108 protein-coding genes, 1 tRNA gene and 2 pseudogenes (1 of these 111 running past the window's edge) are annotated in these 95,990 nt (G+C 62.9%); 75 read left to right on the top strand and 36 right to left on the bottom strand.

Going from position 1 to position 95,990, the window contains the following annotated elements:
• From C0606_14050 to C0606_13915, 28 genes are all read left to right on the top strand, one after another.
• The coding region (locus C0606_14050) for a hypothetical protein (protein ID PLX36916.1) at positions 1 to 100 on the top strand (100 nt) is incomplete at its 5' end.
• A 66-nt stretch (positions 101 to 166) separates the two neighbouring features.
• A complete protein-coding gene (locus C0606_14045) occupies positions 167 to 475 on the top strand; it encodes a 30S ribosomal protein S10 (GenBank protein ID PLX36947.1) in 309 nt (102 codons plus the stop codon).
• A gap of 26 nt (positions 476 to 501) precedes the next feature.
• Complete coding sequence (locus C0606_14040) at positions 502 to 1,218, top strand: 50S ribosomal protein L3 (GenBank protein ID PLX36915.1); 717 nt, start codon at positions 502 to 504, stop codon at positions 1,216 to 1,218.
• On the top strand, positions 1,218 to 1,838 hold the full coding sequence (locus tag C0606_14035; protein PLX36914.1) for a 50S ribosomal protein L4: 621 nt from the start codon (positions 1,218 to 1,220) through the stop codon (positions 1,836 to 1,838). Before C0606_14040 ends, C0606_14035 begins: the two co-directional genes overlap by 1 nt.
• Complete coding sequence (locus C0606_14030; GenBank protein ID PLX36913.1) at positions 1,835 to 2,128, top strand: 50S ribosomal protein L23; 294 nt, start codon at positions 1,835 to 1,837, stop codon at positions 2,126 to 2,128. Before C0606_14035 ends, C0606_14030 begins: the two co-directional genes overlap by 4 nt.
• Positions 2,129 to 2,143: 15 nt before the next feature.
• Positions 2,144 to 2,977, top strand: coding sequence for a 50S ribosomal protein L2 (locus C0606_14025; protein PLX36912.1), 834 nt, complete (start codon positions 2,144 to 2,146; stop codon positions 2,975 to 2,977).
• 14 nt (positions 2,978 to 2,991) lie between these two features.
• Positions 2,992 to 3,270, top strand: a complete 279-nt coding sequence (locus tag C0606_14020) for a 30S ribosomal protein S19 (protein PLX36911.1) — start codon at positions 2,992 to 2,994, stop codon at positions 3,268 to 3,270.
• 2 nt (positions 3,271 to 3,272) lie between these two features.
• On the top strand, positions 3,273 to 3,653 hold the full coding sequence (locus C0606_14015) for a 50S ribosomal protein L22 (GenBank protein ID PLX36910.1): 381 nt from the start codon (positions 3,273 to 3,275) through the stop codon (positions 3,651 to 3,653).
• Entirely contained in the window at positions 3,653 to 4,375 is a 723-nt protein-coding gene (locus C0606_14010; protein PLX36909.1) for a 30S ribosomal protein S3, read from the top strand. Before C0606_14015 ends, C0606_14010 begins: the two co-directional genes overlap by 1 nt.
• A 43-nt stretch (positions 4,376 to 4,418) precedes the next feature.
• Positions 4,419 to 4,832 carry a 50S ribosomal protein L16 gene (locus C0606_14005; protein ID PLX36908.1) on the top strand — a complete coding sequence of 138 codons (414 nt, stop codon included), beginning with the start codon at positions 4,419 to 4,421 and terminating at the stop codon, positions 4,830 to 4,832.
• 25 nt (positions 4,833 to 4,857) lie between these two features.
• The gene (locus tag C0606_14000) at positions 4,858 to 5,058 is read left to right on the top strand and encodes a 50S ribosomal protein L29 (GenBank protein ID PLX36907.1); all 201 of its coding nucleotides are present in this window, start codon (positions 4,858 to 4,860) and stop codon (positions 5,056 to 5,058) included.
• A 12-nt stretch (positions 5,059 to 5,070) separates the two neighbouring features.
• On the top strand, positions 5,071 to 5,319 hold the full coding sequence (locus C0606_13995; protein PLX36906.1) for a 30S ribosomal protein S17: 249 nt from the start codon (positions 5,071 to 5,073) through the stop codon (positions 5,317 to 5,319).
• Between the two features lie 66 nt (positions 5,320 to 5,385).
• Positions 5,386 to 5,754, top strand: a complete 369-nt coding sequence (locus C0606_13990) for a 50S ribosomal protein L14 (GenBank protein PLX36905.1) — start codon at positions 5,386 to 5,388, stop codon at positions 5,752 to 5,754.
• Complete coding sequence (locus C0606_13985; protein ID PLX36904.1) at positions 5,754 to 6,071, top strand: 50S ribosomal protein L24; 318 nt, start codon at positions 5,754 to 5,756, stop codon at positions 6,069 to 6,071. Before C0606_13990 ends, C0606_13985 begins: the two co-directional genes overlap by 1 nt.
• A complete protein-coding gene (locus C0606_13980; protein PLX36903.1) occupies positions 6,064 to 6,621 on the top strand; it encodes a 50S ribosomal protein L5 in 558 nt (185 codons plus the stop codon). Before C0606_13985 ends, C0606_13980 begins: the two co-directional genes overlap by 8 nt.
• 29 nt (positions 6,622 to 6,650) lie before the next feature.
• Positions 6,651 to 6,956 carry a 30S ribosomal protein S14 gene (locus C0606_13975; GenBank protein PLX36902.1) on the top strand — a complete coding sequence of 102 codons (306 nt, stop codon included), beginning with the start codon at positions 6,651 to 6,653 and terminating at the stop codon, positions 6,954 to 6,956.
• 13 nt (positions 6,957 to 6,969) lie between these two features.
• Complete coding sequence (locus tag C0606_13970; GenBank protein ID PLX36901.1) at positions 6,970 to 7,368, top strand: 30S ribosomal protein S8; 399 nt, start codon at positions 6,970 to 6,972, stop codon at positions 7,366 to 7,368.
• 46 nt (positions 7,369 to 7,414) lie between these two features.
• On the top strand, positions 7,415 to 7,951 hold the full coding sequence (locus C0606_13965; GenBank protein PLX36900.1) for a 50S ribosomal protein L6: 537 nt from the start codon (positions 7,415 to 7,417) through the stop codon (positions 7,949 to 7,951).
• Positions 7,952 to 7,963: 12 nt separating this feature from the next.
• Positions 7,964 to 8,320 (top strand): 50S ribosomal protein L18, encoded by a 357-nt coding sequence (locus tag C0606_13960; protein PLX36899.1) that lies wholly within the window; start codon positions 7,964 to 7,966, stop codon positions 8,318 to 8,320.
• A gap of 38 nt (positions 8,321 to 8,358) precedes the next feature.
• Positions 8,359 to 8,916 (top strand): 30S ribosomal protein S5, encoded by a 558-nt coding sequence (locus C0606_13955; protein ID PLX36898.1) that lies wholly within the window; start codon positions 8,359 to 8,361, stop codon positions 8,914 to 8,916.
• A gap of 41 nt (positions 8,917 to 8,957) precedes the next feature.
• The gene (locus C0606_13950) at positions 8,958 to 9,146 is read left to right on the top strand and encodes a 50S ribosomal protein L30 (protein PLX36897.1); all 189 of its coding nucleotides are present in this window, start codon (positions 8,958 to 8,960) and stop codon (positions 9,144 to 9,146) included.
• A gap of 27 nt (positions 9,147 to 9,173) precedes the next feature.
• Positions 9,174 to 9,647: a 50S ribosomal protein L15 gene (locus tag C0606_13945; GenBank protein ID PLX36896.1), complete on the top strand. Its 474-nt coding sequence runs from the start codon at positions 9,174 to 9,176 to the stop codon at positions 9,645 to 9,647.
• 60 nt (positions 9,648 to 9,707) lie between these two features.
• Complete coding sequence (locus tag C0606_13940; protein PLX36895.1) at positions 9,708 to 11,039, top strand: preprotein translocase subunit SecY; 1,332 nt, start codon at positions 9,708 to 9,710, stop codon at positions 11,037 to 11,039.
• The gene (locus C0606_13935) at positions 11,036 to 11,614 is read left to right on the top strand and encodes an adenylate kinase (GenBank protein ID PLX36894.1); all 579 of its coding nucleotides are present in this window, start codon (positions 11,036 to 11,038) and stop codon (positions 11,612 to 11,614) included. Before C0606_13940 ends, C0606_13935 begins: the two co-directional genes overlap by 4 nt.
• 185 nt (positions 11,615 to 11,799) lie before the next feature.
• Positions 11,800 to 12,168 (top strand): 30S ribosomal protein S13, encoded by a 369-nt coding sequence (locus tag C0606_13930; GenBank protein ID PLX36893.1) that lies wholly within the window; start codon positions 11,800 to 11,802, stop codon positions 12,166 to 12,168.
• A 69-nt stretch (positions 12,169 to 12,237) separates the two neighbouring features.
• On the top strand, positions 12,238 to 12,627 hold the full coding sequence (locus C0606_13925) for a 30S ribosomal protein S11 (protein PLX36892.1): 390 nt from the start codon (positions 12,238 to 12,240) through the stop codon (positions 12,625 to 12,627).
• A gap of 115 nt (positions 12,628 to 12,742) precedes the next feature.
• A complete protein-coding gene (locus C0606_13920; GenBank protein PLX36891.1) occupies positions 12,743 to 13,771 on the top strand; it encodes a DNA-directed RNA polymerase subunit alpha in 1,029 nt (342 codons plus the stop codon).
• A 79-nt stretch (positions 13,772 to 13,850) separates the two neighbouring features.
• Positions 13,851 to 14,273 (top strand): 50S ribosomal protein L17, encoded by a 423-nt coding sequence (locus C0606_13915; GenBank protein ID PLX36890.1) that lies wholly within the window; start codon positions 13,851 to 13,853, stop codon positions 14,271 to 14,273.
• Between the two features lie 111 nt (positions 14,274 to 14,384).
• Here the strand turns inward: C0606_13915 and C0606_13910 are convergent, their stop codons facing one another.
• On the bottom strand, positions 14,385 to 14,816 hold the full coding sequence (locus tag C0606_13910; GenBank protein ID PLX36889.1) for a hypothetical protein: 432 nt from the start codon (positions 14,814 to 14,816) through the stop codon (positions 14,385 to 14,387).
• Positions 14,817 to 14,916: 100 nt separating this feature from the next.
• Positions 14,917 to 16,134 carry an ornithine decarboxylase gene (locus C0606_13905; protein PLX36888.1) on the bottom strand — a complete coding sequence of 406 codons (1,218 nt, stop codon included), beginning with the start codon at positions 16,132 to 16,134 and terminating at the stop codon, positions 14,917 to 14,919.
• A 139-nt stretch (positions 16,135 to 16,273) separates the two neighbouring features.
• On the opposite strand from C0606_13905, the gene C0606_13900 reads away from it, so the two are divergent.
• The 13 genes and pseudogenes from C0606_13900 (at position 16,274) to C0606_13840 (ending at position 29,485) form a co-directional block, all read left to right on the top strand.
• Positions 16,274 to 16,708, top strand: coding sequence for an AsnC family transcriptional regulator (locus C0606_13900; protein PLX36887.1), 435 nt, complete (start codon positions 16,274 to 16,276; stop codon positions 16,706 to 16,708).
• A gap of 44 nt (positions 16,709 to 16,752) precedes the next feature.
• Positions 16,753 to 19,500, top strand: a pseudogene (locus tag C0606_13895) (hypothetical protein).
• Positions 19,501 to 19,588: 88 nt separating this feature from the next.
• The gene (locus C0606_13890) at positions 19,589 to 19,813 is read left to right on the top strand and encodes an RND transporter (protein PLX36886.1); all 225 of its coding nucleotides are present in this window, start codon (positions 19,589 to 19,591) and stop codon (positions 19,811 to 19,813) included.
• A gap of 115 nt (positions 19,814 to 19,928) precedes the next feature.
• On the top strand, positions 19,929 to 20,309 hold the full coding sequence (locus tag C0606_13885; GenBank protein ID PLX36885.1) for a fluoride efflux transporter CrcB: 381 nt from the start codon (positions 19,929 to 19,931) through the stop codon (positions 20,307 to 20,309).
• Between the two features lie 66 nt (positions 20,310 to 20,375).
• Positions 20,376 to 21,365 carry an RluA family pseudouridine synthase gene (locus tag C0606_13880; GenBank protein PLX36884.1) on the top strand — a complete coding sequence of 330 codons (990 nt, stop codon included), beginning with the start codon at positions 20,376 to 20,378 and terminating at the stop codon, positions 21,363 to 21,365.
• A 42-nt stretch (positions 21,366 to 21,407) separates the two neighbouring features.
• Positions 21,408 to 21,677, top strand: coding sequence for a hypothetical protein (locus C0606_13875; protein PLX36883.1), 270 nt, complete (start codon positions 21,408 to 21,410; stop codon positions 21,675 to 21,677).
• Between the two features lie 93 nt (positions 21,678 to 21,770).
• Positions 21,771 to 22,451, top strand: coding sequence for a hypothetical protein (locus C0606_13870; protein ID PLX36882.1), 681 nt, complete (start codon positions 21,771 to 21,773; stop codon positions 22,449 to 22,451).
• Entirely contained in the window at positions 22,451 to 23,224 is a 774-nt protein-coding gene (locus C0606_13865; GenBank protein PLX36881.1) for an ATPase, read from the top strand. Before C0606_13870 ends, C0606_13865 begins: the two co-directional genes overlap by 1 nt.
• Positions 23,225 to 23,337: 113 nt before the next feature.
• Entirely contained in the window at positions 23,338 to 24,870 is a 1,533-nt protein-coding gene (locus C0606_13860) for a methylmalonyl-CoA carboxyltransferase (protein PLX36880.1), read from the top strand.
• Between the two features lie 317 nt (positions 24,871 to 25,187).
• On the top strand, positions 25,188 to 25,832 hold the full coding sequence (locus C0606_13855) for a hypothetical protein (protein PLX36879.1): 645 nt from the start codon (positions 25,188 to 25,190) through the stop codon (positions 25,830 to 25,832).
• A 164-nt stretch (positions 25,833 to 25,996) separates the two neighbouring features.
• Entirely contained in the window at positions 25,997 to 26,986 is a 990-nt protein-coding gene (locus C0606_13850) for a hypothetical protein (GenBank protein PLX36878.1), read from the top strand.
• Positions 26,987 to 27,114: 128 nt separating this feature from the next.
• The gene (locus C0606_13845; GenBank protein PLX36877.1) at positions 27,115 to 29,172 is read left to right on the top strand and encodes an acetyl/propionyl-CoA carboxylase subunit alpha; all 2,058 of its coding nucleotides are present in this window, start codon (positions 27,115 to 27,117) and stop codon (positions 29,170 to 29,172) included.
• 34 nt (positions 29,173 to 29,206) lie between these two features.
• Positions 29,207 to 29,485 (top strand): acylphosphatase, encoded by a 279-nt coding sequence (locus C0606_13840; protein ID PLX36876.1) that lies wholly within the window; start codon positions 29,207 to 29,209, stop codon positions 29,483 to 29,485.
• Between the two features lie 18 nt (positions 29,486 to 29,503).
• Here C0606_13840 and C0606_13835 read toward each other — a convergent pair whose 3' ends face one another.
• Together C0606_13835 and C0606_13830 are read right to left on the bottom strand one after the other, a co-directional pair.
• Complete coding sequence (locus C0606_13835; protein PLX36875.1) at positions 29,504 to 30,064, bottom strand: hypothetical protein; 561 nt, start codon at positions 30,062 to 30,064, stop codon at positions 29,504 to 29,506.
• A gap of 4 nt (positions 30,065 to 30,068) precedes the next feature.
• A complete protein-coding gene (locus tag C0606_13830) occupies positions 30,069 to 30,815 on the bottom strand; it encodes a lipoate-protein ligase B (GenBank protein ID PLX36874.1) in 747 nt (248 codons plus the stop codon).
• Positions 30,816 to 30,912: 97 nt separating this feature from the next.
• Between C0606_13830 and C0606_13825 the strand changes: the two genes are divergently transcribed.
• Positions 30,913 to 31,188: a flagellar motor switch protein FliN gene (locus C0606_13825; protein PLX36873.1), complete on the top strand. Its 276-nt coding sequence runs from the start codon at positions 30,913 to 30,915 to the stop codon at positions 31,186 to 31,188.
• Between the two features lie 140 nt (positions 31,189 to 31,328).
• Positions 31,329 to 31,415 (top strand) — tRNA-Leu (locus C0606_13820).
• Positions 31,416 to 32,175: 760 nt separating this feature from the next.
• On the opposite strand, the gene C0606_13815 is transcribed toward C0606_13820, so the two are convergent.
• From C0606_13815 to C0606_13795, 5 genes are all read right to left on the bottom strand, one after another.
• Entirely contained in the window at positions 32,176 to 33,354 is a 1,179-nt protein-coding gene (locus tag C0606_13815) for a hypothetical protein (protein ID PLX36872.1), read from the bottom strand.
• Between the two features lie 98 nt (positions 33,355 to 33,452).
• A complete protein-coding gene (locus C0606_13810) occupies positions 33,453 to 34,169 on the bottom strand; it encodes a hypothetical protein (GenBank protein ID PLX36871.1) in 717 nt (238 codons plus the stop codon).
• Positions 34,170 to 34,442: 273 nt separating this feature from the next.
• The gene (locus C0606_13805) at positions 34,443 to 35,087 is read right to left on the bottom strand and encodes a hypothetical protein (protein ID PLX36870.1); all 645 of its coding nucleotides are present in this window, start codon (positions 35,085 to 35,087) and stop codon (positions 34,443 to 34,445) included.
• Between the two features lie 7 nt (positions 35,088 to 35,094).
• Positions 35,095 to 37,677, bottom strand: coding sequence for a hypothetical protein (locus tag C0606_13800; protein PLX36869.1), 2,583 nt, complete (start codon positions 37,675 to 37,677; stop codon positions 35,095 to 35,097).
• Positions 37,677 to 38,702: a hypothetical protein gene (locus tag C0606_13795; protein PLX36868.1), complete on the bottom strand. Its 1,026-nt coding sequence runs from the start codon at positions 38,700 to 38,702 to the stop codon at positions 37,677 to 37,679. The genes C0606_13800 and C0606_13795 overlap by 1 nt, the downstream gene beginning before the upstream one ends.
• 570 nt (positions 38,703 to 39,272) lie before the next feature.
• Here C0606_13795 and mgtE point away from each other — a divergent pair.
• From mgtE to C0606_13765, 6 genes are all read left to right on the top strand, one after another.
• Positions 39,273 to 40,751 carry a magnesium transporter gene (gene mgtE, locus C0606_13790; protein ID PLX36867.1) on the top strand — a complete coding sequence of 493 codons (1,479 nt, stop codon included), beginning with the start codon at positions 39,273 to 39,275 and terminating at the stop codon, positions 40,749 to 40,751.
• Between the two features lie 227 nt (positions 40,752 to 40,978).
• Positions 40,979 to 41,233: a hypothetical protein gene (locus C0606_13785; protein PLX36866.1), complete on the top strand. Its 255-nt coding sequence runs from the start codon at positions 40,979 to 40,981 to the stop codon at positions 41,231 to 41,233.
• A 190-nt stretch (positions 41,234 to 41,423) separates the two neighbouring features.
• Positions 41,424 to 41,837 (top strand): hypothetical protein, encoded by a 414-nt coding sequence (locus C0606_13780; protein PLX36946.1) that lies wholly within the window; start codon positions 41,424 to 41,426, stop codon positions 41,835 to 41,837.
• 41 nt (positions 41,838 to 41,878) lie between these two features.
• Positions 41,879 to 42,418: a hypothetical protein gene (locus tag C0606_13775; GenBank protein ID PLX36865.1), complete on the top strand. Its 540-nt coding sequence runs from the start codon at positions 41,879 to 41,881 to the stop codon at positions 42,416 to 42,418.
• A gap of 6 nt (positions 42,419 to 42,424) precedes the next feature.
• Positions 42,425 to 43,096 (top strand): hypothetical protein, encoded by a 672-nt coding sequence (locus C0606_13770; protein ID PLX36864.1) that lies wholly within the window; start codon positions 42,425 to 42,427, stop codon positions 43,094 to 43,096.
• A gap of 37 nt (positions 43,097 to 43,133) precedes the next feature.
• A complete protein-coding gene (locus C0606_13765; protein PLX36863.1) occupies positions 43,134 to 44,306 on the top strand; it encodes an acyl-CoA dehydrogenase in 1,173 nt (390 codons plus the stop codon).
• A gap of 24 nt (positions 44,307 to 44,330) precedes the next feature.
• Here the strand turns inward: C0606_13765 and C0606_13760 are convergent, their stop codons facing one another.
• Complete coding sequence (locus C0606_13760) at positions 44,331 to 44,714, bottom strand: hypothetical protein (GenBank protein ID PLX36862.1); 384 nt, start codon at positions 44,712 to 44,714, stop codon at positions 44,331 to 44,333.
• The gene (locus C0606_13755; GenBank protein PLX36861.1) at positions 44,707 to 44,955 is read right to left on the bottom strand and encodes a hypothetical protein; all 249 of its coding nucleotides are present in this window, start codon (positions 44,953 to 44,955) and stop codon (positions 44,707 to 44,709) included. Before C0606_13755 ends, C0606_13760 begins: the two co-directional genes overlap by 8 nt.
• Before the next feature lie 200 nt (positions 44,956 to 45,155).
• Here C0606_13755 and C0606_13750 point away from each other — a divergent pair, with 200 nt between their 5' ends.
• The 3 genes from C0606_13750 (at position 45,156) to C0606_13740 (ending at position 46,906) form a co-directional block, all read left to right on the top strand.
• Positions 45,156 to 45,671: a hypothetical protein gene (locus C0606_13750; protein ID PLX36860.1), complete on the top strand. Its 516-nt coding sequence runs from the start codon at positions 45,156 to 45,158 to the stop codon at positions 45,669 to 45,671.
• A gap of 151 nt (positions 45,672 to 45,822) precedes the next feature.
• Positions 45,823 to 46,443 (top strand): ATP-dependent Clp protease proteolytic subunit, encoded by a 621-nt coding sequence (locus C0606_13745; protein ID PLX36859.1) that lies wholly within the window; start codon positions 45,823 to 45,825, stop codon positions 46,441 to 46,443.
• 121 nt (positions 46,444 to 46,564) lie between these two features.
• Positions 46,565 to 46,906 carry a hypothetical protein gene (locus tag C0606_13740; GenBank protein ID PLX36858.1) on the top strand — a complete coding sequence of 114 codons (342 nt, stop codon included), beginning with the start codon at positions 46,565 to 46,567 and terminating at the stop codon, positions 46,904 to 46,906.
• Positions 46,907 to 47,025: 119 nt separating this feature from the next.
• On the opposite strand, the gene C0606_13735 is transcribed toward C0606_13740, so the two are convergent.
• Positions 47,026 to 47,928, bottom strand: a complete 903-nt coding sequence (locus tag C0606_13735) for an EamA/RhaT family transporter (protein ID PLX36857.1) — start codon at positions 47,926 to 47,928, stop codon at positions 47,026 to 47,028.
• Positions 47,929 to 48,055: 127 nt separating this feature from the next.
• Here C0606_13735 and C0606_13730 point away from each other — a divergent pair, with 127 nt between their 5' ends.
• The 6 genes from C0606_13730 to C0606_13705 all read left to right on the top strand — a co-directional run bounded on the left by C0606_13730 (position 48,056) and on the right by C0606_13705 (position 54,048).
• Positions 48,056 to 48,841, top strand: coding sequence for a YdcF family protein (locus C0606_13730; protein PLX36856.1), 786 nt, complete (start codon positions 48,056 to 48,058; stop codon positions 48,839 to 48,841).
• A gap of 629 nt (positions 48,842 to 49,470) precedes the next feature.
• Complete coding sequence (locus tag C0606_13725) at positions 49,471 to 49,887, top strand: rhodanese (protein ID PLX36855.1); 417 nt, start codon at positions 49,471 to 49,473, stop codon at positions 49,885 to 49,887.
• A gap of 178 nt (positions 49,888 to 50,065) precedes the next feature.
• Positions 50,066 to 50,713 carry a glutathione S-transferase gene (locus C0606_13720; GenBank protein PLX36854.1) on the top strand — a complete coding sequence of 216 codons (648 nt, stop codon included), beginning with the start codon at positions 50,066 to 50,068 and terminating at the stop codon, positions 50,711 to 50,713.
• 213 nt (positions 50,714 to 50,926) lie between these two features.
• Positions 50,927 to 52,534 carry a methylcrotonoyl-CoA carboxylase gene (locus tag C0606_13715; GenBank protein PLX36853.1) on the top strand — a complete coding sequence of 536 codons (1,608 nt, stop codon included), beginning with the start codon at positions 50,927 to 50,929 and terminating at the stop codon, positions 52,532 to 52,534.
• Between the two features lie 76 nt (positions 52,535 to 52,610).
• Complete coding sequence (locus tag C0606_13710) at positions 52,611 to 53,393, top strand: lipid A phosphate methyltransferase (GenBank protein PLX36852.1); 783 nt, start codon at positions 52,611 to 52,613, stop codon at positions 53,391 to 53,393.
• Between the two features lie 82 nt (positions 53,394 to 53,475).
• Entirely contained in the window at positions 53,476 to 54,048 is a 573-nt protein-coding gene (locus tag C0606_13705; protein PLX36851.1) for a hypothetical protein, read from the top strand.
• A gap of 13 nt (positions 54,049 to 54,061) precedes the next feature.
• Here C0606_13705 and C0606_13700 read toward each other — a convergent pair whose 3' ends face one another.
• Entirely contained in the window at positions 54,062 to 54,592 is a 531-nt protein-coding gene (locus C0606_13700; protein PLX36850.1) for a hypothetical protein, read from the bottom strand.
• Positions 54,593 to 54,928: 336 nt separating this feature from the next.
• On the opposite strand from C0606_13700, the gene C0606_13695 reads away from it, so the two are divergent.
• Positions 54,929 to 56,314 carry an L-serine ammonia-lyase gene (locus tag C0606_13695; GenBank protein PLX36849.1) on the top strand — a complete coding sequence of 462 codons (1,386 nt, stop codon included), beginning with the start codon at positions 54,929 to 54,931 and terminating at the stop codon, positions 56,312 to 56,314.
• Between the two features lie 85 nt (positions 56,315 to 56,399).
• On the opposite strand, the gene C0606_13690 is transcribed toward C0606_13695, so the two are convergent.
• Positions 56,400 to 56,744 (bottom strand): transcriptional regulator, encoded by a 345-nt coding sequence (locus C0606_13690; GenBank protein ID PLX36848.1) that lies wholly within the window; start codon positions 56,742 to 56,744, stop codon positions 56,400 to 56,402.
• A 291-nt stretch (positions 56,745 to 57,035) separates the two neighbouring features.
• On the opposite strand from C0606_13690, the gene C0606_13685 reads away from it, so the two are divergent.
• The 3 genes from C0606_13685 to C0606_13675 all read left to right on the top strand — a co-directional run bounded on the left by C0606_13685 (position 57,036) and on the right by C0606_13675 (position 60,526).
• Entirely contained in the window at positions 57,036 to 57,377 is a 342-nt protein-coding gene (locus C0606_13685; protein PLX36945.1) for a DUF2147 domain-containing protein, read from the top strand.
• Positions 57,378 to 57,555: 178 nt separating this feature from the next.
• Positions 57,556 to 58,431 carry an MBL fold metallo-hydrolase gene (locus tag C0606_13680; protein ID PLX36944.1) on the top strand — a complete coding sequence of 292 codons (876 nt, stop codon included), beginning with the start codon at positions 57,556 to 57,558 and terminating at the stop codon, positions 58,429 to 58,431.
• A 142-nt stretch (positions 58,432 to 58,573) separates the two neighbouring features.
• A complete protein-coding gene (locus C0606_13675) occupies positions 58,574 to 60,526 on the top strand; it encodes a carbamoyl-phosphate synthase subunit L (protein ID PLX36847.1) in 1,953 nt (650 codons plus the stop codon).
• 22 nt (positions 60,527 to 60,548) lie between these two features.
• Here the strand turns inward: C0606_13675 and C0606_13670 are convergent, their stop codons facing one another.
• Positions 60,549 to 60,752 carry a dodecin domain-containing protein gene (locus C0606_13670; protein ID PLX36846.1) on the bottom strand — a complete coding sequence of 68 codons (204 nt, stop codon included), beginning with the start codon at positions 60,750 to 60,752 and terminating at the stop codon, positions 60,549 to 60,551.
• A gap of 226 nt (positions 60,753 to 60,978) precedes the next feature.
• Here C0606_13670 and C0606_13665 point away from each other — a divergent pair, with 226 nt between their 5' ends.
• On the top strand, positions 60,979 to 61,413 hold the full coding sequence (locus C0606_13665) for a DUF1489 domain-containing protein (GenBank protein ID PLX36845.1): 435 nt from the start codon (positions 60,979 to 60,981) through the stop codon (positions 61,411 to 61,413).
• 109 nt (positions 61,414 to 61,522) lie between these two features.
• Here C0606_13665 and C0606_13660 read toward each other — a convergent pair whose 3' ends face one another.
• Positions 61,523 to 62,377 carry a pantoate--beta-alanine ligase gene (locus C0606_13660; protein ID PLX36844.1) on the bottom strand — a complete coding sequence of 285 codons (855 nt, stop codon included), beginning with the start codon at positions 62,375 to 62,377 and terminating at the stop codon, positions 61,523 to 61,525.
• A gap of 217 nt (positions 62,378 to 62,594) precedes the next feature.
• Between C0606_13660 and C0606_13655 the strand changes: the two genes are divergently transcribed.
• Together C0606_13655 and C0606_13650 are read left to right on the top strand one after the other, a co-directional pair.
• Positions 62,595 to 63,320, top strand: a complete 726-nt coding sequence (locus C0606_13655) for a hypothetical protein (GenBank protein ID PLX36843.1) — start codon at positions 62,595 to 62,597, stop codon at positions 63,318 to 63,320.
• Positions 63,321 to 63,323: 3 nt separating this feature from the next.
• Positions 63,324 to 64,037, top strand: coding sequence for a molecular chaperone DnaJ (locus tag C0606_13650; GenBank protein ID PLX36842.1), 714 nt, complete (start codon positions 63,324 to 63,326; stop codon positions 64,035 to 64,037).
• Between the two features lie 55 nt (positions 64,038 to 64,092).
• Here C0606_13650 and C0606_13645 read toward each other — a convergent pair whose 3' ends face one another.
• On the bottom strand, positions 64,093 to 65,466 hold the full coding sequence (locus C0606_13645) for a D-alanyl-D-alanine carboxypeptidase (protein PLX36943.1): 1,374 nt from the start codon (positions 65,464 to 65,466) through the stop codon (positions 64,093 to 64,095).
• 388 nt (positions 65,467 to 65,854) lie between these two features.
• On the opposite strand from C0606_13645, the gene C0606_13640 reads away from it, so the two are divergent.
• The 3 genes from C0606_13640 (at position 65,855) to clpA (ending at position 69,222) form a co-directional block, all read left to right on the top strand.
• Positions 65,855 to 66,187, top strand: coding sequence for a Phasin (locus C0606_13640; protein ID PLX36841.1), 333 nt, complete (start codon positions 65,855 to 65,857; stop codon positions 66,185 to 66,187).
• Positions 66,188 to 66,462: 275 nt separating this feature from the next.
• Complete coding sequence (locus tag C0606_13635; GenBank protein ID PLX36840.1) at positions 66,463 to 66,816, top strand: ATP-dependent Clp protease adapter ClpS; 354 nt, start codon at positions 66,463 to 66,465, stop codon at positions 66,814 to 66,816.
• A 9-nt stretch (positions 66,817 to 66,825) separates the two neighbouring features.
• Positions 66,826 to 69,222: an ATP-dependent Clp protease ATP-binding subunit ClpA gene (clpA, locus tag C0606_13630; GenBank protein PLX36839.1), complete on the top strand. Its 2,397-nt coding sequence runs from the start codon at positions 66,826 to 66,828 to the stop codon at positions 69,220 to 69,222.
• A 356-nt stretch (positions 69,223 to 69,578) separates the two neighbouring features.
• On the opposite strand, the pseudogene C0606_13625 reads toward clpA, so the two are convergent.
• Positions 69,579 to 69,701: pseudogene (locus C0606_13625) on the bottom strand (calcium-binding protein).
• A gap of 249 nt (positions 69,702 to 69,950) precedes the next feature.
• Between C0606_13625 and C0606_13620 the strand changes: the two are divergent.
• Both C0606_13620 and C0606_13615 read left to right on the top strand, forming a co-directional pair.
• Positions 69,951 to 70,685, top strand: a complete 735-nt coding sequence (locus C0606_13620) for an AzlC family protein (GenBank protein ID PLX36838.1) — start codon at positions 69,951 to 69,953, stop codon at positions 70,683 to 70,685.
• The gene (locus C0606_13615; protein ID PLX36837.1) at positions 70,682 to 71,020 is read left to right on the top strand and encodes a branched-chain amino acid transport; all 339 of its coding nucleotides are present in this window, start codon (positions 70,682 to 70,684) and stop codon (positions 71,018 to 71,020) included. The genes C0606_13620 and C0606_13615 overlap by 4 nt, the downstream gene beginning before the upstream one ends.
• Before the next feature lie 77 nt (positions 71,021 to 71,097).
• Here the strand turns inward: C0606_13615 and C0606_13610 are convergent, their stop codons facing one another.
• The 4 genes from C0606_13610 to C0606_13595 form a co-directional block, all read right to left on the bottom strand.
• Positions 71,098 to 71,517, bottom strand: a complete 420-nt coding sequence (locus C0606_13610) for an HIT family protein (GenBank protein ID PLX36836.1) — start codon at positions 71,515 to 71,517, stop codon at positions 71,098 to 71,100.
• Positions 71,518 to 71,638: 121 nt separating this feature from the next.
• Positions 71,639 to 72,997 carry a GNAT family N-acetyltransferase gene (locus tag C0606_13605; GenBank protein PLX36835.1) on the bottom strand — a complete coding sequence of 453 codons (1,359 nt, stop codon included), beginning with the start codon at positions 72,995 to 72,997 and terminating at the stop codon, positions 71,639 to 71,641.
• Positions 72,998 to 73,075: 78 nt separating this feature from the next.
• Complete coding sequence (locus tag C0606_13600; protein ID PLX36834.1) at positions 73,076 to 73,837, bottom strand: glycerophosphodiester phosphodiesterase; 762 nt, start codon at positions 73,835 to 73,837, stop codon at positions 73,076 to 73,078.
• 9 nt (positions 73,838 to 73,846) lie between these two features.
• Positions 73,847 to 74,311 carry a hypothetical protein gene (locus tag C0606_13595; GenBank protein PLX36833.1) on the bottom strand — a complete coding sequence of 155 codons (465 nt, stop codon included), beginning with the start codon at positions 74,309 to 74,311 and terminating at the stop codon, positions 73,847 to 73,849.
• A 313-nt stretch (positions 74,312 to 74,624) separates the two neighbouring features.
• Here C0606_13595 and C0606_13590 point away from each other — a divergent pair, with 313 nt between their 5' ends.
• Positions 74,625 to 75,524 (top strand): DUF1849 domain-containing protein, encoded by a 900-nt coding sequence (locus tag C0606_13590; GenBank protein ID PLX36832.1) that lies wholly within the window; start codon positions 74,625 to 74,627, stop codon positions 75,522 to 75,524.
• Between the two features lie 34 nt (positions 75,525 to 75,558).
• Here C0606_13590 and C0606_13585 read toward each other — a convergent pair whose 3' ends face one another.
• The 3 genes from C0606_13585 to C0606_13575 are packed head-to-tail and all read right to left on the bottom strand — an operon-like array spanning position 75,559 to position 77,870.
• Entirely contained in the window at positions 75,559 to 76,896 is a 1,338-nt protein-coding gene (locus tag C0606_13585; GenBank protein ID PLX36831.1) for a DNA polymerase IV, read from the bottom strand.
• 4 nt (positions 76,897 to 76,900) lie between these two features.
• Positions 76,901 to 77,578, bottom strand: a complete 678-nt coding sequence (locus C0606_13580) for a hypothetical protein (GenBank protein ID PLX36830.1) — start codon at positions 77,576 to 77,578, stop codon at positions 76,901 to 76,903.
• Positions 77,571 to 77,870, bottom strand: a complete 300-nt coding sequence (locus tag C0606_13575) for a DUF3572 domain-containing protein (GenBank protein ID PLX36829.1) — start codon at positions 77,868 to 77,870, stop codon at positions 77,571 to 77,573. Before C0606_13575 ends, C0606_13580 begins: the two co-directional genes overlap by 8 nt.
• A gap of 147 nt (positions 77,871 to 78,017) precedes the next feature.
• Here C0606_13575 and C0606_13570 point away from each other — a divergent pair, with 147 nt between their 5' ends.
• A complete protein-coding gene (locus C0606_13570) occupies positions 78,018 to 78,389 on the top strand; it encodes a two-component system response regulator (protein PLX36828.1) in 372 nt (123 codons plus the stop codon).
• A gap of 11 nt (positions 78,390 to 78,400) precedes the next feature.
• Positions 78,401 to 79,774, top strand: a complete 1,374-nt coding sequence (locus C0606_13565) for a PleD family two-component system response regulator (protein ID PLX36827.1) — start codon at positions 78,401 to 78,403, stop codon at positions 79,772 to 79,774.
• Positions 79,775 to 80,509: 735 nt separating this feature from the next.
• Here C0606_13565 and rpmG read toward each other — a convergent pair.
• The 6 genes from rpmG to topA form a co-directional block, all read right to left on the bottom strand.
• Positions 80,510 to 80,677 (bottom strand): 50S ribosomal protein L33, encoded by a 168-nt coding sequence (gene rpmG, locus C0606_13560; protein ID PLX36826.1) that lies wholly within the window; start codon positions 80,675 to 80,677, stop codon positions 80,510 to 80,512.
• Positions 80,678 to 80,776: 99 nt separating this feature from the next.
• Positions 80,777 to 81,970 carry an MFS transporter gene (locus tag C0606_13555; protein PLX36825.1) on the bottom strand — a complete coding sequence of 398 codons (1,194 nt, stop codon included), beginning with the start codon at positions 81,968 to 81,970 and terminating at the stop codon, positions 80,777 to 80,779.
• A 60-nt stretch (positions 81,971 to 82,030) separates the two neighbouring features.
• Positions 82,031 to 82,771: an NUDIX hydrolase gene (locus tag C0606_13550; GenBank protein ID PLX36824.1), complete on the bottom strand. Its 741-nt coding sequence runs from the start codon at positions 82,769 to 82,771 to the stop codon at positions 82,031 to 82,033.
• Complete coding sequence (locus tag C0606_13545) at positions 82,768 to 83,217, bottom strand: hypothetical protein (GenBank protein ID PLX36823.1); 450 nt, start codon at positions 83,215 to 83,217, stop codon at positions 82,768 to 82,770. Before C0606_13545 ends, C0606_13550 begins: the two co-directional genes overlap by 4 nt.
• Positions 83,218 to 83,284: 67 nt before the next feature.
• Complete coding sequence (gene rnr, locus C0606_13540) at positions 83,285 to 85,537, bottom strand: ribonuclease R (protein PLX36942.1); 2,253 nt, start codon at positions 85,535 to 85,537, stop codon at positions 83,285 to 83,287.
• Positions 85,538 to 85,608: 71 nt separating this feature from the next.
• Complete coding sequence (gene topA, locus C0606_13535; GenBank protein PLX36822.1) at positions 85,609 to 88,236, bottom strand: type I DNA topoisomerase; 2,628 nt, start codon at positions 88,234 to 88,236, stop codon at positions 85,609 to 85,611.
• Between the two features lie 343 nt (positions 88,237 to 88,579).
• Here topA and C0606_13530 point away from each other — a divergent pair, with 343 nt between their 5' ends.
• Positions 88,580 to 88,768, top strand: coding sequence for a hypothetical protein (locus tag C0606_13530; protein ID PLX36821.1), 189 nt, complete (start codon positions 88,580 to 88,582; stop codon positions 88,766 to 88,768).
• Between the two features lie 21 nt (positions 88,769 to 88,789).
• On the opposite strand, the gene dprA is transcribed toward C0606_13530, so the two are convergent.
• From dprA to pyrB, 4 genes are all read right to left on the bottom strand, one after another.
• Entirely contained in the window at positions 88,790 to 89,941 is a 1,152-nt protein-coding gene (gene dprA, locus C0606_13525) for a DNA-protecting protein DprA (GenBank protein ID PLX36820.1), read from the bottom strand.
• Entirely contained in the window at positions 89,938 to 90,546 is a 609-nt protein-coding gene (gene plsY, locus C0606_13520; protein ID PLX36941.1) for an acyl-phosphate glycerol 3-phosphate acyltransferase, read from the bottom strand. The genes dprA and plsY overlap by 4 nt, the downstream gene beginning before the upstream one ends.
• A 128-nt stretch (positions 90,547 to 90,674) precedes the next feature.
• Positions 90,675 to 91,976, bottom strand: a complete 1,302-nt coding sequence (locus C0606_13515) for a dihydroorotase (protein PLX36940.1) — start codon at positions 91,974 to 91,976, stop codon at positions 90,675 to 90,677.
• A 17-nt stretch (positions 91,977 to 91,993) separates the two neighbouring features.
• The gene (pyrB, locus tag C0606_13510; protein ID PLX36939.1) at positions 91,994 to 92,950 is read right to left on the bottom strand and encodes an aspartate carbamoyltransferase catalytic subunit; all 957 of its coding nucleotides are present in this window, start codon (positions 92,948 to 92,950) and stop codon (positions 91,994 to 91,996) included.
• A 163-nt stretch (positions 92,951 to 93,113) separates the two neighbouring features.
• On the opposite strand from pyrB, the gene C0606_13505 reads away from it, so the two are divergent.
• Positions 93,114 to 94,757: an isovaleryl-CoA dehydrogenase gene (locus C0606_13505; protein ID PLX36819.1), complete on the top strand. Its 1,644-nt coding sequence runs from the start codon at positions 93,114 to 93,116 to the stop codon at positions 94,755 to 94,757.
• Positions 94,758 to 95,203: 446 nt separating this feature from the next.
• Here C0606_13505 and C0606_13500 read toward each other — a convergent pair whose 3' ends face one another.
• Positions 95,204 to 95,990, bottom strand: partial view of an AEC family transporter gene (locus C0606_13500; protein PLX36818.1) — the 3' portion only. Its footprint extends 152 nt past the window's final position; only the last 787 of its 939 coding nucleotides appear in the window; its start codon lies off the right edge, out of view — the gene reads right to left on this strand; it ends in the stop codon at positions 95,204 to 95,206.

Below are 95,990 nucleotides of genomic sequence, written 5' to 3'. Positions count from 1 at the left end.
GCTGATCGTGCCGATCGCGATGGAAGAGAAGCTTCGCTTCGCCATCCGCGAAGGCGGTCGGACCGTCGGCGCCGGCGTCGTCGCTCAAATCATCGAGTAAATTGGATTAAGGCCGGGACGGCGCTCCCAATTGGGCGCCGACACCCTGCCGATCGAGGGATCGGACATGAACGGTCAGAATATCCGGATCCGCCTTAAGGCGTTCGACCACCGCGTTTTGGATTCGTCGACCCGCGAGATCGTGAGCACGGCCAAGCGGACGGGTGCCCAGGTGCGTGGCCCGGTTCCGCTGCCGACGCGGATTGAAAAATTCACGGTCAACCGGTCGCCGCATATCGACAAGAAGAGCCGTGAGCAGTTCGAAATTCGGACTCACAAGCGGCTTCTCGACATCGTCGACCCGACTCCGCAGACGGTCGACGCTCTGATGAAACTCGATCTCGCCGCCGGCGTTGACGTCGAGATCAAGTTGTAGGCTTTAGAGCGGGAAGGGCACGCCAGATGCGCGCAGGAGTGATCGCTCAGAAACTGGGGATGACCCGCATCTACACGGAAGCGGGGGAGCATATCCCGGTGACCGTGCTGCGGATGGACAACTGTCAGGTTGTCGGTCATCGCACGGATGAGAAAAACGGATATACGGCGCTTCAGCTGGGCGTCGGCAAAGCCAAGGCGAAGAACACGACGCGGGCCATGCGTGGCCACTTCGCGGTCGCCAAGGTCGAGCCGAAGCGCAAGCTGGCCGAATTCCGGGTTAGCCCCGACAACATGGTCGATATCGGTGCCGAGTTCACCGCCGACCACTTCGTTGTCGGACAGTATGTCGACGTCACCGGAACCTCGATCGGTAAGGGTTTTGCGGGCGCGATGAAGCGGCACAACTTCGGTGGCCTGCGGGCTTCCCACGGTGTGTCGGTCTCGCACCGCAGCCACGGTTCGACCGGTAACAACCAGGATCCCGGCAAGGTCTTCAAGGGTAAGAAGATGGCCGGCCACATGGGTTCGGAGCGTGTCACCACGCAGAACCTGGAAGTGGTGCGCACCGATGTGGAGCGCGGCCTGATCATGGTTCGTGGCGCCGTTCCGGGTTCGAAGGGCGGTTGGATCCTCATTCGCGACGCCGTCAAGAAGGCGCTGCCCGAGGGTGCCCCGATGCCGGGCAGTTTCCGTAAGGCTGACGGCGCCGAGCCGGCGGTTGCGGAGCAGGAGGCTGAGTAATGAAGCTCGACGTTAAAACTCTTGACGGCGGTAAGGCCGGTTCGATCGAGCTTGCCGATGACATCTTCGGCCTCGAGCCGCGGACCGACATCATTCACCGCGTCGTTCGCTGGCAGCTCGCCAAGCGTCGCGCCGGTACGCACAAGTCGAAGACCCGTAACGAGATCTCCCGCACCGGCAAGAAGTTCGGCCGGCAGAAGGGTGGCGGCGGTGCCCGTCACGGCGATCGCAAGTCGCCGATCTTCATCGGCGGCGGCAAGTCGTTCGGTCCGGTGGTTCGCAGCCACGAGCATGATCTTCCCAAGAAGATCCGTGCTCTCGGCCTGAAGCTGGCGCTTTCGGCCAAGGCGAAGGGCGATGCGATCATCGTGCTTGACGAAGTCAAGGCCGGCGAAGCCAAGACCAAGGATCTGCGCGAGAAGCTCGGCAAGATCGGTCTCGGCAACGCGCTGATCATCGACGGCTCGGAAATCGATACGAATTTCCGCCTCGCCGCGCGCAACATCCCGGATCTGGATGTGCTGCCGATCGAGGGTGCCAATGTGTATGACATCATGCGCCGCCAGACGCTGGTGCTGACCAAGGCGGCCGTGGCGGCTCTCGAGGAGCGGTTCAAATGACCAACCTCAAGCACTACGACATCATCGTTAGTCCGGTGATCACCGAAAAGTCGACCTACGCGTCGGAAGAGAACAAGGTTGTCTTCAATGTCGCGTCGACGGCTTCCAAGCCCGACATCCGGGCGGCGGTCGAGGCCCTGTTCGGGGTCAAGGTGAAGGCCGTCAACACCCAGGTCCGCAAGGGCAAGGTGAAGCGTTTCCGGGGTATCCTCGGACGGCAGTCGGACGTCAAAAAAGCGATCGTGACCCTCGAAGAAGGTCACTCGATCGACGTCACGACCGGTCTATAAAGGCGAGGCGTACCGATGGCACTGAAGAAGTTTAAACCGAACACGCCGGGCCAGCGTCAGCTGGTTCTGGTCGATCGCTCGGGACTGTGGAAGGGCAAGCCGGTCAAGTCGTTGACCGAGGGCCTGACCAAGTCGGGCGGCCGCAACAACATGGGTCGCCTTACCGCTTTCCGTAAGGGCGGCGGCCACAAGCGGACCTATCGCAAGATCGACTTCAAGCGTTTGAAGTTCGACGTTCCGGCGACGGTCGAGCGGATCGAATACGACCCCAACCGGTCGGCGTTCATCGCGCTCATCCGCTATCAGGACGACGAACTGTCCTACATCCTGGCGCCGCAGCGTCTCGCGGTTGGCGACACGGTGGTTGCGGGCAAGTCGGTCGACGTCAAGCCGGGCAATGCGATGCCGCTGTCGTCGATCCCGGTCGGCACCATCATCCACAATGTGGAGATGAAGCCGGGCAAGGGTGGCCAGATCGCGCGCGCCGCGGGTGCTTATGCACAGATCGTCGGCCGCGACCAGGGTTACACCACGCTTCGCCTGAACTCGGGTGAACAGCGTCGGGTATTCGGTGGCTGCATGGCCACTGTCGGTGCGGTGTCCAATCCGGACAACGCCAACATCAATCTTGGCAAGGCGGGTCGCAAGCGCTGGCTTGGTATTCGTCCGGTCACGCGCGGTGTGGCCATGAACCCGGTCGATCATCCGCATGGCGGTGGTGAAGGTCGCACGTCGGGTGGCCGTCATCCGGTCACGCCGTGGGGCAAGCCGACCAAGGGCAAGCGTACGCGTTCGAACAAGTCGACTGACAAGTTTATCGTGCGCAGCCGGCATGCGCGTAAGAAGTAGGAGAGGGTAGGCACGTGGCACGTTCGATCTGGAAAGGTCCGTTCGTCGACGGATACCTCCTCAAGAAGGCTGAGAAGGTTCGCGCGTCGGGTCGCAATGAAATTATCAAGATGTGGAGCCGTCGCTCAACGATCCTGCCGCAGTTCGTCGGCCTGACGTTTGGCGTTTACAACGGTCAGAAGCACATTCCGGTTCTGGTTTCGGAAGACATGGTCGGACACAAGTTCGGCGAATTCGCTCCGTCCCGGACCTATTACGGCCATGCCGCCGACAAGAAGGCTCGGAGGAAGTAGCGATGGGCAAGGCGAAAAGCGAGCGCGCACTCGCTGATAACGAAGCGCGCGCTGTCTGCCGGATGCTGCGGGTCAGCCCGCAGAAGCTCAATCTGGTCGCAGCCATGATCCGTGGCAAGAAGGTCGAGCGGGCTCTGTCCGACCTGGCGTTCTCGCGCAAACGGATTGCCGCCGATGTCCGCAAGACGCTGGAATCGGCAATCGCGAACGCGGAAAACAACCACCAGCTCGACGTTGACTCGCTGGTGGTTTCTGAAGCGCACGTTGGCAAGGCGCTGGTGATGAAGCGGTGGGAGCCTCGGGCTCGCGGTCGTATCGGCCGGATCCAGAAGCCGTTTTCGAACCTGACGATTGTTGTGCGCGAAGTCGAGGAGACCGCCTGATGGGCCAGAAAGTCAACCCGATCGGCCTGCGGCTGGGCATCAACCGGACCTGGGACTCGCGTTGGTACGCGGACAAGAGCGAATATGGTTCGCTGCTCAAGGAAGACATGGCGATCCGTTCGTTCCTGCAGAAGAAGCTGAAGCAGGCCGGCATTTCCAAGGTCGTCATCGAGCGTCCGCATCGCAAGTGCCGTGTGACCATTCACACCGCGCGTCCGGGTATCGTGATCGGCAAGAAGGGCGCGGACATCGAGGTCCTGCGCCGCAAGCTGAGCACCATGACGTCGTCGGAAGTGCACCTCAACATCGTTGAAGTGCGCAAGCCTGAAATCGACGCCAACCTGGTTGCCGCTTCGATCTCCCAGCAGCTCGAGCGCCGTGTGGCGTTCCGCCGGGCAATGAAGCGGGCCGTTCAGTCGGCCATGCGGCTCGGTGCCCAGGGTATTCGTATCAACTGCGGTGGCCGTCTCGGCGGTGCGGAAATCGCGCGCACCGAATGGTACCGCGAAGGTCGCGTTCCGCTGCATACGCTGCGTGCGGATATCGACTACGGCATGTCGACGGCGCACACCGCGTACGGCACCTGCGGCGTGAAGGTCTGGATCTTCAAGGGAGAAATCCTTGAGCATGATCCGATGGCTTCCGAGCGCCGTGCGACCGAAGGTCAGGAAAGCGGCGGTGCAGGCGGTGGTGATCGCCGGCGTGGTCGCGACGCGGCCTAAGTCCGTCCGCTGAAACGATAAAAGACGAGCGAGAGTAGGAACAATGCTGCAACCGAAGCGCACCAAGTTCCGTAAGCAGCACAAGGGCCGCATTCACGGCGTGGCCAAGGGCGGTACGGACCTGAACTTTGGCTCTTATGGCCTCAAGGCCATGGAGCCGGAACGGATCACGGCCCGTCAGATCGAGGCTGCCCGTCGTGCGATTACCCGGCACATGAAGCGTGCCGGCCGCGTGTGGATCCGCATCTTCCCGGACGTCCCGGTTTCGAAGAAGCCGACCGAAGTCCGCATGGGTAAGGGTAAGGGCACGCCGGAATACTGGGCGGCACGGGTCAAGCCGGGCCGGATCGTGTTCGAAATCGACGGTGTCGCCGAGCCGATCGCCCGCGAGGCGCTGCGTCTGGGTGCCGCCAAGTTGCCGATCCGTACGCGGTTCGTGCAGCGCATCGCCGAATAGGCGAGAGAGATACGAGGGTAGAGCCATGAAGGCGAGTGACGTCAAGGCGATGTCCGTTGACCAGCTGTCCGATGAACTCGGAAAGCTGAAGAAGGAGCAGTTCAACCTGCGCTTTCAGCGGGCAACGGGCCAGCTCGAGAACACCGCGCGAGTCCGGCAGGTGCGCCGCGATATCGCCCGGATCAAAACTGTTTTGAACGAAAAGAGCGTGGCTCAGAGCGCGTAACGGAGAATTGAGATGCCGAAGCGCCTATTGCAGGGCGTCGTGGTTAGCGACAAAGCCGACAAGACAGTGGTGATCCGTGTGGAACGTCGTTTCACGCACCCGCTGTTCAAGAAAACCGTGCGCCGGTCCAAGAAGTACCATGCGCACGATGCGGAAAACCGGTTCAAGGTCGGCGATATGGTGCTGATCGAAGAGAGCCGTCCGATGTCGAAGACGAAACGCTGGGTCGTTGTCGGCCCGGTCGGTGCGGCTGCGGACTAAAAAACAGGGACACCGGATCCTCGCTGGCCGTAAGGCGAGTGGTCCGAAAAGACGAGGCGGCCAGTCATGATTCAGATGCAAACAAACCTCGACGTCGCGGATAACTCCGGTGCGCGTCGTGTCATGTGCATCAAGGTGCTCGGTGGCTCCAAGCGCAAGTATGCGAGCGTCGGCGATGTCATCGTGGTGAGCGTGAAAGAAGCGACGCCGCGTGGGCGCGTCAAAAAGGGACAGGTGATGAAGGCCGTCGTGGTTCGTACCGCGAAGGACATCCGCCGCCCGGACGGTTCCGTCATTCGCTTCGACCGCAACGCCGCGGTGCTTGTGGACAACAAGAGCGAGCCGGTCGGCACGCGCATCTTCGGCCCCGTGCCGCGTGAGTTGCGCGCCAAGCGGCACATGAAGATCATTTCGCTTGCGCCGGAGGTGTTGTGATGGCGGCGAAAATCAAAAAGGGCGACAACGTCGTCGTTCTCGCCGGTCGCGACAAAGGTCGCACCGGAGAGGTCATCAAGGTGATTCCGGATGAGAACCGCGCGCTCGTTCGCGGCGTGAACATGGTTCGCCGGCATCAGCGTCAGACCGCGCAGACCGAAGGCGGGATCATCTCCAAGGAGGCCCCGATCCACCTTTCCAATCTCGCGGTCGCCGATCCCAAGGACGGCAAGCCGAGCCGGATCGGTTTCAAGGAACTCAACGACGGGCGGAAGGTTCGTTTCGCCAAGCGTTCGGGAGAAGTGGTCGATGGCTGAGGTTGCTTACGAGCCGCGGCTCAAGAAGGTCTACAACGACGTTATCCGTGAGAAGATGGTCGAAGAGTTCGGCTATGCGAACCCGATGCAGGTTCCGAAGCTCGACAAGATCGTTCTCAACATCGGTGTCGGTGAGGCCGTCAACGATTCAAAGAAGGTCCAGTCGGCTGCGAACGACCTGGAACTGATCGCTGGCCAGAAGCCGGTGGTGACCCGCGCACGTACGTCGATCGCGACGTTCAAGCTGCGCGAAGGGATGCCGATCGGCGCCAAGGTCACGCTGCGCAAGGTGCGTATGTTCGAGTTTCTTGACCGCCTGGTCACGATCGCGCTGCCGCGTGTTCGCGACTTCCGCGGCCTGAACCCGAAGAGTTTCGACGGGCGCGGCAACTACGCGCTTGGAATCAAGGAACATATCGTGTTCCCGGAGATCAACTACGACAAGGTCGATCAGATCTGGGGCATGGATATCGTGGTCTGCACGACGGCGAATACGGACGATGAAGCGCGGGCTCTGCTGCGTGCGTTCAATTTCCCGTTCCGGGCCTGATACAGACTTTTGCGACGAGGCAAAAAGCAATGGCGAAGAAAAGCGCAGTCCAGAAGAACGAGCGGCGTCGGAAGCTGGTGGCGAAGTACGCTGCCAAGCGCGCTGAGCTGAAGGCGGCGGCGAAGGATGAATCGCTTCCCCTGGAAGAGCGGTTCAAAGCTCGTCTGAAACTGGCTGAGTTGCCGCGCAACTCTTCCAAGACGCGCATCCGCAACCGGTGTGAAGTCAGCGGACGTCCGCGTGGTTTCTATCGCAAGCTGAAGATGTCGCGTGTCGCACTGCGCGAGCTCGGGGGGCATGGCCTCATCCCGGGTATGGTTAAGTCGAGCTGGTAAGGAGATCGGCGCTATGGTGATGACCGATCCGTTGGGCGATATGCTGACCCGGATTCGCAACGCGCAGATGCGCAAGCATTCCAAGGTTGTTTCGCCCTCGTCACGCCTTCGGGTTCGGGTGCTGGATGTGCTCCAGTCCGAAGGCTACATTCGCGGCTACTCTGAAGTCGATTACGGCAGTGGCCGGTCTGAGCTTGAGATCGAGCTCAAGTATTTCGACGGTGAGCCGGTGATCCGGGAAATCGAACGTGTTTCGAAGCCTGGTCGTCGGGTTTATGCCTCGGTGAAGAATATTCCGCGGGTCTCCAACGGCCTCGGCGTGTCGATCCTGTCGACCCCGAAGGGCGTCATGGCCGACCACGAAGCGCGGGAACAGAATGTCGGCGGCGAGGTTTTGTGCCGCATCTTCTGATGCATGGCGCACACTCGACGGCTGAAGAACGGACAGGTTGAGAACAATGTCTCGTATTGGCAAGAAACCGGTAGCGGTTCCCGGCGGGGTCACTGCGAATATCGACGGGCAGATGGTGTCCGTGAAGGGTCCGAAGGGCGAATTGTCCTTCGCCGTGAGCGACCTCTGCTCGGTCGAGATGGGCGACGACGGCATTGCCGTGCAGCCGCGCGACGCCGAAGATCAGAAGTCCCGCGCTATGTGGGGCATGTCGCGGACGATGATCGCGAATATCCTGACCGGCGTGTCGGAAGGGTTCACCAAGAACCTGGAGATCACCGGTGTCGGTTACCGCGCCGCCGTCCAGGGCAAGAACCTGCAGCTCGCGCTCGGTTTCAGCCACGATGTGCTCTATCCGATCCCGGAAGGCATCCAGATCGCCTGCGCCAAGCCGACGGAGATCTCGGTCACGGGTATCGACAAGCAGCGTGTTGGACAGGTTGCGGCCGAGATCCGCAAGTTCCGTCCGCCGGAGCCCTACAAGGGCAAGGGCGTTCGCTATGCGGGCGAATACATCGTCCGTAAGGAAGGCAAGAAGAAGTAACGGGTGCGGATCATGGCCAATAACAAATTCTCTCGGCGCCGCGATCGCGTTCGGCGCAAACTGGTAAAGGTCGGAAACGGTCGGGTTCGCCTGAGTGTTCACCGGTCTTCCAAGAACATCTATGCGCAGGTCATCGACGACGTTGCGGGGCGCACCATTGCGTCCGCCTCGACGCTCGAAAAGAGCCTGCGGGAATCGCTGAAGACCGGCGCCGACAGTGCCGCGGCTGCGGCGGTTGGCAAGCTGGTTGCCGAGCGGGCAGGGGAAGCCGGTGTCAAGCAGGTCGTTTTCGACCGCGGTGGCCGCATCTACCATGGCCGCATCAAGGCGCTCGCCGACGCCGCGCGTGAAGCCGGCCTGGACTTCTAGGGTTTCGGCATAGCCGATCAGAACGACGGAAGAATTCGATGGCAAGACAGGACAATCGGGACAGCCGCGACGATCGCGATAGCGAATTCGTTGACAAGCTCGTTCACATCAACCGTGTGGCCAAGGTGGTGAAGGGCGGTCGGCGTTTCGGCTTTGCCGCACTCGTCGTCGTCGGCGACCAGAAGGGCCGTGTCGGTTTCGGTCACGGTAAGGCGCGTGAAGTGCCGGAAGCGATCCGCAAGGCGACGGAAGCCGCCAAGCGGACGATGATCCGTGTTCCGCTGCGCGAAGGCCGTACGCTGCATCACGACGTCGAGGGCCGTCATGGCGCCGGTCGCGTGATCCTGCGCGCCGCCCCTCCGGGCACCGGCATCATCGCCGGCGGTCCGATGCGTGCCGTCTTCGAAACGCTGGGTATGCAGGACGTCGTGGCGAAGTCGCTCGGCACCTCCAACCCGTACAACATGGTCCGCGCCACCTTCGATGCCCTCGCCAACGAGGACAGCCCGCGTTCGGTGGCCGCGCGTCGCGGTCTCAAGGTCTCGGCCTTGCAGGCTCGCCGTCGTGACCTGGTCGATACCACCGTCGAGGGTTGATCCGAACACTCGGCGTCACCAGTTTATCGGGGAACGAGCCAATGGCTGAGAACAAGAAAACCGTTACGGTCGAGCAGATCGGCAGCCCGATCCGCCGTCCGAAGGACCAGCGCGCGACCCTCGTCGGCCTTGGTCTGAACAAGATGCATCGCCGGCGTACGCTGGTCGATACGCCCGAGGTGCGCGGCATGATCGCCAAGGTGCAGCACCTGGTGCGGGTCGTGGAATAATCGCCGCAGGCAGGCAGGATTAGAACGATGAAGCTCAACGATCTGAGAGACAACGAAGGCGCGGCCAAGACCGGCAAGCGCATCGGCCGCGGCTACGGCTCGGGCAAGGGCAAGACCGGCGGACGCGGCGTCAAGGGCCAGAAGTCCCGTACCGGTGTGGCCATCAAGGGCTTCGAGGGCGGCCAGATGCCGTTGCATCGTCGCCTGCCGAAGCGCGGTTTCAACAACATTTTCGCCAAGTCCTTCAACGTGGTCAGCATCGGCCGCGTTCAGCAGGCGATCGATGCGGGCAAGCTCGATGCCAAGGCCGTTGTGACGGCCGAGGCGCTCAAGGCTGCCGGTGTCGTGCGTCGCCTCAAGGACGGTGTTCGCCTGCTCGCCGACGGCGAGATCAAGGCGGCGGTGACCTTCGAAATCGCCGGGGCCTCCAAGGCGGCCATCGATGCGGTCGAGAAGGCCGGCGGCAAGGTTACGGTTGCCACTGTCGAATCGGCGGAGTAACCGTTCGGCCGCGGTGGACCCGTGCAACGACCATCGCTTCATCGTTAAGCGGAGACGGACATGGCATCGGCGGCAGAGCAACTTGCAGCGAACATCAACTTTGGCGCGTTCGCCAAGGCGGAAGATCTCAAGAAGCGCATCTGGTTCACACTGGGTGCGCTGATTGTCTATCGGCTGGGTACTTACCTGCCGCTGCCGGGCATCAACCCGGATGCGCTGCAGCAGGCGTTCCAGGCCAACCAGTCCGGCATCCTCGGAATGGTCAACATGTTCTCCGGTGGCGCGGTCGGCCGTATGGCGATCTTTGCGCTCGGGATCATGCCCTACATCTCGGCTTCGATCATCATTCAGCTGCTGACCAGCGTGGTTCCCTCGCTCGAGCAGTTGAAGAAGGAAGGCGAGCAGGGCCGCAAGACTATCAACCAGTACACCCGCTACGGTACGGTCGTTCTGTCGGTTTTCCAGGCGTATGGCATTGCGGTCGGTCTGGAGGGCGCAGGGCAGATCGTGGCCGATCCGGGCTGGTTCTTCCGCGTTTCGACGGTCATTACGTTGACCGGCGGCACCATGTTCCTGATGTGGCTCGGCGAGCAGATCACCTCGCGCGGCATCGGCAACGGCATTTCTCTGATCATCTTCTCGGGCATCGTGGCCGGTCTGCCGGGCGCGCTTGCCGGTACGCTTGAACTCGGCCGTCAGGGTGCGCTGTCAACGGTGATCATCCTGGCGATTCTCATTCTTTCGGTCGCTGTCATCGCGTTCATCGTGTTCGTTGAGCGGGCGCAGCGCCGGCTTCTGATCCAGTATCCGAAGCGTCAGGTCGGTAACAAGATGATGGAAGGCCAGTCCTCCCATCTGCCGTTGAAACTCAATACGGCCGGCGTGATTCCACCGATCTTCGCCTCGTCGCTGCTGCTGATTCCGGCAACCGTCGCGAATTTCTCGCAGGGGCAGGGGCCCGACTGGATGGTGACGATCACGTCGCTGCTCGGCCGCGGTCAGCCGCTGTTCCTGGCGTTCTACGCGGGCCTTATCCTGTTCTTCGCCTTCTTCTACACCGCGATTGTCTTCAATCCGACGGATACCGCAGACAATCTGAAGAAGCATGGCGGCTTCATTCCGGGTATCCGCCCGGGTGAACGCACTGCACAATATATCGACTATGTGCTGACTCGGATCACCGTTATCGGTGCCATATACCTCGTAGCTGTCTGTTTGTTGCCGGAGTTCCTCATTTCGGCGACGGGCGTTCCCTTCTATTTCGGCGGCACTTCCCTGCTGATCGTCGTAAGCGTTACCATGGACACGGTGTCGCAGGTCCAGGGGCATTTGCTGGCGCATCAGTATGAAGGGCTCGTCAAGAAGGCGAAGCTGCGAGGGAGACGTAGATGAACATAATTCTTCTCGGACCTCCGGGGAGTGGCAAAGGAACCCAGGCAGTACGCCTCGTCGAGAAATTCGGAATTATCCAGTTGTCGACGGGTGAGATGCTGCGCAAGGCCGGCGCCGAAGGCACGCAGATCGGACTGCGTGCCAAGGAGGTAATGGACCGCGGCGAACTGGTTCCCGACTCGATTGTGGTGGGAATCGTCGCCGATCGGATCGCCGAGCCGGATTGTGCCAACGGATTCATCCTTGATGGGTTTCCGCGGACGATCAATCAGGCCGAATCCTTCGATCATCTGCTCGAAGATCGTGGCCTGAAGCTGGACGCGGTTGTCCTTCTCGACGTTGCCGACGAGATCCTGCTGAGCCGGATCGAGAAACGCGCGAAGGAAACCGGTGGTGCTCGTGCCGACGACAATGCCGAGACGCTGAAGAAGCGACTCGACGTCTACCACGCCCAGACCCAGCCGCTGATCGGCTTCTACCGGGAAAAGGGTGTGCTGCGGACAATCGACGGCAGCCAGGACCCGGCGACCGTCGCCACGGAGGTCGCCGCGATTCTCGAGGCGGCGAAGGATTAACGGTTCGCGAGGAAGCTGTTGACGCGGCCCTCGTGAATCCGGTATGAACCGGCACGAATTCGCGACAAAGAAGCGGTCGGCGCCGGGAACAGTTGTGCCCGGGCCGATCGATTTGTGTTTGGTCTCGCGACACGGGAAATTAGGGGCAGCCCTGCGAAGGGGAGCCCGCGAGAGGAGAGACGAGAGTGGCTCGTATAGCTGGCGTCAATATTCCGACGAACAAGCGGGCGGTGATTGCTCTGCAGTACATTCACGGCATCGGTCCGAAGAAGGCGCAGGAAATCATCGAAAAGGTCAACATTGAGCCGCAGCGCCGGGTCAATGAGCTGTCCGACTCCGAGGTTCTACAGATCCGCGAAGTGATCGATCGTGATTTCATCGTGGAAGGCGACCTTCGTCGTGAAGTTGCCATGAACATCAAGCGGCTGATGGATCTCGGCTGCTATCGCGGTCTGCGCCATCGTCGCAGCCTGCCGGTGCGCGGTCAGCGGACCCACACCAACGCGCGGACCCGCAAGGGCCCGGCCAAGCCGATTGCCGGCAAGAAGAAGTAATTCGAAGGGTTTTCCTTTCGGTGGAGCCGCTGGAACTACGGCGGTGTAGAGATCGGAGTACATTGAAATATGGCTAAGGACGCGCAGCGTATTCGCCGACGCGAACGTAAGAACATCACATCGGGCGTGGCCCATGTGAGCTCGACGTTCAACAACACCATGATCACCATCACCGACGCGCAGGGCAATGCGATTTCCTGGGCGACGGCCGGTGGAATGGGTTTCAAGGGCTCGCGCAAGTCGACCCCGTATGCTGCCCAGCTTGCTGCCGAAAGCGCCGCCAAGAAGGCGATGGAACACGGCATGAAGACCCTTGAGGTCGAAGTGCGCGGCCCGGGTTCGGGTCGTGAGTCGGCGCTGCGGGCGCTGCAGGCCGCTGGCTTCACGATCACGTCGATCCGTGACGTCACGCCGATCCCGCACAATGGCTGCCGGCCGCGCAAGCGTCGCCGCGTCTAACGGTTTTGGGTCGCGGGGGTTCAGGGACTCCCGCTCACGGCGTGAGCCGGTGCGTATCGACCGCGGCGGGTCTGGTTCGGCACCGGTGGGGCCTCATCGATAGTTCAGAAAGGGTATGATCGTGGTCATCCAGAAAAACTGGCAGGAATTGATCAAGCCCAACAAGCTCGACGTTAAGCCGGGGTTCGATCCGAAGCGGACCGCGACGATCGTCGCCGAGCCGCTCGAACGCGGTTTTGGTCTGACGCTCGGCAATGCGCTGCGCCGGATCCTTCTTTCGTCGCTGCAGGGTGCGGCCGTTACGGCCGTTCAGATTGACGGCGTTCTGCACGAGTTCTCGTCGATCGCGGGCGTTCGCGAAGACGTCACGGACATCATCCTCAACGTCAAGGAAGTCGCGCTGAAGATGGTCGGTGACGGCCCGAAGCGCATGACGCTGCGCAAGCAGGGTCCGGGCACCGTCGTTGCCGGCGATATCCAGGTGATCGGCGATATCGAGGTGCTCAATCCCGAGCTGGTGCTGTGCACTCTCGACGATGGCGCCGAGATCCGCATGGAATTCACGGTCGACACCGGCAAGGGCTATGTCACCGCGGATCGCAACCGGCCGGAAGACGCGCCGGTCGGCCTGATCCCCGTCGACTCGCTGTATTCGCCGGTTCGCAAGGTTTCGTATCGTATCGAGAACACCCGTGAGGGCCAGGTTCTCGATTACGACAAGCTGACGCTGACGGTGGAAACGGACGGCTCGATCTCGCCGGAAGACGCGGTCGCTTATGCGGCGCGGATCCTGCAGGATCAGCTCTCGATCTTCGTCAACTTCGAAGAGCCGAGCAAGGAAGTGAAGGAAGAGCAGGTTCCCGAGCTCGCCTTCAACCCGGCGCTGCTCAAGAAGGTGGACGAGCTCGAACTGTCGGTGCGTTCGGCGAACTGCCTGAAGAACGACAACATCGTCTATATCGGCGACCTGATCCAGAAGTCCGAGGCGGAAATGCTCCGCACCCCGAACTTCGGCCGCAAGTCGCTGAATGAGATCAAGGAAGTTCTGGCGCAGATGGGCCTCCATCTGGGTATGGAAGTCGCCAACTGGCCGCCGGAGAACATCGAAGAGCTCGCGAAGCGTTACGAGGATCACCATTATTGATCCCGCACGTCTAGCGGATTGAGGGTAACTGGGCCGGTCGCTGAACGGGGCGCCGGAGAAGAAGAAGAGGAACAGAGCCATGCGCCACGCCAATCGAGGCCGCAAGCTCAATCGGACCGCGAGCCATCGCAAGGCGATGTTTGCCAACATGGCCGCGTCGCTGATCAAGCATGAGCAGATCGTGACCACCCTGCCGAAGGCGAAGGAACTGCGTCCGATCGTCGAGAAGCTCGTGACGCTCGCCAAGCGCGGCGACCTGCATGCCCGCCGTCAGGCGGTCAGCCGGACCCGCGACGAAGCGATGGTCAAGAAGCTGTTCGACGTTCTCGGCCCGCGCTACGCCGAACGTGAAGGCGGTTACATCCGCGTTCTCAAGGCGGGCTTCCGCTACGGCGACAACGCGCCGATGGCCGTGATCGAGTTCGTCGATCGCGATCCGGAGGCCAAGGGTCTCGACTCGGGTCCGACTGCCGAAGCTGTCGCCGAAGAAGAAGCCGCGTAATCGGGCTGTTCGGCTTCGCCGACGAGCCTGCGCTGGAAATGAATTCGCCGCCGTCCCGGGCTGTCCGGGGCGGCGGCGTTTTGCGTTCGTGAAAGCGTTTTTCCGCGGCAGCTATTTGAAAGCCTTGCCGTCCCAGCGGATGATGAATTCGCGGAAGTCGTGTGTCATCGTCTTGATGTTCGGCGGGGATTCATCGTCGACCTCGACGCCGATGCTGAGCGCCTCGTCGACCTTTTTCAATTTGCGCCCATCGTTCACGTAGAACAGCACGGAGCAGGCTCGCACGCCGCAAAAACCGCTGCGGGTCATCTCGCCGGTGCATTCGATGCCGCCGTGGTCGATGATCAGATCGGTGCGGCCATTTCCGGTCAGGTCGGTTTCAAACACGCCCTCTGCCAGCATCCTGCCGGAGCGGCCGTCGCAGGCCTCCTTGATCTGTTCCTTGATCAGCCTGACGGCATTTTTCGAATAGGCGGCGGCAGGTACGCTCGCGACGAGCGAAACAGCCAGTGCGGCGGATATCGTCTTCAGATACGAGCCCATTGCGGCCTCCCCATGAATTTCCCGCGTGATCCTATGCCCGGTTGCGGGCAAGGATCAATGCGCGAGAAGGGGAGGCGATGGTGCGCAGAGCGGCCGCGGTTCAGGCGGGAAACAGGATCCTGTCAACGCCGACCGTCTCGTGGCCACCATAGCCGTTGAAGCCGGTGGTGGTGCTGATGCCGTAGGCGCCGACCAGGCCGAATTCGAGCCAGTCGCCGGGGGCGATGTTCTCGGGCAGGGCAAGCGGCATCGGCAGGACGTCGAGCGGATCGCATGTCGGTCCATAGACGCGCCGGTCGCCGGTGGTGCCGGCGAGCGGACGGGTACCGCGCCAGGCGCGCAGCGGCACTTTCAACGGCGCGGTCATGAATTCCATCAGCCCGCCGTAAATGCCGTCGTTGAGGAATACGTCGCCGTTTTCGCGCACATGCTTGACGCGGGTGAGCAACGCCATCGCGGGGGCGGCCAGCGCGCGACCGGGCTCGCAGACGAGGCGAGTCTTGTCAGCGTCGAAGGTACGGGCGAAGGCGTGCCGGATGTCGGCGAAATAGCGGTCGAGCAGGGGGGCTTCAGTGTCGGTGTAGCGCGCGGGAAAGCCGCCGCCGACATTCAGTGTGTCCGGGGTGACGCCGGCCGCGTGGGCAACGCCGGCCGCATCGAATATGAGGCCGACGAAGGCGGCCGGGTCGGTGCACTGCGATCCGGGGTGGAAGGTCAACGCTGTGCGGAAGCCTTTAGCGGCAACCGCGCCAAGCAGGGCCTTTGCGTCGTCGGGTTCGGCGCCGAACTTCGAGCGGAAATCGTGCATGGCCATGTTGCGTACCGGGCGCAGGCGCACGGAGATTTCGATGCCGCCGGGGTCGGCGATCTGCGCGGCGATTCGTTCCAGCCCGGCGAGGTCGTCGACAACTAAATGGCGGACGCCGAACTCGGTGATGGCGCGATGGATTTCGGCGTCGGAGCGGATCGGGTTGTTGTAGTGGAGCGTGGCCGTCGGGCAGATCGAGCGGACCAGCGCCATCTCGCCCGGCGAGGCGACATCGAAGGTGGTGATGCCGGCATCGACGAAGGCATGCAGCACTTCGCGCGCGGGATTCGCCTTCACCGCATAGGTGACGAGGCCGGGGAAACCGGCGCGGAAGCGGCGCGCACTTTGTTCGGCAAAACGGCGGCTGAAACAGAACAGCGGTTCGTCCGGGCAGCGGTCGGCGATCAGCGCGCCGATATCGGTATATGTCGCTGCCAGTGCGGCGGTTTCGCTACCGGATTTCCGGCCGTCAAATGGCGTCACGGTCTTCGCGCTGCCGCTTTTTCCCATCATGTTCGTGCTCCGATTCAAAAAACAGAGTTCGAAAATGTTGGAATTTTCGGACGGTTGATAGACGCTGCATCGTCGGCTTTTTGCCGAAAGATCGGTAATATGATGGTAGAGTCGGCGAAATGACGGGTGCGACATAATGGCCAAACCAACGCAACGGGATGAAGACCTGCTGGCGCTTTTGCGCGTCAACGCGCGCGAGTCGGTCGCCGCACTGGCCCGCAAGCTGGGGCTGTCGCGCTCAACGGTGCAGGACCGTCTGCGCCGGCTGGAGGAAAGCGGCGTTATCCTCGGCTATGACGTTCGGCTTGCCGAAGACAAGCGGCCGGGCGTCAGCGCGCTGGTTCTTCTCGAAGCCGAACAGCGGACCATCGCCCGCACGATCAAGGCGCTGTGCGAGATTCCCGAAGTGGAGACGGTGTACACGGTCAGCGGCCGGTTCGACCTTGCGGTGGTGGCGGCCGCGCACACGACCGGCGATCTCGACATGGTTCTCGACCACATCGTCGGGGTCGAGGGTGTCAAGCGGGCGGAGTCGTCTGTCATACTGGCGACCAAGCTGGATCGGCGTTAAACCAGTTGGTGGGGCGACGTCGACTATCGATCAAGGACATGATGATGAAGCGAGCGGCATCCTTCGGGACGATCCTGGGCGTATTGGTGATCGGCTTTGCGATCTTCGCGTCGCCAGGCGAGGGCGCACGGGCGGAGGAGCGCGTCGTGCCGCAGTCGGCTGCGCAGATGCGACTTTCCTTTGCGCCGGTTGTCAGGAAGACCGCCCCGGCCGTCGTCAACGTCTATGCCACCCGGCTGGTGCAGCAGCGGCGGGTTTCTCCGTTCTTCGATGATCCGTTCTTCCGCCATTTCTTCGATGAGCCGGGTTTCGACAAGCCGCGCAAGCGGATGCAGAAGTCGCTCGGCTCCGGCGTCATCGTGTCGGAAGACGGCGTCATCGTGACCAATCATCACGTCATCAAGGATGCGGATACGGTGCGCGTTTCGCTCGCCGACAAGCGCGAGTTCGATTGCGAAATCGTGCTGAAGGACGAACGCACCGACCTTGCGGTGCTGCGTATCCTCGATGCAGGGCGGCAGAAGTTCCCCTTTGTCGAGGTCTCGAATTCCGACGATCTCGAAGTTGGCGATGTGGTGCTGGCGATCGGCAATCCGTTCGGTGTCGGCCAGACCGTCACGCAGGGCATCGTGTCGGCGCTTGCGCGCACCCGCGTCGGCGTCACGGACTACCAGTTCTTCATCCAGACCGACGCCGCGATCAATCCGGGCAATTCGGGCGGCGCGCTGGTAGACATGACCGGCAAGCTGGTTGGTATCAACACGGCGATCTATTCGCGCTCGGGCGGGTCGAACGGCATCGGCTTCGCCATCCCCTCCAACATGGCGCGGATCGTCATCAATGCGGGGCTTTCGGGTGGCGACACCGTCGCCCGACCGTGGCTTGGCGCGTCGCTGCAGGCGGTCAGTTCCGATATCGCGGAAAGCCTCGGCCTCAACCGGCCGCGCGGTGTTCTCGTCACGCGCGTCATCGACGGGAGCCCGGCCGCCGAAGCGGGGCTGCTGGTTGGCGATCTCATAGTCACTGTCGACGGGGTAACCATCGATGATCCCGACACCTTCGGCTATCACTTCGTCACCAAGGGTCTGCAGGGTACAGCCAAACTCGGAATCCTGCGCGACGGGCGCGGGCGCGACGTCAAGGTGCCCCTGCGGGCCGCGCCGGAAACCGTGCCGCCGGAGGAAATCACGCTGCGCGGTTACTCGCCCTTTGCCGGGGTGACGGCGGTCAATCTCTCGCCGCGACTTGCCGAGCAGCTGCACGTTGATGGGCAGGTTTCGGGTGTTGTGGTGGTCAAGGTGGCGCGTGGCTCGCCCGCCAACCGGGTCGGCATCCGGCCGGGCGATATCGTCGAGGAAATCAACGGCCGTGCGATCGACTCCACCGCTGCGCTCGCCGACATCGCCAATTCCGAGCCGCGGCTCTGGCGCTTCACGCTCGACCGCAACGGGCGCAAGGTGCGCATGGCATTTCGGGGCTAGGAAACGATGAGCGATCTGTTCGCGGCCGCCGGGCTGGACGACACCGCGCCGCGGCCGCTGGCGGATCGGCTGCGGCCGCACAAGCTCGCCGAAGTCGTCGGGCAGGAGCATCTGACCGGACCGCAGGGCACGCTGACACGCATGCTGGCGACCGGCCGGGTCGGCTCGCTCGTGTTCTGGGGGCCGCCCGGCACCGGCAAGACCACCGTCGCGCGGCTTCTTGCCGACGAGACCGATCTGCATTTCGAGCAGGCGTCGGCGATCTTTTCCGGCGTGGCGGATCTCAAGAAGCTGTTCGCGGAGGCGCGCGCGCGGCGTTCGACGGGCCAAGGGACGCTGCTGTTTGTCGACGAGATCCACCGTTTCAACAAGGCACAGCAGGATGCGTTCCTGCCGGTGACGGAAGACGGCACGGTCACGCTGGTCGGGGCGACGACGGAGAACCCGTCGTTTGAACTCAACGCGGCGCTGCTGTCGCGGGCGCATGTGATGGTCTTCAAATCGCTCGATGAGGCGGCGCTTTCAACGCTGCTCGCGCGTGCCGAAGAGAGCCAGGGTGCGCCGCTGCCGCTTGACGACGACGCCCGGCAGGCGCTGGTCTCCATGGCCGACGGCGACGGACGCGCCGTGCTCACTCTTGCCGAGGACGTCTGGCGGGCGGCGCAGGAGGGCGAAGTGTTTGACCGCGCCGCGCTTGGCGAGATCGTGCAGCGGCGTGCTCCGATCTACGACAAGGGCGACGACGGCCACTACAATCTGATTTCGGCCCTGCACAAGAGTCTGCGCGGGTCCGATCCAGATGCCGCGCTCTACTATCTCGCGCGCATGCTGGTGGCGGGCGAAAATCCGCTCTACATCGCGCGCCGTGTGGTGCGGGCCGCGGTCGAGGATATCGGCATGGCCGATCCGCAGGCGTTGGTGATCGCCAATGCGGCGAAGGAGGCGTTCGATTTTCTTGGGCCCCCGGAAGGCGAACTGGCGCTCGCGCAGGCAGTTGTCTATGTCGCCACGGCGCCGAAGTCGAACGCGCTTTATTCGGCGTTCAAGGGCGCGATGCGACTTGCCAAGGAAACCGGCTCGCCGATGCCGCCGAAGGTCATCCTCAACGCGCCGACCAAGCTGATGAAGTCGGAAGGCTATGGCGACGGCTATCGCTACGACCACGACGAGCCCGATGCCTTTTCCGGCCAGAACTACTTTCCGGACGCGCTGGGACGGCAGACGTTCTACGATCCGGTCGACCGCGGGTTCGAGCGGGAGATCAAGAAACGCCTCGACTATTGGGCGCGGCTGCGGGCGCAACGCGGCTAGTCGTTTTGGGTACTGGTATTTTAAGACTCTCTAATATATAAGCGCGCCATAGACATTCTCGCGAACCAGACGACCCGGGACCTCGGACATGCAGTATCTCGACGGTATTTCTCTTTCTATGGTGCTGTTGATAACCGTTCTTCTCGGTTTTGCGCCGTTCTTTCCCGAGCCGCATATCGTTGAAAAGGTTCGCATGTTGATGCATGGGCAGCTGAAGCGGCCGCTCGATATCTTCGATCTGTTCTGGCATACATGGCCGTTCGTCCTGCTCGTTCTCAAGCTGATCCGGATGAAGCAGACCGGCGCGTTCTGAGCGACGGGTGCACAGCGTTTTTCACCGAAAAAGGCTTTGTTTGCCGGTTTTCGCGCGCCTTTTGCCGTGAAAATTGGCTATAGGTGTCGGGAACGCGTTCAAACTCGGAATTCCCATGAAGCACCTCTTGCTGGTCGCCGTCGGTGGCGGGGTCGGAGCGGCCTGCCGCCATCTGGTCAACATGGCGACGCTGAAACTCATCGGCGCGGGCTTTCCCTGGGGTACGCTGACGGTCAACATCGTCGGCTCGTTCGCGATGGGGCTGTTCGTCGAGTTTCTGGCGTTGAAGCTGAATGCTTCGGCGGATCTGCGCCTTTTGATCGCGACGGGCTTTCTCGGCGGCTTCACGACGTTTTCGGCGTTCTCGCTCGATACCGCGGTGATGATCGAGCGCGGCGACATGGCGCTGGCGGCGCTCTATATCGGCGTGTCGGTGATCGGCGCGATCGGCGGATTGTTCGCCGGGTTGTCGCTGGCGCGCAGCGTTCTCATCTGAGGCAGGACACGGGGATCCGGCGGCGCCGGGCATTGCAGGAGAGGGCCGGGAACCCCGGCTGACGGAATGAGCAGCGTACAAACACTCGAAGTCACCCGCGACGAAGCGGGCATGCGTCTCGACCGGTGGTTCAAAAGCCGGTTTCCGGGGCTGAGCTTCGTGCAGCTTCAAAAATTGCTGCGCTCCGGCCAGGTCCGCGTCGATGGCGGGCGGGCTAAGACCGACACGCGGCTTGCCGCCGGACAATCAGTGCGCATTCCCCCGACCGTCGGCAGTGACGCCGACAAGCCGGTGAAACCGAAATCTCCGCTTGCCGGCGGCAATGGCGATCGCGCGGCGCTTGAAGCGATGATCCTCTACGAGGACGATGCGGTGATGGTCCTCAACAAGCCCGCCGGGCTCGCCGTTCAGGGCGGATCGGGGCTGACGCGCCATGTCGACGGCATGCTCGATTCGATGCGCAGCAAGGACGGACAGAAACCGCGCCTTGTGCACCGGCTCGACCGGGATACATCGGGGGTCCTCTTGATCGCCAAGACGCGCAAGGCCGCACAGGCGCTGGCCAAGAGCTTCCGCGCGCGTACCACGCGCAAGATCTACTGGGCGCTGGTGCAGGGTGTGCCGAAGCCGAAGCAGGGGCGCATCTCGACCTATCTCGCGCGCGAGGAAGAAAACGAGCGCATGCGCGTCGCGCATCACGGCGAGGACGGCGCGAGCCACGCTGTCTCGAACTATTCCGTCGTCGACCAGGTCGGGCAGAACATCGCCTGGCTGACGCTGAAGCCTGTTACGGGGCGGACGCACCAGCTGCGCGCCCATTGCGCCCATATCCGCCACCCGATCATCGGCGACCCGAAATACTTCAACACAGAAAACTGGGAACTGCCCGGCGGGATCCAGAACAAGCTGCATCTGCATGCGCGCCGTCTGGTGCTGCCGCATCCGTCAGGCGGGACCATCGACGTTACCGCGCCGCTGCCGCCGCACATGAAGCAGAGTTGGAACCTTCTCGGATTCGATACCAGCGCCTATGATCCCTCCGAGGATGACGACTAGAACGGCAACCGAGCCGGTGGCCGGCTGCAAAGGGAAGGGGCAATGACCGATCTCGGTTTCGGCGCGACACTGACCATTGCCATGGTGATTGCGATCGCCGCGCTGATCGGCGCGGCCATGCTCGCCCGCCGGCAGCAGAAGCGCATGAATGCGGCTGCAGGCAGCGGCGATCTCGCGCAGGCGCTCGGCGATCTGGCCGGCGAGCTGAAACGCTCCAACGATCTCATCGAGGCGCATATCGAGGACCACGAGGCGCGGCTGCACCGGCTTGAGACGGAACGTGCGGCAAAGGACGCCGGCCAAGAAGGTTGAGCTTCGCGGACGCGAGCGCCATATGAAGGACTTCTGATCGGCGCGGGCCCCCCGCCGCGCCCTGACCTTGTTTCGGAAAAGAGATTTCCTCCCATGTATCTGGTGATCTTCGATTGCGATGGCACTCTGGTCGATTCCCAAAACATCATTGCCGCAGCGATGGGACGAGCCTTCAGCGCGGTCGGGCGCGAAACCCCGCACCGTTCGGAGCTTTTGTCGATTGTCGGGCTGTCGCTGCCGCACGCAATGAGCCGGCTTCTGGGCGAGGCAGCGACGCCGGAGGCGGTCGAGGCGCTGATCGGCGAGTACAAGCAGGCGTTTTTCGCGCTGCGCTCCGAGCCGGATCACCACGAGCCACTTTATCCGGGCACGCTCGATGCGCTTGCCGAACTGGCCGGGGACGACAATGCGCTGTTCGGCATGGCGACGGGCAAGTCGCGGCGCGGCGTCGAGTCGATCCTGAAAGTGCATGATTTCGGCATTTCCTTCGCGACCATCCAGACCGCCGACGATGCGGCCTCGAAACCGCATCCCGAAATGATTTACAGAGCGCTGTCGGAGACCGGTGTCGAGCCGTCGCGGGCGGTGATGGTCGGCGACACCAGCTTCGACATGGAGATGGCGCGCGCCGCCGGCATCGAAGCGATCGGTGTGTCCTGGGGCTATCATCCGGTTGCCGCGCTGCACGACGCCGGCGCCTGCTGCGTGCTCGACGATTTTGCCGAACTGCCGGCGATGGTGCGCCGCGCGGTCGGACTTGAAGGACAGAAGTGATGCGCGATCTGCTCGAAGAGGGGCCGTCGCCCGAGGATGCTCACGCCAAGGCGCAGGCGCATGCCCGCAAGGCGCTGCCGAAGCGCTTCTACAAGAGCGTGACGGTCGAGGCTTGCGAAAACGGTTTCACGGTGCTGCTTGACGGGCGCAGCGTGCGCACGCCGGCGAAGACCCTGATCGAGGTTCCGACGAAGGATCTGGCCGACGCGATGGCGGCTGAGTGGGCCGCGCAGGGCGAGAAAATCGACCCGGCGAAGATGCCGGTGACGCGACTGGTCAATTCCGCGCTCGATGGCGTTTCCGTGCAGATCGAGGCGGTGCGCGCGGAAATCGTCAAATATGCCGGCAGCGATCTGGTCTGCTACCGCGCAGATGGACCCGACAGTCTCGTTGAGGCGCAGTGTGCGGCCTGGGATCCGGTTGTTGCCTTTGCCGCCGACAGGCTGGGTGCGCGCTTCGAGCTGGCCGGCGGAATCGCCCACGTCCAGCAGGCGGACGAGGCGCTTGCTGCCGTTGCGGGCTCGGTTGCCGAATTCGATCTGTTCCGGCTTTCCGCGCTTCATGTGATTACGACGCTGACCGGCTCGGCGCTGATCGCGCTGGCGCTGGCGCAGGGGGTGCTGACGGCAGAAGCCGCGTTTAACGCCGCCCATGTGGACGAGCTCTGGAACGCGGAGCGCTGGGGTTCGGTGCCGGAAGCGGAAGCGCAGCGCGCCACGCGCCACGCCGAAATGATGGCGGCCGCGCGGGTCATTCTCGGTCGCGTACCGTAGTTCTTCCCGCGTTTCAACGGCCAATTTCCGGGTATTAGCCGCACGTCGACTTTGCCGGCGCATGAGCCCATGCTAAAGCCTGACCCAAATGAACCGGTGAATGGATTGCCGCGATGAAAGAAATTTTGGCCGAACTGGAAAAACGCCGCTCGATCGCCCGTCTGGGCGGGGGCGAAAAGCGCATTGAGGCGCAGCACAAGCGCGGCAAGCTGACGGCGCGCGAACGGCTCGAGATTCTGCTCGATCCGGGCTCGTTCGAAGAGATCGACATGTTCGTCGAACACCGCTGCACCGATTTCGGCATGGACGGCCAGAAGATCCCGGGCGACGGTGTCGTCACCGGCTCCGGCACGATCAACGGCCGCACGGTCTATGTGTTCGCCAAGGACTTCACCGTGTTTGGCGGTTCGCTGTCCGAGACCCATGCGGCGAAGATCACCAAGGTCCAGGATATGGCGCTGCGCAACCGCGCGCCGATCATTGGCCTGTTCGACGCCGGCGGCGCGCGCATTCAGGAAGGCGTGGCAGCGCTCGGCGGTTACGGCGAGGTGTTCCAGCGCAACGTGCTTGCGTCCGGCGTCATCCCGCAGATTTCGGTGATCATGGGCCAGTGCGCTGGCGGTGACGTCTATTCGCCGGCGATGACCGACTTCATCTTCATGGTGCGCGACACCAGCTACATGTTCGTCACCGGCCCGGATGTGGTGAAGACCGTCACCAACGAGACGGTGACGGCGGAAGAGCTCGGTGGCGCCTCGATCCACACCACCAAGTCGTCGATTGCCGACGGCGCGTTCGAGAACGATGTCGAGTGCCTGCTGCAGATGCGCCGGCTGATCGACCATCTGCCGATGAACAACAAGGCGCCGCTGCCGGAGATCGAGTGCTATCACGATCACGATGCCGAGGATCATTCGCTCGACACGCTGATCCCGGACAATCCGAACAAGCCCTACGACATCAAGGAACTGATCCTGAAAACGGTCGACGAGGGCGATTTCTTCGAGATCCAGCCGTCGTTCGCCAAGAATATCGTCACCGGTTTCGGCCGGGTCGAGGGCCGCACGGTGGGCATCGTCGCGAACCAGCCGATGGTTCTGGCCGGCGTGCTCGACAGCGATGCCAGCCGCAAGGCCGCCCGCTTCGTGCGCTTCTGCGACTGCTTCAACATCCCGATCGTCACCTTCGTCGACGTGCCGGGCTTCCTGCCGGGCACCGCGCAGGAATATGGCGGCCTGATCAAGCACGGCGCCAAGCTGCTGTTTGCCTACGCGGAAGCCACGGTGCCGAAAATCACCGTGATTACCCGCAAGGCCTATGGCGGCGCCTATGACGTTATGTCCTCGAAGCACATCCGCGGCGACATCAACTACGCCTGGCCGACGGCCGAGGTCGCGGTGATGGGCTCGAAAGGCGCGGCTGAAATCCTCTATCGCGCCGAACTCGGCGACGCCGAGAAGATCCAGAAGCGGGTCAAGGACTACGAGGATCGTTTCGCCAACCCGTTCGTCGCCGCCGAGCGCGGTTACATCGACGAGGTGATCATGCCGCATTCGACGCGCCGCCGGCTCGCCCGGGCGCTGCGATTGCTGCGCGACAAGACCGAAGAGAATCCTTGGAAGAAGCACGACAATATCCCGCTCTAGGGGCGGGAACGGGCGTCGTTCAAAGGCGCCTTGTCGTGCCATTCCGGTCGATGAGTAAAACCACCGTGCCTCTTGCCGATTCGGCGATGGGCGCGGTGTTTTCGTTTGTGCGACCAACGGCCAAAAGCTTTGACTGACAATAATCTGCGAAAAGTCGTCGCATTCGTTCCGGTGCGAACAAATTCTGATATACTGATACGTCAGCGCAAAGCCGGGGAACGCGGGCGCTGATCACAAGAGCGGCAAAAGCCGCCGTGGGATACCGGAGGCGGGTAGAGCCGCCGGAGGAAACCTAGTCGAGGGGGAAACGGGTCTGCATGGCCGAAAATTCCAAGGATGATGCCGCCGAAAACGGTTCAGCGGCAGCGGTCGGTGCGACGGGTAATCCGTCGAACAGGCTTCCCTGCGAAACAATCACGATGCCGGTGGATGCGCTGGAGCGCTTCGTCAGTTCGTTCGAGCGGACGGCGCGGCGTTGGGAATACATCGTCTACCCGGGCATCGCGCTGGTTTTCTGTCTGATGGGTTACGGCTTCTATCTTGTCTACAGCCTGACCTATGACATCCGCATGATTGCCGACCGCTTCGACCCGAAGATGGGCGTCCACATGGCACACCTGACGGAAAGCATGCAGACGCTGACCAGCAGCATCGAGGATATGACCGTCCGCGTGGCGACGATTTCCACCAATATGGAAACGATGAACGCCAAGATGGATCATCTGGAAAACATGACGCCGATCGCCAAGGATATGGCCTATATCAGCGCGCAGATGAAATATCTCAAGCAGATGGAAGGCATCCAGACGCGGGTCACGACCATTGCGGGTGAAATGTCGTCGATGAACACAAAGATCGGCACCATCACCGCCGATATGGGGCGGATGCGCTGGGACATGGCGCAGATGAACCGCAACGTGTCGCGGCCGATGAATTTCATGAACTCGTTCATGCCCTGGTGACGGGAAGCCTCCGAAGCGACACCGAAAAGCCTCTCCTTCAGGCGATATCCTTCGTTGATTTCGATCTATCCGATTAACTTCTTGGGAAGTCTCGACCGATACCCTCAACCCTGAGCGATTCGCGTTAAGGGGGTTCGGTAATGGCTGCTCGTGAATTTGAGTCCATGGTCGAGGCGATCCGGCTGAAAAGGCGGATGACGACGGAAGACGTTTTCGCGCTACGCCGCGCTGTTTATCCCGACGGCATCGTCGATGTGCGTGAAGCGCTGGCGCTGTTCCGCCTCAATGACGATTGTGAGGCCGCGACACCGGCCTGGACCGAACTCTTCATCGAAGCGCAAGCCGATTTCATCGTCCATCAGGCTGAGCCGCGCGGCTATGTCAGTCGCGATAATGCCGACTGGCTGATCGCCCAGGTCGGGCGCGATGGCGTGGTTGATACGGCACGCGAGCTGGAACTTCTGGTCAAGGTGCTGGAAGCCGCCAAGGACGTGCCGCAGCGCCTCGTCGGCTTCACGCTCGAACAAGTGGAAGCGGCGGTGCTCGAGGGGCGGGGTGTTCTTGCCCGTGGCGGCACGCTGGTTCCCGGCGCTATCGGCGAGGCGGAGACGGCGATGCTGCGCCGTATCCTCTATGCCTATGGCGGCAGCGGCGCGGTGGCGATCACCCGGACCGAGGCCGAAATTCTGTTCAATCTCAATGATGCGACCATCGAGGCGGACAACGCGCCGGCGTGGTCGGATCTGTTCGTCAAGGCAATCGCCAGCCATTTGCTGGCCGCGCAAGGGTTCCGCGTGCCGAGCCGCAACGAGGCGCTCCGCCGTGCGGCCTGGCTCGACAGCCCGACCGGGCTGGACTGGGACGGCCTGTCGGCCGGCTCAATCGGCAGTGCCCTGCTGAACGGCCTGAAGGGCGTCTTCGAACCCACTCTCGGGGAGCGGGTGGAAGCGGCCTATGCGGCCCGCAATGCGGATTTCGAGGCCCAACAGAGTGAGTCCGAGCGCATCGACGGCGATGAGGCGCTGTGGGTCGTCAGCCGGATCGGGCGCGACGGCACTCTGCACGAGAATGAAAAGGCGCTGCTTGCGTTCCTTCGTGCGGAAGCCTCGCACATCGATCCGAAACTGCTGGACCTCATCCGCGACGCGGCCTGAGCAGGTCATTTTTCGCCGCCGTTTACCGAACTGAGCCGGGAAAGCGATATCCGCCGTTCGACTGAGTTGCCGGGCGGCGCACAAGACCGTACAACGACCCGCAGAAACAGTTCTGCGGGACGGGCCTCATGTTCAAGAAAATCCTTATTGCCAATCGCGGTGAAATTGCCTGCCGTGTGATCAAGACCTGTCGCAAGATGGGCATCAAGACGGTGGCGGTCTATTCGGATGCGGACAAGGATGCGCTGCATGTCGATATGGCGGATGAAGCCGTGCATATCGGCCCGCCGGCCGCAGCCGAGTCCTACCTGATCGCCGACAAGATCATCGCGGCCTGCAAGGAGACCGGCGCCGAGGCCGTGCACCCGGGTTACGGCTTCCTGTCGGAACGGGCGTCGTTTCCGGAGCAGCTCGCCGCCGAAGGGATCGTCTTCATCGGTCCGAACCCGCGCGCGATCGAGGCGATGGGTGACAAGATCACCTCGAAGAAATTCGCCGCCGAAGCCGGTGTCTCGACCGTTCCCGGCAATATGGGTCTGATCGACAGCTCGGAAGAAGCGGTGAAGATCGCCGGCGAGATCGGCTATCCGGTGATGATCAAGGCCTCGGCCGGCGGCGGCGGCAAGGGCATGCGTATCGCCTGGAACCCCGAGGAGGCAGCCGAAGGCTTCACCCGCGCCCGCTCAGAAGCCGCGTCGTCCTTCGGTGACGACCGCATCTTCATCGAAAAGTTCATCGTCAATCCGCGCCACATCGAAATCCAGGTGCTCGGCGACAAGCACGGCAACGTGGTCTATCTGGGTGAGCGCGAATGCTCTATCCAGCGCCGCAATCAGAAGGTCATCGAAGAGGCGCCGTCGCCGCTGCTCGACGAAGCGACCCGCCGCCTGATGGGCGAGCAGGCCGTCGCGCTGGCCAAGGCCGTGGATTACGACTCTGCCGGCACGGTCGAATTCGTCGCCGGTCAGGACAAGAGCTTCTTCTTCCTTGAGATGAACACCCGCCTGCAGGTGGAGCATCCGGTCACCGAACTGATCACCGGCGTCGACCTGGTCGAGCAGATGATTCGCTCCGCCGCCGGCGAGAAGCTCGAACTCGGTCAGGACGACATCAAGTTGAACGGCTGGGCGGTGGAGAGCCGCGTCTACGCCGAGGATCCGTACCGCAACTTCCTGCCGTCGATCGGCCGCCTGGTGCGCTGCCGTCCGCCGGTCGAATCGACCGAAGACGGTGTCACCGTCCGCGTCGATACGGGCGTCGAGGAGGGGTCGGAAATCTCGATGTTCTACGATCCGATGATCGCCAAGCTGGTGACGCACGCGCCGACGCGGGAAGAGGCGATCTCGGCGCAGGCGGATGCGCTCGACGCCTATCTGATCGACGGTATCGAGCACAATATCCCGTTCCTGACGGCGCTGATGCAGCATCCGCGCTGGATCGAGGGCGCGCTGTCGACCGGCTTCATCGCCGAGGAGTATCCCGACGGCTTCCTCGGTATGGAGCAGAGCGCGGAAGCCAAACAGGTTCTGGCGTCGGTGGCGCTGGCCATCGAACTGATCCGCAAGGACCGTCTCGACCGTCTGCCCGGCCGTCTGCGGCCGCATTCGGGCCATGTCGCCGAAAAGTGGGCCGTGTCGCTCGAACGTGACGTGAAAGAGCTGGAACCGGGTCAGTCGCACCATGAAAAGGATTATCTGCCGGTCGAACTGGTGGTCGATTTCGTATCGATCCCGACCGAGCTCGAAGTTCGCTTCGAGGGCAGCGACGAGACCGTGACGGTGGCCTCGGACTGGATGCCGGGCGAGGCGCTCTGGCAGGGCCAGGTCGGCGATCGTCAGGTGACCGTTCAGGTCCGCCCGGTCGAGAATGGCGTGCGCCTGTCCTGGCAGGGATTGACGGCCAAGGCGCGCGTGCTGAGCCCGCGCATTGCCGCTCTCGACGCGCTGATGCCGATCAAGCTGCCGCCGGATACCTCGAAGATGCTGCTGTGCCCGATGCCGGGTCTGGTCGTGTCGATTGCGGTGACCGAAGGCCAGGAGGTCAAGGCGGGCGAGACGCTTGCCGTCGTCGAAGCCATGAAGATGGAAAACGTGCTGCGCGCCGAACGCGATCTGGTCGTGGCAAAGGTCAATGCGGCGCCGGGCGACAGCCTTGCCGTCGACGCCATGATCATGGAATTCGAGTAGGCGGGAACGGCTTGAAGATCGGGTGAGGGCGCCGATGCGCGCGGTTCATGTGATCGTTACCGGACGGGTTCAGGGCGTTGGCTACCGGGCCTGGTGCGCGGGACGGGCGAAGGCGCTCGGGCTCGGCGGCTGGGTGCGAAATCGCCGTTCCGGCGAGGTCGAGGCGGCGTTTTCGGGTCCCGACGACGCGGTTGCCGCCATTCTTGAAGCGTGCGAGCGCGGACCGGCGCTGGCGCGCGTCGATGCGGTGCGCATCATCTCCGACGCGCCAACCCTCTCGGCAACCACTTTCGATGTGCTGGCGACGCTCTGAGACGCCGATAGAGGCTGTTCAGTCGCGCCCGAGGTCCATGTCGGCGACGCGGACCCGGTCGGCGTCGCGGATCATGTCGTCGGCGGTGATCAGACGACCGTAGCGGTTCTTGATGTAGGCCTCGAGCATTTGCCGGTTGCGCTGCAGACGGTTCTTGTTGGCGAACTTCTTCTCGAGCGGCACGCGCTTGTAGGTGTACCAGACGGCAAGCCCGATCAAGAGCGGCCAGAAGAAGGCTCCGAGCACGATCGCGGCAATGGTGAAGGCACCGCCGCCGGCAAGGCAGCCGCGCGATTTCTTCGGCGGCCTGTTGTCCTTTTCCCGAACTTCCTCGACTTCCTGGCTCGAATAATTGTTCACCAGCAAGGGCAGGTCTTTGTCCTTCTTGGCCTCGTGTAGGTAGAAAACCTCGACGTCGTGACCGTCGCGCATCTCCAGATCCACGCCGGTCAGGCGAACGGGAACCTCCGGGTCGCCGGGAACCGTCAGAAAGAACAGCTTCAGCGGCCCCTTGTCGGGGAAAAGCTGATAGCCGCGCACGATGCCGCGGACGGAGTAGACGTAGTCGGATGCCGCCATGACCTCACTCGGTGTTCGTTGCTTCTTCCATATTGGCCAGCAGCGGGGGGACTGCAACCGTTTCGCCGAAAAGCTCCTCGAACTCGCGACGCAGGATCATGTCTACTTCAGCCAGGGTTACGGGAATGCCAAGGTCGACGAGGCTGGTGACGCCGTGCTCGCGAATTCCACAGGGGATGATTCCCGAGAAATGGTCGAGTTCCGGTTCAACGTTGAGCGAGATACCGTGAAAGCTGACCCAGCGTCGCAGGCGAATGCCGATTGCCGCGATCTTGTCTTCGACCGCCACGCCCTTGTCGGGCCGGCGGACCCAGACGCCGACGCGGTCGTCACGGCGTTCGCCGCGCACGTGATACTGCCACAGGGTGCGAATCAGCCATTCCTCGAGCGCGACGACGAAGGCGCGCACATCCGGGCGACGGCGCTTCAGATCGAGCATGACATAGGCGACCCGCTGTCCGGGGCCGTGATAGGTGTACTGGCCGCCGCGCCCTGTCTGGTAGACGGGGAAGCGATCCGGTGCGACGAGGTCGCCCGGATCGGCGCTGGTGCCGGCGGTATAGAGCGGCGGGTGTTCGAGCAGCCAGACGCATTCCGCCGCCGTGCCGTCCGCAATCGCGGCGACACGGGCTTCCATCGCGGCAACGGCTTCAGGGTAGGGGATGAGCGCGTCGGAGATCATCCATTCGACCGCATCGGCGGGGTCGGTGGCAAGGAAGGGCTGCCGCGCTGTTTGTCTTTCGTTAACCATAAGACGTTAACCATCCGGTAACGGTTCGCTCGTCAAGCTTAACTCGACGCGGCGGTTCGCTTCGAGCTGCACGGGCACTGTTGGTCAAGGCGCGCATATGTCAACTTTCGATAAGATCGATGTCGAACTCTCGGTCGTTCTCGGCTCGTCGATCATGCCTGTGCATCAGCTGCTGCGTATGGGCCGTGGCGCGGTCATCGAGCTCGACACGAACGAGGACGATGACGTCGAGGTGTTGGCAAACGATATCCCGATTGCGCGCGGGCGCGTCGTGCTTCAGGGCGAAAAAATCGGCATTACCATCACGGAAGTGCTGATGCGGGGTGCGGAAAGCAAGACCCGGCAAACAGTCCGCTGTATCGACCCCCAATAATTTCAACAGTTTATCCGTGCCTCTGGAAGGCTGGAAAATCCCGGCAAGGGATATTGCGATCAATCGATCATGGCGCTTGAACCGGGGACATCGATTTGATACATGAAGGCGCGCCGAACGGCAGTTCGCGCTTTCCTTTCGCGGTCGTGGCGGAATTGGTAGACGCGCAGCGTTGAGGTCGCTGTGGGGTAAAACCCGTGGAAGTTCGAGTCTTCTCGACCGCACCATTTAAAGGGCTCCTTCGTGGAGCCCTTTTTGATTCTGCCGTTGTATTTCGGAGGTCGCCTTGTTGCGCGTCGCCGTATCCGGTTCAGCCGCCGTGTTTGCAGCGCCTGCGATTCAATCGAGCGACTGCAAGGGGATGTTCAGCAACCGCGGGGGAGGAACGGGCACAAGGCCTTCCACGTCTCCGCGGATGGCTTCTGTTGCGGCTATTCCTACGGCAAGTCGCCGAAGAACGCCGCCACGACGTTTGCGAAGAAGACCTGCACCCAATCCGCGAAGGCCCGCAGATACGCGCTCTATGATGCGCAGTGAGGCCTGAGTTCGCCAACAGCCGACAGAGGTAGCCAACGACTGCCAAATCACGGCCGGCCTATTCACCGGCCGGCGTTGAGAACTCTTCCCCCGGTTCGGTTTTTCTGCGCGCTGCCCGGATCGGGTGCGCAGACGGCGAAATCCGAACAGGCTTTTTGTCGCTTGTTCTCGTGGAGCCGACGGCGGTCGGAGCGGCTCGAAAGCCGAAGCGCGGCAGCGCTTTTCCCACAGCGCGGGCCTGTGGGGTCGCAATGCGGCGTATCACGGCCTTTCAGGCCGATATGCGATCGGAACCGCCATCGGCGATGGCCGCCGTCTGAGCGGTTCTCAAGGCGCATTGAGCGCTGCGGCTATGCCGTAGGGTGTCGCGGCGATGATCCGACCCGCAGTGGCCGTGGAGAGGACTCCTGCTGTCAGGATCGCGCTGCGCACGGAACGCATCTAGATCCGTCAGTGGTCGCCCGGCGAAAAGAGGATGCGGCGCGCTCCGTTCTTGTTGCGCTTGAAAGAAAATCTGCCGAAGCCTTCGACGTCGACGGTGCCGCTTCCCTGCGTGCTGATCTTGAGGCGAAGATTGCGCAGTATCGTATCGGCCAGTTCGAACGCCGCATCGCCGCCCAACTGGTCGCCGGTCAGTTGCGAATTCTCTGCTCCTGCCAACAGATCCTTGGTGGTGATTTCGGAACTCGGTTCGTTGCGCGCCTGCGTGTTGTCCCAGATGCGCGTCATCTGTTCGAGATACTTCGTCAGGCCGAACGCGGCGCCTTGATCGACCTCGGTTCTCGCCAGCCATTGTTGGATGTTTTTTGCCGGTTCCGACGGATCGCCGGCGCTGAGGGCAAGGAGGTCGGGGAATATCTCGGCATACCGTCCGGAGTTCCCGACCGGACGTACGGGCGCCTGGACGAGGGGATCATCGCTGTAACCGAGCAGCTCGAAATCGGATTTGAACCGCTTTTTGAGGGCGTCGATCAGGTCAGGCGTAAAATACTTTTCAAACACGCTCGACGAGCCGGTTGCATGCTTGGCCTCGCTGGAGTTGGCTTCGGCATGGTTTGATCCGAAGCAGCTTTGCGAGACCTCGCCCAGTTCGTCTGAAAGGTTCTCGATGTGGACGATCTTGTCGAATTTGACGAAATTGTACAGGCAGCTATAGGTCTGGCTGCGGAAATGAATATCAGACTGGCTGTCGTCCTGGTCGCAGACCATTGCGACGAATTCTTCGAAACTTTCCGGATAGCTCGGCAGTTTGAACTTCGCAGCCGTCGCAGGGCCGGGGTGCTTGGCAGATTCGATCTTGTCCCGGTAGCCGGACAGCGTTCGAAGAAACGGATTACGGACTACGGTGAATTTGAATTTTGACGCCAGCGCGGTCGCGAAATCCGCGCCGCTTTTTCGAGAGAATGCGATCCAGGGCGTTTCTCTATCGGCGTTGATCCAGCCGTAGTTGTGAACGTCGAAATACGTCTGCGGTACAGGTGTTTCGTAGCCGCGCGCGCATTCAACTTCCCAAAGCCACCTCTTAATATTTGTGTTTGCCGCTTTGCCGATCGGAAAATACGCGTATTTTTCTTCTTTTGATACGGCGCTGTCGCGCAGGACATCATTAATGAGAAGTTTGTGTACCATGCATCCTCCGAATACCAGACGGAATCCTGTTCCATCTGATTTCCCCGCGGCACTCGCGCTCGACACCCAGAGTGCGGAACCTCAACTGAATGTTTTTTCTATTTCAGCATCCAACGGAAACTGGTGTCACTCAGGTGGTCGGCGACCTCATCGTAATTCTTGATCGACTCTTTCAGCGAGTCCGGCGCCTGCTTGACGAATGACGGCTGCTTTTCAACGAAACTCTCAATACCCAGCGTCGTCGAAAGTTTTTCGCAAATGGTGTCGGTCAGTCGTCCCTGCGGATCCAGCATATCGGAGTAGTCGAAAGTCACGACGCGCGGGTGCCCCGCCAGCCACTTCTGGACGAGCTTGGATTCTCTTACCGAGTTCCGGATAAACCGCAGAAGCTGCGCAGGGTTGATTTCAATGCTTCGGATTTGTGCGGCCGACTTGTCGTTGGTATGCCAGACAGCGTTCGTTTCGGCCAATCGGCCGGACACAAACGTCTTTGCATGGTTCTTCCGGGTCAAGTGAATGATCGGGACGACGCGGCCTTCGGCGTGGTTGAGGATCTGGGGGCGGGAGAGAGGGCTCTGCCAGTCGCCGTAGAGGTGATGAATGCTGCTGTATTTGACATCGAGGATCGGGGTGACGCCGTCCTCCCGCATCGTGTCGACGAACTTGTCCAGCACGTGGAGCCTGTTCTTCGGGAGGAACGCCTCCTTGTCCTCTTCGAGCACCTGGGACAGGTACGTGAAGAAGTTCTTCTCCTGGCCGAGATTTCCCGGATGCAGGATTTCGCCGAGATAATGAAGCTGGCGATGGCGATCCAATATTGAGCCCAACGCTCCGGTGCCGGAGCGTTGGCGAGCGAGCAAAATCCCGAACTTGTTACCCGACAACGGATGGCTCCCTGTTTGTTTGCGCCGGTGTGTATGCGATGCCGCTTAGGTACAATGCGAGCACCGGTTTGGAAAGGGAAATGGCGCCGTTTTTGGCTGTTCAGCTACACGAGCCACGCGCATGTGCGCTTCGGGATCCGGTGACCATTGATCGCAAATGGCGGCGGGACACGGCAACCGAGACGGTCGAAGAACTCCTGACGTTTACCGAGCTGCTATCGGAGCCGGCGAAATCGAAATTCGCCGAATGGCGAGCGTGAGTTCCCGTTTCGACATGAACAGGATCAGTTTGGCGCGCGTGACAGGCAAGCGCTTGTTGTCCAGCACAGGGTCGACAAAGCCCGATATCGTGATCGGCGCGGCATTGCTCGTGAAAACGAACTTGCGAAGGGGAGCGTCGTGAAAGCCGCGCTCGACGTCGGGCGTGGAGAAGCGCACCGCGGCGCGGCAGGATGTCGTTGGCACTGCGGACGCTTCGAGCATCAGGCTTACGACGCCGCCATTCGCCAGCGCGGTGTGGTCGAGGTCGAATTCGAGGGTCAGAAAGCGGGAATGCGGCGCCTGGAAATTCAGGAACAACGCGTCCTCGTTACTTTCATCCTTGTGCAGCTGGACGTCGGCACGATGCTCCGGTTCGCGCGCGCAGCCCCAGATCATTCCGGGCAGGATTCTCTCGTACGGCTTGATGCTGCCGATGTTCAGCTCGCGCGACGCTTTCTTGTCGGAGAATCCCCATGTGGTTCCGTAGAAATCAAAGTGTTTCTTCTCGGTACCGAGCGGGCTCGGAACGTCGCGGCCCCTGTTTGACCCGATCCGGATGTTTCTCAATCCGAGCAAGCTCTTGCCCATAATCCCCTCAGCGCAAATTGGTATTCAGCCAGATCTCGATTTTCCTGAAAACGAGATGTCCGAAATCCTCATTCGAATAAAGTGGCAGGCGTGAGACCATCAGGATTCTGTCGCGCCCGTTGCTGGCGCGGAGGGTTGCCAGATCGATTTCGAGAGTCTCCTTGGGTGGCACCTCCACCCATGAGCTCATCGCAAACCCGGGCTTTTTGCTCTCGCTCGTCAGAAACTGGACGATCTCCGGCGTCTCCGCGGATTTCGGGACGATTGCGATGGCGGCTTCAATCCCGGTGTTTTCGGCGTGCCCGTTGTGAATCACAGCCTGAATGCGGCGCATCTTTCGGCTCGGGCCAATCACCTCGGCAATCGTGACATCGCCGTTCAGGGGGTGAACCTGCAATCCCTTGAGGTCGTTGCGATAGAAAACCGGCTCCCAATTCCGGACTCTGCCGACCGGGTTGATGCGGATCGCCTGCTTCAGTTTGTCGGGACCCAGCACCACCGAGAGCTGACCGGTCTTGTCGGGTTGCTTCAGCGGACCAAATGCCAGCAGGCGTCCCCTGAAGCCCAGTTCCCGGCCGACCGCGTCGGTTATGCCGCCATTGATGCGAACCGTCGTGTCGGGCTTTTCGGCGAACACAGGGTCCAGGGACGCGCAGAAGAGGGGAGCAACGACGATCTTTTCGCCTGCGAGCACGCATTTGCGGACGAAAACCTCGAACCAGAGCGCCGCTGCGTGCGGATCGAACCCGATCCGCTCCAGCAAAGAGCGCCGAAACATGCTTGTTGGCGGTGCAATCTGGCTCGACACCAAAGCCAGTGAGGGCATCTCGCCTCCATAGGCTTTCAGATAGTCGCTGTGTCCTGTGTCGCTGTCGAGAATTTCGACGTGGCCACCGACGATCTGCAGCGAGCCATCTCTCTCCATCGCCTTTTTCGCCGCGGGGACAAAACCGGGATAGAGCTCGAAGCCCACTTCGACGAGCAGGATGCACTCGCTGTCGCGCTGACGGAGCCGGCGCGAGAATGTCTCCGCGCTCTCGCGGAAGCCATGAATGAACTCCGCCTTCCAGCCACGTTCCTCGATCAGCCGCTGCTCGTTACCGCCCGGTGAGAAGAGGGCACGCGGCAGCAAGAACACGATTTCGTCGCTACCGTCGGCAAGCTGCAGTTCTCGTTCGATATGAACCAGTGAACTGAAGAGCTTCTGGAATTCCCGCACTTCCTGAAAGCCGAAGCAAACCACGCTGACATTTGCCCTGGGACCAGGCTCTTCGTCGCGTATGCTGACTTGGGATGGCAGTTTATCGAGCAGCCAGTAGGGGGTGTCGGCGGCAAAATCGACCTGCGAACGCGGCGTCCAGTCGCGGACCCGCTCCATCGCCAACACGAGGTCGTCAACGGTGCCGTCGAACATCACGCAGTTGTCGCCATCCTTCCAGCGCGCGTTCTGACCGAACACCACGCAGTCCCGGTTCAAGATCACCTGGCAGCCCATTTGCGAGGACTCGTAGGCGAACAGGCACAGGCTTTCGTATTCGGAGGGTATGACGACGACGGAATTCTGCAGGTAGTCGTCACGCTCCGCAGGCGTCGCATCGAAAATGAACGGAATCCGGTCGGCGAGGTGCGGGGGAACGATGTCCTGGAGGCCGGCGATGTACTCGTCGTCCCAGCCATAGGAGACAACCCTGCACACTCCCTGGTAGTCGGGGTTGCGTTCAAGAAAGGCGACGGCGGCATAGACGAAAAGGTCGGGGCGCTTGAACGGCTGCAGCCGTGAGGAGAAGATGAAGTCCCGGTTCGCTGGAGAAACGTCGGTGTGTTCTTCCGTCTCGCCACTTCTCGTATTGCTGCCCGTCTGGTCGCTGTCGAGATCGAGCATGATGGGCGGGAACTCGCAGACGACCCGGTCGCGCCACCTTTCGTCCAGATCATAAAAACGCGTGTTCGTCTCCAGGATCAGCGGGTCGTGGCCGACGATGAGATCGGCATAGGTGAGCTGGTGGCGTTCTGAATCCAGCACCACGCCATCCCACGGGCCGGGGTCGCGCGAGTAACGTTCGTAGCTGGAAATCAGCCCCAGCGTGGAGTGGATGCGTACCCCGATAATGGTGTCCTGGAAGGCGATGCCAGCCCGCTTCGCCTCGATCGATACGGTTCCCCAGCCGCCGAAATCGGGGAACTCGATGAAGTCGAACTTCTTCTTTCTCTTGCGTTCGAGCTCACGCAGACCGAGGTAGTAGCGATACGACGTCGAGATATGCAGTTCCAGCGTCCAGGGGCGATGCTTGAACAGCGCGTGTGCGAACGCGTCGGGCAAGTCCTGCAATTTCGGAAACACATGGATTTCCGCGATGCCCTCGAACGCATCGTCGAGGGCATCCATTGCGCCGGGCTTGTTGGCGAAATCGGTGGGGATGAGGAAATTGATCTCGGCCGGAAATCCCAGGGCTTCGTTCTGTTTTGCGAAATTATAGAGCATTCGCCCGATGCCGCCGGGGGCTGCCGGATAGAGCTCATTGGTAATGAAACAAATCGAAGGGCGCGAAGTTTTCGGCATCACAATCTCTTCAATCTCGCTGCGCCGCATTACAGGTCAAGGAACGAAGCGTAGCGCTCCGCGGCATCCTTGTTTCTCCGCAAAAGATGCTGCTGGATCAAGCCGTCCATGTGGTCCGGATCTGTTTTGACGAGGTCAATCAACCGCTCAATGTCGCGGGCCAGCAGGGCGGGGTTGTCGAGCGCGCTCGCTGTGCACAAACGGATCAATTCATCGTCGGCGTACTCGGACATGTTCAAGGGACCCGTCAATGCGGGTGTGCCGACCGCGAACGCTTCCAGCTGCGTCATGGGCTGGCATTCAGCCAGCGTCGCCATCACGACGGCCGAGCTGTTCGCCATCTCGGCAAAGAGATCCGGACCACGCAGCAGGCCGACATAACGCAGTTTCGAGATATCGAAGATCGACTCGATTCCCGGTGGGAAAAAGGTCACCTTCACCCGATCCACATTCTCCGCCAGATGGCTCGCGAAAATATTGGTGTAGAGATTCTTTCGCCAGCCAAGCTCAAGTGGGGACAGAACTTCCACGCCATTCAACACTTTCGGGAACGTGCCCTGGATGATATTCGGCGCGAAATTGATAATCGTATGCGGCCAATAGTCCTCAAATGTCCCGCTGAACTTCGGTTTCACGGAGGCTATTTTTGAAAAAACACCATACTTCTTGCGCGTCAGCACGGTGTTCTGCATTTTTATTTCGAAAACATTATCGAACTGCGCGGTCGTCACATGGGTGATGACAAAGAAGCGGATCGTGTCACCAAATTTAGACCGCAAATTCACGGCCAGCTTGTCGGCGATTATGGAGTAGCCCTGAAATACGATTCTCTCGATCTTGTTGATCTCGATCCACTCTTCGATTCTTTGAAGCTGTGCCGGCTCTATTGGTTCTTCGGAGTCGATCAACAGTTTGTGGCCCGGGCAAAACCCGGTCGCATGCCTGATTCCATGCCATTCGTGGTGCGCGATATGCAGCACTTTCTCGAAACCATCGATATGGTGCATGTACTGCGTCAATTTGGTTGTATTGAAAACCGGACTATTCTTGGCCATCACTCACGGTTTCTCGTTTCTTTTCCCAATCGACAAACGCTAACTTACGCGCCCTGTGGCGACGTGCAGGTCGGAAGAGATTGTTTCCGGCACCAAAGTAGATTGATTGCAACTGAATCAAGCGGTAACCCCGATACCATGCAACCGAATGTTGCGCACTGCGACATGGTATCAAGCGCTGGCGCATCTTAACGTCAATCAAAAACGGCATCAACGAGTCGTATTGCTCAAAGATATGTCACAAAGACGGTTGGATCGGGAACGTCTTGACCAATTCCGGTTCTCTCTTGCGGTGATTTTCCTCGTCGCCTTGCATTTAAGTATCTGGTGGGAAACAGAGTTTCAGATCAAGGTCCCCGGTTGTCCGTGAGTGCCGCCTCGTGGGAATGCTAGGGGACGTTGCGGTGGTAACATGGCCTTCGGGGATGCGGAATATGTTCCTTGCTCGCGGGTGGCCGCGGGAGCGGACAAACCGCGAAGGGCTCGTTGGAGACGCGCCGATGCGGCGGCCGTTTTGATTCCGCTTATCCGCGGTTTGCCCCGCCGATTTTTCGGTGGAGATAGATCGGCATGCACGCTACACCTCACGAGGATTCCGGTGTCGCGAGACGCAGCCGCTGTTCGGAGACTAGCTTGGCCGATCATGAGACCAGTGCAGCGACGGAAGAAGAGGTCGATCTGATCCCGGAGATCCGGGATGAGGACGATGGCCTGTCGAAGGAATTCGTCACTGTCATCCGAACGGCGCTCGAGGACGACGATGTCGACCTGTTGCGGGCGGCGACCGAGGACCTGCACGAAGCCGACCTCGGCGATCTGATCGAGGCGCTGCCGGCCGACGACCAGGGTAAGCTGGTCCGGTCTCTTGGCGCGGACTTCGACTTCACGGCCCTGACCGAACTCGATGAGACGGTTCGCGTTCGCATTCTCGAGGACCTGCCGCCAGAACAGGTCGCGCGTGGCGTCAGCGAGCTCGATTCGGACGATGCGGTCTACATTCTCGAAGACCTCGATGAACCCGACAAGACGGCGATTCTCAACGAGATGCCGTTTCCCGAACGGGTTCAGCTGCAGCGTTCGCTGGACTATCCGGAAGACTCGGCCGGTCGGCGCATGCAGACCGATTTCATCGCGGTGCCGCCGTTCTGGACCGTTGGCCAGACCATCGACTACTTGCGCGACGCCGACGAGCTGCCGGACGAGTTCTACGAGATTTTCGTTGTCGATCCGACGTTCCGGCTTCTGGGAACGGTTTCGCTCAGCCATCTGATGCGCGCAAAGCGTCCGACGAAGATTTCAGAACTCACCGATGAGACGCGGAACCTGGTTGAAGTGACCGATGACCAGGAAGAGGTGGCGCATCTGTTCGAGCGCTACAATCTGGTGTCGGCGGCTGTCGTTGATGACGCGGAGCGGCTGGTCGGTGTGATGACCATTGACGATATCGTCGACGTGATCCGCGAAGAAGCCGACGAGGACTTCAAGCTGATGGCCGGTGTCGGCGACGAAGAGGTGTCGGACTCTATCGTCTCGTCGGTTCGCAGCCGCTTTCCCTGGCTCGTGGTCAATCTGGGAACGGCCATTCTGGCATCGCTGGTCATCGGGCTGTTCGACGCCACAATCGAGCAGATGGTGGCGTTGGCCGTGCTGATGCCCATCGTGGCCTCGATGGGCGGCAATGCGGCGACGCAGACCATGACCATTGCGGTGCGCGCGCTCGCGACCCGCGAACTCGACATCTACAACGCCCGCCGGCTGATCGGTCGTGAAACCGTGGTCGGTTTCGTCAACGGGGTTCTGTTTGCGCTGATCATCGGGCTTGTCGCAGGGCTCTGGTTCGCCAATGCGCAGCTCGGCGGTGTCATAGCCGCGGCGATGCTAGTCAATCTGCTCGTTGCCGGCGTATCTGGGATTCTCATTCCGATCGGTCTCGACAAGCTGGAGGTCGATCCGGCGGTCGCCTCCGGCGTCTTCGTGACGACCGTAACGGATGTGGTCGGCTTCTTTGCATTCCTCGGCTTCGCCGCCTGGTGGTTCGGCCTCGGCTGAGCCGTTTTCCCGTTGCAGGTTGCAACGGATCGATCCGCTCTTTACCCGGCATTAACGCTGTTCGTTAACCATGTTTTCCGACGAATTCATTCGAGGAAAACATTATGCGTACCGCCTGGCTGATTGTGCCTGTCCTCGCCGTAGGGCTCGGGGGTTGTCTCGGGTCGAGCGGTGGTCCCAATCCGAATTGTTCGGTGACGTCGCTGCCGGGAAGCGGGGCACACAGAATGTGCACGATCAACGGGCTGGTGTTTGTCGAGCCGATCGGGGCGGGGATGGCATCCATGCCGGCACCGGAGGAGGAGCCGCTGGTAATCAGCGCCAGCGACCCGCAGCCGGTCGAGCCTGCGCCGGCCGGGGCCGAGCCGGTCGCGGATGACGATCTCGACGGCGAGCCGATGGTGATCACGTCGCAGACGGAAAACCCGTTCCCGAATGCGCGGGTGCCGCAGCCGCGTCCGTATCCGCAGATCGTCTTCTAGCAGTCCATATCTATCCGGATGCGCGGCCAGGCTTGTGCCGCCAAGTCCGCGCACCCCTTTCCGGCGCGTGCCGATACGCTATTGTGCATCCCTTCATGTGATCTCCGGGGATGCCAGCGTGACCGATTTCAAGCCTTTGACTCCTGACTACGAAACGCGTGTGCGTGACAGCTTCGCGCGCCAGCCATTCATGGATTTGATGGGCGCGCGGATTGCCCGCGTGTCACCCGGTCATGTCGAGATCGATCTGCCGTTCAAATCCGAGTTGACCCAGCAGCATGGTTTCATCCATGGCGGCGCGGTTGGTGCGGTCGCCGACTCGGCGGCGGGCTATGCCGCCTTTTCTCTGATGGATGCGTCGTCCTCGGTGTTGACGGTCGAATACAAGATCAACCTCGTGCGGCCGGCCGAAGGTGAGGGGATCCGGGCGATCGGCCGTGTCGTCAAGGCCGGACGGCAATTGATGGTGTGCAGCGCCGGAGTGGTGGCGTATACCGGGGGCGAGGAGCGGGAGATCGCAACGGCGCTCTTCACCATGATGGTCATGGCCGGGCGGTCCGACGCGAAAGGTCTGCCGGGCGGCGCATCGGGGTCGGCCGGCTAGCGGTTCGGCACAAGGCATCTATCCACGATAGGAGAGTGAGTATGAGCGAGACGGGCAACGGCGCGCTGCCGCCACGACGGGAGCGCCGCTTCGGCATCGGTTCGCTCTTTCTCGTGCTGGTCGCCATTGGCATCGCCGGGTCGGTGCTCGCTTTCGTGATGACCGGGTTCTCGCTCGACCAACGCGAGATGGCGCTGGCCGAGCGCTTTGCCGCTATTCCCACGGGCGAGCCGGCCAGTTTCGAAAAGGTCGTGCCGGGTGCATGGACCGATATCTGCGTTCTCAACACACAGATCCAAGATCCGGGCAAAACCCGCAATCCGGATCTGATGGAGGGGATGCTGATTCCGCCCTACCGCAACCACATGGTCTATCTGGAGAGCGGCTACTGGATTCTCGTCGCGCTCGATGCCGACCACAAGATCCTCGGTGAATACCGGGTCGCGCCGGACGCCATAGCCAACCGCGTGGCCGACAATGGCAACAATTTCTGCGCCTCACGCGATGCGGCGCGGTTCACGCTGCAGGCCTGCGACGATGGCCGCTGCGAGCGGCGGATCGTGTTCGAGCCCCGGCACTGATCGGCCATGGCCGGTCGCGACGGCCTCAGCGCCGGGTCGGCGGTCTATTCGCCGCTGACGCTCGCCTTCTACGATTTCTGGGTGCATGGCCTGTCGAACCCGCTTCTCTGGCGCTGTCCGACGCGGCGACTGATCGATCCTTATGAGCGGCTTGTTTCCGGGCGTCATCTCGATGTCGGGGTTGGGACCGGTTATTTCCTCTCAAAGGCGCGCTTGCCGGTTGCGAAGCCTTCGATCACGCTGTTCGACCTCAATCCGGCCTGTCTTTCCCGCACGGAAACGCGTCTCGCACCACGACCTGTCAAGACGGTGCGCGGTGACGTTCTCTCGCCGCTGCCGGCGATCGGGCCGTTCCGCTCCATCAGCCTGACCTATCTGCTTCATTGTCTGCCCGGCAGCATGAACGAGAAGGGCAGGGTGTTCGATCATCTTGCCGCCGTGATGGATGATGACGGGGTGCTGTTCGGGGCCACGATATTCCTTCAGGGTGTCGTAGCGTCAGCCCCGGCGCGGGCTCTGCAGCGGCTCTACAATGGCCGGGGAATCTTCTCCAACCATCTGGACCGACCGCAAGATTTGCGGCAGAACCTTGAGACGCGCTTTGAGCGGGTACGGTTCGAAATGGTCGGTCTCGTCGGCCTTTTCGAGGCACAGGCCCCGCGCCGCGACAAACAATAATCCGGGTGCCAAGGCGCCCACAGGGAGAGGCGCCATTATGATCCCCAATGATTTTCCGAGCCTGAATTTCGACCTTGGCGAAACCGCCGACATGCTGCGCGATACGGTCCGCTCGTTCTCGTCGGAGCGGATTGCGCCGATTGCCGACGAGATCGACAAGACCAACGAGTTCCCGCGCCATCTGTGGCCGGAAATGGGCGCGCTCGGCCTGCATGGCATCACGGTCGAGGAAGAATATGGCGGCTCGAACCTCGGCTATCTGGAACACTGCATCGCGGTCGAGGAAGTCAGCCGGGCTTCGGCGTCGGTTGGTCTGTCCTACGGCGCGCATTCCAATCTCTGCATCAACCAGATCCGGCGCAACGGCACCGAGGAGCAGAAGAAGCGTTACCTGCCGAAGCTCGTTTCGGGCGAGCATGTCGGTGCGCTGGCGATGTCGGAACCGGGCGCCGGCTCCGATGTGGTGTCGATGCGCACGCGGGCGGAAAAGAAGGGCGATCGGTACATCTTGAACGGCAACAAGATGTGGATCACCAACGGTCCGGTCGCCGATACGCTGGCCGTCTACGCCAAGACCGATCCGGCGGCGGGCCCGAAGGGCATCACCACCTTCATCATCGAGAAGGGCTTCAAGGGCTTTTCGACGGCGCAGAAGCTCGACAAGCTCGGCATGCGCGGTTCCGACACCTGTGAACTGGTGTTCGAGGATTGCGAAGTGCCGGAAGAGAACGTGCTTGGCGAGGTCAACAAGGGCGTGCGCGTGCTGATGTCGGGCCTCGACTATGAGCGCGTCGTGCTGGCAGCCGGCCCGATCGGCATCATGCAGGCGGCGATGGATATCGTCATGCCCTATGTCCACGAGCGCAAGCAGTTCGGCAAGCCGATCGGAGAGTTCCAGCTCATGCAGGGCAAGCTCGCTGACATGTATGTCACGATGAATGCCTGCAAGGCCTATGTCTATGCGGTGGCGCGGGCCTGCGACCGGGGCGAGACGACCCGTCAGGACGCGGCGGGCGTCATCCTCTATGCGGCTGAGAAGGCGACCTGGATGGCGCTCGAGGCGATCCAGACGCTGGGCGGCAACGGCTATATCAACGACTACGCGACCGGCCGGTTGCTGCGCGACGCCAAGCTCTACGAGATTGGCGCTGGCACGTCGGAGATCCGCCGCATGCTGATCGGCCGCGAGCTGTTCGAAAAGAGCGCCTGATCCCGCAAGGCCTTGATTTTGTTGCTACGCCGCGCCCGGCAGGAGAAATACCTGGCGGGCGCGTTCGCTTTTTAGCGCCTCTTCGCCGTAAAGATGCTCCAGCAATCCGGCTTTAAAGAGTTCGGGATGGGCATCGGCGAAATCGGGCCATGAACCGGGATCGTTTTCGGCCATGGCGGCGGCGATCAGGCTCATGAAGGCGACGGTGATGGTCTCGTGGTAGAGGCCGTCGGCATTGTTGGCGGCAGCGAAGGCGCGGATCATGCGCGCGATGCGGTCGAGTGCGAGGCCGAAGCTCTCTTCTTCACGCAGCACCAGATAGCCGGCGCGAATATGGGCACGATGGCTGAATTCCGCCGCAGGCAGGGTCGCGTTACCAAGGGCTAAGAGGAAATCCGCGTCATCCATTGGAGGGGTCCTCCGGGAAGGTATGGGAGTCTGTGGCGGTCAGGTCGAGGCCGTAGACGGCCTTGAGCTGGGCAATCGCCGCCAGAGTGTCGTCGTCAAAGGGAGTCTTGTTCTCGAAGGCGTGCAGAACGATCCCCTCGATAAGATCACCCAATGAGATATCTTTTAATTCGGCGAGGCCCTTGAGAACCTTGACGATCCGCTTTTCAAGGCGAACGCCGGTCTGGATCCGTTCGATCATTATCTCTCTCCAATGTTATTTAGGTACCAAGATAACATGATGAAGGCGGCGCGCAAGGTTTGATGCCGGCGATGGCTGTGCGTTGACGTCGCACCGGCGATGGCTCACCGTTCCTTCCGGGCGGCTTGAGAAAGTGATTCCGGCACATCAGCGAAAATGCTGGTGGCGCTTCGCTTTCCGGTTTCGTGGAGGAGGGGACGATGCAGGTGATGAAACGCCTTGGACTTGCGGTGATGGTTGGCGCTGGCGTCGCGGCGAGTGTGGCGGGGAGCGCGCGGGCGCAGGACCCGTATGCGCCGACAGACAGTCACCGGCAGGTGATCTACGATTGTCTTGAGGCGGCGCGCGAGATGCCGCGCCGCAAGATCGTCGCGCTGTGCATCGGTACGGTCGCCGATCCATGCCTCGACAATCCGGCGAACCAGCATACGCACGGCATGTCCGGCTGCGCGCGGCGCGAGGAGACGATCTGGGATGAGTTGCTGAACAGCTGGTACGGCTCGATCCGTGAAGGCACGAGCGGCGAATTGCGGACGATGGCGCGCGACGCGCAACGGCTGTGGATCAAGTGGCGCGACACGAAATGCGGTGTCGTGATGGCGCGCTGGGAGGGCGGTACCGGCGGCGGGCCGGCTATGTCTTATTGCCTGATGGAGACGACGGCGCTGAGGGCGCTCGAGCTGCGCGATTGGGTGATCGAGGTCGAAGGACGGTAGCAATTGCGCGACCGCGGGCCTTGTCTGCGGTCAACCATGCTGCATCTCTTCATTTGCGAGGCCTTGCCGCATCGCTTAAACAAGTTGGTTGAGTCGACGGCGTTTCGCGGATTCGCCGTCTTCGTTCTGGTTCATCACATGTGAGATCTTCATGACCGAGCGTCCCTATCCCGCTTTTCCCCATCTCGACGACGAGGACGAAGACGAGGAGAAGACCAAGACCCCGCAATCGATTCCGGTCGACAAGCATCTTTTCGAGTCGCGCACGGTGCTGATCACCGGCCAGATTTCGATGGAGCTGGCGCGTGACGTCTGCGCCCGTCTTCTGGCTCTGTCGCATGTCTCGAAGGATCCGATCACGGTCATCGTTTCCTCGCCCGGCGGCCACGTCGAATCCGGCGACATGATCCACGACACGATCAAGTTCATCGACGCCGAAGTGCGCATGCTCGGCATGGGCTGGGTGGCGAGTGCCGGCGCGCTGATTTATGTCGCGGCGGAAAAGGACAAGCGGTTCTGTACGCCGAACACGCGCTTCCTGCTGCACCAACCGTCCGGCGGCGCCGGCGGTCCGGCCACCGATATCGAGATTCAGGCGCGCGAAATGCTGAAGATGCGCGATCGTCTGAACGAGATCTTTGCGGCGGCGACCGGCCAGCCGGTCGAGCGCATCGACAAGGACACCGACCGCGACTACTGGATGACGCCGGCCGAGGCGATCGACTACGGTCTCGTCACGAAGGTCGTCAGCAACGTCTCCGAGCTCGGCTGAGCAAAGCGGATTCGACGGAATATCGAGGCCGGGGCGGGAACTTTCCGCTCCGGCCTTTTTCGTTGTGGCCGTGCCGGGCTATCGTGATGGCCGGTTTCCGATTCCAGCGAGAGAGAACGCCATGACCCGTCTTCGCTCAATTGCCGCCACCGCACTGGCGCTCGCCGTTGCCGCACCCGTTGCCGCGTTCGCTCAGGGCAAGAGTCCCTATGACATGACCTACAGCGTACGCAGCGATACGCCGCTGCGGTCCGGCATGTCGGATGGCGCTGGCGCGAAGGGGACGATCCCGGGCGGTACGGGCGGCATCATCCTGCGCTGGTGCCGGCCGGAGATTCCGTTCGGCAAGTGGCAGTTCGGCTCTCGCTCGGTGAAGCGCAAGCTGCTCGACGAGCGCTGGTGCGAGGTCGAGGCGGCGGGCAAGGTCGGCAACGTGCCCGGAAAGGCACTGCGGCCCGAATAGGGCGCTTTTAGAGCGTTTTGCGTTCAAATGGAGTCGCCAAAAAATGCTCTAACTGTTTGTTTTGCTGCATCTTTGTCGACGCCAATTGTTCCAATTGGCTGCACGATGCTCTAGCGAGATCAGACGGAGGTGCGCGGCTGGACGTTGGCGCCCATGCGGGCGAAGAGCAGACCGGTCAGCACCAGCACCAGGGCGGCGATGACCTTCACGGTGATCGCCTCGCCGAGCAGCAGGGCGCCGAGTGCGACGCCGAAGACCGGAATCAGATTCAGCCCGAGCGCGAAGAAGCTGTAGCCGACGGTGCGTACCAGATGATAGCGCGCCAGATAGCCCAGCCCGGTCGGCAGGATGCCAAGATAGATCACCGCCTGCATGGCGCTGTTCGGCACGCTGCCCCAATCGGGCTGGCCGAGCGTGAAGGCGATCGGCAGCAGGATCAGGCTTGAAAGCGCCAGCACCAGCGTCGAAAGCCGGGTCGGCGGGATTCCGCGGATGCGGCGGATCAGAACGCCGGAAATGACGTAGCACAGGCTGCCCGCGAGCACTGCGGCGTGGCCGAGCAGCGAGCCGTGACCCTCGCCGAAGGCCGACGGGCCGACAATGATCGCGACGCCGGTAAAACCGAACGCCACGCTCGCCAGCTTCAGCCAGTTCAAGCGTTCGTCGTCGGTCGTGAAGTGCGACAGCACGAGGGCGAAGAACGGGCCTGTGCCCATCAGCAGCGCGATCATGCCGGCGCTGATGTGCAGGCCGGCATAGGAGATGAAGAAGAACGGGACGACCGCGTTCAGAAGTGCAAGCAGGACGACGAGACCCCACTGGCCGGCGCCTTCCGGCAGGATGATTCCGCGCCACAGCGTCCAGGGCAGCAGCACGAGAAAACCGAGGAACACCCGGATCGTCGCGATCCATACCGGCCCAAGCGACGGCACCGCGACCTTGATCGCCGGAAACACCGACGCCCAGATCGCGGTGATCGCGATCAGATAGGCGATGTCGAGGGCGGTCGGTTTACGGATCATTGCTGGCGGCGGGACTGGAGCTGAGGGACAAGGGTCGTTGTCGAAGCCTAGGCGGTGCGTCGATTTCCCGTCACACTACAGCATTATCGCTTCTTGCGAAGCGGTTCGATGCGAAGGGGAAAGCGCGGTGTTTCTGTTTCTGTCGAAGGTGTTGTTCTTCTTCATTCGCCCGTCGAATGCACTGCTTTTCCTGCTCATCATCGGAGTTGTTCTGCTTGTCTTCGGCTGGCGCCGGGCTGGGCTCTGGCTGACGGGCATGGCGACCGTTTTGCTGCTCGTCGCAGGGCTCGGGCCGACCGCCAATCTCTTGTTCCAACCGCTTGAGACGCGCTTCCCGCACACCGAAATCACCGAGCCGATTGCCGGCATCGTGGTGCTTGGCGGCGCGCTTGATACGGTGATCGCCGAGGAGCACGGCGTGCCGGTTCTGGCGGAGGCCGGCGAGCGGGTGGTCGCGGCGGCCGTTCTGGCGCGCGCGCATCCCGCTATTCCCATCGTCCTGTCGGGCGGGAAGCCCGCGCTGTTTCCAGGTGCGCTCACCGAGGCCGATGAGACGGTGAAGCTGCTGACCGGACTCGGCGTCGATCCGGCGCGGCTCGTGGTCGAAAACGGCTCGCGCAACACATTTGAGAACGCGGTGAACTCGAAAGAGGTTGCGAAACCGCAGCCCGGCGAGCGCTGGGTGCTCGTCACTTCGGCCTATCATATGCCGCGCGCGATCGGCGTCTTCCGCGCTGCGGGCTGGCCGGAGATGGTCGCCTATCCGGTCGATTATCGCAGCGCCGGGACGTGGCGACCCTATCCCTCGGTCGCCAAGGGATTGCGCTACACCGACGTCGCCGTGCGCGAGTGGATCGGGTTGTTGGCCTACCGACTCACGGGCCGGACGGGTGTTTTGCTGCCGGCGCCATGACATTTTTGCAACGCAACACGAATGGCTCTGCACCTGTGGAGTAGCTGTGCATCACCGTTAATGGTCGAGGCGTTCATGCGTTGTGGCGTGGTTGCCGGCGAAGTCTTGATGACGATTCTCTAACACGCTGAAAGAACGCGGAAAATTCGTAGGCGGCAAAAGGCTTTTCTGTGCGCATTGCCGGAAAAAGCGCAGCCGAACGCGTGTCGGCAACCGCGATCATGGTTACCAGTCCGTAAACAACGCACTTGCGTAATCGGCCCGGCCGCATTAATCCCTGTGCCGCTGCGGTGCATTGCTGCAGCCGGGACAATCTCCTGCCGACTAGAGAACGAGGGTTCCATGGAAGGTGAGGTACGGAAGTCCTGCTGGGGCGTGATGGCTTGGACCATAGCCGTCCTTGGCGGGGTGCTACTGATTGTCGGCCTTCTTGGCGGCTTCGAGGCAACAACGGCGATCGCCGCTCGTTAACAGCCGGCCGGAAGCGGATCAGAGTTTCAAAAAGGGCGCGGATGCATTCCGCGCCCTTTGTTTTTGGTTCACCGGTTCCCCCTTGTCTTTTGGGTCCGCGCGGCCATTTGTTTTTGCTTCGGCGGCGTGGTCGCCAGGACGGTTCGAGAGGAGAGGGCATGGCTCAGGTCATTACCAAGGGTTATCGGGCATTGATCGACGAGGCCGAGCGCGAGATCGAGAATCTCAGCGCCGAAGAGGCGATTGCGCTCTATGGCCATGACGACGTGGTGTTTATCGATTTGCGCGATATCCGCGAACTGGAACGGCGCGGGCGTATTCCCGGCGCGTTCCACTGCCCGCGCGGCATGCTGGAATTCTGGATCGATCCCGAGAGCCCGTATCACAAGCCGGTGTTCGCGGCGGAGAAGAAGTTCGTCTTCCTGTGCGCCGGCGGATGGCGTTCGGCGCTGAGCGCGCTTGCCGCACAGCGCATGGGGTTGCAGCCGGTGGCGCATGTCCGCGGCGGCTTTGGCGACTGGGAGAAGGCCGGCGGGCCGGTACAGCAGCCCGAACACGCGATCGGCGAAGATTGATCTGCGGGTAAACGGCCGCCTAAACCGCTCGTTAAAGCTTGCAACGTTTTCCTGTCCAAAAGGCTGGTCAGCTTTTTGGTAAGGTGCTTTAGCGCTTGTCGTTTGCCGATGGTCCGGCCACTCTGCTGCTGTGCGAACGGATTCTGCCGTTCGGTGAACGATTGAGAGGATTGCGGCGATGTCGGAACGGACCCTGGTTATTGGTAACAAGAACTATTCGTCCTGGTCGCTGCGGCCCTGGCTCGCCATGAAGGTTCTCGGCATCGAGTTCGACGAGGTGGTCATCCCGCTCGACGAGGCCGATACCAAGGAAAAGATCCTGTCCTATTCGCCGGCCGGCAAGGTGCCGATCCTGATCGCTGGCGATCTGACCATCTGGGAAAGCCTTGCGATCATGGAATATCTGGCCGAATCGTTCCCGCAGCGGGGCGTGTGGCCGGAAGATCCGGTGTTGCGGGCCGAAGCGCGCTCGATCAGCGCGGAGATGCATGCCGGTTTCTCAGGCGTGCGGTCGCATTACCCGATGAATATCCGCAAGGATGCGATCACCCGCGAACCGACGCCGGAAGCTGCGAAGGACATCGCGCGCATCACGAAGATCTGGCGCGATTGCCTGGAAACGTCCGGCGGTCCGTTCCTGTTCGGCTCGTTCTGTGCCGCGGATGCGATGTACGCGCCGGTGGTGTACCGCTTCGAGACCTATCAGATCCCCGTCGATTCCGTCTGTCGGGCCTATATGGACGACATTCTCACCCTGCCGGTGTTCGAGAAATGGTGCGCGGCGGCGGAAGCCGAGCCGCGGATCATCGAGGCCGACGAGGTCTGAGGTTTCTTGATAAAAAACTGACGTCGGATCCGGTCGCGCATTTTGCGGTGCATCGGGGCTTTGCCTTGTCGCGCTGAAAAGGCATAGTCGCGCGCAACGACCGTTGGTCCGTATTGACGTTCGGCGGCGGTCGGCGGCGGGTGCCGCGCATGAACAATTCGCGCAAGGTCGCTAGGGCCGGGACGCGAGGCAAAACAGGGTAGGGGGCGCGTCGTGGCCATTCTTTCCACGTCGATCAATCTTCAGGCGCCGGAAACGCGGGAAAACGCGGAAGCCTGGCAGACCATCATTGCCGATCTGAGCGAGAAACGGGCACAAGCCGCGCTTGGCGGGCCGGAGCGGGCACGCAAGCGCCACCTCGATCGCGGCAAGCTGTTGCCGCGCGAGCGCGTCATGGCGCTGATCGATCCGGGCACGCCTTTCCTTGAGCTCTCGCCGCTTGCAGCGCACGGCATGTATGGCGACGCGATCCACGGCGCGGGCCTCATCACCGGTGTCGGGCGCGTGTCGGGCCGCGATTGCGTCATCGTCTGCAACGACGCCACCATCAAGGGCGGCACCTACTATCCGATGACGGTGAAGAAGCATCTGCGGGCGCAGGAGATCGCGACCGAGAACCGGCTGCCGTGCATCTATCTGGTCGATTCGGGCGGTGCGAACCTGCCGAACCAGACCGATGTGTTTCCGGACCGGGAGCATTTCGGCCGCATCTTCTACAACCAGGCGCGGATGTCGTCGGCGGGTATCCCGCAGATCGCCGTCGTCATGGGCTCGTGCACGGCGGGCGGCGCCTACGTGCCGGCGATGTCGGACGAGACCATCATCGTGCGCCGGCAGGGGACGATCTTCCTCGCCGGCCCGCCGCTGGTGAAGGCGGCGACGGGCGAAGAAGTGTCGGCGGAAGACCTCGGCGGTGCCGACGTGCATGCACGCATCTCCGGCGTTGCCGACCATTATGCGGCCGACGACACGCAAGCGCTCGCGATGGCGCGCCGGGTCGTTGCCAATCTCAACACGCAGAAGCAGAGCCAGATCCCGCTCGTCGCGCCGCGTCCGCCGCGCTTCGATCCGGCCGAACTCGAAGCCGTCGTGCCGGTCGATCTTAAAAAGCAGTACGACGCGCGCGAGGTCATCGCCCGCCTCGTCGACGACAGCGAGTTCGACGAGTTCAAGGCGCTCTACGGCACGACGCTGGTTACCGGCTTCGCCCATATCGAGGGTATTCCGGTCGGCATTCTGGCCAACAACGGCATCCTGTTTTCAGAATCCGCCCAGAAGGGCGCGCATTTCGTCGAGCTGTGCAGCCAGCGCAAGATCCCGCTCCTGTTCCTGCAGAACATCACCGGCTTCATGGTCGGGCGCGAGCATGAGGCGGGCGGTATCGCCAAGGACGGCGCCAAGATGGTGATGGCGGTCGCCTGCGCCAACGTGCCGAAAATCACCGTCATTGTCGGCGGCTCCTATGGCGCCGGCAATTACGGCATGTGCGGCCGTGCCTACAGCCCGCGCTTCATGTTCATGTGGCCGAACGCGCGCATCTCGGTGATGGGCGGCGAACAGGCCGCGAGCGTGCTCGCGACCGTCAAACGCGACAACATCGAAGCCGATGGCGGGAGCTGGAGCGTCGAGGAAGAGGCCACCTTCAAGGCGCCGATCCGCGAGAAGTACGAGGAAGAGGGGCATCCATACCACGCCACCGCGCGGCTGTGGGATGACGGCATCATCACGCCGTCGGAAACCCGCCGGGTGCTCGGCCTTGCCTTCTCCGCGGCGCTCAACGCGCCGATCCAGAATACGAATTTCGGCGTATTTCGCATGTAACCAGTCCTCCCGGGTGACCGGCAATGCCGCCTGTCAGCCGCCTGTCAGCTTGCTGCCGCTATGAGCGGGGCACTAAATGTCAGGGAAGGGCGTTTTCATGCGTATTGCCGATCGGCTTGCCGCGGATGGCGGATTTCTGTTTCGTTGGCGCAGCTTCGTGCCGCTGGTCTTGATTCCGCTCTTTGTGCTGGCGATGGGCGAAAGCAGCGCGCTGCTGGCCGTGATCGGCAACAAGGGCGAGCACATTCTCTATTGGATCGGGCTGGCGATTTCGTTTCTCGGTCTCGCTGTTCGCTGGGTTACCGTCGGCTTCGTTCCGGCGGGAACATCAGGGCGTAACACCCGCGAACAGCGCGCCGATGTGCTCAACACCACCGGCGTCTATTCGGTCGTGCGCAACCCACTCTATGTCGGCAATTTCCTCGCCATGTTCGGGTTGACCGTGGTCACCGGCGTGTGGTGGTTGGCACTGCTTCTGGTGTTCGCCTACTGGGTCTATATCGAGCGCGTGATCGCCGCCGAGGAAGCCTTTCTGGTCGAAAAGTTCGGCAAGCCCTATCTCGACTGGTGTGCGGTGACACCGGCGTTTCTGCCGACTTTCTCGAAGTGGCAGCCGACGGATGCCGGGTTTTCGTTCCGCACCGTGCTGAAGCGCGAATATAACGGGGTTCTTGCCGTGCTCGCGGCCTTCTTCGCCTATGATCTCCTGACCGACCTTGTGGTGCGGGGCGAACCCTTTACCGAATGGTTCGACGAAGACTGGCCGTGGATCGTCCTGCTGGTGGTCGGGCTCGTCGTCTTCGTGACGCTGCGCACGCTGAAGAAGTCGACCCGGGTCCTGCACGTCGAAGGCCGCTGAGGGTAACCAGCGCTGTGTCCGGCGGCTCTCATTCCAATCACGGCTTGCACTTTCGCGCTCGACCCGGTTATGCAGTGCCGACTTGAATTGCGCAGGAGAGTGCCTGGTGGCCGGTCGACTGTTCTTCACTTCCGATACCCATTTCGGCGATCCGAACGTTCTGCGGATCCGCAAGCGGCCGTTCGCGTCTGTCGGCGATATGGACGAGTTGCTGATCAACAACTGGAACGAGACCGTGGCGCCGGACGATACGGTCTATCACCTCGGCGATTTCTCGCACCGGACCTGCTTCGAGGCGGCGGACTATATCCGCAAGCTCAATGGCCGCCTCCATCTGGTGCGCGGCAATCATGACGACGTGCTGGTGGAGGTGGCCGGCGGGCTGTTCGAATCCGTCTCGCTGATGGAAGAGGTCGACTGGCAGGGCTGGCGCTTCGTGCTGTTGCACTATCCGATGCGCGACTGGGCCAACGCGGTGCGCGGCGCCTGCCACCTTTACGGCCACGTGCACGGCCGGCTCGACGATCACCCGATCGGGCGCAGCCTCGATGTCGGCGTCGAATCGCACGACTACCGCCCGGTCTCGGTCGAGGCCGTGGTGTCGATCCTCGAGGATCGGCCGCAGCATTCGCGCGGCACGCCGCCGATGCTTTGAGGTTGGTTGGGGTTTAGCCCTTCTTGCCGCCCTGCGCCGTGCCCTTGGCGATCAGCGAGGCGATGACCGGGCCGCGCATGGCAAAGACCGCAAGCGCGGCGGCCATGCCGGCGAGGCCGTACATGGTCTGACCGGACATCAGTCCGGCACCGGACAGGCCGAGCGCCGCCACCAGCAGGAAATTCGATCCGTTCCACACCAGCCGCGCCTTCTTTGAGGCCGGGTCGTTCGGCACCTCGACGGCAAGCCCGGTGTTCTTCCAGGCAATCATTCCGCCGCGCACGACGTGGCCGCGATTGCCGGAGATGCGGGCGAGCTTCGGCGCCGTCGAATTGGTGCGCGCGCCGGAATGGCAGATAAACAGCGCCTTGGTCTTTTTCGGCAGCGGCAGCGCTTCTTCACCGAGTGTCGACAGCGGCTTGATCATGGCGCCGGGAATGCGTTCGCGGGCGATCTCATGGGCCTCGCGAACGTCGACGATGATGGCGTGTTTCTTTTCGACCATGCGGGCGGCGTCGGCGGCGGAAATTTCCGTCAGGCTCATCGGGCGATCCGTTCGTTGTTGGTCCGGCGGCGTCGGCCGGGCCAGCGTTGGCGACAGGTTTTCCGCCTTATATCAGCAAAATTGCATTTGCGAAGGGGCCGGGTGAGCCCGTCGCCTGGCAATGCTTCGCGGTTCGTCACCTATGCGGGGGGCGGGGTGGTTTCCGGTTCCGGTTTCTGAAAAGCTCGGTGTTTCGTGTGCAGCGCTACTCGCGGTCATGCCGCGAATGCGCGTTGGCGCGTCGTCGCTGGGAAAGACGGTGGCGGGTTCGGCGGTTAGCGGTGAATGATATGCCTGTGAGGGCAGGCGTAACGGCAGTGCAGACAGGACGGTTGCATGTTTTTGTCGGTGTTCGAATTGTTCAAGATCGGGGTCGGCCCGTCGTCGTCGCACACGGTTGGGCCGATGGTGGCCGCGCAGCGGTTCCTGTCCTCGGTCTCGGCGAATTGCCCGGGAAAGACCGGCCGCGTGCAAATCCGCCTGCATGGCTCGCTAGCCTATACCGGCGAGGGTCATGGCACCGACCGGGCGTTGATTCTCGGCCTTGCCGGCGAAAAACCCGACACCGTCGATCCGGCGCGCATGGACGACATCGTCGCGGCTGTGAAGGGTGACAAGACCATCGACGCGGGCGGTGTGACGCTTGCCTTCGATCCCGATCAGGACATCGTCTTCGACTATGGGCCGCCGCTGCCGGGCCACGCCAACGGCATGGCGTTTTCGCTTGTCGGGGAAGACGGGGCGTCGCTGTACGCCCGTGTCTATTACTCGGTTGGTGGCGGCTTCGTCGTCAGCGGCGAGGAGCTCGACGGGCTCGGCGAGGACCAGTCGCCGGTAACGCACGAGACCTCGGTGCCGTATCCGTTCGCCAGCGCGCGCGAGATGCTCGACATGGGCGCGCGTTCCGGGCACTCGATTGCCGACATGAAGATGGCCAACGAAAGCGCGCGGCGCCCGGAAGAGGATATCATCGATGGCCTCGACCGTATCTGGGCGACGATGAGCGGCTGTATCGAGCGCGGGCTGGCCCGCACCGGCGTTCTGCCCGGCGGTCTCAACGTGCGGCGGCGGGCTCGCGAGATCCACGCCCAGCTTCTCGGTGAGGCCTATGCCAACGATCGCTTCGCGCACACGGTGATGGACTGGCTCGGCGTCTACGCGATGGCGGTCAACGAGGAAAACGCCGCGGGCGGTCAGGTGGTGACGGCGCCGACCAATGGCGCGGCGGGCGTGATCCCTGCCGTCATCCGCTACTATCTCGATCACTGCAACGGCGCCGATCAGGCGGGGGTGCGGACCTTCCTGCTGACAGCCGCCGCCGTTGGCGGCATCATCAAGCACAACGCCTCGATATCCGGCGCCGAGGTCGGCTGTCAGGGCGAAGTGGGGTCGGCGGCGGCGATGGCGGCGGCCGGGCTGACGGCGGTGCTCGGCGGCACCAACATGCAGATCGAGAATGCGGCCGAGATCGCGCTCGAACATCACCTCGGCATGACCTGCGATCCGATCAAGGGGCTGGTCCAGGTGCCATGCATCGAGCGCAATGCGCTCGGCGCGGTCAAGGCGGTGACGGCGTCGTCGCTGGCGCTGCGCGGCGATGGCACGCACTTCGTGCCGCTCGACCACTGCATCGAGACGATGCGGCAGACCGGCATCGATATGAGCGAGAAGTACAAGGAGACCTCGACCGGCGGGCTGGCGGCGAGCGTCATCGAGTGCTGACGTTCCGCGAGTGCGGCTGAAACGAAAAACGCTCCCGCCGCGGCTGCGGTCGGGAGCGTTCGAACTTTCGCTGAAAAGCGGTCGGTCAGGCGTTGCCGGCTTCCGGCATGCCCGGGGCGCCGCAATAGATGTCCTTCAGCAACATCAGGATGCGGCCGGCGTCGGCATCGTCGACGCGATAGAACAGGGTCTGCGCGTCGCGGCGGTACGAGACGAGACCTTCCTGGCGCATCTTGGCGAGGTGCTGGGAGAGGGCGGACTGCGACAGGCCGACCGAGTCGGCCAGCGTGCCGACGCTTGCTTCGCCGGCTTCAGCCAGGCGACACAGGATCATCAGGCGCTTTTCATTGGCGAGCAATTTCATCATCCGGGCCGCGTCTTCGGCCCGGTCTTCAAATCCCACCATCGGTTCCAGTTCAACCACCGCCATCTTCCCGCTCCGTTTGTTTTCTCTTCGGAAAATTAGTTTGTCCTCATATATCCGTCAAGGAATGGCAAAATGAAGACAGCAACAAAATACGGAAATTCGTACCTGCCAAATCACCGATCGCAACTCAGATTTTTCACAAAACGCGCATTCGTTTCTGCGGGGAATGGGCGCGGAGCGAAAACCGTGTAATTCTCCCTGATCATGCTGAGCCGCGACGGATACCGGGTTTCCATCGACTTCAGCAGCGACGACACCCGCGTGCGAGCGGGGCAAAAATATCGGGAGGACAATATGATACGGGGTTTGATCGTGGCCGGCGCGTTGCTCGCCGGTGTTGCCATGCCGGCGATTGCGGCCGAGCCGATCGAGGGCAACTGGCGGACGCAGGCCGGCTCCAAAGCCGAAATCAAGCGCTGCGGCGGGTCGTTCTGCGTGACGCTGAAATCGGGCGCGCATGCCGGAAAGCGCATCGGAAAGATGTCGGGATCGGGTGCGAAGTATTCGGGTGAGATTACTGATCCGAAGGACGACAAGACTTACAGCGGGTCTGCCAAAGTGTCCGGCGATTCGCTGAAGATGAAGGGTTGCGTGATGGCGGTCTTCTGCAAGACGCAGACCTGGAAGCGCCTCTAGGGCGCGCAGACCCCGCGCAGTTTCGTCTGCCGGCAAAGCAAGGCCCTGCGGGCTCCGCGGGGCCTTTTGTGTTCGACCCCGCGGCGCGTTTCGTCGCGGTGCGCCTTGGAAAAACAAACCGCTCCCATATATGCCACCGGGAACCAAGACCTATCACTGGTGGAAAGGTGAGAATTTCATGCCGAACAACACCGGATTTGCGATGCGCGCGTTTTTCGACGAAGCGACCAACACCGTCAGCTATCTCGTCTGGGACAGCGAAAGCCGCCGCGCGGCGGTGATCGATCCCGTGCTCGACTTCGACAACCGCTCGGGTAAGGCCTCGACAACTGCCGCCGACCGGGTGCTGGAGGCCGTTGCCGAGGAAGGCCTGACGGTGGACTGGGTGCTCGAAACCCACGCCCACGCCGACCATTTGTCCGGCGCGCCCTACATCAAGGCCAAGACCGGCGCGCGGATCGGTATCGGCGAGCGCATCCGCGAGGTACAGAAGATCTTTCGGCCGATCTTCAACCTGACCGACATGACGGTGGACGGCAGCCAGTTCGATCAGCTCTTCTCCGATGGTGAGACGTTTTCGATCGGCGGGCTGACGGTTGAGGTGATCGCGACGCCGGGCCATACGCCGGCCTGCATCTCGTACCGCATCGGCGATGCGGTGTTCGTTGGCGATACGCTGTTCATGCCGGATTTCGGCACCGCGCGGGCGGACTTCCCCGGCGGCGATGCACGCACGCTCTTCCAGTCCATCAAGCGTCTCCTGTCGCTGCCGCCGGAAACGCGGCTGTTCATGTGCCACGACTACAAGGCGCCGGGGCGTGACGAATTTGCCTGGGAAACGACGGTCGCGGCGGAGCGGGCGGAAAACGTCCACGTCAATGACGCGATCAGCGAAGACGAGTTCGTCGCCATGCGCGAGACGCGCGATTCCGGTCTTGCCGTGCCGCTGCTCCTGCTGCCGTCGATCCAGGTCAATATTCGCGCCGGGCAGCTTCCGAAAGCCGAGGATAACGGCGTGCGCTACCTCAAGCTTCCGGTCGAACTGGCTTCGTAAGGAAGCGCCCCGAATGCCGTCTTCCCGCAAAATTGCGGGGAGGGGTGCGCTCAGCCGTTGATCGCATCGTTGCGGGATCGTATCGATAGAGCCCGGTGTCGCGGCATCCGCCGCGCACCCTGTCATGCATACGGGGTCTTCGATGGCGCTTCTCACTTCCGTCCTGGTTGCCAATCGCGGTGAAATCGCCGTGCGCGTCATGCGCACCGCCAAGCGTCTCGGGATGCGCACCATCGCGGTCTATTCCGACGCGGATGCAGATGCGCCGCATGTCCGCTTCGCCGACGAGGCGGTGGCGATCGGCCCGGCGCCGGCGACCGAATCCTATCTGGTCAAGGAGAAGATCCTCGCGGCTGCCAAGGCGACGGGGGTCGACTGCATCCATCCGGGCTACGGCTTCCTTTCCGAGAACGCCGAGTTTGCCGAGGCCTGCGCCGCGGCCGGTATCGTTTTCGTTGGCCCGCCGGCGGACGCCATTCGCAAGATGGGTCTGAAGGACCGCGCCAAGGCGATCATGGCCGACGCGGATGTGCCGGTGGTGCCGGGCTATCACGGCGAGCGGCAGGAGCCGGCCTTCCTGAAACAGAAGGCCTACGAGATTGGCTATCCGGTGCTCATCAAGGCCGTTGCCGGCGGTGGCGGCAAGGGTATGCGCCGTATCGACAAGGCGGTCGAGTTCGAGGCCGCGCTCGAAGCCGCGCAGCGCGAGGCGCGCAATGCCTTCGGCGATGAGCGTGTGCTGATCGAGAAATTCGTCGCCGCGCCGCGCCATGTCGAAGTGCAGGTGTTCGCCGACGGTCATGGCAATGCGGTGCATCTGTTCGAGCGCGACTGCTCGCTGCAGCGGCGCCACCAGAAGGTGGTTGAGGAAGCGCCCGCGCCGGGGATGAGCGCGGAGATGCGCTCGGTGATGGGCGAGGCGGCGGTGGCGGCGGCCAAGGCGGTCGGCTATGTCGGCGCCGGCACGGTCGAGTTCATCGTCGACGGCAGCGAGGGGCTGCGTACCGACCGCTTCTGGTTCATGGAAATGAATACCCGCTTGCAGGTCGAGCATCCGGTGACGGAAGCGATCACCGGCGTCGATCTGGTCGAGTGGCAGCTTCGCGTGGCCTCAGGTGAGTCCCTGCCGAAGGCGCAGGACGAACTGCAGCTTTCCGGCCATGCGGTCGAGGTGCGGCTCTACGCGGAAGACCCGGACACGGGCTTCCTGCCGTCGTCGGGCCGGCTCGATGTGCTGCGCCTGCCGGACGATCTGGCGCGCGTCGACTCCGGCGTCGTCGAGGGCGGCGTGGTGTCGCCGTTCTACGATCCGATGATTGCCAAGATCATCACCCACGGCGCCACCCGGGGCGAAGCGCTCGACAAGCTGGCGGCCGCGCTAGCCGAGACGGTTGTGGCGGGTCCGAAATCCAATCTCGGCTTCCTGCGCGCGGTGCTGCGGCACCCGCATGTGCGCGATGGCGGCTTCGACACCGGTCTGGTCGATCGAGAGATCGGCGCGCTGACTGACGGCGGCGTCGGCGATGCGGCAATTGCGGCGGCAGCCTCAGCGCTGCTGCGGACCGGCGATGCGCCGGCCGGCGGCTGGAACGACCCGTTCGAGGCCAATGACGGCTTCCAGCTTGGCGGCGTGCGCGACATTGGCCGCACGTTGATCGTCGAGGGTGAGCCGCTCGAGGTTCGGCTGGTGTGGAATGGCGGACAGTTTTCGGTCGGGCTCGGCGAGACAAGCAGCTCGGACGCGGCGACGGGGTCTGTCGCGCTGTGCGGCGATGTTGCCTATGCGCTCGAAGATGGGCGGGCGGTGCGTGTCGCACTCGAGGATGCGCTGACCCGCAAGGCGGAAGGCGAGGACGAGCATGGCCATGTGCGTGCGCCGATGCACGGCAAGGTGATCGCCGTCTTCGTCGAAGAAGGCCAGACGGTTGCTGCCGGCGACCGGCTGTTCATCGTTGAGGCGATGAAGATGGAGCACGTCGTCGTCGCGCCGGGGCCGGGCATCGTCGCGGCCGTGCTGGCGGGCGAGGGCGATCAGGTCGATGACGGCGCCGAGGTCGTGACGCTTGCCGATATCGAGGACGAGGCTGCCGCGTAAATCGCTGCGTGACGGACCGGGGCTAGTCCTTAAGGACGAAGGTCAGCTTCATGTTGACCCGCCATTCGTCGATCTTGCCGTCCTTGCAGGTCACCTTGATGTCCTGAACCCACGCGCCCTCGATGTTGTCGAGCGTTCGGTTGGCGCGGTCGATGCCGGTATCGATGGCATCCTCGATGCTCTTGGTCGACGACGAGGTGATTTCGGTAACGCGGGCAATCGACATTCCGTCCGTCCTTCCGTTTCCGACCGGTTTCGACCGTGCGAGTCGACCGGAGATCAAGCTGCTCCAGGGCAATACGCGCATTCCTACAGAAAATCGGGGCACTTTCAAAATACGACGCTTGGACTAGTCGCCCGCGAAAATGCTCACGGTCACGGCATCGCGCGTAGCTGTGGATAGCGTGCCGCGAGGTTTGACCGGATCGACGGAAAGCCGCAAAACTCCCCTCATGGCCCTGCACCTGATCAAGCTTTGCGTTGGCGCGGAGAGCGTCGAGGATCTTCACGACTGGATTGAAGACCGCCGGCGGCTTGCCGAAGCGACCGGGCGTCCGTTCGAGCAGATCCACACCACGCGGATGATGCCGAAACGGCGCGAGGAGTTGCTCGACGGCGGCTCGCTCTATTGGGTGATCAAGGGTGCGGTGCAGGCGCGCCAGCGCATTCTTGATATCCGATCGGTCACCGGCGAGGACGGCATCTCGCGCTGTCAGCTCGTGTTCGAACCGACCGTGCAGTTGACCGCGATCCAGCCGCGGAGGCCGTTTCAGGGTTGGCGCTATCTGCAGGAAAAGGACGTGCCGGCCGATATCCTCGAGCGGCCCGGCGACGAGGCGATGCCGGAGGACATGCGGCGGGACCTTTCCGAGCTCGGGCTGCTCTAGAGCATTCTGCGTTCGAGTTGAATCGCCGAAATGCTCTATCCCTTTGTTTAGTTGCATCTTTGTCGACGCCAATTGTTCCAATTGGCTGCACGATGCTCTAGCCGCGCCGTTACACGCCGATATTGTCGATCAGCCGCGTCTTGCCGAGCCAGGCGGCGACGAGCAGGCGCATCGGCAAATCCTTGTCCGCGTCCAGGTCGATCGCCTGCAGGGTCTCGGCGTGGCGCAGTTCGAGATAGTCGAGGCGGAAACCGGCTTCTGAAATGGCCGCCCGTGCGGCCTTCAAGGCGGTCTCGGCGGAGCCGCCGGCGCGAATCGTGTCGGCCACCGCGCGTAGTTCGACGTTCAGGCGGGCGGCGGTCACGCGATCCGCGCTCGACAAATAGGCGTTGCGCGACGACATGGCGAGGCCGTCATCCTCGCGCACCGTTTCAATTGCGAGGATTTCGGTCGGGATGTTGAGGTCGCGTACCATCTGGCGCACGACGAGGAGCTGCTGATAGTCCTTCTCGCCGAACAGCGCGATGTCGGGCAATGCCGACAGGAGCAGCTTGGCGACGACGACGGCAACGCCGGAAAAGAAATGCGGCCGGTAGTCGGTCTCGAGACCGAGCGCGGGGCCCTTCACCGTGATGCCGGTGGCGAAATCCGGGCGGTACATTTCCGCCGCGTTGGGCGCGAAAACCGCGTCGACGCCGTAGGGCAGCATCTTGGCGACATCGTCGTCGAAGGTGCGTGGATAGGAGTCGAAATCCTCGGTCGGCGCGAACTGGGTCGGATTGACGAAGATCGAGACGATGACCTTCTGGGCGCGATTGCGGGCTTCCTCGATCAGTTTCAAATGGCCGGCATGTAGCGCGCCCATCGTCGGGACAAGGGCAACGGTCTTGCCGTCGCTGCGCCAGATCGAAACCCGGCGGCGGAGATCGTCCACCGTGGAAGCGATAGCGGGGTAAGCGGTCATTGGGCGCGCTCTCATGCCTGACTGTCAAAAGGTGCGGGACCCTATCACTCTGCTCAGTTTCCGCCAATTCGCTGAAAGCATAGACTTTGCCCTTCATTCACTTCGTGGCCGCGAGGGCGGCTCGCGGCGTTGCGATTTTTCCCGGCAGGGCCACATTATGGGGCAGTGCGCCGTGCCCGGCGCGTTCGGCGGCATGAGGAAAGGGAACACAGGCGGCATGTCGAAAGACAAGACACCGGCAAAGCCGACGGCGGGAGGTGCGCTCGCCGGGCGGTCGAGCGACTCCGAGATCGACGCGTTTCTGCAAAAGGCGCAGACGCTGACCCCGCCCGCGCAGGGGCAGGGGCGGCTGATCTTCGCGCTCGATGCGACGATGAGCCGGCAGCCGACCTGGGATCGCGCCTGTTCGCTGCAGGGTCAGATGTTCGAAGAGGCGGCGGCCATCGGTGGGCTCGACGTCCAACTCGTCTATTTCCGCGGCTTCGGCGAGTGCCGGTCGAGCAAATGGGTGCGCAACGCCAAGGCGCTGGCTGGGCTGATGACGCAAATCGATTGTCGCGGCGGACACACGCAGATCCGCAAGGTGCTGGCGCATGCGCTTTCCGAGACGCGCAAGGAAAAGGTCAGCGCGCTCATCTATGTCGGCGACTGCATGGAAGAGGATGTCGACGATCTGGCGCAGAAGGCCGGAGAACTCGGCATGCTCGGCGTGCCGGTGTTCCTGTTTCAGGATGGCGGCGATCCGGAGGCTGAAGCGGCGTTTCGCGAAATCGCCCGGCTTAGCAAGGGCGCCTATTGCCGGCTCGATGCGGGCTCGGCACACAGGCTTGGCGAGTTGCTGCGGGCGGTGGCTGCCTATGCTGCGGGCGGGCGCAAAGCGCTGACGGCGCTGTCGAACCAGGGCAAGGGCGAGGCCCGCCTGTTGCTCGAACAGATGCGGTAGACGATGGCGCGGATCATTCTCATCCTTGGCGGCATCGTGCTGCTTCTCATTCTGGCGCAGGCGTTCCTCAAGGCCAATCCGGCGGTTCTGGCCAAACGGCTGAAGATCGGCGGCGGGATTGCGCTTCTCGGGATTGCGGCCGGGCTTGCCGCGATCGGGCGCTGGGCGATTGCCGCGCCGCTTGGTGCGTTCGGCCTGTCGGTGCTCGGCTCGTCGGGAATGAGCGGCTTCGGCTGGCGCGGGCAACGCACGGCGGGCAGTTCATCGCAGGTGCGTTCGGACCATCTCGAGATGGAACTCGACCATGACAGCGGGGAGATGCGCGGGCGCGTTCTGAGCGGCCCTTACCACGGCCGCGATCTCGACTCGCTCAGCTTCGGCGAGGCGATCGACCTTTGGCGATCATTCGTCAACGAGGAGCGCAGCCGCGTCCTCCTGGAAACCTATCTGGACCGCCGGCAGGCCGACTGGCGTGAACACGTCGAGGATGATGCGGGTCCGCGGACGGGCGGTGCGGCGGGTTCTGGCGGCATGACAGAGAAGGAGGCCTACGAGATCCTTGGGATTTCGCCGGGCGCCGGGGAGGCGGAAATTCGGGCTGCGCACCGAAGGCTTATGAAGCTTGTCCACCCCGACCACGGCGGAACGAGTGCTCTGGCTGCCCGGATCAACGAGGCGAAGGAACGTCTTCTTCGTCGACATGATACTCCCCACTAACGCATATGCTTACACGGGCCGGCCGGTACCCTTTCCGGCCGACCGAAACTGATCACTACTGGTGGAACGGAAAGCAGGCATAGCTCTTCCGCTTGAGTTTGGCGCAGGCCGACTTGGCCGCTCCCTTGCTGTCGAAGCCGGCGAAGCGGGCGCGGTACAGCGTGGTGCCGCCCTTTTTCACCGTTTCGGTGTATGAGGTCCGGCGCTTGAGCAGCGAGCCGGTGTCACGGGCCGCGCGCTTCATCAGCGACAGCGCGTCGTCATGGTTCGGAAGGGCGCCGATCTGGATCTGCCATCCGTCCGGAATGTCCGGCGTCGCGTTGGCGATCGCCTGCGGCGCGGCCTTTGGTGCCGGCGCCGGTTCGGAAGGCCCATTGTGGGCACCAATCGACACCTTGGTGGTCCTGACCGATTTGATGGTGACGGAACCGGTGGTTGCCGGCGCGCGGCGCGGTGTGACCGAAGCGGTGACCAGTTCGAAGTCCGGCTTCGCGGCAGGACGCGGCGCACCGGATTTCGGCAGCGCGACGAACTGGCGTGTCGGCGACGAGCTGTGGCGCGCGATCATGTCGGTGCGGCCGCGCGTACCGGCCTTCGGCAGATACCCGTTGATGAGCTGGGTCATGTGCGCATTGCGCGAGCGGCCCGTCTTGCCACCCATGACGACGGCGACGATGTGGCGCTTGCCGCGCTTGACCGAGCTGACGAGGTTGAAACCCGATGCGCGTGTGTAGCCGGTCTTGATGCCGTCGACACCCTTCACCCGGCCGAGCAGGCGGTTGTGGTTGCCGTAGCGGCGGCCGCGATACTTGAACGAGCGCGTCGCGAAGTAGCGATAATATTTCGGATGGTGCTGCTGCAGGGCACGGCCAAGGGTGGCCATGTCGCGGGCCGTGGTTTTCTGGGCAGTGTTGGGCAGGCCGGACGCGTTGCGGAACGTGGTCCGGCTCATGCCCATGCCGCGCGCGACTGTCGTCATGCGGCGGGCAAAGGCGGATTCGGATCCGGAGATGTTTTCGGCGACGACGACGGCGACGTCGTTGGCGGATTTGGTGACGAGGGCGCGAATGGCGTCGCGGACCTGAATGGTGCTGCCGGGTTTCAGGCCGAGCTTGGAAGGGGCCTGACGCGAGGCGTATTTGGAGACCTTGAGGCGCGTCGTCATCTTCATGCGACCGGCCTTCAGCTCGTCGAACAGCACGTAGAGCGTCATCATCTTGGTCAGCGAGGCCGGATAGCGCGGGGCGTCCGCATTGCGCGAGAACAGTACCTTGCCGGTACGGGCGTCGATGACGAAAGCGGCATATTTGGAATTTGCCCGGGTTTCGGCCGGGGAGCCGAGGGTAAGGATCGATGCGAAGAGAACGACAACGACCGCCTTTACCCAACCGGACCAACCAAGGTCACGGGAAACAACGCGTTTGAACACCACTGTGATACCCTCAAACCTACCCGTGCCCGCCGCCTTTCCTGTGCGCGGACACAAATGAACTCGCAGTTTCGTCCGTTCGCCGAGGGCTGCCCAAGGTGCGCAACCACTCTATACGCGCGGCCGAACGGACCGTTTCGTTTCCTCGCGTCTTGTCTTTGCGGCCTGTCGCTCAGCGATGGCCGATTGAGGTGATTGTCTGCCGTCAGGGTTAGGAATCGGTAAATCGCAATTGCGATCTGCACGGCTTGTGATTGTGTTTCGAAGGAAATGGTGCGCTGCAAAAATTATTTGACATTTATTGTGCGGCGCATATATTGATGATCGACGCGACAAAGCGGCGGTGATCCGGACGATCCCGCGAGGCCAGATAAAAGGGGTATGTGTGATGTTTGCCGGTTTTGAAGACATGCAGAAGTTCAGCAAGGACAACGCCGAGACGGCGATGAAGAGCTTCGGCACGGTGTCCAAGGGTTTCCAGGCGATTGCCGCCGAGGTTGCCGACTACACGAAGAAGTCGTTCGAGGACAGCGCCGCGGTTGCCAACAAGGTGATGACCGCGAAGTCGCTGGACACGGTTCTCGAGGCGCAGAGCGAATATGCCAAGTCTTCCTATGAGGGCATGGTCGGCCAGATGTCCAAGATCGGCGAGATGTATGCCGATGTTGCCAAGGACTTCTACAAGCCGTTCGAAGATGCCTTCGCGAAGGCCGCGAAGTAAGCTTTTTCGGGGCGCTTTGGCCCTTTCGAAAATGCTGATCGGATTGCAGAGCCCAGCCCGTTGCGGCCGGGCTCTTGCGTTTTTGTGACCACGCAGCGGCATTTTTCGCTGTTTGATCCGTTGCACCTTTGCGCAAGGGCCTTACAATCACTCATGGTAGGCTTACATTAGACGTGAGCGGCCGTGGTCACGACCTTCCCCGAGCGGCGCAAAGGCGGCACTGGGGGTTTTGTCATTTCGGCTGGGTTTTTTAAAAGAGGACGCGATCAGGCTCGATGAGGATCGAACCGATCAGGGCGACGGCGGATCATGAAGACGGCGGCGGGGATGGCGGTTCCGGCACGGCTGTCGTCACCAAAACGCGGCCGAAGACGAAGCGGCCGAACATGTACCGCGTGTTGTTGCTGAACGACGACTACACGCCGATGGAATTTGTCGTGCACGTGCTCGAACGGTTCTTCCAGAAGAACCGGGACGAGGCCACACGGGTCATGCTGCATGTCCATCATCACGGGGTGGGGGAGTGCGGGATCTACACCTATGAGGTCGCCGAGACGAAGGTGACGCAGGTGATGGATTTCGCGCGCAAACATCAACATCCGCTGCAATGCGTGATGGAAAAGAAGTGAGGTCGATCGGTGCCGTCATTCTCCCGCAGCCTTGAGAAAGCGCTTCATCAGGCGCTTTCGCTCGCAAATGAGCGACATCAGGAATACGCCACGCTTGAGCATCTCCTGCTTGCGCTGATCGACGATCAGGACGCGGCGGCGGTGATGCGCGCGTGCAATGTCGATCTCGATCTCCTGCGCCGCAATCTCATCGAATATGTCGATGGCGAGCTGGAAAACCTCATTACCGATTCCGAGGAAGAGTCGAAGCCGACTGCCGGATTCCAGCGGGTGATCCAGCGTGCGGTGATTCATGTTCAGTCGTCGGGCCGTGAAGAGGTCACTGGCGCCAACGTGCTTGTTGCGATCTTTGCAGAGCGCGAGAGCCATGCCGCCTATTTCCTGCAGGAGCAGGACATGACCCGTTACGACGCGGTCAATTACATCAGCCACGGCATCGCCAAGCGCATGGGCATGTCCGAGGACCGCCATGTCGAAGGTATCGACGAGGAGTCGATGGAGGCCGACGAGGCGGAAGAGGGCGGCAAGAAGAAGACCGACGCGCTCGAGGCCTACTGCGTCAACCTGAACGACAAGGCGCGCAAGGGCAAGATCGACCCGCTGATTGGTCGCGATGCGGAAATCCAGCGCACGATCCAGGTGCTGTGCCGCCGCTCGAAGAACAATCCGCTCTTCGTCGGCGATCCGGGCGTTGGCAAGACGGCGATTGCCGAAGGGCTCGCACGGCGCATCGTCAACGGCGAAGTGCCGGAGGTCCTCTCCGATTCGACTGTGTTCTCGCTCGACATGGGTTCGCTGCTCGCCGGCACGCGCTACCGCGGCGATTTCGAGGAACGGCTGAAGCAGGTCATCAAGGAAATCGAGGATTATCCCGGCGCGATCATGTTCATCGACGAGATCCACACCGTGATCGGTGCGGGTGCGACGTCGGGCGGCGCGATGGATGCCTCGAATCTTCTGAAGCCGGCGCTGGCGTCGGGCACGCTGCGCTGCATCGGCTCGACGACCTACAAGGAATATCGCCAGTTCTTCGAGAAGGACCGGGCGCTGGTGCGTCGTTTCCAGAAGATCGACGTCAACGAGCCGTCGATCCCGGATGCGATCGAGATCCTCAAGGGGCTGAAGCCCTATTTCGAGGAATACCACAAGGTTCGCTACACCAATGACGCCATCAAGTCGGCGGTGGAGCTGTCGGCACGGTACATCAACGACCGCAAGCTGCCGGACAAGGCGATCGACGTGATCGACGAGACCGGTGCGTCGCTGATGCTGGTGCCGGAAGCCAAGCGGCGCAAGACCATCGGCGTCAAGGAGATCGAGGCGACGATTGCCACGATGGCGCGGATCCCGCCGAAGACGGTCACCAAGGACGACGCCGAACTGCTGGTGAATTTGCGCGAGAACCTGAAGCGGGTCGTCTACGGCCAGGATCAGGCGATCGACGCGCTGGCATCGGCGATCAAGCTCGCCCGCGCAGGGCTTCGCGAACCGGAGAAGCCGATCGGCTCCTACCTGTTCTCTGGCCCGACGGGTGTGGGCAAGACCGAGGTCGCGCGCCAGCTGTCCGAACTGCTTGGCGTCGAGCTGCTGCGTTTCGACATGTCGGAATATATGGAGCGGCACACGGTTTCACGGCTGATCGGCGCGCCTCCGGGTTATGTCGGCTTTGATCAGGGCGGTCTTTTGACCGATGGCGTCGACCAGCATCCGCATTGCGTGCTGCTGCTCGACGAAATCGAGAAGGCGCATCCGGATCTGTTCAATATCCTTCTGCAGATCATGGATCACGGCAAGCTGACCGACCACAACGGCAAGAGCGTCGATTTCCGCAATGTCATTCTCATCATGACGACCAATGCGGGCGCGGCGGATCTGGCCCGCGAGCCGATCGGGTTCGCCCGCACCAAGCGCGAAGGCGACGACGAAGAGGCGATCAACAAGCTGTTCACGCCGGAATTCCGAAACCGTCTCGACGCGATCATTCCGTTCAACACGCTGCCGGCGAGTGTCGTCCATCGTGTGGTCGAGAAGTTCGTCATGCAGCTCGAGGCGCAGCTTGCCGATCGCGGCGTGCTGTTCGAGCTGACGGACGAGGCGATCGCCTGGCTCGCCGAGAAGGGCTACGACGAGCATATGGGTGCGCGGCCACTCGGCCGGGTGATCCAGGAGCACATCAAGAAGCCGCTCGCCGACGAGGTTCTGTTCGGCAAGCTGAAGAAGGGCGGCACGGTCCGCGTTACGGTCGAGACCGGCGAGGACGGCAAGACCGGGTTGGCTCTCGAGGCAATCGAGGACACCGCCCGCCCGAACCGCGCCGACAAGGATGATGAAGACGGCGAGGATGGCGACGAGCCGAAATCGAAGGGCTCGCGCAGTCTGGTGCCGAAAGTGCCGCTCAACGACTGAGCGCGGTGCGAAGACCATTGAAATGCAAAACGGCCCGGAGAGAGATCTCCGGGCCGTTTCGTTTCCCGCCGGTGGTGATGGAGAGCGACGGAAAATCACGCATCCCTACTGAAGCGGCTCGTCAGGGGAGTGAGGGTGCCTCTCCGGTCAGGATGCGTGAAAGTGAGTCGGGTCATCGATCATTGGGCTTGCCGCCAGCCGGGACCCTTGTTGTTGAGTGCGGTCCTGCAGGCTGGCGACAGGGCGCCATAGTTGGTCGCGAGGCATTTCGGGATGGCGCCGGTGCCGTGTTTCATCCCGGGGCAGAACTTGTCGATGTCGGCCTTGCAATATTGCGACAGCCAGCCCTGGCCAGGACCGCCCATGCCTTGACCTCCCATGCCGCCCATACCCTGGCCGCCCATGCCCATGCCTTGTGCGAGGGCAGGAGAGGCGATCAGTGTGAGAATGGCGACTGCGCCGAGGGTGACGCGTTTCATTGGATGACTCCCTAGTTTGGCATTGCCGGACGCTGCTGCCGTCTCAGGCGCGGCGCCGTCCCTCTAACCGGCATACAAGGTACCAAATTGAAGCTGACCGTTTGCTGACGTCTCGACAGTTTTCGACAGGCGAATCTGCTCTGCGCGAGGCGCATGGGCCCATGTTCGCGGCGCGGGTAGTCGGCGCGGGCGCATCCGGGCTAAGGTCGCGGCTCGTTTTGCCGAATTCCGCTCCCGGATCTGTCGTCGATGTCGTCTGATAACCGTCCCTTGCCGGATGCTGCCTCGCGCTGGTTCCTGCGCGGTGTTCTGGCCGCGATCTCGGCGCCCGCCTTCATCCTGATGGCGGCGTTCGTCGGCTTTGCCGGGCTGGCGCGCGAGAGCGGCTATTCGCTCGCCGAGACGGTGGTGATGACGGCGACGATCTGGGCGTTGCCGAGCCAGGTGGTATTGATCGGTGCGATGGGGGCAGGGGCCTCCGTTCTTGCGGCCGCGCTCGCGGTCTCGCTGTCCGCGGTGCGCCTGCTGCCGATGATCGTTGCCTTCGTGCCGGTCGTTCGTGACGAAAACACCCCGCGCTGGCAGCTCTACGGCATCTCGCATTTCGTCGCGATCACCTCGTGGGTGTTTGCGATGGGCAAGCTGCCCGATGTGCCGCGCGCGGTGCGCATGCCGTATTTCTCCGGCTTCGCGCTCAGCCTGACGGCGGTCAACACGCTGGTGACGGCGATTGCCTATGTCGGCATCGAGCATCTGCCGGGGCTGCTGGCCGGCGCGCTCTTCTTCCTGATGCCGCTCTATTTCCTGATTTCGCTGTGGGGTGCCGCGCGCAACCCTATGGACAAGCTGGCGATGGCCATCGGCCTCGTGCTCGGGCCGATTTTCTTTCTCATCGCGCCGGGCTTCGATCTGCTGTGGACCGGGCTCGTCGGCGGCACGATCGCCTATCTCATCGGCCGCTTCCGCAATGGAGGCGCGGCATGAGCCTGAGCGAAACCTGGCCGCTGGCCTTTATCCTCATCGCCGGCGCGCTGCCGACCTATTTCTGGCGCTGGCTCGGCGTTCTGCTTGCGGGCAAGCTGCACGAGGATTCCGAACTGCTGAAATGGGTGAAGGCGGTGGCGACCACGCTGATCGCCGGCGTTATCGCCCGCCTGGTGCTGTTCCCCAATGGCGCGCTCGTTGAGGTGCCGCTGTGGCTGCGCATCGCGGCGATTGCAGGCGGATTTACAATCGCCTTCATGCCGCGCGGTCACATGCTCGCCGGCATCGTCGCCGGCGAGGTGTTCCTCGTCGTTGGAGCCCTGTTCTTCAGCTAACGCGTGTTCCCGAACCGAAGGTCCGCGTAAGCGAAAAGTGGGAACCGGTTTTCGGAAAAGAACTCGCGCGCAGGCAACTAGAGCGCCGCGCGGATCAGTTCGGCGTGACGCGCGAGCAGATCGTTATCGGCCATCTCGCCGGTATGGCGCTTCAGCGAAACGCCGTCGTGGCGCGGCAGTACGTGGACGTGCAGGTGGAACACCACCTGGCCGCCGGCCGGTTCGTTGAACTGCTGAACGGTGAGGCCTGGCGCGTCGAACGCCTTCATAACGGCGTGGCCGATCTTTTGCGTCGTCGCCATGACGGCGGCGAGGTCTTCGTGGGAAATATCGAGAATATTGCGCGCCGCCGCCTTCGGCAGGATCAGCGTATGGCCGTCGCAACGCGGCATGATGTCGAGCATGGCGAAGGTCTTGTCGTCCTCGTACACCTTGTGAGCGGGCAGCTCGCCGCGCAGGATCTTGGCGAAGATGTTGTTTTCGTCATAGGCGGTCATGGTCTCGTCTCCTGCTCGGCGCGGATGAGGATGCGCCGGACGGCGCTGTTGTCCAACTCGGTTACGCGCTTGCTATGGGCGCGGTCAAGGGTCGGTCTTGCATGTGCCGCGAGAAGTCCGCTCAGGCCTTCTTGAACGGCGTCATGGTCTCCAGCAGGGCGTTTTCTTCCTCCACTGCCGAGCGTTCGTGATCGAGGAAGTGCGCGACCGCTTCACGAAGGCCCGGATGGGCGATCCAGTGCGCCGAATGGGTGGTCACCGGGCGGTAGCCGCGGGCGAGCTTGTGCGGCCCCTGCGCGCCGGCTTCGACGCGGGCAAGGCCGTGTTCGATGGCGTAGTCGATGGCCTGATAGTAGCAGGCCTCGAAATGCAGGAAGGGCTGCGGATCGACGGTGCCCCAATGGCGCCCGTAGAGGGTGTTCGATCCGATGAAGTTGAGCGCGCCGGCAATCGCTTCGCCGTTGCGCCAGGCAAAGACCAGCAGGATGCGGTCGGCCATGCGCTCACCGACCAGAGAGAAGAACAGCCGGTTCAGATACGGGCGGCCCCATTTGCGCGCGCCGGTGTCCATGTAGAAGCTGTAGAAGGCGTCCCAATGGGCTTCGGTGATGTCGTTGCCGGTCACCCAGGTGATCTCCAGATCGGACTGGGCCGCGTCGCGGCGCTCGCGGCGGATGGTCTTGCGCTTGCGCGAGGCGAGCGAGGCGAGGAAGTCGTCGAAGCTGTCGTAGCCGTCGTTGAACCAGTGGAACTGCTGGTCGGTGCGGTGGAGGAAATCCTCCTCGGTCAACAGGTCGGCCTCGTCCTTCGGCAGGAAGGTGAGGTGCGCCGACGACGCCTGTAGCTGGCGGGTCGCGGCGAGGATGCCGGCGGTAAGGGCCTGTCGGCGCGCGGCGGCGTCAGGCCCGGCGCCGACGAGCAGCTTCGGCGCCGTCGCCGGTGTGAAGGGCACCGAGATCTGGAGCTTCGGGTAGTAGCGCCCGCCGGCCCGCTCGAACGCGTCGGCCCAGCCGTGATCGAAGACATATTCGCCCTGCGAATGGCCCTTCAAATAGGCCGGCACGATGCCGGCCGCTTCGCCGTCCGGGCCTTCCAGAAGCAGGTGACAGGATGCCCAGCCGGTCTCCGGCACGGCGCAACCGGCTTCCTCCAGAGACCACAGGAAATCGTGGCTGACGAAGGGATTGTAAGGCGCGCGCGCGGTCGGTTGAGAAACTGATTCAACGCTTTGCGGGTGTGAATCGGGTTGTTCAGAAAGTGATTCAACGGGCCGTGAATCTGATTCCGCTGTTTCATTTAAGTTGTTGTTTTCATTGAATTCGAAATCGGAGTTCAGACTTTGATTCAACGGCGCTTCGGGCGCGATTTCGCCGCGTGGGCCGACGCGCCAGCCGGGATTGGCAAGGGCGTCCCACGCCGTGCGATCGATCTCGGCGAGGCTTGGCAGCAGGCGGATGGTGGCGGCTTTTTCGGCGCTCATCGGGTGGCGTTCGGTCCTTGCAAAAGGGACGGAGGGTATCCGCCGTCTCCTTGAAAGGTAACGCGCTGCGAGCCAGCCTCAAGCGGCTTCAGGGTCGAAGCCTTCGAAGATCATCTGATCGGCATGGCGGGCGGCAGTTGCGCGGTCTTCGGCCGTGCGCACCGTCCAGGTCAGCAGCGGCTTGCCGAACACCTTACGCATGACCCAGGGGCCGGGCGCGGGCAGGGCCTTGACGTGGTAGGCGACGAAGTGCGGCCGGCTCCACGGCGCGTGCAGCATGTGGCGTAGCATGAAGCGCTGGAAGGCGGTGGCGTCGCCCCATTCCTCGTCCGGTTCGGTCTTTTCGGCGACGATACCGCGCGGCAGGTCAGGTGCGTTGCGGCGGAAGCCTTCGACGACGCGGGGATCGAACGACATCACGACGGCGGGGCCATCATAGGTGCGTAGCTGCGCGGCGATTGCCGGGATCAGAACCGGTGGTGTGCGAAAGTCCGACTTGATCTCGATGACGAGGCCGACGCGGCCAGCCACGCGGTCGAGCAGCTCGGCCAGTGTCGGAATATGGTCGTCGGTTCCCGAGATCCTGATCGCGTTCAGTTGGGCGGCGGTGCGGGCGGGCAACGGACCGCTTTCGTCGGTCAGCCGGTCAAGGGTGAAGTCGTGGAACACCATCGGCACGCCATCGGAGGATGCCTGCAGATCGACCTCGATGGAAAAACCACGTTCGATTGCGGCGTCGACCGCCGACAAGGTGTTCTCGACCCTCCCGGCGGCCTTGTCGTGGAAGCCGCGATGGGCGACTGGCCGTCGGGTCAGCCAGGAGATGTCGGCGAGCACCATTTGTGGGGCCTACTCGACTTCGAGGATCGCTTCGACTTCGACGGCGACGCCGAAAGGTAGCGATGCGACGCCGACGGCGGAGCGGGCGTGGCGGCCGCGGTCGCCGAGGATCTCGACCATGATGTCGGAAGCGCCGTTGATCACCTTCGGCTGGTCGCCGAAGTCCGGAGTCGAATTGACGAAGCCGACGAGTTTGACGACGCGGATGATCTTGTCGAGATCGCCAAGCGCGGCCTTGGCCTGAGCGAGAATGTTCAGCGCGCACTGGCGCGCCGCCTGCTGGCCGTCTTCGAGGCTCATGGTGTCGCCGAGTTTGCCGACGAAGCCGATGCCGTCGGGGCCGACCGGGATCTGGCCGGAGGTGAACAGGAGATCGCCGGTGCGGGTGAACGGCACGTAGCTGCCGGCGGGGGCTGCCGCCTGCGGCAGTGTGATTCCGAGTTCGACGATACGGGCTTCGGTCTGGCCGGCCATGGTGGTCTCCTTCCGGAATGGTGATGTTGGATCTGCCGTTTGGGGCTTGCCGCGACGATTGCCGAAATACGCCTGTGGGGCAACCGGTTTGACGTTTGGACGCGCGTCTTTTCATCGTTTGTGAACGGGATCTGCCGTCAACTTGCCGCTCGCCAAGGCCGGCGATTTCCGCTAGGTCGGAGGGGAGGGCGTTAGGCGATGTCGGTTAGGCCGAGTCCCGCCGGCGCCTTCCTTCCGCCCAGCTTCGGCGTTAGGCGGCCATAACAGACGGCGGGCGTTCGAACCTGTCGGGAATGAGGGAGACCGAAGCGGCATGACTATTCGCGACCTGTTTTCGCATCGGCGGTTGGCCGGGCTGGTGATCGCGACAGCGGTGCTGGTGTCTCCCGCTGCCGTTGCGGCGCAAACCCAGGCGAGCGGCATCGCCGATGCCGTCACGCGGGCCACGGTCGCGCGCGGTCTGGTGCCCCATCGGGCAGTCATCGATCTGAAACTCGTCAAGTCGACCAACGCATCGAGCGTATCCGGCCTGACCGGGCGCATGGTGTTCGAGGTCAACGGGTCGGCCTGCGAGGGTTTCACCGTCAATTTCCGATTCGTCACCCGCCTTCGTGACACGCAGGGCCAGACCCGTGTCACCGATCTTCGCACGACGACCTTCGAAGGCGGCGAGGCGGAGCGCTTCGACTTCGTCACGCAGACCTTCGTCAACGACAAGATGAGCGAGGAAACGCGCGGCTCCGTCGAGCGCGGCGACGATGACGTTGCGGCGCTTCTCACGCTGCCAGAACGCAAGCAGTTCGACCTGCCGGGCTCGATCGTGTTTCCGACGCAGCATCTCGTCGAAATGGTCTATGGTGCCAAGACCGGTGCCGGGTTCGTGTCCGCCGACCTCTATGACGGCTCGGAGGGCGGCGAAAAAGTGTTTCCGACCGCGATGGCGATCGGCCCGGCGATGACCAAGGCGGAGGATTTCAAGAGCGAGCCGGCGGCCGACGTTCCGGGCCTCAAGGGCGTCAAGCACTGGCCGGTCAGTGTCGGATACTACAATGGTGCGATCGGAATGAGCGGCGAGCAGACGCCGGTCTACGAGATGCGCTTCGTGCTTTATGAGAACGGCGTCAGCCGCAAGCTCGAGATCGACTACGGCGATTTCGTTCTGGAAGGCACGGTCACCGAGCTGACCATCCTCGACATGCAGAAGTGCGAGTAATCTCAGCGGTGTAGCTGGCCTCTCGAAGGCTTTTTCAGTCGTCTTCCCTGTCGGCGCGCGGCACCTTCTCTTGGCCGCTGCCGCCGAGCGTGAGCCCAAGCTCGACGGCGCGCTTGCCGAAGCGTCCGCGCACCGAATCCATCGCCAGCTCGGCCTTGGCGCGCCTTGTCGCGTCGATGTCGACGAGATCGGGCGGGTCGGCGCGGTCGCCATCGACGAGGTCGGCGACGCCGATGCCGATCAACCGGTAGCGCCGCCCGTTGGTCTCGCGCAGTAGCAACTCGCGGCCGACGCGGAAGATGCGGTCGGCGAGCTGCGTCGGATCCGTGAGGTGGCGGCTGCGGGTGATCTGGCGGAAATCGGCCCCCTTCAGCTTCAGCGTCACGGTGTGGCCGGCGATCTCGGCGGCCTTCAAACGGGCCGAGACCTTTTCCGACAGGCTGCGCAGATGCCGCTCGAGGCTGTGCGGATCGTCGATGTCGGTGTCGAAGGTGGTTTCGGCACTGACGCTCTTTGCCTTGGAATCGGGAGAGATGGTGCGGCTGTCCTCGCCGCGCGACAGGCGGGCTAGGCGCTGGCCGAGTGTGCCGTAGCGGCGCATCAGATCGGCCTCGTCCATCTTCTGCAGCATGCCGATATTGCGGATGCCGTCGTCGGCGAGGCGCTTCTGCATGACCCGTCCGACGCCCCAGATCATGCCGACCGGCTTGTCGGCGAGGAAGCTGCGGGCCTCGGCGGCGCCGATGACCGAAAACCCGCGCGGCTTGTCGAGATCGGAGGCGACCTTGGCGAGGAATTTGTTGGGCGCGAGCCCGATCGAGATCGTGATCCCGAGTTCGGCCTCGACGGTGCGGGCGAAACGGACCAGCGTTTCGGCGGGTGTGGCTCGGTGCAGCTTTTCGGTGCCCGACAGGTCGAGGAAGGCTTCGTCGATCGAAAGCGGTTCGACGAGCGGGGTCAGCGACTGCATCATGGCGCGCAACTCGCGTCCGACGCGGACGTATTTCTCCATGTCGGGAGTGATCACGACCGCGTCGGGGCAGGCCTCTCTGGCCTTGAACATGGGCATTGCCGAGCGCACGCCGCTGATGCGGGCGAGATAGCAGGCGGTGGCGACGACACCGCGCCGGCCACCGCCGACGATCACCGGCCTGTCTCGCAGGGACGGGTCGTCGCGTTTTTCGATGGCCGCATAAAAGGCGTCGCAATCGATATGGGCGATGGTCAGCGAATAGAGTTCCGCGTGGAAGATGAGGCGCGGGCTATGACATTTCGGGCACCGCTTCGTGGCGGGCTTCACGCGGGTCGAACAGTCGCGGCAAAGACCCTGATCTGCGCCTGGTCTGACTGCGGAAACAGCCCCTTCGGCCATGGACTTAGCGGCCTTTCCCGCCGCCAAGCAGGGTGTCGATGAAGCGATGCGCCTCGCTCCAGACGCCGGTCAGCAGGTCGATTCCGTCGATGTCGCCGGCAAGCGCCAGGAAGCGGGGGTCGGCGATGAACTGCACGAGCCGGGTGTCGCCGGCCGTATCGCGGACCGAGCGCAGATTGGCAGGACTGTCGTCGAGGAAGATGACCGGGCCGTCGGAACGCTCGGCAAGGGCGGCGACGGCTGCGCCCTTGGTTCCGGTGTTGGTGATTACCGGGAAGGGAATGCCGTGGCGGGTGAGCACGGCGGCGCGCTCCTCACGGTATTCGCCGGGCATGTTGGTCAGCATGACGATATCGGCATCGGCGCTGAGCGCGTCGAGTGCTTCCGCCGCACCGTCCACCGGCGGCTGTTCGTGGATGCGTTCGGCGAAGAAGCCATGCAGCAGCGCGTGTACCTCGGGGCCGGGCAGGGCGGCGCCGCTCTCGCGGTGGATGACGTTGCCGGCAAGGCTGTAGCTGCGCGCGATCAGGTCGTAGCCATAGGCGTCGAGATGGCGCTCGAGCGGGGCGATGAAATGCAGTACGACCTCGTCGACATCGCAGACGATAAGCGGGCGGCCGCTGGTGGTGAAAGCATCGATCTGGGCGCGCGTGTCGGCGTGCAGCGGGGCCGGCTCAGTCATGGGCGGGCGCGTCTCCGGCAAGCCTGAAATGGGCCGCGGCGATCATGGTGGGGCGGATGCGCTGGGTTTCGAGGAAGGCCAGAAGGGTCGTTTCATCGGCCATCAGGAACTCCAGAACGCCGGCCAGGAAGCCCGGATCTGCCGCTGCGTCACGTAAACTGTGCGGGCCAAGGCCACTGAGCGCGAGGAATTTCCCCAACAACTCCATGTCGTTGGCGATAAACTGCAGGCCTTCAACGGCAATTCGCTCCGCTTCGCCCTTCTCGAGGCGCGACTCTTCCTTGCGTAACATGGTCGGCTGTTTGCCTTTCTGAAAGAATTCCCGACTATCGTACTAGCACAGTTCGCCGCCGATCTCTTCAGAGCAAAGCGGACGGGCTGGACCGGTTTCCCGTTTTTGCGAGTAGCCGGAGGGGGCGGTAATAGGGGTAATGGTGCAATGACCAAGACGGTCCTGATCGTCGAGGACAACGAGCTTAATATGAAGCTCTTTCGCGATCTGCTGGAAGCCCATGGCTACAAGACGCTGCAAACGCGCAACGGGCTTGAAGCGATGGACATCGCGCGCGCCAACCATCCCGACCTGATTCTGATGGATATCCAGTTGCCGGAAGTGTCCGGCCTGGAGGTCACAAAATGGATCAAGGAAGACGATGAGCTGAAGATGATCCCCGTGATCGCGGTTACCGCGTTTGCGATGAAAGGGGACGAGGAGCGAATCCGCCAGGGAGGCTGCGAGGCCTATCTGTCGAAACCGATTTCGGTGAGCCGGTTTCTGGAGACGGTGCGCTCCTATATCGGGGAAGGCTGAGGAGAGTATTCATGACCGCGCGCGTTTTGGTGGTCGACGACGTCCTTGCGAATGTGAAACTGCTCGAAGCCCGGCTAACGGCCGAGTATTTCGAAGTGATCACGGCCATGAACGGGGTCGAAGCGCTCAAATATTGTGAGCAGGGCCTCTGTGACATCGTTCTCCTTGATGTGATGATGCCCGGCATGGACGGGTTCGAAGTCTGCCGGCGGCTGAAGTCCGATCCGCGCACGCTGCACATTCCCGTCGTCATGGTGACTGCGCTCGAGCAGCCGTCCGACCGCGTGAAGGGTCTGCAGGCGGGTGCCGATGACTTCCTGACCAAGCCGGTCAACGATATTGCGCTGATCACCCGGGTGAAGAGCCTGGTGCGGCTGAAGATGCTGACCGACGAGCTGCGCATGCGCTCGGTCACCGGTCAGGAAATGGGTTTTGACGGCACGGTCGATATCGAGGCGCTCGACGTCAACAAGCGCGGCAAGCTGCTCTTGGTCGACGATCGCCGCTCGTCCTACGAACGCGTCGCCGCGGGTCTTGCCAGCGAGCATGACGTCGTGGTGGAGACCGATCCGCAGGAAGCGCTGTTCCGCGCCGCGGAAGGCGATTTCGACCTGGCGATCCTGAGCCTCGGGCTGGCGAATTTCGACGGTCTGCGACTGTGTTCGCAGATGCGCTCGCTGGAGCGCACGCGCTCGCTGCCGATCCTTTTGATCACGGAACCGGAAGACAATGCACGGCTGATGCGGGGCCTCGACCTCGGCGTCAACGACTACGTGCTGCGCCCGGTCGACAAGAACGAGATGCTGGCGCGCGTTCGCACGCAGATCCGCCGCAAGCGCTATGCGGATCACCTGCGCGACAACGTTCAGCAGACGATGGAAATGGCGATCACCGACGGCCTGACCGGGCTGCAGAACCGCCGCTATCTGGAAACCCATCTCGGCACGCTGGTCGAGCAGGCGCGCGACCGCTCCAAGGCGCTGGCCGCGCTGATCGTCGACCTCGACTACTTCAAGGCGGTCAACGACACTTACGGCCACGATGCTGGCGACGAGGTGTTGCGCGAATTCGCCCGTCGGCTGCGCAAGAATGTGCGCGGCATCGATCTGACCTGTCGCTATGGCGGTGAGGAATTCGTCATCGTCATGCCGGAGACCGACCGGGCGCAGGCCTATGCCATTGCCGAGCGGCTGCGTCAGCGCGTTGCAGGCGAGCCGTTCATGGTGCTTGGCGGGGCGAAGGCGATCGACGTGACGATCAGTGTCGGCGTTGCCACGCTCGATCACGCGGACGATACGCCGGAAACCATTCTCAAGCGCGCCGACAACGCGCTCTACATGGCCAAGCGCAGCGGTCGCAACAAGGTGGTTGCCGACGCCGCCTAGAGTTTCCGGGATTACCCGCATACAAAAAGGCTCTTCCGGCGTTGTCGGGAGGGCCTTTTCTTGTTTCTGCGGATATCCGGATTTCCGTAGCGGCAGTTTGGCGGCGAGGTTTTCTTCCTCAAATAAGCTTGTTTTCCTCGGGTTTTGAAAAATTATTGCCGGGGGCGGGGGCGTTAAGCTTAACTGTTTACCCCATTCGCAGACGAGCCCCCTGAATAGTTACGAATTCGTTGATTTTGTGCGGTGCATGCATCAACGTCCAAAAAGAAATTGGATATTGCCTTCTGGTTCCCGTCGTAAACGCTTTTGCGTTGTCAGGTTGAGGGCAGTATCCACCGCCACGGTGTCCCTCGAATACTTGAGGCCAAGCGCCGGGCGGACAAGGGCGACAGGCACCATACGGCACAGTTCCGCACGGCGGTCGCGTCCCCTTTTGGAATACCCTACGGAGTGCTCAGGTCCGCCGCATCTCCTGGGTCCGTGGGGTCAGGTCGACCGGTTTGCGGGGGAAGAGTGGCCTCCTCGTATCGAACCGCAGCCGGTCGACCACCTATCCCGCTTTTTCACCCGTCATGCATTCTGGACGTGGCACCACGATTGGCGCCGCGCAGAGCGATTCCGCGATTCCTGTCTGGGGGGAAGTGGAGGGGGTTCCGAACAGCAAAAAGCCGGCGCGCTCTCGCGGCCGGCTCGCTCGTTCGTCGAAGCGTGGACGCCGTCTTTCGACGGCGGATCTTACTTGATCTTCGCTTCGCGGAACTCGACGTGCTTCTTCGCAACCGGATCGTATTTTTTCTTGACCATCTTTTCGGTCATGGTCCGGGTGTTCTTTTTCGTCACGTAGAAGAAGCCGGTATCGGCACTGGAGACGAGACGAATCTTGATGGTGGTCGCCTTGGCCATCGTTTGTGTTCCTTAGAAATCTTATCCGGGTCTGCCCAAGCGACATTGCGCCGGCACCAGCGTGATTGAGGCGCCACCCTACTCATCGCGCATGCATTGTCAAGAAAGGAGATCGCTTTTTCGCGGCTTAAACGCAATGCGGACAATGGCGAAGGTCACGAAGGCGGTGAAAATGATCGCATTGACGATGGCAAAGCCGTGCGGATCCCAGATATCGAGGCCGGCGCCGACGCTCATCGGGCCGACCAGCATGCCGACGGCGTACATCATGACGAAGGCGGAATTGGCGTTGGCGAGATCCGTTCCGGTGAAGCGCGAGCCGAGATGGGCAAGGCCGGCGATGTAGATACCGGCTGTGACGCCGCCCCAGATGAAGAGGGTGGCGAGCAGGGCGGGTGTGCTTGACGATGCGAACGGCATGAGCACGGCGCCGATGATGCCGACGATGCCGCAGCCGAGGATCACCAGGCGGCGGTCGAATCGGTCGGTGAGGATGCCGACGGGGACCTGCAGCGCGACGTTACCGAGGGTCGCGACGGAAACGAGCAGGGCGGCGAGGCCGGCATCCATCTCAAGGCGCAGGCCATAGACCGGCAGAAAGGCGAGCAGGGACGATTCGACGGCGCCGAAGGCGAGCGCGGAAAAGGTCGCGAGGGGCGCGACCGTGATGAAGCGGAAGAGGGCCGTCGGCGGCTCCTTGTCGACCTGCGGGCTGCTTGCGCGGGTGAAGATCACTGGCAGGACCGAGAGGGCCAGAATCGCGAAGCCGACCGCGAAGGGAAGCGCCCCCTGCCAGCCGATGATGCTCAGCAATGCCGGGCCTGCCGCGAATCCGGCGGAGAGCACCGTGCCGTAGATGCCGAGCACGAGGCCACGATGGGCCATGGGTGCGAGTTCGTTGATCCAGAATTCCGACAGCACGAACACCATGGTGATCGAGCCGAACATGAAGACGCGCAGGATGAACCAGACAGCAAAGGAATCGATCAGGTAGAAGCCGACGAAGCTGGTGGCGGCAATAAGGATCGTGGCGATCAGAAGATTGCTGGTGCCGAAGCGGTGCGCGAGCGGTGTGACAAAGGGCACCACGAGTATCGAGGCGACGCCGCCCATGGCAGAGTTCGCGCCGATGGCGGCTGCCGAGATGCCGCGCGCTTCGAGTATGAACGACAGAAGAGGCAGGCTCAGGCTGAGGCTCACGCCGACCGAGGATATCGAGGCAATGGCGGCGATGAGACCGCCATAGCGCGCAAGAAGACCTGCCGCGGAAAAGAACGCGCCGGATTTCGACATGGGGCCGATGCTCCGCTTGCTCCACGAACCATCGTTGGTGGAAGGGTTATACCCTCCTGCCTACACCATTTGCCGAATGAAGCCAGCCCCTCGCCAGTAATAGTAGGGCGTCTCGGTCTCGGGGGCGAGATCAGGGTCGCTCTTCAGCCGCGTCTCGAGTTCCTCGATGATGGTCAGCGTGATCGTCGGCAGTTCGAGCCCCTTGGCCTCGTCGAGGGTGAGCCAGTCGACCTCTTCCAGCTCGCCGGAGGGGCCGGTGCCTTCGGGTAGGGTTTCGGCGATCGAATCGGCCCATACCGCGAGGAAGCGGGTGTCGAAGCGGCGCGGGCGGCGCGGTGGCGTGATGGCGCGGGCAATCACGCGGACCGGCGCGAGGTCGGGCATCAGGCTGCGCTCGGTGAACGCTTCCCAGGAGCCCTTCAAAGGTGCGGGGTCATCGGTCTTGCGGCCGATGAAGACGCCGGTTTCCTCATAGGTCTCGCGAATGGCGGCCAGCGCGAAGGCGCGGGCGCGGGCGAGCGTTTTCGGGCCCTTCATGTCGTTGGTCAGCTTGCCGGCGACGGCCGGGTCGTAGTCGCCGATGAAGGGCACGCGCGAATCGACAGGATCAACACGGCCGCCGGGGAAGACGAACTTGCCCGGCATGAACTTGTGGCGCATGTGGCGCCGGCCCATGAGTACGCGCACGTCCTTGCCGCTGTCGCGGTCGAGAATCATCAGCGTTGCGGCATCGACCGGCCGGCGGTTTGCATAGTCGGTGCGCCGTTCGGCGTCGGTGAGGCGCTTGAGAAGATCGGTCATGATGCGGTTCCGGCCGGCTGGGGTTCGGGTTCTGGCAGGTCCGGCTCTGCGTCCGGGTCGAAGCCATGCATGTAAAGCGCCCATTGCAGCCCGACGACGCCGCCCTTAATGGGGCGCAGGACCGCGAGAGCGGAGATGATGGTCAGCGGGATCCATAGCATGAAATGGATCCACAGCGGCGGCTTGAACGCGACCTCGACGCCGAGCACAAGGCTGACGATCAAATGGCCGACGATCAGAATGGTGAAATAGGGCGGGGCGTCGTCGGCGCGGTGGTGGTGCAGCTCCTCGCCGCATGATGGGCAGGCGTGCTGGACCGCAAGATAGCCATCGAACAGCTTACCCTCGCCGCAGGCCGGGCAGCGCGAGGAAAGACCGCGCAGGATGGCATCGCCGAGCGGCCGCTCGGGGCGCGATGCGGTGTGTGAGGTGTCCTGATAAGGCACGGTCTCTCCCTGGTGCGAGGTCCAAATGCAATAACAGCCGGCCTTGGGCCGGGAATTCACATAGAGGTTAGCGGCGCGAACGCGGTGGGCGTCCCTTGTTGCCGCCTTTTCTGGCGCCACCCTTGCGGAAGGGAGGTTTTCCCGTCCGGCGTGGAGCGACCTTGCGTTTCAGATAGCGTCCTTCCGACAGGAGTTCAAACCTGAGCGCACCGGCAAGCGGTGCGGCTTCGGCCAGACGGACGTCGACGGTGTCGCCGAGCTGATGGGTTTCGCCGGTCTTTTCCCCGACCATCGCGTGGCGTTCTTCGTCGTAGTGGAAGTACTCGTCGCCAAGGGTCGAGGCGGGGACGAAGCCGTCGGCGCCCGATTCATCGAGCCGCACGAACAGGCCTGAGCGTGTCACGCCGGAAATCCGGCCGGTGAACTGCGCGCCGACATGATCGACGAGCCAGTGGGCAACGAGGCGGTCGATGGTGTCGCGCTCGGCGGCCATGGCGCGGCGTTCGGCCGCCGAGATTTCCGAGCCGATCGATTCGAGCCGCTCCTCTATGCCGTCGGGCAGCGCGCCGGCGCCAAGGTCGAGGGCGCGCACCAGCCCGCGATGGACGATCAGGTCGGCATAGCGGCGGATCGGTGAGGTGAAGTGGGCGTAGCGGCGCAGATTGAGGCCGAAATGACCGATATTGCCCGGTGCGTATTCGGCCTGCGCCTGGGTGCGCAGCACCACCTCGTTGACGAGGCCTGCCTGTTCTGTGTCCTTCACGCGGGCAAGAATGCCGTTGAAGGCGGCAGGGCGCAGGTTGCCGTCGCGCGACAGCTTGATGTCGATGCTCGAAAGGAAATCGCGCAGCGCTTCGAGCTTCTCCGGCGAAGGCGTGTCGTGGATGCGGTAAAGCAGCGGCGTGCGCTTCTTCTCCAGCGTCTCGGCGGCGGCCACATTGGCCTGGATCATGAACTCCTCGATCAGCTTGTGGGCGTCGAGGCGTTCGGGGACGACGATCCGGTCGACGGTGCCGTCCTCCTTCAGCTTGATCTTGCGTTCCGGCAGGTCGAGGTCGAGCGGCTCGCGGGCGGCGCGGCCGCGCTTCAGCACCTCATAGGCCTGCCACAGCGGCTTGAGGATCGGTTCGAGCAGCGGGGCGGTACGCTCGCTCGCGTTGCCGTCGATGGCGGCTTGCGCCTCCTGATAGGCGAGGCGGGCGGCGGAGCGCATCATGACGCGGTGGAAGCTGTGCGAGCGCTTGCGGCCGTCGGCGCCATAGATCATGCGCACGGCGATCGCGGCGCGGTCCTCGGCCTCGCGCAGCGAGCACAGATCGTTGGAGATGCGCTCCGGCAGCATCGGAATGACGCGGTCTGGAAAATAGACCGAGTTGCCGCGCAACAATGCCTCGCGGTCGAGAGCGGAACCGGGGCGGACATACCAGGAGACGTCGGCGATGGCGACGGTGACGATTACGCCGCCCTCGTTGTCGGATGCGGTGTCGGGCTCGGCAAAGACCGCGTCGTCGTGGTCCTTGGCGTCGGGCGGGTCGATAGTGACGAGCGGCAGTTCGCGCCAGTCTTCACGGCCTTGCAGCGGCGCGGGCTTGGCTTCCTCGGCTTCGGTCAGAACGGCGGCCGGGAAGACGTGCGGAATGCCGTGGGCATGCAGGGCGATCATCGAGATCGCCTTTTCGCTGTCCATCGAGCCGATGCTCTCGCGGATGGTCGCGCTCGGCAGGCCGTAGCGTCCGGCGCGCTGCGGTTCGACTTCGACGAGATCGCCGTCTTCAGCGGTGCCGATATTGCCCTTTTCGACCGTCAGTTCCTTCTGCTTGCGGTCGACGGGGACGATGCGGCCGGTACCGTCCGGGTTAAGGCGCAACACGCCGAGCACCGAGCTGCGCTTTTGTTCGAGCACCTTGATGGTGCGGCCGAGATAGGCGACGCCCAGGTCTGCGGGCGCTTCGGCAATGCGCACCAGCACGCGGTCGTTGATGCCAGGGGCGGGGCCGGGCTGCTTGCCGCGTAGCGGAATGACGAGGACGGTCGGCGGCTCGCCGTGTTCGTCGGCATCCCAGGCAACGGGGATAGCGACCGGCTCGCCGGCTTCGTCGCGGCTGACGACCTTGACCACTGTGACCGAGGGCAGGTCGCCCGGGCGCGCGAGACGCTTGCCGCGCTTCTCGATCAGACCGTCGTCGGTCAGATCCTTCAGAATCCGCTTCAGGGCGATGCGGGCACCGCCCTTGATGCCGAAGGCACGTGCAATCTCGCGCTTGCCGGCCTCGCCGGGGTGCTCGGCAACGAAGGCGAGGATTTCCTCGCGGCTCGGCAGGCCGTCTTCGGCGGATCTGGTTTTCGGTGTCTTGCTGCTGCGGCGAGGAGCCAAGGGCGTATCCGATCCGGTCAGGATTTGTCGGCGTCGGCTTTCGCCTTGGCGCTCGACTTCGATTTCGCCGTGGTCTTGCTCTTCTTTGCGGCAGTGGTCTTGGTGGTCTTGGCCTTGGTCGTCTTTGCTTTCGCCTTGCCCTTCGAGCCACCCTTGGCAGCGATCAGCTCAAGCGCCTGCTCCATGGTCACCGTCATCGGGTCGGTGCCCTTGGGCAGGGTGGCGTTGACCTTGCCATGATTGACGTAGGGCCCGTAGCGGCCATCGCGCACGGTGATTGCACCGCCGTCGGGGTGGTCGCCGAGTTCCTTCAGCGCGGCCGGGGCCGAGCGGCGTCCACCCTTGGCGGCCTTTTCGGCGAGCGCGGCAACGGCGCGGTTGATGCCGACCACGAAGACTTCCTCGGCGCTGTCGAGATTGGCGTAGACGCCCTCATGCAGCACGAAGGGGCCGTAGCGGCCGATACCGGCGCTGATCGGCTTGCCGGTTTCGGGATGCAGTCCGACCTCGCGCGGCAGTGACAGCAGGGCGAGCGCCTTTTCCAGATCGATGGAGGCGGGCTCCCAGCCGCGCGGCAGACTGGCGCGCTTCGGCTTCGCCTCATCGCCGATCTGCACATAGGGGCCGAAGCGGCCATCTCGCAGGGTAACGTCGAGGCCGGTTTCGGGGTCGGTGCCGAGCACCCTCGGACCCTCCGCCGCTTTGTCCTCGCCGTTTTCGCCGTTCGCCTGCGCCAGTTGCCGGGTGTAGCGGCATTCGGGATAGTTCGAGCAGCCTACGAAGGCGCCGTAGCGGCCGACCTTCAGGCTCAGCCGGCCTTCCGAACAGCTCGGACAGGAGCGCGGATCCGAGCTGTCCTCGCGGGGCGGGAAGATGTGCGGCCCGAGGACCTCGTTCAGCGCTTCGAGGACGTCGGAAACGCGCAGTTCCTTGATGTCGTCGGTGGCTTTGGAGAAGTCGCGCCAGAAGTCGCGCAGCACGTCCTTCCAGACGAGATCGCCGGCGGAAATCTGGTCGAGCTGGCTTTCGAGGTCGGCGGTGAAGTCATACTCCACATAGCGTTCGAAGAAGCTCTCGAGGAAGGCAATGACGAGGCGGCCCTTGTCTTCCGGCACCAGGCGTTTCTTGTCGAGTTCGACGTATTCGCGATCGCGCAGCACGGTGAGCGTCGAGGTGTAGGTCGAAGGGCGGCCGATCCCGAGCTCTTCCATCTTCTTGATCAGGGTCGCTTCGGTGTAGCGCGGCGGCGGCTCGGTGAAGTGCTGGTCGGCCTTGACCGCATCCTTCTTCAGCGCGTCGTTGGCGGCCATCGCCGGGAGGCGGCCGGACTCCTCATCCTTCTCGTCGTCCTTGCCTTCCTGATAGAGAGTCAGGAAGCCGTCGAAGCGAATGACGGAGCCGGTGGCGCGCAGCTGTGCGGAACGTTCGCCGGCGGTGGCGTCGATCTCGACGGTGGTGCGTTCGAGCTGCGCCGATTCCATCTGGCTGGCAACGGCGCGCTTCCACACGAGGTCGTAAAGCTTCGCCTGTTCCGGCTCGAGGAAGCGCGAGACGTCCTGCGGCAGGCGGGAAAGATCGGTCGGGCGGATCGCTTCGTGCGCTTCCTGGGCGTTCTTGGCTTTCGTCGAATAGGCGCGCGGGCGGTCGGGCAGGTAGCGAGCGCCGTAGACGCGTTCGATTACGCCGCGCGTCGCGCCGATCGCTTCTGGTGCCATCTGCACGCCGTCGGTACGCATATAGGTGATGAGGCCGATGGTCTCGCCGCCGATATCGATGCCTTCATAGAGGCGCTGGGCGACCTGCATGGTGCGGGACGCGCTGAAGCCGAGTTTGCGCGAGGCCTCCTGCTGCAGGGTGGACGTGGTGAAGGGCGGGTAGGGATTGCGCTTCTGGGGTTTCGACTCTACGGACGCGACCTGATAGCTCGCCGCATCGAGCAGGCCCTTCAGGTCGTTCGCCATCTCGGCATTACCGATGCCGAGGCGGGCGAATTTCTGGCCGTCGCTGCCGGTCAGGCGCGCTTCGAACGCGTCGCCCGAGGGCGTCTGAAGTGCAGCCACAAGGGTCCAGTATTCCTGGGTGATGAAGGTCTCGATCTCGCGCTCGCGGTCACAGACCAGACGCAGCGCAACCGATTGCACGCGGCCGGCCGACCGGGCACCCGGCAGCTTGCGCCAGAGGACGGGCGAGAGGGTGAAGCCGACGAGATAGTCGAGCGCGCGGCGGGCGAGATAGGCGTCGACGAGCGAGGTATCGATCGCCCTCGGGTTCTTCATCGCCTCGGTGATCGCCTGCTTGGTCACCGCGTTGAAGACGACCCGCTCGACCGGCGTATCCTTGATGACGTTCTTCTTCTTGAGCACCTCGAGGACGTGCCAGGAGATCGCTTCACCTTCGCGATCCGGGTCGGTGGCGAGGATCAGACGGTCGGCGCCTTTGACCGCTTTTGCAATCTCGGACAACCTCTTGTTGGCCTTGCCGTCGACCTCCCAGGACATATCAAAGTCTTCGTCGGGCCGTACGGAACCGTCCTTTGCGGGCAGATCGCGGACATGCCCGTAGGAGGCCAGGACATGATAGTCCGAGCCAAGATACTTGTTGATGGTTTTTGCCTTGGCGGGCGATTCGACGATGACGACCTGCATAGGAACTCGACAAATTTGGCTATTTCCGGAGCCGGCGGCCAAGCTCCAAGGAAGAATCGGACAGCAAAAACCTGCCAGCCGGCGGCCGCGCCAGTGCGGCAAAATCGTTGTTCCGGGGGCCGCTGTCAAATGGTGTTGCCACAATCATGTGGAGCACGTGGTTGCAAACCGTCAAAAAAGTTCGCGTGCATACAACTAAAAATTACAAATTGAAGTTGTATTCGCTTTTGGGTACGCTTGTCGGTGTTCTCGGGGAGGACGGGCTGACTCGCGCAGCCAGCGACAAGCAATAGGGGCGGGAACGGGCCGTGTATTGGTCTCGTGCAAGAGAGTGGCAGCGCACATGAACGAGAATAACACCCTGTCGGCGCCCGAGGCGGCGATTTTCATCGAGCGCATGTGTTCCGAGCTGCGCAATCTGGCAGCGGGTGCGGATATGAATTTTCTGGCCTACCTCCTCGACGTGGCGCGTGAGGAAGCGGTGCAGCAGGCGGGCGCAATCCGGGTCACGCCGAATCGCTCGGCGGTCTGAGCCGACCCTCGAGGGCGCGCGTCAGAGCAACAGCGACACGCGCTGACCGCCGTGCCGTTCGAGCCGGCCGGCCAATTCCAGTTCAAGCAGGATGACGTGCACCATGCCGGCAGGAAGGCCGGTGTGACGGATCAGATCGTCGATGCCCGTCGGCGTTGGCCCGAGAGCGTCGGCGATTCTGGTGCGCGCGCTGTCGTCGGGCTCCTGCGGGGAAATGTCGCCGGCGTCTCGGTCGGGTTCTTCGGCGCCCCGGTGGGGATCGAACAGCGAGCCTTGCGATGGGCTCAGTTCGGCGCTGATGTCGGCGGCGTCGCGGATCAGAACGGCGCCGTCGCGGATCAACCGGTTACAGCCTTCCGAACGCGGATCGAGTGGCGATCCGGGCACGGCGAAGACCTCGCGGTTCTGTTCGAGCGCAAAGCGGGCTGTATGCAGCGAGCCCGAACGCTTGGTCGCCTCGACGATGACGACGCCGAGGCTCAAGCCGGAAATCAGCCGATTGCGGCGCGGAAAATCATGGGCGCGCGGCGACCACCCAAACGGCATCTCGCCAATGATGGCGCCACCGGCATCGATGATCGCGCGCAGCAGCGGCTCGTTTTCCGGCGGATAGATGTGGTCGAGCCCGCCGGCCAGCACGGCAACCGTACCCGTGGCGAGAGAGGCCTTGTGGGCCGCTGTGTCGATGCCGCGCGCGAGGCCGGAGACGATCACCAGGTCTTCACGGCTCAGTCCGTGGACGAGGCGCTCGGTCATCTTGATGCCGGCGAGCGAGGCGTTGCGCGATCCGACGATGGCGATCGCCGCGCGATTCAGCACATCGGTCGAACCGCGCACGGCGATCAGCGGCGGCGGGCCGTCGATCTGTCGCAGCAAGGCAGGATAGGTCGGCTCCCCAAGCGCAACGAACCGCGCGCCGATCCGCTCGGCGAGCGCCATTTCGGCTTCGGCGTCCTGCAGCGAACAGATGCGGATGGTGCGTTTCGATCCGCCTCGGCGCGACAGATCGGGGATTCGGCGCAGCGCTTCGGCAGCGGAACCGTAGTGATTGAGCAATGTTCGAAAGGTCGCGGGACCGACGTTTTCGGAGCGGATCAACCGAAGCCAGGCAAGTCGTTGCGCGTCGCTTAAATGAACGCCCGTCGAGGTCGCCTTGCCCGGGTCTTCGGTCATTTTCCGGAACCGCCGATCCGGCTTTCCTTGCCGCTCAGGAGCCGGCCGATATTGGCCTGATGCTTGATCCACACCAACAAGGTGCAGACAAGGAAGAGGAGGGCAAAGGCGGGCATGTCGAAGCCGATCAGCACGACCGGCGTGGCGGCTGTGGCGATCAGCGCCGACAGCGACGAATAGCGGGTGAGGGCGGCGACCGCGAGCCAGATTGCGACGAAGGCGAGCGCGGCCGGCCAGAACAGGCCGATCAGGATGCCGATATAGGTGGCAACACCCTTGCCGCCGGAGAATTTCAGCCAGACCGGGAACATGTGGCCGAGAAGGGCGCCGAGGGCTGCGGCCATGGCGGCGAAGGCGCCTATCTCGGAGGCAGCGAGCGCGACGGGAATGGTGCCCTTGAGCATGTCGCCGAGCAGGGTCAGGAAGGCGACGCCCTTGTGGCCGGTGCGCAGCACGTTGGTCGCGCCGATATTGCCGGAGCCGATCTTGCGCACGTCGCCAAGGCCGGCAAGGCGGCTGGCGATCAGGCCGGTCGGTACGGAGCCGAAAAGGTAGCCGACCGCGAGGGCGCCGATAAGGAGAGGCCAGGACAGATCAGCCAAGATACGATCCCCCCATGATCGATGTGCCCGCGCGGTTTCCGTCGCGTCCGGGCGGGCTGCGTTATCGGGACTTCTATGCGCCCATGCGCATTCAGCGTCAAATTTCCGGCCGTCGCAGTCCGGATCGGTGTCTAGCCGGGAGAGTAGGTGTAGACACTCTCGCCCGCAACCAGGGTGTGAAGGACGCGGCCGGAGAAGCGGCCGGCCTCGAACGGCGTGTTCTTTGAACGTGAGACGATGGTCTCCTCGCCGTAAATCCACGGGCGATCAGGGTCGAAGATGACGATGTCGGCCGGCGCGCCGGGCGCGAGTGTGCCGGTGTCGAGGCCGAGCAGTTCGGCCGGGCGGCTCGTCATGGCCTTCAGCACGGTCATCAGCGACACGTCGCCGGAATGGACGAGGCGCAGGGCTGCGGCCAGCAGCGTCTCAAGGCCGATCGCGCCATCGGCGGCTTCGGCGAAGGGATGGCGCTTGGTCTCGACGTCCTGCGGATCATGGCTCGAGACGACGACGTCGATGGTGCCGTCGTTCAGCGCTTCGACCACGGCGCGGCGGTCGTCCTCGCCGCGCAACGGCGGCGATTGCTTGAAGAAGGTGCGGTAGGCGCCGATGTCGTTTTCGTTCAGCGTCAGATGGTTGATCGACACGCCGGCGCTGACCGAAAGTCCACGGGCCTTGGCGGTGGCGATCACCTTGACGGCTTCTCCGCAGGATACCTGGTCGGCGTGATAGCGGCCGCGGGTCAGGGCGGCGAGGCGCACATCGCGCTCGACCATGATGATCTCGGCCTCGCGCGGGATGCCCGGCAGACCAAGGCGCGACGCCATCTCGCCTTCGTTCATGACACCGGACCCGACCAGATCCGGGTCTTCGATGTGATTAATGACGAGCGCGCCGAAGTCGCGCGCATAGGTCAGCAGACGGCGCATCACCTGCGCGTCGGAGACCGCGTGGCGGCCGGCGGAAAACGCGATAGCGCCGGCTTCCTGCAGCAGGCCGATTTCGGTCATCTCGCGGCCCTTGCCGCCCTTGGTCAGGGCGGCCATCGGCAGCACGCGCACGACGGCCGTATCGCGGGCGCGGCGCAGGATGAAGTCGACCAGCGCGGGATCGTCGATGGTCGGGTCGGTGTCGGGCATGGTCACCATGGTGGTGACGCCGCCGGCGGCGGCGGCCTTGCTGGCCGAAGCCAGCGTTTCGCGGTGTTCGTAGCCGGGTTCGCCGATGAAGACGCGCATGTCGATGAGGCCGGGCGCGATGATGGCGCCCTTGGCTTCGATGACCGTTGCGCGTTCGGGCACGTCGCGCGCCGCACCGGGGCCGGCGGACGCGATTCTGCCATCGATGACGAGCACGTCGCCGGAGGTGTCGAGACCGCGTGCGGGGTCGATGATGCGGCCGCCCTTGATCAGCAGCGGGGCCTTGTCGGACATGGTCGGCATCCTCTGCGTTACTGGTTCGGCAGGTTGGCGGCGAGCGCCTCGAGTACGGCCATGCGCACCGCGACGCCCATCTCCACCTGTTCCTCGATGAGGCTGCGCGGACCGTCGGCGATGGCGGGATCGATCTCGACGCCACGGTTCATCGGGCCTGGATGCATGACGAGCGCTTCGGGGTCGGCGAAGGCGAGCTTCGCCTCGTCGAGGCCGTAGTAGCGGTAATACTCGCGCACCGAGGGGACGAAGGCGCCGCTCATGCGCTCACGCTGCAGGCGCAGCATCATGACGATGTCGGCGCCGGCGAGCCCTTCTTCCATCGAGGTGAACACCTCGACGCCGAGGCGCGAAGCTTCGGCGGGGACAAGCGTCGAGGGCGCGATGATGCGCACCCGTGCGTTCAGGGCGTTGAGCAGCAGAATGTTCGAGCGGGCGACGCGGGAGTGCAGCACGTCACCGCAGATCGCCACGGTGAGGCCGGCGATGCGGCCCTTGTTGCGGCGGATGGTGAGCGCATCGAGCAGGGCCTGGGTCGGGTGTTCGTGCGCGCCGTCGCCGGCATTGATGACCGAGCAGCCGACCTTCTGGGCGAGCAGCGCGACCGCGCCGGCGGACTGATGCCGCACCACGAGGATATCGGGGTGCATGGCGTTCAGCGTCGCGGCGGTGTCGATCAGCGTTTCGCCCTTCTTCACCGAGGACGAAGCGACCGACATGTTCATCACGTCGGCGCCGAGTCGCTTGCCGGCGATCTCGAAGGAGGACTGGGTGCGCGTCGAGGCCTCGAAGAAGAGATTGATCTGCGTGCGGCCGCGCAGCACGCTCTTCTTCTTTTCCACCTGACGGGAAACGGCGACAGCCTCGTCGGCGAGGTCGAGAAGGCTCACGATCTCGTCGGGCTGGAGGCCCTCGATCCCGAGGAGATGTCGGTGCGGAAAGACGGTCTTGGCCGTTGCAGAATGTGCGCTCATCAAAATCAGGTCTATACGCAGTTTGCTGCTGCGCGACAAGGCGAACCGACCTTCCTTCGATCCCTGCCATGCAAAAGCGGGGGATAACCATTTGGGCACGAAGTGATGGCATGATGTTAGACTCATGCAATCCACGATCATGGATAACAGGATATTTCGCGCAATGAGCGGTTCGCCCTTCGACACGCACGAGGTTCTCAACCAGGCGCCGGCCTATGCCGGGCGCAATCTGTTGAAGACGGACCCGGTTCTGCGCACCGTTCTCGACGGGGTTCTGGACCCGCAGAGCGAGGGCGAACTGGCCAAGCTCGGCGCCTATTGCGGTTCGCAGGAAGCCGCCGAGATGGCGCGGCTCGCCAATGAAAATGTGCCGCGGATTCGCACCCATGATGCGCAGGGGCGCCGGCTCGACACGGTCGACTATCATCCCGCCTATCACGCGTTGATGCGGCGCAGCGCCGAGGCCGGACTGCATTGTTCGACATTCGAGCGGGGCGGGGCCGAAGCCGGACGGCGGTTCCAGTTGCGCGCGGCGCGCTATTATCTGATGGCGCAGCTCGAATGCGGACATCTGTGTCCAATGACGATGACGAACGCGGCGCTGGCGACCTTGCAGACGGAGCCGAATCTCATCGCCAAATGGGGCGGCGGCGTCGTCGAGCGGCGCTACGACCATCGCTTCCTGCCGGCGGAGAAGAAGATCGCGCTGACGCTCGGCATGGGCATGACCGAGAAACAGGGCGGCACGGATGTGCGCGCCAACACGACGCGCGCCGAGCGCGGCGAAGATGGTCTCTACCGCTTGACCGGGCACAAATGGTTCCTGTCGGCGCCGATGAGCGATGCTTTCCTGGTTCTTGCGCAGGCGCCGGAGGGTCTGTCGTGTTTCCTGATGCCGCGCTTCCTGCCGGATGGCGAGGTCAACGGGCTGAAGCTGCAGCGACTGAAGGACAAGCTCGGCAACCGCTCCAATGCGTCGTCGGAAGTGGAGTTTTCAGGCGCCGGTGCCTGGCTGGTCGGCGAGGAGGGCGCGGGCGTCAAGACGATCATCGAGATGGTGACGCTGACGCGGCTCGACTGTGCGGTGTCGTCCGCCGGGCTCATGCGGGCAGCACTCGCGCGCGCCGTCCATCACACGCGGCATCGCCATGTTTTCGGCAGGCCGCTTGTCGAACAGCCGCTGATGACCAGGCTTCTGGCCGATATGGCGCTCGACGTGGCGGCGGCTACCGCGCTTTCGATGCGGTTGGCGCACGCCTTTGACGGGCGGGCGGAAAGCGAGACGGAAGCGGCATTTGCACGGCTGATGACGCCGGCTGCGAAATACTGGATCTGCAAGAGCGCGCCGCCGTTGATCGCCGAGGCGATGGAATGCCTTGGCGGCAACGGTTACATCGAAGAGGGCGATCTTGCCCGCATCTCCCGCGAGGCCCCGGTCAACGCGATCTGGGAGGGCTCGGGCAATGTCATGTGCCTCGATGTGATGCGGGCGCTCGAACGCGAGCCGGAGGTGCTTGACCTGGTGCTCGATGACATCAAGTCGGATCTCGGCGAGCATTCTCTGGTGTCGGTCGACGTCTTGAAGGCGGCGGCCAAGGCGTGCAGCGATGATATCGGTTCGGCGCGTATTCTGACCGAGCAACTGGCGCTGACGGCGGCGGCTGCCGCGCTGCGCCGCTTCCTGCCGCGCGGCATCGGCGATGCCTTCCTCTATTCCCGCCTCGGCGGACAGTGGCGGGCGACCTACGGCATGCTCGATGGTCGCTTCGAGGCGGCGGGCCTCGTCGACTACATTTTCCCGGCGTAGGCGAGCGGAGCTGTCATCGACCCTACGATCATCCCCTTCGTCGTCATGCCGGGCTTGACCCGGCATCCAATGGCGTTGGCGGCAGGTGGAAGGGTTCGCGAAGCAACACGAGCGTTGCTATTTTGCTGGGCTACCGTGCCGAGATGGGCATTAGGCCCCGGATCAAGTCCGGGGTGACGAGGGAGTGCGTGGGTCGGGTGTAGTCCCCTACAGTCGGCATGGATTTGTGATCTGGGGTTTTCTCCCACGTCATCCTCCGGCTTGACCGGAGGATCGTTCTCCATTCGGGCGGTCTTTCTTTGTGAATAGGCCGATCTCTTTCCTGTCAATTACTCGCGTTGCGCTGGTCGCTGGCCGATCCTCCGGTCAAGCCGGAGGATGACGCGAGTGAGGGCTGGATGACGCGGATCGTGAGGGCCAGCGGAGTGGATTGAGTCGGGCGCTGCTCACAATGAAGTAGGCGCCAGAACGGCGATCGCGACCGGCATCGTGACGATCGCCACGATCGACTGCAGCGTGATGATTTCCGCCATCAGTTCGTGATCGCCACCCATCTGGCGGGCGAGCAGATAGGCGCCGGTCGACGTCGGGACCGACATGGCGACGATGGCGACGCCGAGCGCCATCGGTTCGAGCCCGAAGATCGCCCCGAAACCGGCAGCGAGAAGCGGCATGCCCGTGAGCCGCAAGGCCGATGAGAGCAGGTGCGCTGGTTTCGGACGGGCCAGCGTCGACAGCCGTAACCCGGCGCCAACGGCCAGCAGACCGGCGGCAAGTGCCGACCTTCCCATCAACTCAAGCGCGCCGAGCACCTGTTTCGGCGGGGTGAGGCCGCTCAAATTGATGGCGATCCCGACTGCGCAGGACCAGATGAACGGATTGCGGATGAGATCGAGCACGATCGCCTTGAACGGCAGCCGTTCGGCATTGCCGTAACGGACCAGTGCGCCGACACACAGCACGTTCAACGTCGGAATCATGGCGATGATGGCAACCGCGATCAGCGCCACGCCCGGGCGCCCGTAGAGAGCGCCGGCCATGGCGATGCCGACGGGTGTGTTCCAGCGCATCGACCCCTGGAAAACCGAGGTGAAGGCGGCGTCGGTGAGCCCGAGCGGGCCGACGATCAGCCGATGCAGGGCAAGCACGATGACGGCCATGGTCAGGATCGCCAGAAATAGCGTCAAACCAAGGGGAAAGGCCGGAACCGAGCCGAAATCCGTTGTGGACAAG

Source organism: Hyphomicrobiales bacterium, from assembly GCA_002869065.1.
GTDB lineage: Bacteria > Pseudomonadota > Alphaproteobacteria > Rhizobiales > Rhodobiaceae > Rhodobium.
Note: the sequence above shows the minus strand (reverse complement) of the source record. Positions and strands in the feature narration are given on the sequence as shown.

Coding starts and splice junctions, on each gene's coding strand:
- C0606_14045 (PLX36947.1), top strand. CDS start 167: ATGAACGGTCAGAATATCCGGATCCGCCTTAAGGCGTTCGACCACCGC.
- C0606_14040 (PLX36915.1), top strand. CDS start 502: ATGCGCGCAGGAGTGATCGCTCAGAAACTGGGGATGACCCGCATCTAC.
- C0606_14035 (PLX36914.1), top strand. CDS start 1,218: ATGAAGCTCGACGTTAAAACTCTTGACGGCGGTAAGGCCGGTTCGATC.
- C0606_14030 (PLX36913.1), top strand. CDS start 1,835: ATGACCAACCTCAAGCACTACGACATCATCGTTAGTCCGGTGATCACC.
- C0606_14025 (PLX36912.1), top strand. CDS start 2,144: ATGGCACTGAAGAAGTTTAAACCGAACACGCCGGGCCAGCGTCAGCTG.
- C0606_14015 (PLX36910.1), top strand. CDS start 3,273: ATGGGCAAGGCGAAAAGCGAGCGCGCACTCGCTGATAACGAAGCGCGC.
- C0606_14010 (PLX36909.1), top strand. CDS start 3,653: ATGGGCCAGAAAGTCAACCCGATCGGCCTGCGGCTGGGCATCAACCGG.
- C0606_14005 (PLX36908.1), top strand. CDS start 4,419: ATGCTGCAACCGAAGCGCACCAAGTTCCGTAAGCAGCACAAGGGCCGC.
- C0606_14000 (PLX36907.1), top strand. CDS start 4,858: ATGAAGGCGAGTGACGTCAAGGCGATGTCCGTTGACCAGCTGTCCGAT.
- C0606_13995 (PLX36906.1), top strand. CDS start 5,071: ATGCCGAAGCGCCTATTGCAGGGCGTCGTGGTTAGCGACAAAGCCGAC.
- C0606_13990 (PLX36905.1), top strand. CDS start 5,386: ATGATTCAGATGCAAACAAACCTCGACGTCGCGGATAACTCCGGTGCG.
- C0606_13985 (PLX36904.1), top strand. CDS start 5,754: ATGGCGGCGAAAATCAAAAAGGGCGACAACGTCGTCGTTCTCGCCGGT.
- C0606_13980 (PLX36903.1), top strand. CDS start 6,064: ATGGCTGAGGTTGCTTACGAGCCGCGGCTCAAGAAGGTCTACAACGAC.
- C0606_13975 (PLX36902.1), top strand. CDS start 6,651: ATGGCGAAGAAAAGCGCAGTCCAGAAGAACGAGCGGCGTCGGAAGCTG.
- C0606_13970 (PLX36901.1), top strand. CDS start 6,970: ATGGTGATGACCGATCCGTTGGGCGATATGCTGACCCGGATTCGCAAC.
- C0606_13965 (PLX36900.1), top strand. CDS start 7,415: ATGTCTCGTATTGGCAAGAAACCGGTAGCGGTTCCCGGCGGGGTCACT.
- C0606_13960 (PLX36899.1), top strand. CDS start 7,964: ATGGCCAATAACAAATTCTCTCGGCGCCGCGATCGCGTTCGGCGCAAA.
- C0606_13955 (PLX36898.1), top strand. CDS start 8,359: ATGGCAAGACAGGACAATCGGGACAGCCGCGACGATCGCGATAGCGAA.
- C0606_13950 (PLX36897.1), top strand. CDS start 8,958: ATGGCTGAGAACAAGAAAACCGTTACGGTCGAGCAGATCGGCAGCCCG.
- C0606_13945 (PLX36896.1), top strand. CDS start 9,174: ATGAAGCTCAACGATCTGAGAGACAACGAAGGCGCGGCCAAGACCGGC.
- C0606_13940 (PLX36895.1), top strand. CDS start 9,708: ATGGCATCGGCGGCAGAGCAACTTGCAGCGAACATCAACTTTGGCGCG.
- C0606_13935 (PLX36894.1), top strand. CDS start 11,036: ATGAACATAATTCTTCTCGGACCTCCGGGGAGTGGCAAAGGAACCCAG.
- C0606_13925 (PLX36892.1), top strand. CDS start 12,238: ATGGCTAAGGACGCGCAGCGTATTCGCCGACGCGAACGTAAGAACATC.
- C0606_13920 (PLX36891.1), top strand. CDS start 12,743: ATGATCGTGGTCATCCAGAAAAACTGGCAGGAATTGATCAAGCCCAAC.
- C0606_13915 (PLX36890.1), top strand. CDS start 13,851: ATGCGCCACGCCAATCGAGGCCGCAAGCTCAATCGGACCGCGAGCCAT.
- C0606_13910 (PLX36889.1), bottom strand. CDS start 14,816: ATGGGCTCGTATCTGAAGACGATATCCGCCGCACTGGCTGTTTCGCTC.
- C0606_13905 (PLX36888.1), bottom strand. CDS start 16,134: ATGGGAAAAAGCGGCAGCGCGAAGACCGTGACGCCATTTGACGGCCGG.
- C0606_13900 (PLX36887.1), top strand. CDS start 16,274: ATGGCCAAACCAACGCAACGGGATGAAGACCTGCTGGCGCTTTTGCGC.
- C0606_13890 (PLX36886.1), top strand. CDS start 19,589: ATGCAGTATCTCGACGGTATTTCTCTTTCTATGGTGCTGTTGATAACC.
- C0606_13885 (PLX36885.1), top strand. CDS start 19,929: ATGAAGCACCTCTTGCTGGTCGCCGTCGGTGGCGGGGTCGGAGCGGCC.
- C0606_13880 (PLX36884.1), top strand. CDS start 20,376: ATGAGCAGCGTACAAACACTCGAAGTCACCCGCGACGAAGCGGGCATG.
- C0606_13875 (PLX36883.1), top strand. CDS start 21,408: ATGACCGATCTCGGTTTCGGCGCGACACTGACCATTGCCATGGTGATT.
- C0606_13870 (PLX36882.1), top strand. CDS start 21,771: ATGTATCTGGTGATCTTCGATTGCGATGGCACTCTGGTCGATTCCCAA.
- C0606_13865 (PLX36881.1), top strand. CDS start 22,451: ATGCGCGATCTGCTCGAAGAGGGGCCGTCGCCCGAGGATGCTCACGCC.
- C0606_13860 (PLX36880.1), top strand. CDS start 23,338: ATGAAAGAAATTTTGGCCGAACTGGAAAAACGCCGCTCGATCGCCCGT.
- C0606_13855 (PLX36879.1), top strand. CDS start 25,188: ATGGCCGAAAATTCCAAGGATGATGCCGCCGAAAACGGTTCAGCGGCA.
- C0606_13850 (PLX36878.1), top strand. CDS start 25,997: ATGGTCGAGGCGATCCGGCTGAAAAGGCGGATGACGACGGAAGACGTT.
- C0606_13845 (PLX36877.1), top strand. CDS start 27,115: ATGTTCAAGAAAATCCTTATTGCCAATCGCGGTGAAATTGCCTGCCGT.
- C0606_13840 (PLX36876.1), top strand. CDS start 29,207: ATGCGCGCGGTTCATGTGATCGTTACCGGACGGGTTCAGGGCGTTGGC.
- C0606_13835 (PLX36875.1), bottom strand. CDS start 30,064: ATGGCGGCATCCGACTACGTCTACTCCGTCCGCGGCATCGTGCGCGGC.
- C0606_13830 (PLX36874.1), bottom strand. CDS start 30,815: ATGGTTAACGAAAGACAAACAGCGCGGCAGCCCTTCCTTGCCACCGAC.
- C0606_13825 (PLX36873.1), top strand. CDS start 30,913: ATGTCAACTTTCGATAAGATCGATGTCGAACTCTCGGTCGTTCTCGGC.
- C0606_13815 (PLX36872.1), bottom strand. CDS start 33,354: ATGGTACACAAACTTCTCATTAATGATGTCCTGCGCGACAGCGCCGTA.
- C0606_13805 (PLX36870.1), bottom strand. CDS start 35,087: ATGGGCAAGAGCTTGCTCGGATTGAGAAACATCCGGATCGGGTCAAAC.
- C0606_13800 (PLX36869.1), bottom strand. CDS start 37,677: ATGCGGCGCAGCGAGATTGAAGAGATTGTGATGCCGAAAACTTCGCGC.
- C0606_13795 (PLX36868.1), bottom strand. CDS start 38,702: ATGGCCAAGAATAGTCCGGTTTTCAATACAACCAAATTGACGCAGTAC.
- mgtE (PLX36867.1), top strand. CDS start 39,273: ATGCACGCTACACCTCACGAGGATTCCGGTGTCGCGAGACGCAGCCGC.
- C0606_13785 (PLX36866.1), top strand. CDS start 40,979: ATGTGCACGATCAACGGGCTGGTGTTTGTCGAGCCGATCGGGGCGGGG.
- C0606_13780 (PLX36946.1), top strand. CDS start 41,424: ATGGATTTGATGGGCGCGCGGATTGCCCGCGTGTCACCCGGTCATGTC.
- C0606_13775 (PLX36865.1), top strand. CDS start 41,879: ATGAGCGAGACGGGCAACGGCGCGCTGCCGCCACGACGGGAGCGCCGC.
- C0606_13770 (PLX36864.1), top strand. CDS start 42,425: ATGGCCGGTCGCGACGGCCTCAGCGCCGGGTCGGCGGTCTATTCGCCG.
- C0606_13765 (PLX36863.1), top strand. CDS start 43,134: ATGATCCCCAATGATTTTCCGAGCCTGAATTTCGACCTTGGCGAAACC.
- C0606_13760 (PLX36862.1), bottom strand. CDS start 44,714: ATGGATGACGCGGATTTCCTCTTAGCCCTTGGTAACGCGACCCTGCCT.
- C0606_13755 (PLX36861.1), bottom strand. CDS start 44,955: ATGATCGAACGGATCCAGACCGGCGTTCGCCTTGAAAAGCGGATCGTC.
- C0606_13750 (PLX36860.1), top strand. CDS start 45,156: ATGCAGGTGATGAAACGCCTTGGACTTGCGGTGATGGTTGGCGCTGGC.
- C0606_13745 (PLX36859.1), top strand. CDS start 45,823: ATGACCGAGCGTCCCTATCCCGCTTTTCCCCATCTCGACGACGAGGAC.
- C0606_13740 (PLX36858.1), top strand. CDS start 46,565: ATGACCCGTCTTCGCTCAATTGCCGCCACCGCACTGGCGCTCGCCGTT.
- C0606_13735 (PLX36857.1), bottom strand. CDS start 47,928: ATGATCCGTAAACCGACCGCCCTCGACATCGCCTATCTGATCGCGATC.
- C0606_13725 (PLX36855.1), top strand. CDS start 49,471: ATGGCTCAGGTCATTACCAAGGGTTATCGGGCATTGATCGACGAGGCC.
- C0606_13720 (PLX36854.1), top strand. CDS start 50,066: ATGTCGGAACGGACCCTGGTTATTGGTAACAAGAACTATTCGTCCTGG.
- C0606_13710 (PLX36852.1), top strand. CDS start 52,611: ATGTCAGGGAAGGGCGTTTTCATGCGTATTGCCGATCGGCTTGCCGCG.
- C0606_13700 (PLX36850.1), bottom strand. CDS start 54,592: ATGAGCCTGACGGAAATTTCCGCCGCCGACGCCGCCCGCATGGTCGAA.
- C0606_13695 (PLX36849.1), top strand. CDS start 54,929: ATGTTTTTGTCGGTGTTCGAATTGTTCAAGATCGGGGTCGGCCCGTCG.
- C0606_13690 (PLX36848.1), bottom strand. CDS start 56,744: ATGGCGGTGGTTGAACTGGAACCGATGGTGGGATTTGAAGACCGGGCC.
- C0606_13685 (PLX36945.1), top strand. CDS start 57,036: ATGATACGGGGTTTGATCGTGGCCGGCGCGTTGCTCGCCGGTGTTGCC.
- C0606_13680 (PLX36944.1), top strand. CDS start 57,556: ATGCCGAACAACACCGGATTTGCGATGCGCGCGTTTTTCGACGAAGCG.
- C0606_13675 (PLX36847.1), top strand. CDS start 58,574: ATGGCGCTTCTCACTTCCGTCCTGGTTGCCAATCGCGGTGAAATCGCC.
- C0606_13670 (PLX36846.1), bottom strand. CDS start 60,752: ATGTCGATTGCCCGCGTTACCGAAATCACCTCGTCGTCGACCAAGAGC.
- C0606_13665 (PLX36845.1), top strand. CDS start 60,979: ATGGCCCTGCACCTGATCAAGCTTTGCGTTGGCGCGGAGAGCGTCGAG.
- C0606_13660 (PLX36844.1), bottom strand. CDS start 62,377: ATGACCGCTTACCCCGCTATCGCTTCCACGGTGGACGATCTCCGCCGC.
- C0606_13655 (PLX36843.1), top strand. CDS start 62,595: ATGTCGAAAGACAAGACACCGGCAAAGCCGACGGCGGGAGGTGCGCTC.
- C0606_13650 (PLX36842.1), top strand. CDS start 63,324: ATGGCGCGGATCATTCTCATCCTTGGCGGCATCGTGCTGCTTCTCATT.
- C0606_13640 (PLX36841.1), top strand. CDS start 65,855: ATGTTTGCCGGTTTTGAAGACATGCAGAAGTTCAGCAAGGACAACGCC.
- C0606_13635 (PLX36840.1), top strand. CDS start 66,463: ATGAGGATCGAACCGATCAGGGCGACGGCGGATCATGAAGACGGCGGC.
- C0606_13620 (PLX36838.1), top strand. CDS start 69,951: ATGTCGTCTGATAACCGTCCCTTGCCGGATGCTGCCTCGCGCTGGTTC.
- C0606_13615 (PLX36837.1), top strand. CDS start 70,682: ATGAGCCTGAGCGAAACCTGGCCGCTGGCCTTTATCCTCATCGCCGGC.
- C0606_13610 (PLX36836.1), bottom strand. CDS start 71,517: ATGACCGCCTATGACGAAAACAACATCTTCGCCAAGATCCTGCGCGGC.
- C0606_13605 (PLX36835.1), bottom strand. CDS start 72,997: ATGAGCGCCGAAAAAGCCGCCACCATCCGCCTGCTGCCAAGCCTCGCC.
- C0606_13600 (PLX36834.1), bottom strand. CDS start 73,837: ATGGTGCTCGCCGACATCTCCTGGCTGACCCGACGGCCAGTCGCCCAT.
- C0606_13595 (PLX36833.1), bottom strand. CDS start 74,311: ATGGCCGGCCAGACCGAAGCCCGTATCGTCGAACTCGGAATCACACTG.
- C0606_13590 (PLX36832.1), top strand. CDS start 74,625: ATGACTATTCGCGACCTGTTTTCGCATCGGCGGTTGGCCGGGCTGGTG.
- C0606_13585 (PLX36831.1), bottom strand. CDS start 76,896: ATGGCCGAAGGGGCTGTTTCCGCAGTCAGACCAGGCGCAGATCAGGGT.
- C0606_13580 (PLX36830.1), bottom strand. CDS start 77,578: ATGACTGAGCCGGCCCCGCTGCACGCCGACACGCGCGCCCAGATCGAT.
- C0606_13575 (PLX36829.1), bottom strand. CDS start 77,870: ATGTTACGCAAGGAAGAGTCGCGCCTCGAGAAGGGCGAAGCGGAGCGA.
- C0606_13570 (PLX36828.1), top strand. CDS start 78,018: ATGACCAAGACGGTCCTGATCGTCGAGGACAACGAGCTTAATATGAAG.
- C0606_13565 (PLX36827.1), top strand. CDS start 78,401: ATGACCGCGCGCGTTTTGGTGGTCGACGACGTCCTTGCGAATGTGAAA.
- rpmG (PLX36826.1), bottom strand. CDS start 80,677: ATGGCCAAGGCGACCACCATCAAGATTCGTCTCGTCTCCAGTGCCGAT.
- C0606_13555 (PLX36825.1), bottom strand. CDS start 81,970: ATGTCGAAATCCGGCGCGTTCTTTTCCGCGGCAGGTCTTCTTGCGCGC.
- C0606_13550 (PLX36824.1), bottom strand. CDS start 82,771: ATGACCGATCTTCTCAAGCGCCTCACCGACGCCGAACGGCGCACCGAC.
- topA (PLX36822.1), bottom strand. CDS start 88,236: ATGCAGGTCGTCATCGTCGAATCGCCCGCCAAGGCAAAAACCATCAAC.
- C0606_13530 (PLX36821.1), top strand. CDS start 88,580: ATGAACGAGAATAACACCCTGTCGGCGCCCGAGGCGGCGATTTTCATC.
- dprA (PLX36820.1), bottom strand. CDS start 89,941: ATGACCGAAGACCCGGGCAAGGCGACCTCGACGGGCGTTCATTTAAGC.
- C0606_13515 (PLX36940.1), bottom strand. CDS start 91,976: ATGTCCGACAAGGCCCCGCTGCTGATCAAGGGCGGCCGCATCATCGAC.
- pyrB (PLX36939.1), bottom strand. CDS start 92,950: ATGAGCGCACATTCTGCAACGGCCAAGACCGTCTTTCCGCACCGACAT.
- C0606_13505 (PLX36819.1), top strand. CDS start 93,114: ATGAGCGGTTCGCCCTTCGACACGCACGAGGTTCTCAACCAGGCGCCG.